Below are 115,343 nucleotides of genomic sequence, written 5' to 3' on the forward strand. Positions count from 1 at the left end.
TTTCATTTAATCTATTACCTGTGAAGACTAGGCGTGCTGGTCTTCATGCTTTCCTTCTTTGATCTCTTCAATAAGTTTTGAATTGAATGCTGGTAGATCATCAGGATTTCTACTGGTTACAAAACCTTCGTCTACCACAACTTCCTCATCAACCCAATTTGCACCGGCGTTAATTACGTCGTCTTTCATTGAATTGTAGGAGGTCATGGATCTTCCTTCTACCACTCCTGCACTAATTAGTGTCCAGGGTGCGTGGCATATTGCAGCTACAGGTTTCTTTTGCTTAAAGAAATCGCGAACAAATTGAAGAGCCTCCTCATTTGTTCTTAGATTATCTGGATTCATAACCCCTCCCGGAAGCATAAGTGCATTATAGTCGCTCGCACTCACCTCACTAACAGTTTTATCCACGTTGTATTCTTTAGACCAATCGGTTTCATTCCAGGCCTTGATTTTGCCTTTTTTAGGACTTACTATGTGAACTTCAAAACCTTCATCTTCCATAGCTTCTTTTGGAGAAGTTAATTCTACCTCTTCAAATCCATCAGTCGCTAAAATTGCTATCTTCTTATTCATTTCATTTAATTTTTATGTTCAACAATGATTTAAGGGAAGATAGGCACTAAGCCTCTCTTTCTCTATTAAGAAGCCTATAAAATCTAAAAGACTAAGGTTAAATTTTATTCATAGGAGGGTAAATACCCCGAGGCTTGCCTCGTTAGTAAATGTTGTAAAGTTTGAAAACGTGTTCCACTAAAATGCTCCGTGGGCTTGCCCCGGAGAAATTTACTAAGAGGAGCTATTATTTGCCTCCTCTTTTATTCTGCGTTGCTTTTGGCGCTCTTCCTCCTCATCAACGTGTGACTGCAGTGTATCGAGAATCCTTTTTTCGTCTACCAGTTGTCCGCGTTTTTCTTCAAGCCTTTCAAGTTCCTGATAAATGGCAGGTTCGGCATATTCATTTGGCTCCACTTTTTCTTTTTTATACAGGGCATACTGCACCGTAAATTCAGCTCCAAAGAATACAATTAAGCAGGTATAATACACCCACAGGAGAATAAGCACTACCGAAGAGGCACCACCATAAACAGACCCCGGATTACTTTGACCAAAGTAGAACCCTATGAGGTATTCGGCTACAAGGAAAAGACAGGTTGTGAGCATGGCTCCCAGATAAGTGGTCTTCCATCTTAGCTTAACATCGGGCAGCCATTTAAAGATCGCAGCAAAGAGAGACATAATTATGGTGAAGGAAAGGGCAAAATTAAGCACCTCCAGGAGAAAGGTGGTAATAACAGGAGCTATAGAAGCAACATAATCTTTTATAGCTGCCAGTACTGCCGAAATGACCAGAGAAACAAGCAGCAGTAACCCCAGGACGAATACCATCCCCAGGGAAATAATGCGGTTAATGATAATCCTCTTCACCGTATTCTTTTTAACTGCAATGTTCCAGATATTATTCATTGCAGCTTTTAACTGGAAAAATACCCCGGTGGCACCAAAGATCAGGAAAGCAAATCCAAAGATTACAGCCCATGTAGAGGTTTGATCAAGTGCGGCGTTCGCTACCATCCCTTCAATGGCCTGGGCCGCTTCCACTCCCACAAATTCGCCTATCTCCCTGGTGATCCTGCCCTGTACGGCTTCTTTTCCAAAGAAATATCCTGCAACCGTAACAACAATAATGAGTAAGGAAGGTAGGGAGAAGAGCGCATAATACGCTATAGTAGCACTCCTGGCCCAGGGATCGTTCCTGTTCCAGCTAAAATAAGATTGCTTTAAAAGCCTCCAGAAGGAGCGTAATTTCCGTTTGATAAAGCCCATAAGCAGAATGTAGTTAAAATGAAAGTAATAAAAAAACCCTCCAAACTAATAGCCTGAAGGGTTTTTAATAAGAATTTAGTACTCTATAAGTTCTCAAAAATAGAATGCATAAGCCTTTTCTTGTCGTTGATGCTCTCTTCAAGTGAAATCATTGTTTCTGTACGGTAAACACCTTCAATATCATCCAGCTTGAAAATAATTTCTTTTGCATGCTGAGTATCTCTTGCCCTAATTTTGCAGAATACATTGAATTTGCCAGTAGTAACGTGAGCTACAGTTACATATGGAATTTCATTAATACGCTCTAATACAAATTTGGTTTGGGAAGTGTTTTGTAGAAAAATTCCAACATAGGCTATAAAAGCATAACCCAGCTTCTCATAATTAAGTGTAAGTGACGAACCGAGAATAATCCCTGCTTCTTCCATTTTCTTTACCCTAACGTGCACTGTTCCCGCTGAAATATTAAGTTTCTTTGCGATATCAGTGAAAGGGGTTCGCGTATTGTCGATCAACATATTGAGTATTTGGTGATCGGTTTCATCTAATCTAAACTTTGCCATATCTAATCTTTTGAAGATTCTCCTTGTTTTTAAACGAAGTACAAAATTAATACAAAATAATTAGATTATAGTCAATATTCATTTAATATGCAGCGGATTTATTGATAACTTCTCTTTATTTAACAAAATTATCTCTACTATATCGTTTTCGATAAGCGGGGTTTCATCGGATTTTTCTACCTCCTGGCTCTTACAATCAATTTCTAAGTGGCCAAAAAAGTTCAAATCATCTTCAATAATATGTACCACGGGTTCAAAAAGTACATCTCCGGCTTTTATTTTTTCTGAATACTGTATCCCTACATCTACTTTTTCCCCTTCTATTAGTGCATTCCTTAGAATGATGTCGAGAAAACTTTTCTTGTTCTCTGGAATTTCAAAGTAGTCTTCTTCTTTTTGCAGAATAAAATCTCCGGTTGCAACTGCTTTGAGAGCTGTAAGTAATGATAGGGTAAAATACTTCCTGGTATTTTCTCTTAAATAATCCCCCTGAAAATGTCCGCATTCAAACAAGATCGTAGGCACGTGCTGCGCCTGGAAATAATCTCCTGTGCAATTAAGATTAAAGCTATCATCGAACCTTCCTACCTGCCCCGGAATTACTTTTTGTAGCTCGTTATTCATTGCAGCAATGATCTTCATAGCTTTTATTCGCACTTCAGTAACCGTTCTTGCTTCATCCATTGAAGGAGCAAGAAAAGATAGCGTAGCAGGTAAATTGAAGTCTCCCGCACCAAAGATTGTTCTTTGATCATGAAGATTAAAACAGAAATCTGGCTTAAAGTCCTCAAAAGTTTTTCTGAGCACCTTACTTTCAGGTTCGTTGACATCGTTCGCATCGCGGTTAAGATCTACTTTATTAACGTTTACACGGGTATATCTCGCTGCACCATCTGGATTGACCATGGGAAGTATTAAAATGGTACATTCCGCAAGTATATTCTTTACCACATCAAGTTCTGCATAAACTTTCAGGAAGTGAAGCAAGTCTACAACTCCTTTCGTGGTTGTACTTTCATTGCCGTGCATTTGCGACCATGCCAAAATCTTCTTTTTACCTGTACCCACAGTTATCCCCAGAATAGGAATATTAAGAAATGATCTTCCTACTTCAGATGTGGGATAATGTTCTTTCAGATCTTCCAGCCCTTCTTCCAGTTGGGTATACGTAATATATCTTCCGTATAATTTTTCGGATTTAAACTCGTCATAATTCTTAAGAAATTCTTCCGCTGTCATCATGTTTACAAAAGTAAATAATCCAAAATTTACAATCGTAAACAGTAAAAACGAGTACCCTTGTACACTTATGTAAACATCGAGTTCCCGTCTGTAAATCAGGTGATAGGAATATTTCCCTACTGTTATTTTACTGTATTTAAATTGCAGTATTTTAGTTAGTTATGTAGTGTTATATGAAGTTGTTATACATGTATTTATTGCAATATAAGTGTGGTATTGGAGAATCCATTTTAAATGATTACTTTTGTAAACAACAAGATTTTTGACTCCTGTTTACAATGGTGAACACTGAAGAATTTACAATTCGACTTAATAAGGTTATGGAGTACTATGACCTTTCGGCTGCTTCATTTGCCGATAAAATAGATGTGGGCCGCTCCTCTATTTCACATCTTCTATCTGGCAGAAATAAGCCGAGCCTGGATTTTGTCATGAAGATCATAAATGCTTTTCCGGAAGTTGAACTTTACTGGCTACTGAATGGAAAAGGAAATTTTCCGAAGGAAAGTTCTACTGCCAGGAATCGGGAGAAAGAAGAAATTCAGCAGAAGGAATCCGAAGTGCAGGATCTATTTTCTACTACTCCCCCCATACCCGAAAAAGAATTTACTGCTCCTTCCCTCTCAAAAAAGATAAAAAAAGTGGTCATTCTTTATGAAGACGGCACTTTTGATGCCTTTGAGAATTGAGAAGCATTAAAAAAGGTTTTAAATTTGCAGCATGAAAAAAATCTTGTTGGGCATTCTATTTCTTTGCTGCTTCAGCTCCTGTTATCAGGCAGAACGTGACTGTAAAGATTTTAAGACGGGAACCTTTGAATTTGAATCTTATCTTGAAGGGGAACTGGTAAAAACCCGTTTCGTGAGAACTGATAGTATCGAAATAGATTATTTTAGAGGCCAGGTAGATACTTCTTCTATACGATGGATCAACGACTGTGAATATATCCTTTCAAATTTAAACCCTAAGAACAGGGCCGAAGAAAAGCCTATTCACATGAAGATCCTTACCACTAAAGGCAACACCTACACCTTTGAATACGGATTGGTGGGGGAAACACAGAAACAGCGTGGAACCGTTGTAAAGGTAGAGTGAAGAAAGTCTGTAGACGGTAGACTTTAGTCTGTAGAATTTTAGGGTGAGATATTTTATAGGGCTTGATTAACTACCCAAATTACTCCTTAGGCATTACTCCTTAGGCATTACCTGGGGTTTTACTTCTTTTTGAGCAGGTCGTTTTGTTCCTGCATCAATTTATTGAGGTTTGTAAGCAGCTCAATATCTTTTGGCGTGGCCACAGTCTTATCTTTAGGGTCTTCGGCTTTTCTTCTAAATCTGTTCATCAATTTTACCACCAGGAAGACGGTGAAGCCAATGACCAGAAAATCGATAAATACCTCAATCATTAATCCATAACCCACCGCTATTTCCTCTACAGCATCTATTCCGTCGGTTCCGGGGATCGCTTCCCGAAGCACATATTTCCTGTCGGCATAAGTGATCCTACCGGTTATCAAAGAAAGCGGAGGCATGATGATTTGCTTTACCAGTACATCAACAACACGGTTAAAAGCAGTACCAATAATGATACCCACCGCCATATCTATCATGTTGCCTTTTACGGCAAACTCCTTAAATTCTTTGAGTAACCCCACAGCCATTATTCGTCAAAAAGTCTAATTTGAGTTTCATCTCCTCCCGGATTCTCTTTGTGAAGTTTTGTTTCAGAAAAATCAGGTGCTTTACCCTGTCCTTCCACACGCTCTTCCCCTTGCACTTCCATATCTTCGGGAGCGGTTTCTTCAGGCTCAATAAATGGCTTTGGATCCAGAAGGTTTACCTGTTTTACTTTTTCTGAAGTAAGCTGGTTTCCAAGGGCTTTAATCCCTTTTATCGAAATGAATTCTTCAAGTTCAACAAGATCGTTGGGTTTCTGATCTTTCCCCCTGATTTTTGTATAAACTACTTCTACCACCGGAAGATAATCGGTAGAAACGATCTCGAGATAAGACTTGGGATGATCTCCTATGAAGTTCTCTTCTTTTTCTTCATTTTCAATGATAAAGCGCTTCACATAGAACTTTTCCTTTTCACCTTCCCAATAAATAGCTGAAACTGGCTTTTTTGGAGACCACTTCTCAAGTACTATAATATCTTCATCAAAACGCGTAGTGAGCTCGGGTTTAATAGTTTTGGCTATACCATTTTGAGTAACGATTAATAGCCTGTCCTCTCCTTTAAACTCGCCTAGCAAATCTCCTCTCTCGTCTACATTGAGCCTTCTTACTGTGTCATCAAACCAAATTCTTCTTGGTTTAAGTGTAGAAACCCCTTCTTCCTTGAGATCAATTTTTTTGACCGGGTACTTGGTCACTATATTTCCTTTTACCGCCCTGCCCTTAATGGCCATGTCGGCAAAATCTACTTCGAATTTTAATTTTTTGATGCTTCCTACCTGCCTTAGGTAGACCATCACTACTTCGGCCTCGCCATTTGGATTGGCAGAAAAATAAAGCACTTCTGAACCTTTCTTGCCCTGGGTAAGATCATATTCCCTGTCGCGGGTTACCGAGGTTACCGCAAACCTTTTGATATAGGAAGCGCCACCTTTGCCATCTTTATAAATAATATTGTAGATCGTTCTGCGGTCTTTCTTCTTGAAGATTGCTACGTGAATAATGTCTTTACCTATAAAGGTTTTGGCATCTACCCTGGTGACGATCATTTTCCCTTCGGCCGTGAAGCAGATCACATCGTCAATATCTGAACAGTCGGTCACATATTCATCTTTTTTGAGGGCTGTACCCACAAAACCTTCTTTTCGGTTTACGAATAGCTTTGTATTTCGTATAACTACTTTAGTTGCTTCAATATCGTCAAAAAGGCGCAATTCTGTCTTTCTTTCTTTACCGGCACCATATTCTTTCTTTAAGCGGTTAAAATAGGCTATGGCATAATCTACCAGGTGGTCAAGGTGATGCTTTATCTGCGCAATTTCGCCTTCCAGAGCTTCAATTTTTTGTTGTGCTTTATCAAGGTCAAATTTAGAGATACGTTTGATCCTTATTTCGGTAAGTCGCACAATATCTTCTTCGGTCACTGCACGCTTCAGGTGTGTGATGTAGGGTTTTAATCCGCGGTCTATCGCCTCAATCACGCCTTGCCAGGTCTCTTCTTCCTCGATATCGCGGTAAATCCTTTTTTCAATAAAGATCCGCTCCAAAGAAGCAAAATGCCACTGCTCCTGGAATTCCTCCAGTTTCACCTCCAGGTCTTGCTTCAGTAAAGCAAGTGTATGATCTGTAGATCTTCTAAGGATTTCTGATACCCCTAAAAAGGCCGGTTTATTTTCAATGATGATGCAGCTCAAAGGTGAAATAGAAACTTCACAGTTTGTAAAAGCATACAGGGCATCTATTGTTTTATCGGGAGACATTCCCGGCGGTAAATGGATAAGGATCTCAACTTCGCTCGAAGTATTATCTTCAATTTTCTTAATCTTGATCTTTCCCTTATCATTTGCCTTAAGCACCGAATCTATTAAAGTAGACGTATTGGTGCTAAAAGGAATCTCCTTTATCACCAGGGTGTGCTTATCAAGTTGAGAAATCTTTGCCCGCACTCTCACACGGCCACCTCTCATGCCATCATTATAATTGGTGATATCGGCAATCCCTCCTGTAGCGAAATCGGGAAACAGTTTGAATTTCTTTCCCTGCAGGTGCTTTATACTTGCCTCAATAAGTTCAATGAAATTGTGAGGCAGAATCTTTGTACTTAAACCCACGGCAATACCTTCGGCACCCTGAGCAAGCAACAACGGGAACATCACCGGTAAATTTACCGGCTCTTTTTTTCTTCCGTCGTAAGAGAGCTGCCACTCGGTGATTTTCGGATTATAGACTACATCAAGGGCAAATTTTGAAAGCCTTGCCTCAATATATCTTGCTGCTGCAGCTCCATCTCCAGTAAGAATGTTACCCCAGTTCCCCTGGGTGTCTATCAAGAGGTCTTTTTGGCCTACCTGTACCATGGCATCACCTATACTGGCATCCCCGTGAGGGTGGTACTGCATGGTATGCCCCACAATGTTTGCAACTTTGTTATAACGGCCGTCATCAAGATCTTTCATAGAATGCATGATACGACGCTGCACAGGTTTAAACCCGTCTTCTAAAGCAGGAACCGCTCTTTCAAGAATTACATAAGAGGCATAATCCAGAAACCAGTCTTTGTACATTCCGGTAACCTTGGTAAGCACCTCGTTGTTCTCTGTATTATTCAGCTCTTCGTTTTGCTCGAACTGTTCGTCCTGATGATCGTTGTGATTCTCGTTCTCCATTTAAGCCCTCGCTTTGTTTTTCTCCAGAATTTTGGCAAGTGACATTTCTAAAGCTTTTACTTTCTTGCCTGATAAAAAGGTGATATTGTATTTATAGTGCCTGTACCCTCTACTATTCCTTGAATGAATGTAAATGTGCAGGCGTTTGTAGAAAAAATAATTCTCTATTTTAAAATTCTTCAGTTTTGACTTTGGCACTTCGGTTCGTTGTTCCCTGTAATGCATGAATTGTGACACGAGGGCACCATTGCTTTTGAAGTTGATGGTTTCTCCATCACTGTCAAATTCGAATTTTTTTCCGACAATGAAAATATAGACCGCTACTACAATAGCGATACCATTAGGAATTAAGCTACTGTAATTAAAAGGAACATCATCATATTTAAGTTCAACAGATGCAAATGCATTTGTGATAAAAACCGCCACTACAATGATATAAATTGAAGGGATAATTCCGGTTTCTTTCCTGTTGTTGAACTTCATTCTACTCGTTAATAAGATCCAGTTCCACTTTAAGGTTGTCTATAATAAACTCCTGCCTGTCGGGCGTATTTTTCCCCATGTAAAAACTCAGGAGTTCTTCAATACTCATATCCTTATCGAGCATCACCGGATCAAGCCGAATATTATCTCCAATAAAATGCTTGAACTCATCAGGTGAAATTTCCCCAAGTCCCTTAAATCGTGTTATTTCCGGTTTTCCTGAAAGTTTTGCAATAGCATCCTTTCTCTCCTGTTCACTATAACAATAAATAGTCTCTTTTTTATTCCTTACCCTGAAGAGTGGCGTTTGCAGAATATACAAATGGTTCTCTTTGATCACCTCCGGGAAGAATTGTAAAAAGAAAGTGATAAGCAGTAACCTGATGTGCATTCCGTCTACATCGGCATCGGTTGCAATCACGATATTATTATACCTAAGGTCTTCCATAGACTCTTCGATATTCAATGCCGCCTGCAGCAGGTTAAATTCCTCGTTCTCGTATACAATCTTTTTGCTAAGCCCGTAACTGTTCAGCGGCTTACCTTTTAAACTGAAAACAGCCTGAGTATTCACATCTCTTGACTTGGTGATCGATCCACTCGCCGAATCTCCCTCGGTAATGAAAAGTGTACTTTCAAGATATCTTTCTTTTTTGCTGTCTCCCAGGTGAATCCGGCAATCTCTTAATTTTTTATTGTGCAGGCTGGCTTTCTTTGCCCTGTCTTTTGCCAGTTTCCTAATACCCGAAAGTTCCTTTCGCTCACGTTCTGCCTGCAGGATTTTTCGTTGCAGCAAATCGGCTGTTTCAGGATTTTTGTGCAGGTAATTATCCAGCTGGGTCTTTAAAAAGTCATTGATGTATGTTCTAACGGTGGGAAGGTCTCCGCCCATGTCTGTAGAACCAAGTTTGGTTTTGGTCTGGCTTTCAAAAACCGGCTCCATAACCTTTATACTTATTGCTGAAACTATGGACTTCCTAACATCACTGGCCTCAAAATTCTTTCCGTAGAATTCCCGAAGCGTTTTTACCACAGCCTCTCTAAAAGCCGCAAGGTGCGTTCCTCCCTGGGAAGTATGCTGCCCGTTCACAAAAGAATGGTACTCTTCGCTGTACTGGGTTTTACTGTGGGTGATCGCCACTTCAATATCATTACCTCTAAGGTGAATGATGGGATAAAGCCGATCATCTTCATTAATGCTATCAGACAAAAGATCGGCCAGGCCATTTTCTGAATAGAATTTTTCCCCATTGAACACTATCGTCAACCCCGGATTGAGGTAAACGTAGTTCTTCAGCATTTTTTCTATATACTCAGAACGGAATTTGTAGTGCTTAAAAATAAGCTCATCGGGGGTAAAAGATACTTTGGTACCTCTCCTCCTTGAAGTTTCATCCAGCTCCTCTTCATTGATCAGGTTTCCCTGTTCAAATTCGGCCGATTTAGAGCGGCCATCCCGGGTAGACTCTACCCTAAAATTGCTGGAAAGGGCATTAACCGCCTTTGTTCCTACCCCGTTAAGTCCTACCGATTTTTTAAAGGCACGGGTGTCATACTTTCCTCCCGTGTTCATTTTGGAAACCACATCCACAACTTTTCCTAACGGAATTCCACGCCCGTAATCTCGTACAATCACCCTTTGGTTCTGTACAGAAATTTCTATGGTTTTCCCTGCGCCCATCACGAATTCATCGATACAGTTATCTATAACTTCCTTTAAAAGAATATAGATACCGTCATCGGCGCTGGAACCATCCCCGAGTTTCCCAATATACATCCCGGGTCGCATACGAATATGCTCTTTCCAGTCGAGCGAACGTATATTATCTTCGGTATATTTAGTTTCTTCGATCATAGCTGTTTCCTGCGGTTTCGTGGCTAATATAAGCTTTCCCCAAAAAAGTTGAAACCTTCGGGGAACAAAATAATTAACAATTGTTTCACAACTGTGGGTTCAAGGTTTTAAGTTTAAAGTTCCAGCTCGCAATCCAAAGAATTCCAGGGTGTGAACCCTTCTGAAATATCCTTTTACAAAGTGAATAATTCAGACTTATTAATTCCAGATTCAGGATTAACGGTCTTCCTAAAACACCTGTCAAAAATGACATTTTTGATAGGTGTTTTTCCTGTAAAATCTTCCATTACTAAAAAGACCTCACAGGTTTCCAAAACCTGTGAGGTCTAATATTTTCTATAGTCTACCGTCTACCGACAATAGACTATCGACTAACTAAACGTTGAACCTAAAATGCATTACGTCCCCGTCTTTTACAATGTATTCTTTCCCTTCTACCCGCATTTTCCCGGCTTCTTTCACTTTTGCTTCGCTGCCAAAACTTACATAGTCATCATAAGCGATAACTTCAGCCCGAATAAAGCCTTTTTCGAAGTCGGTGTGAATCACCCCGGCTGCCTGTGGCGCGGTAGATCCAACAGGTATAGTCCAGGCTCTCACCTCTTTAACACCCGCTGTAAAATAGGTTTGCAAATTCAGGAGTTTATACGCGCCTCGAATTAACTTGGCCGATCCTGGTTCATCAAGCCCAATGTCCTGCAAGAACATTTGGCGTTCTTCGTAATCTTCAAGTTCGGTAATATCTGCTTCTGTACCCACGGCAAGCACCAGTACTTCGGCACCTTCACCTTTCACAGCCTCTTTTACCTTATCTACATATTCATTTCCTGAAACCGCATCAGTTTCATTCACATTGCAAACGTACATCACGGGTTTATCGGTAATGAACTGCAAAGGCCTTATAAATTCTGCTCTTTCTTCTTCTGTAAGATCTACAGCCCTAACCGATTGCCCGGCTTCCAAAGCATGTTTCACTTTTAAAAGCGCAGCCTCTTCTTTCTGAGCTTCTTTATTTCCGGTTTTAGCCGCACGTTTTACCTTTTCCAGCTTTTTATCGGCTGTTTCAAGATCCTTGAGCTGCAGTTCCATATCAATGGTTTCCTTATCTCTCACAGGATTGATATTACCATCAACGTGAACAATATTTTCATTATCAAAACAACGTAATACGTGAAGAATAGCATCGGTCTCGCGGATATTGCCAAGAAATTGATTTCCTAAGCCTTCTCCTTTGCTCGCTCCTTTTACAAGACCAGCAATATCAACGATTTCAACCGTTGCCGGAAGCACCCGCTCCGGATTCACCAGAGATTCAAGTTTCTCCAGGCGCCTGTCTGGCACGTTCACCACCCCAATATTTGGCTCAATGGTACAAAAAGGAAAATTGGCACTCTGGGCTTTGGCATTTGAGAGGCAATTGAATAAAGTTGATTTTCCAACGTTGGGTAGTCCTACAATTCCGGCTTTCATATAATATTGTTTGATGCTCTTTTTGGCGGGTGCAAATATAGGTATATGAAATGGAATTTTAAGCCGCTCAAATCCATCTGATATCTTCGGAAGATTTCAACATCAAAATCCCTTTCAAAAATGGCATTTTTGACACCTTATTTTAAGTTGGTTTTAAAGATTTCTTCGGAAGTTTTTCAGGTATTTAGGCCCACCCGAAGCAGTATTGGAAAATTCACTTCCCCCACTTCCCCAAAACTCTTCTGAAGCTCTTCCTTCACCAGCTCTACCGGATTCTTCTTATGCTCCTTTTGATAAGCCTTAACGGCCGACCAGGTGTTGAGATAGCCAATTAACCTTTCAAAACTCCAGTTTTGCTTCATTTCAATCTTAGGCGCTTCAATTTCCTTAAACGGAAACGGTATTGTACGGTATTTTTCTTCCAGGAATCTACGTTCAGGTGCCCAGAAAGATCCTATTATATCAAAATAAAAATGCCGGATGATCTCATCTGTTTCGGCGTTACTCCTGAAGAGGGAGTATCCAAAAATGGCAATTACCGCATCCTTTTTTAGCACCCGTTTCACTTCGGCATTGAACTTTTTAAAATCGAACCAATGCACTGCCTGCCCCACCGTCACCAGATCGAAGTGCGCATCGGGAAAAATGGTGTTTTCTGCAGCCTGTTTGGTGTAATGAATATTCGGTTTTTGCACCGCCTGAGACAATTGATTGATACTAATATCGGTAGCATAAACCTGCTCAAAAAAAGTAGCCAGCTCTCCCGCCACCTGTCCGTTGCCCGTACCACAATCCCAGGCTCGAGTCCTTTCGTGGCAAAGCTTCCGAAGAAACTGAAAAAGTTCGGCAGGATATCCCGGCCGGTATCGGGAATAATCTTGAGAATGAGAGGAAAAAAGGTCTTTCATAAGCTCATGAAGAAATAATTATAGGAATATTAAGAAAATTTTAGTAAATATGTAAAGTCATTCAATTTCCTTCCCTACACGCCTGAGTGACAGTTATTTTTTTTGTATTTCAACTACGAAAATCTAAAAAAGAAAAAGCGACCCGTTAAGGCCGCTTTAAATGTTTTCACAACGGAATAATCCTTATTGTGAATTGCTTCAAAATTGTAAAACGAATATAGCACAATTATTTATATGAAAAAAATATTAGGGTTGGATTTGGGAACAACCTCTATCGGTTGGGCTTTAGTGAATGAAGCAGAAAATGAAGAAGAAACTTCATCTATAATTAAAACCGGGGTGAGGGTTGTTCCTCTCTCTACCGATGAACAGATCAGTTTTGAAAAAGGACAGAGTATTACTATTAATGCGGATAGGACACTGAAAAGAGGGATGCGCAGAAACCTGCACCGTTATAAAATGCGTAGAAATGCTGTTGTAGATGTCCTCAAGGAAATTAGCTTTATATCTAAAACTACAAATCTGGCCGAGGTGGATGAAAATTCAACTTTTTCTACCTATGCGGCCAGAGCTAAAGCACCAGATGAGAAAATTTCAAAAGAAGAATTTGCGAGGGTTCTTTTAATGATCAATAAAAAAAGAGGGTACAAAAGCAGTCGTAAAGCCAACAATGAGGAGGAAGGACAATTAATTGATGGAATGGCTATTGCAAAAAAGCTATATAATGAAAATCTCACGCCGGGACAATTATCTTTCCAACTTTTAAAAGATGGTAAAAAAAGCCTTCCAGCTTATTATCGATCTGATTTACAAGCGGAGTTTGACACGATATGGAAATTTCAAAAACAGTTTTATCCTGAGAGTTTAACTACAGAGCATCAGGAAAATCTCTATGGAAAAAATAAAGGAGATACGATTAAGTACTTCGAAAAGACAATGGGGCTGGAACGTGCTGAAAATAAAGGTTCAGACAAAAAGCTCCAACAGTACGAATGGCGGAAAAAAGCCATTATAGAAAAACTGGAACTTGCTGAAGTTACATTTGTTCTTACTGAGATAAATAACCAAATAAATCAATCCAGTGGTTACCTGGGTGCTATTAGTGACCGTAGCAAAGAATTATTTTTTAATAATCTTACAGTAGGACAGTATTTATACAACCAGCTGAAAGAAGATCCTCATGCTTCTTTAAGAAATCAGGTTTTTTACAGACAGGATTATATTGATGAATTTGATGCTATCTGGAAAGAACAGGCAAAACATTATCAAGAGCTAACAACGGAAGTTCGGGAACAATTAAGGGACATTACAATTTTCTACCAGCGGCGATTAAAGTCACAAAAAGGGCTTATTAATATCTGTGAATTTGAAGGAATTGAGCGAATAGTAACTATTGACGGTGAAAAAAAGAAAAAATTAATAGGACCAAGAGTTGCTCCAAAATCCTCTCCCGTCTTTCAGCAATTTAAAATCTGGCAGAATATTAATGCTATTCGAGTAAGCAAACGTAATGATGAAAAAGCTGTTTATGTACTAGAAGAGGAAACTAAACAAGAACTTTTCACAGAGTTGAATTGGGTCGAACAAATTACCGATAGGATATTTCTTGAATGGCTTTTCAAGGATTCGGAGGATAATCCTAAAGAATGGAAACTCAATTATAAGCATTTGGAGGGAAACAGAACGAATGCAGAGTTACTGGAAGCTTACAATAAGATTTTAGAGAGTGAAGGTTACGAGAAAGTAATTTTCGGTAAACTTCCTGCAGAGGATAACCTTTTAGCATTAAAAGAATGTTTTAAAACCATCGGCATAAATCCTAATATTCTCGATTTTAAAATTGACTTAAAAGGTGATGATTTTGCCCAACAACCATCATATGAATTATGGCATTTGCTTTATTCTTATGAAGATGATAATTCTCCTACTGGAACGGCCAGTTTACTTCTAAAATTACAGGATAAATTTGGTTTTAAAGAAGAACATGCGCGCTTGTTAGCTGGAATATCCTTTCCTAAAGACTACGGCAGTCTTAGTGCTAGAGCAATGCGAAAAATCATTCCCTATTTGCAAGAAGGACATCCATTTTCTGGAACAGGAGAAGATAACAATCAAATCGGAGCCTGTGAATTGGCAGGATATAATCATTCCAATTCCGTAACCAAGGCAGAAAATGAGGACAGGGAGCTGAAAGAAGAACTTGAAATTCTCAAGAAGAATAGTTTAAGAAATCCCGTGGTAGAGAAAATCCTTAACCAGATGATCAATGTGGTTAACGCCATTATTAAAGATCCCGAATTAGGAAGACCGGATGAAAAAAGGATTGAATTGGCCAGGGAACTAAAAAAAACTGCTCAACAGCGTAGTGAAATGACCAATCAAATAGCTAAGGTCACAAAAGATTATCAGGAAATTAGAGAGCTTCTTAAAAAAGAGTTTGGTTTAACCTATGTTAGTCGAAAGGATTTGATAAAATACAGGCTTTACAAAGAATTAAAAGCAACCGGCTATAAAACACTTTATTCTGGAACTTATATAAAACCTGAAGAACTTTTTACCAATAAATTTGATGTAGAGCATATTATACCGCAATCCCTTCTTTTTGATGATTCCTATTCAAACAAAACCCTTGAATTGCGCGATGTAAATCTTGAAAAAGGAAATGAAACGGCATTGGATTATTGTGAGCGTAAAGGATGGTTGGAAGATTTCAAAAGACGTGTGGAGGAAGTTTATTCCGCTGGAGATATTAAATATATGAACCGTAAAAAGCTTTTAATGACAAAAGCTGAAATTCCCGAAGGTTTCCTAAACCGGGATTTAGGTAATTCTGCATATATCGCCCGCCAATCTGCTCAAATTCTTTTAAATATTACAAGGAAAGTGAATTTAACTTCAGGAACTATAACTTCCAAATTAAGGGAAGACTGGGAACTGGTGGATGTTCTTAAGGAGTTGAATTTTGAAAAATACAAAGCTCAGGGACTTACTTATACCGTGGAAAACAGACATGGCAAAGAATTAAACCGAATAACAGATTGGACCAAAAGGAACGATCACCGACATCATGCTATGGATGCCATAACTGTGGCTTTTACAAAACCAGCCTATATTCAATATCTCAATAATATGAGCGGGAATAGCGATAAAGGGGGTGATTTTTATGGGGTTAAGGAAAAATATACATATCGAGATAAGGAAGGCGGCCGAAAATTCGTAAAACCATTTAATAATATTCGGCAGGAGGCAAAAAAGCATCTGGAATCAATATTAATTTCTCATAAAGCAAAGAATAAAGTCGTCACCAAGAACAAGAATAAGATAAAAGAAAAGGGTAAGGGTAATTTTAAAATCAAAACCGAACTTACACCAAGGGGGCAATTGCATAAAGAAACTATCTACGGAAGTTCCAAAGAATACACCACCAAACTTGAAAAGATTGGAGGAACATTTGACACGGAGAAAATAAATACCGTTGCCAAAAAGAAGCATCGGGAGGCCCTGTTAAAAAGGTTAGAAGAATTTGATAAGGATCCAAAAAAGGCATTTACAGGGAAGAATAGCCTGGCGAAGAATCCGGTAAAATTAAATGATAAAGGAGCTACTTTGCCCGAGAAGGTAAATACAGTGAGTTTGTCTAACCGATTTACAATTAGAAAAAATATTACTCCAGATTTAAAAATAAATAAAGTAGTAGATGTTGGAATTAGAAAAATCCTTCAGAAGCGTCTGGAAGACTTTGGAAGAAAACCCAAAGAAGCTTTTTCCAATTTAGATGATAATCCGATTTGGCTAAACGAAAAGAAAAAAATTCCTTTAAAGCGGGTAACAATTACTGGAGTTAGTAATGCCGAACCTTTACATAATGCAAAAGATCATTTAGGAAAGGAGATTAAAGACGAAAAAGGAGAAGTCATTCCAGTAGATTATGTGAGCACAGGAAACAATCATCACGTAGCAATTTATAAAGATGAAAAGGGTAATTTACAAGAGGAAGTAGTTTCTTTTTATGAAGCAGTTATTCGTAAAAATTTAGGACAACCTATAATAAACAGGAATCACGAGAAAGGATGGGAATTTCTTTTTACTATGAAACAGAATGAGATGTTTATTTTTCCCTCTGAAGAATTTAATCCATTGGAAGTTGATTTATTAGATCCTGCAAACTCAACTTCTATCAGCAAACGTTTATTTAGAGTGCAAAAAATTTCCACAAAAAATTATGTTTTTACCCATCATTTAGAAACCGAAGCTGTTGGAGCAGAAACTTTTAAAAATAAAAAGGAATTAGCCGGAATAACCTATCAATTCCATCAAAGTGAAAAACATTTACAAGGTATTGTAAAAGTTAGAATTAATCATCTTGGTGATATTGTACAGGTTGGAGAATATTAATTAAAAGCCATGATTAAACGCACTATATTTTTCTCAAATCCCGCATACCTCAGCACCAAAAATGAGCAACTGGTGGTTTCTTTTCCCGAGGATGATAAGAAAGAAAAACGGGTGCCAATCGAGGACATAGGAATGTTAGTCCTGGAAAACCCACAGATCACTTTGACCAACGGTTTAATAACAAAGCTGATCCAGAATAAAGCCGCAGTGGTGAACTGTGACAAGCAACATCTCCCCTGCTCTATTTTACAGCCCCTGGTGGGGCATACAGAACAAACGGAGCGGTTCAGAAACCAGTTAAACGCCAGTTTACCGCTAAAGAAAAACCTCTGGCAGCAAACAGTAAGTGCAAAAATTAGCAATCAGGCTATGCATCTTTTCAGGAGAGGAAAAGAGCATAAAAAACTGGCACGTTGGGCAACAGAAGTTAAAAGCGGCGATACCGAAAATCATGAAGCCATTGCCGCGGCTTTTTACTGGCAGAACATTTTTGATGTTAAAGGATTTAGCCGATACCAAAAAGGCATTCCTCCCAACAACCTGCTTAATTATGGCTACGCTATTCTGCGTGCCGTAACAGCCAGATCTTTAATTGGCAGTGGGATGCTCCCGGGCGTGGGGATTTTTCACCGAAATAAATACAATGCATTCTGCCTGGCCGATGATATTATGGAACCATATCGCATATATGTAGATGAACTGGTGTACGACATTGTGGAAAGCGGGGAGAAATTAGAGGAGCTGAATACTTGTTTGAAGGCTGAACTTTTAAAAATACCGGCTATAGATGTAGTAATTGATGATAAGGTGAGTCCGCTGATGGTAGCTATGAGCCGAACAACCAATTCGCTGCAGGAATGTTTTGCAGGCCTGAGCCGGAAAATATTATATCCTTCATATGAATAAGATCTCGGCTCCGCTCGATCTAAGAATTGTCGGGCTGGATTAGAAATGACCGAGTAATTTTTATTTATTCGGAATATGGAAGACCGCTATTCACGTTTAAACCAATATAGAAGTATGTGGGTACTTGTATTTTTTGACCTGCCAACGGAAACCCGGACCGAAAGAAAAGCCGCAACACGTTTCCGAAAAAACCTTCTGGATGACGGTTTTGGAATGTTTCAATTTTCTATATATACACGCTTTTGCCCAAGTCGTGAGAATGCGGAAGTGCATATCAAACGTACCAAGAGCAATTTACCAAAAAAAGGAAAGGTTGGAATTATGCAGGTAACCGACAAACAATTTGGGATGATTGAACTTTTCCATGGCCAAAAAGAGACTGAAACAGAACAACCTGTCCAGCAATTGGAACTATTCTAACATCTTTTACAAATAAAAATATCAGGTCGATCGGAGTCATACCCTCAATTTTATCCGTCATTTTTTAATCCTAATAAAAGACTTAAGATGCAGAATACCAGCTTTTTATAGCGGGTATCCTGTGAATCCTAAGCTAAAAATACAATTCTGAAAGCAATTCACAACGAAAGCTCTAATAGAGTTATTCAGCCTCAGCCTGTGAATCCTAAGCTAAAAATACAATTCTGAAAGCAATTCACAACTAATTTTTTATTCGTGAAAAAAGAATCCTTCCTGTGAATCCTAAGCTAAAAATACAATTCTGAAAGCAATTCACAACGACGCCGTTGTGGTTCCACCTGGCAAATGGCCTGTGAATCCTAAGCTAAAAATACAATTCTGAAAGCAATTCACAACACGGTTGGGGAATACATCCTTATGGTAATACCTGTGAATCCTAAGCTAAAAATACAATTCTGAAAGCAATTCACAACTACAGGTCATCCGTCTTTTTCTGCTCGTATCCTGTGAATCCTAAGCTAAAAATACAATTCTGAAAGCAATTCACAACGTTCCTATTTGTGAAGTGCTTAAATCCCATCCTGTGAATCCTAAGCTAAAAATACAATTCTGAAAGCAATTCACAACATCTCGAGGCGCTAGGTCTTAACGTTGCAGCCTGTGAATCCTAAGCTAAAAATACAATTCTGAAAGCAATTCACAACGCAACTAAATATAAATAGATATGAGAGCAACCTGTGAATCCTAAGCTAAAAATACAATTCTGAAAGCAATTCACAACAGGGGAGGGCATCATGATAAGCCAGAATTTCCCTGTGAATCCTAAGCTAAAAATACAATTCTGAAAGCAATTCACAACCAGGCAATTTTATATTTATGGAGGAGGAGTCCTGTGAATCCTAAGCTAAAAATACAATTCTGAAAGCAATTCACAACAAGCCCTCTATATTGAAAAAATTATCTGCCCCTGTGAATCCTAAGCTAAAAATACAATTCTGAAAGCAATTCACAACCGAGATACATTCATTAAGTTGTTCAAAGGCCTGTGAATCCTAAGCTAAAAATACAATTCTGAAAGCAATTCACAACTGAGCTGGAACTGGCAAATGTGAGGCAATACCTGTGAATCCTAAGCTAAAAATACAATTCTGAAAGCAATTCACAACTTTCAATAGATCATGATAAGATGCAGGAAACCTGTGAATCCTAAGCTAAAAATACAATTCTGAAAGCAATTCACAACAGGAAGGGGAGCCAGATCTTAATACTGCTACCTGTGAATCCTAAGCTAAAAATACAATTCTGAAAGCAATTCACAACATTTGCTGTCCTCTTCACGTTGGGCAATAACCTGTGAATCCTAAGCTAAAAATACAATTCTGAAAGCAATTCACAACTAAAATATCATCACGGGAATTATTCCGAAGCCTGTGAATCCTAAGCTAAAAATACAATTCTGAAAGCAATTCACAACTCGCAAAGAAAAGTTAATGAGGTCATAAAGCCTGTGAATCCTAAGCTAAAAATACAATTCTGAAAGCAATTCACAACTACAGGAGTATCATATCACAGGAGAATCCTCCTGTGAATCCTAAGCTAAAAATACAATTCTGAAAGCAATTCACAACACAGGTAACATACTTGAATGATAAAAAGGACCTGTGAATCCTAAGCTAAAAATACAATTCTGAAAGCAATTCACAACTGTTTTAAGATGCTTAAGAAAATAGGATAACCTGTGAATCCTAAGCTAAAAATACAATTCTGAAAGCAATTCACAACACCAGCGTATGCGTACGTTCCCAGCAGTGTCCTGTGAATTCTCAGTGAAAAATACAATTCTGAAGAAGAATAAATTTCAAAATCATAAAAAAATACTTCTGCTGAAAAGCTTACTCCTTAAAAATAGCATTTTCAGCAGACATTTTTCCGTAGCAGAAAAAGGGGATCAAATTATCGGCTTCAACTGATTTTCATCAGATTTTCACGACTTTTTAACCCAATGCGCCAAACAAACTTTTTTATATACCTTACTTTTGCACCAGAATTTGAAAACTATGAACAAAGGACTTTATATAGCGACTTTAGAGCCAAACAGTGGAAAATCTTTGATCTCCCTGGGCCTTATGCGGGCCCTGTTGGGGAAAACGGTCAAAGTGGCCTATTTTAGGCCAATAATCAATGAAGAGAAGCCGGGAAAACTCGATAACCACATCGATACCGTCCTTAAATATTTTGACCTTCCCATGTCTTACGAAGATTCTTATGCCTACACCAGGAATGAGGTCATTCAAAAGCGCAACGATGGGAAGTCGGGTGAGATCATTGATACCATTATAAGGAAGTACAAAAAACTTGAAGAAACCTTTGATTTTGTGCTGGTAGAAGGCAGTGATTTTTCGGGAGAAGGCAGTGTTTTTGAATTTGATGAGAACGTAAATATCGCCAAAAATCTTGGCCTTCCGGTGATTATAATCGCCAGTGGTCGTGGCAAGACCAAAGAAAGCCTTATGGGCAGCCTGCAAATGGCCTACCAAACGTTCATAAAAAAAGATGTGCAGGTGATCGCCATGGTAAGTAACAAGATTGAACTTGAGAACCTTACTATTGCCACCAACGGCATGAGGGAATTTTTACCAGATGATGTCGCTGTATTCGCCCTGCCTCTTATAGATATGCTTGCAAATCCAACCCTAAAGGAGATCGTGGAAACCCTTGATGGAAAGGTGCTTTTTGGGGAAGAGTTTCTCGACAACCAGTCGGGAAGTTTTAATGTGGGTGCCATGCAGTTGCGCAATTACCTGAAACATCTCAAAAACGAAAGCCTGGTGATCACCCCGGGTGACCGTGCCGATATTATTCTTGGAGCCCTGCAAGCACATATTTCAAGTAATTACCCGCGAATTTCGGGGATCATCCTCACAGGCGGATTAATTCCTGAAGATTCTATTATAAAATTAATTGAAGGCCTTTCTCAGGTAGTGCCTATTATTTCTGTAGAAGAAGGAACCTTTAGCGTGACCAACCGCGTAGGTGCCATAAATTCAAACATCTATGCCGATAGTACGCAGAAGATAGAGACTTCTATCAGCACTTTTGAAAAATACATCAATATAGATCCTCTTATTGAACGTTTTTCGGACATTCAGGCTAAGGGCCTTACGCCCCGCATGTTCCAGTACAGCCTTGTAAAACGGGCACAGCAGCAACGCAAGCACATCGTATTACCCGAAGGGACAGACGAGCGCATACTTACTGCTGCCGCCCGACTCATAGCTATGGATATTGTAGATCTCACCATCCTGGGAGATCAGGAAGAGATCAAAAAGATGATCATGAACCTGGCTATTCCTGTAGACCTGGATAAGCTAAATATCATTAACCCTACTACATCAGACTATTTTGACGATTACGTAAAGACTTTTTACGAGCTGCGTAAGCACAAAAACATCAATATGGATATTGCCCGCGACCTTATGAGCGATGTATCCTACTTTGGTACCATGATGATCTACAAGGGTCATGCCGACGGAATGGTTTCGGGAGCGGCTCATACCACCCAACACACTATTAGGCCTGCACTTCAATTCATCAAAACAAAACCGGGAGTATCGGTAGTGTCATCGGTATTCTTTATGTGTCTAGAAGACCGGGTTTCGGTGTTTGGAGATTGCGCAATAAACCCGAATCCTACTGCCGAAGAACTGGCTGAAATATGTATTTCTTCTGCGGAAAGCAGTAAAGCCTTCGGAATTGAGCCTAAGATCGCAATGCTCTCCTACTCCTCCGGAAGTTCAGGAAAAGGAGAAGATGTTGACAGGGTTCGAGAAGCCACTGAAATAGTGAAGGTAAAACGCCCCGATCTTAAAATAGAAGGCCCCATACAGTATGATGCTGCAGTTGACCTTAACGTGGGCCGAAGCAAATTACCGGGATCTGAAGTGGCAGGACAGGCAAGCGTGCTTATCTTCCCCGATCTCAACACCGGGAACAACACCTATAAAGCGGTGCAGAGAGAAACAGGTGCATTGGCCATTGGCCCCATGCTCCAGGGACTAAATCAGCCGGTGAATGACCTTAGTCGTGGTTGTACTGTAGATGATGTCTTTAACACAGTGATTTTAACAGCAATTCAGGCACAAGGGCTTTAAATGTTTAAGGTTTAAGGTTTAAGGTTTAAGGTTTAAAAGATAAAAATTTCAAATTCAGGATTGAGTATTCCACCACAACAGGTAACAGAAAACAGGCTCAATTCCCAACACTTAATACTCATTACTAGATAAATGAAAAATATACTGATAATAAACTCCGGAAGTTCTTCTTTAAAGTTTCAATTGATCGAAATGCCTTCAGAAAAGGTGCTGGCTTCTGGATTGGTTGAAAGAATTGGACAGGCTTCAGGAAAAATACACTACAAATCTGAAGCGTTTTCCACTTCCGAAGAGATGGAGATGAAAGATCATTCTGTAGCATTAAAGGAGGTTACAAAACACCTTATGCACAATGACTACGGTGTAATATATGATCCTGCCGATATTCCTGCTATTGGCCACCGTGTGGTTCATGGAGGTGCAAGTTTCTCGGATACTGTGATTATTGACGAAAAGGTAAAGCAGAAGATAGAACAACTTTTTTCACTGGCACCACTTCACAATCCTCCAAACCTGAAAGGTATACAGGTGGCAGAAGAGATCTTTCCCGATGCTACCCAGGTGGCGGTATTTGATACAGCATTTCACCAGACCATCCCAACCTGCGCCAGTAAATATGCCATTCCAAACGAGCTTTTTGAGAAGAAAAAGATCCAGATGTATGGATTTCATGGTACCAGCCATAAGTACGTTTCAGAAAAAGCCAATGAATACCTTAAAAAGGATCATTCAAAAATCATTACCGTGCACTTGGGGAATGGATGCAGCATGACAGCGGTAAAAGATGGAAAAAGTATAGATCATACCCTGGGCTTTGGTCCTGTGAACGGTCTTATCATGGGTACGCGCAGTGGGGATATTGACCAGTCAGTAATTTTCTACCTCATTGAACAATTGGGTTACACAGCGAAAGAAGTCAGTGATCTGCTTCATCACAAAAGCGGAATGCTGGGACTTACCGGCTACAGTGATCTCAGGGATATTGAAGACCAGGCCGAAAAAGGAAATAAGGAGTGCCAGTTAGCTCTTGACATGAATGCTTACCGCATCAAAAAATACATTGGTGCCTATGCAGCCGCCATGAATGGGCTGGATGCAGTGGTTTTCACTGCCGGTATTGGAGAAAATTCAGACGTTATAAGGAAACTTGTATGTACCGATATGGATTATCTGGGCCTCGCACTCGATGAGGAGAAGAATAGTGTTCGTTCAAAAGAGATCAGGAATATCGGGAAAGAAGATTCTAAAGTTAAGATCCTGGTGATTCCTACAAACGAAGAACTGGAAATTGCCAAGCAAACCATTTCTTTCGTATAAATACCTTTTAAAAATGACATTTTTGAGCGGTGAGGTTTACACAAATAAGTGGGCCTCACCGCTTTTTACTTTTGCAGCAAATACGCTGATATCTTCTTCTAATTCTTTCCTGAACTTCTGCTTTAGCGGCTGTACAGAAAAATGTACCGGGCAGGGTTGCTCTGAGCTGCACTTCTTAAGCCCCAGCACACAATCGTCAAGCCGGTTAGTACCGTCAATAATATTAACCACCTCGATCAAAGGAGTTTTCAAAGCTTTTGCGGTAAGATAAAATCCGCCGGTGGGCCCTTTTGAAGAAGAAATAATATTTTCCCGGGACAGGGACTGCAATAATTTAGAAAGAAAAGGCGAGGGCAGCTTTATTGCTTCTGCAATTTCCTTTGCTCTTATCTTTTTTTGTTCATTAGAATGAACAGCCAGGTAGAGCACGGCATTTACGGCATATTTACTGGAGCTGGATAGCATATTTTTATAAAATTTGATTCATTAGATCTGAATTTAAAATCAGAGAAAGCAGCCAAAATTAAATTAATCATCCTACATATCATATTTTCCGGGTCTTAATTAGGAGTTTTTTATCCTTTTACCTTTATATAGCTCTGCTCCTGCCCTTTTCGGCCTAACTTCAAAGGTACTTATTTCTTTATTACAATATTTAAAGGCCTTATTATCTTTTTATCTTATATTGTTATAAATTTATAAGACTTAACCCCATAACCACTATCATTATGAAACTAAAATCCTACTTTTTTTTAGCCTTTTTAGCTCTTTTACTCAATGCCTGTGGTGAAAAAGAACAAAAGGAAAAAATTAAAATAACCGACCAAAGTACTGCAGTACAAAAAGAAGTGGTACCGGAAGCAGCTTCTACAACTGCTGAAGTAGACAATATGCAGAACAAAGGCGTTGGCCCAATAGATAATTTGAATCTCAACGAAAACATAGATGAAGCTATGGCAGTTCGCGGAAAAGAATTGTTTAACAATATGTGTACAGCCTGCCATAAAATGGATCAAAAATCTATTGGCCCTGCCCTTGCAGGGGTGACTGAAAGACGTAACCCCGAATGGATCATGAACATGATCTTAAGGCCTGAGAAAATGATCAAAGAAGATCCCATTGCCAAAAAATTACTCATAGAATCAAATATGGCCGTTATGGCAAATCAAAATATGAGTGAAGAAGAAAGCCGGGCAATGCTGGAGTATTTTAGAAGTTACGACCAGGAAAATTAGCCTGATATGATATTCTTAGAAGATTTTTTGAGAGCTTTTATATCATCCTGATTGAATATTTCGACATATTCATATAATAGTATAGGTATCTATTCCAAATCTCTAAAGTGGTGAAAAACATGACTTTTAACCCTTTGTTGAACATTGTTTAACAGCAATTAGGAGCCTATAGCAGCTCATTTTTGGTAACTTGAAGTCAAGATTAAGTTTAACCAAAAACCAATACAATGAGAAATCAGGAATTTTTAAATAAGTTATCAAACTGTATCAACCACTGCAACTATTGTGCAGATGCCTGCCTTGATGAAGACAACCTCAAAAAAATGGTTGATTGTATCAGAAAAGATAAAGTGTGTGCCTCTGCCTGTGCTTCGCTTGCAGATATTTTAGCCATTAAAGATGCCAACGCCACAGGACTGGTAAAATATTGTGAACAGGTATGTAAAGAATGTGCCGAAGAATGTGAACAACACGAAACACAACACTGCCAGGATTGTGCAAAAGCATGTCGCGAATGTGAAGAAGCCTGCAAAAAATATTTAGCAGCGTAAAGATTCGATTATAATTAGTAGAGGCTGTCTCAAATTCAATCAAGTAAAATTGATCTTTTGAGACAGCCTTTGTTGTATAAACTATCTTTGTACTGAATTATTACCAGTTCAATTTTTCCATTCAACTTCAGTAAGATCTGAAATTATTTCAGAAAGAAAAACACCGCTATTTTTCCTTCCAAAAATGGCATTTTTGAAGCGTATTTTACTGCGGAATTCTTCCAAATAATTCATTTTGTTCGTAAAATTCTTCTGCCCTTTCATGCGGAATCCCTTCTGAAGTAATTCGCCATGACCAGTTTCCCTGTGTACTTCCGGGAGTGTTCATTATAGCTTCGCTGCCCAGCCCAAGAATATCCTGCAAAGGCAGAATAGCCACAGCTGCTACAGATTGTAATGCCATTCGGTAAAGCACTTCATGAACATTTTTTTCTGTGACTTTTTGGCCTGTGTATCGCTCCAAATGCTCCCTCACCTCTTTTCCGCTGTCTGTAAACCAGCCCACGGTAGTGTTGTTATCATGGGTGCCTGTATAAACAATGCTATTGAAGTCGTGATTATATGGTATGTATGGGTTCTTCCGGTTGGCATCTCCAAAAGAAAACTGCAGCACCTTCATGCCCGGAAAATCAAACTCCTCCAAAAGGTCATACACTGCCTGATCCAATAATCCCAAATCTTCTGCGATAAAGGGCATCCCGGGAAATTCAGTTTTTACCTGATTGAAGAAATCAACGCCGGGAGTTTCTGTCCATTTTCCGTTAATTGCTGTCTTCTCCCCTGCCGGTACTTCCCAATAATCGGCAAAGGCCCTAAAATGGTCAATTCGCACCACATCAAACAGGAGCAGGTTTTGGCGCAGCCGCTCTTTCCACCAGCTGTAGTGGTTTGCTTTAAGCACTTTCCAGTCGTATACCGGAGTTCCCCATAATTGCCCGGTTTTACTGAACAAATCTGGGGGTACACCCGAAATATGTGTCGGTTGTTTTTGATCATCCAGTTTAAATATTTCCGGATTTGCCCAACAATCTGCACTGTCGTGGTTTATATAAAATGGTACATCTCCAAAAATCTGAATTCCGTTATTGTGGGCTTCAAGTATTAAACGGGACCATTGCGAGAAGAACAGGAACTGCACGAACTTTTCCCGCTCAATTTGATCTTTTAATTCATTTTGAGCCTTTTGCAAGGCTTCAGGTTTCCTGTCCCGCAGTTCGGGCGGCCAGTCGGTCCAGTTTTGTTTGTCGTACTTGTAACGCAGGGCAAGGTAAAGACTGTAATTATCGAGCCAGTCGGCGTGAGTTTGACAAAATTCAGAAAAATCGGGATCTACTGTCCCGGCCGACTTAAATTTCCTGTAAGCTGCATCAAAGATTTGGTTTTTGTAGGTTACTACGGTGTCAAAAATGACTTTTTTAGCCTGCATTTCTTGAGGTACAGGGAAATCCTTCAGGTTGATATAACCTTCTTCTTCCAGTAACTGCGGACTAATCAACAAAGGATTCCCCGCAAAAGCCGAATGACTGCTGTAGGGGGAATGATGATAAATTCCGTCTGTAGGATTAAGCGGAAGGATTTGCCAGTAGGTATAACCCGAGCTTTTCAGGAAATCGAGGAACTTGAAGGCTTCGGGCCCCAGGTCTCCAATCCCAAACCTGCCAGGTAAAGAGGTGATATGTAAAAGAATTCCACTGCTTCTTTTTAGTTTCATATTAATTGTTCTTTTTTAAAAGTGCAACGGGAAAGCTTTTGAATAGCTTTTGAACATCAATTTCTTCGGAAAAAAATTCTTCTTCGGTAAACACATTTTTGAAGGATCCTTTTAAATTTTCAGGTAAAATTACCTTCAGCTCCTGTTTCTGGTCATTAATCTGAAGATCTTCAGTAAAAAGATGGGTGACCATTACCGGTACAATAACCAGAACCGTATTTTTTTCATCCTTCCTGGCAAAAGCCACTACGCTTTCGCGCAATTCCCCTTTAACTTCCAGCGGGATATATTCCCCTTTATCAAAAGTATTGGGAATTTCCCTACGCGCTTTAAGTGCCCGGTGCAGGCAGTACATCTTGATCTTTCCTGAAGTGTAATCCTGCTTCAGGTTCTCAAGGTGCTGCCCGGATTCTTCGGGAGTTACTGAATCAAATTCTGAAAGATATTTCTTCCGAAGTTCATAATCTACAGGCCGGCGGTTATCGGGATCTACATAGCTCAGGTCCCAAAGTTCGGTACCCTGGTAAATATCGGGAATTCCAGGGGCGGTAACTTTCAGCAGAGATTGAGAAAGCGATTTTATTGCTCCGTATGCCGAGATCTTCTCGTGAAATTGGGTAAATGATTTCTTGAAAGACGGGTTTTTCAGCAGTGCTTCAAGAAAACCATATACTTTATTTTCATAGCCTTCATTTGGTGCAGCCCATGACGAATTCTCCTTGGCCTCGCGAAGTACCTTTTGCAGGTAGGCTGTAGATCGCTTTAAAAATTCTTCTCCCTGCTCGCCAATATATGGCCAGGCTCCTATGAACATCTGGAAAATGAAATACTCTTCATTTGCATTGGGAACAGCAGGATCTTTTCTCACATTTTTGGCAATCTCCCTCCAATCGGCTACTTTTTGAAACCACTCTTCTCCCACTTCACTCAATACATCGAGCCGCATGCGGGCATCTTCCCCACGTTTGGTGTCGTGAGTCGCGGTAGCATTGATAGAAAGCGGAAAATCTTCGAGCCGTAACTTCATCCTCTCGTGAAAACCGTTCACAGAGAGCCCAAAATTTTCGGGTGAATCCCCAACTTCATTGTGGGAGATCAATTCATTATAAATATAAAAGGTAGTGTCTTCAACGCCCTTGGCCGCCAAAGGTCCCGTGAACTGTTGACACCGCTGCAGGAATTGCAGCATGTTTTCACGGTCTTTTTTTGCCTCTCCCAGAAAAATATCTTTAACCTTTTCCAGCTCATTATTAAGATCGGGCTTATGTGCGGCAGCAGTTTTAAAAGCTGCATCAATGATCTTTTTTTGCCTCTTTCTCAAGGGATATTCTTCAGGATAAATGCGATATACAGGAAAGGCAGCCAAAAATGCCCCTAAAGCCCGCTTGTATTTTTCCTCTTTTTCGAGCAGATCGAACTTTAAAGCCAGTTCCCACAGGTTTTTATATTCGCCCCCCATTCTCTCTTCCAGGATAAACAGCTTTTGTTCATACACCAGGTCATGATAATCTTCAAGCCTTGGGTAAAGTGCCTGATAGGCGTTAAAAAATTCATTCTCACTCTTAGGGTTGGTAAGTAATTGATTTACAGTCGCTAAAAACCCATATCCACTAGTGCCTTCTACCGGCCAGTGTACAGGTAATTTTTCATCCCATTCCAGGATCTTTTCTATAGTGATGTAAAAATCGGGCCCCAGCTTTTCCCGAAGCCTTTCAAGATAAGCCTTTGGATCCAGGAGTCCGTCGATATGATCAATGCGCAGGCCGTGAATTAGATCTTCCTCACACAACTGAAGTATGAACCGGTGATAACTCTCAAAAACCTCTTTGTCTTCCATTCGTAAGCAAATGAGATCATTTATGGTGAAGAATCTGCGGTAATTAATGTTGGTTTCGGTCTCTTTCCAATGAGCCGGTAAAAAATACTGTTCTTCGAGGATCTTCCTGATTTTTTCTTCGGAAGCGTTGATCTCTTCTACTCTATTGTCAATTTTACTTCGGAAGTCTGGTTCTTTGTCATACTCCCTCAGGAAATATTCTTTCAACTCTTCCCAATTCTCACTTTCACCCGAAAAATTCCTGAATTTATCCTGCCATTTTTCACCGACTTCATTTCCGAGGATTTCTGCGTAAGAACGGGCAGAAGCCATATATTCATGATCAAAATACCTGAACAAAAATCCCTTTTTTGACACCTTAAGCTGTAATTCTTTGTTCTTAATGACCCCGGGCAGGGGATTTCCAAGAAATGGGGCCATAACTTTTCCTGATTGTTCCCAATCTATATCAAAGAAATTATAGTGCAAAGATTCAGGGCCAAGTTCAAAGATATCCTGCAACCAGATGTTGTCTCCGTCAAAAGCCATGTGGTTGGGAACGATATCCTGCAGCCATGACATCTTCTTTTGTTTGAGCCTGTTACTTAGGTTCCTGAAGGTGTCAAGCCTTCCAATTGCTTTATTGAGTTTAAACGGATTGGTAATATCATAGCCGTGGCTGCTCCCCTTGCGCGCCTGAAAAAAAGGTGCCGAATAAATGGTAGAAATCCCAAGTTTTTCAAGGTAGTCGAGAATTTCATTGAGATCTTCAAGCGTGTATTCAGGGGAAAGCTGAATTCTATATGTAGAAACAGGATTTTTCATTCGACAGTGAGGTTAACAGATTCTTCAAGCTCCTGGAAGGCCGGCACCCATTTTAATGCGATTTCATCTCCTTCTTCACTCCGCTCAAGCATGTCCTGATAATGTTCTTCTTTTATGCCAAAAGTGATATTCTGTGCCTGCCATTTTTCGGGAGATAACGGCGTATCTTCCAGCATTTGAAGCAGGGAATTTACCTTTTTCAGCAATTTAAGATCTAACGGATTTTTCTCGAGTTCCAGCATTTTTTCCGTAAGGCGACGGTCAACAAGGAAGTTTAGGGTCACCATGTCAAGGTTGGCCTGTATAGATATTGCCGATTTTATTTGGAGCTCCAGCTTTTTAAAGTTGCAGTCTTTTTTCTTGAGTTCTTTTATAAGCCTGTTGTTAACGGCCATTTCTACAGGTAATTTGAGCCTGGAGGGAACCCGCATGTCAATCTCCTGGAAGGTTTTCAATAAAGGATAAGTGTTGTCATACAACTGCTGCATAGCACCCTCGGCCCCTTTCAGGTTGTTTTCCATGACCTGTTTCATAATAAGATGTTGCTCATCCCTGAACAAATGCCAGAAGGAATAATTGTGATTTCCGAAGTGCGTATCCATCAAATTGAAAATCTCGTAAATATTTCCTTTTTCGAAGTAAAAAGACATTTTATTGTGCAGTTCTTCAAGTGATTCGGCGTCTATATACTGCCTTACTCCCCCAAAAATATGATGATCTCCCATGTATAGCACGGCATACGAGATATCAAGCTTTTCCCAGGTAATATCGCTGCGAAACTCTGTACGGGCAATCATTAGTTTTTGTTTTCCGGCCTCATAATAGTGACTGGCTTTGGTAGTAGCACTAAAATTATAAAGCGTCACCTCTTCGGGAAATTCTTCAAAAATAGAAGAGATGGCATAGTGGGCTCCAATCCTTATCATATCGAGCTCCATAGGTTTCACAAAAAGCTCGTAAGCCTTATGCACAGTGCCATATTCCGGAATATTACTCGGTATCCTCTTGAGCGATGCTACAAAATCTGGCTCGTAACTGTCGCCACTTACTTCTTCAGCCAGCTGCACAGCCCGTTGTGCATAGAAAATATCCTGCATAGATTCAATGCCGCTCACCTCGTCAAAGAACCAGCCACAACTGGTGTACATCAACATAGTGTGGTACTGCATTTCCAGTAGCTTAAGCAGTTTCACTTCATCCTCTTCGGAAAGCTCCCCTCCAAAATTTTCTGAAAGAAAGTTCTTTACATTACTGTTTTCCCGGTTGAGGATCACCTGTATATATTTATTTCTCACTTCCCAGGGATTGGAAGTATAGGGTTGCATTTGCTTTTCATAAAGAACTATGAGTTTCTCCCGAACCCCGTCAAAAGCCTCCCGCAGGGGTTTACGCCACTTTTGGTTCCAGTCTTCATTGCCACCGGTGTTACAACCACAGTCGCTGCGCCAGCGTTCTACGCCATGATAACAGCTCCAGGAGGTATCTTCAATAATTTGTGCTTCATATTCGGGAGGAAACTTTCCCAGGAATTCTCCGTAAATGGTAAGATTTACCTCTTCATCCTCTTCCAGCGAGTGCAGGCAGTAAGAAAGAGCCATTTCCCCCAGCTTATGATGGTGACCATAGCTCTCGCCATCGGTTGCAATATGTACAAGTTCCATTTTGTCGTGATCGGCAACCTGGCCTTTAAGTCTATCGGCAAAGGCTTCCCCGTTATTGAGCAGCCCTTCAAACGCCACTGCCTGTGAAGCCGGGCCGTCGTAAAAGAAAAGGCTTATTTCATTGCCCGAAGGCAGCTTGCAGGTATAGGCACGGCGGGTGTTTACTTTGGCACCTGTGGCGTCTTCCCAGTCTTTTGTGCCAATTTTTCTCACCTGTTTAGCTTGATACGGCGACAAAATGGTAAATTTTATCCCGTGTTTTGCCAGCATTTCAAGCACATCGGTATTCACGGCAGTTTCTCCCAGCCACATGCCTTCGGGCATACGGCCGTAGCGGGATTTAAAATCCTCGATTCCCCAAATTACCTGTGTTTCCTGATCCCTCTTATTGGCCAGGGGCATGATCAGGTGATTATAAGCCTGGGCCAGGGCGGCGCCATGACCCGAAAAGGTTTCCTGGCTCAACTTATCGGCTTCCAGGATGGCTTCATAAGTTTCGGGAGTTTCATTTTGCATCCAGGCCAGTAAAGTTGGGCCAATGTTGAAACTCATCCAGGCATAATTATTCATGATCGCCTGTATTTTTCCCTCCTTATCAAGGATCCTGGAAGCAGAATTCCTCACATAACATTCCGCATTAATTCTGTGATTCCAGTCGTGGTAAGGGTATGCAGATTCCTGTATCTCTACCTTGTTCAACCAGGGATTTTCTCTTGGTGGCTGGTAAAAATGCCCGTGCACACATACATATTTCTTGCTCATAATATTTTTTAATTAGTTAGTGATCCCCCTTTGAAACATAGGTTCCAAAAAGGGCATTTTTAAAGGATCTTTTTTAAGATTTGTAAATCAAAACAGACTCTGGAGGCACAGTAATATTTTCTGGATCTACAAGCTCTTTCAACTCCTTGTTTCCGCCCCATTTCTTATCTGCGGAACAAATCAGGACCTGTGGATTTACTTTTTCTGAAGTTTTTTCTGAATAAACTGAATTTCCGAAGTTATAGATCCCGGTTAAAGCTGAATTTCCTTCCTGTGCAGATACCTTCAGAAGTTTTTTGTCTTCAGAAGCCTCAAAAATGGCATTTTGATGACCAAACATCTCAAAAGCACCGTTTTTCTTCAGTCTTATCAATTCTTTGTAAAAGTTAAAAAGCTGATTTTGTTGCGCATCTTTCTGAAAATCCCAGTTCAGTTTAGAATTTTTGAAAGTAACTTCGGCCTGCGGATCGGGAAATTCTCCTTCAGAATGAGAGTGAAAGAAGTACTCAAACTCATTTTTTCGCCCTTCCTGCACTGCTTTTACAAGATCAGGGTCACCGTGACTAATAAAGTACTGAAAGCGGTTTTTTTCCCCAAACTCCTCTCCCATAAAAAGCATAGGAATAAAAGGTGCTGAAAGTAAAGTTGCCGCAGCGAGTTTCTGTTTATCAAAACTGACTAATTCGGCCATTCTTTCTCCCAAAAGACGATTGCCCACCTGGTCGTGATTCTGGATACATACAACGAAATTTGATGGCTCCATTCCTTCAGGATTGTTACCTATACTGCGTTTGCGAAAAGGAGAGTAAATTCCATCGTAGATAAAAGCCTGTTTAAAGGATTTCGCCAGGTATTCCATTTTTCCGAAGTCGGCATAATAACCTGCGTCTTCACCTGTTAGCACCGTATGCAGGGCATGGTGAAAATCGTCAACCCACTGGCCTTCCAGTCCAAAGCCGCCGCTCTCGTAGTCTTTTATTAATTTGGTGTCATTGAGATCACTTTCGGCAATAAGCGCGTAACTTCTTCCTGTCTTTGCCTCCAGCTCATCTGTCTTCTCGCTCAATTCTTTAAGAAAATGCCTCGCTCCCCTGTCTATAATTTCATGAACCGCATCGAGCCGCAATCCGTCTAAATGGAAATCTTCAAGCCACATAAGCGCATTCTGTATAAAATGATGCCTCACCTGATCGGAATATTCGTCATCAAAATTAAGGGCACTACCCCACGGGGTGTGGTATTTATCTGTAAAATACGGCCCGTATTGGGAGATGTAATTTCCTTCGGGACCAAGGTGGTTGTACACCACGTCTAGGATGATGCTAAAACCCCGGGCATGACAGGCGTCTACAAGTTTTTTAAGGCCTGCAACGCACCCGTAGCTATCTTGTGCCGCGAAAGGATAAACCCCATCGTAGCCCCAGTTTCTCGCCCCGGGAAATTGAGCAATGGGCATAAGTTCGAGTGTATTTATACCCAATTCTTCAAGATGATCGAGCTTATTGATTACTGCCTCAAAAGTACCTGCCTGGGTAAAGGTGCCCACGTGCAGTTCATAGATGATCATTTCTGAAAGCTTCCTGCCCTTCCATAGCTCATCCTGCCATTGATGGGCCTTATGGTCTACTACTTGTGACCAGGAATGAACACCTTTGGGTTGTGAAAGAGAAGCAGGATCGGGAAATTCATCTTTGTGATCAATGCGGTATTTATATGTTGCGCCCGGTTTGATATTTTGAACTTCTTTAGACCAGTAGCCTATTTCGTCCTTTATAAGAGCTTCAGATTTTCCTGATTTTTCGAAGTGTACTTCAACAGATTCGGCAACAGGTGCCCATACGCAAAATTCAACTTTTTCATGTCCTATATATACTGCACCAACTTTCTTTCCCATAAATATCTTTCTTCCTGAATTTCAAATACACTCAAAGCTAAGAAGGATAAAATGGAAGATTTAATGTTTAATAGTTTTTTAACTAAGGGTGTGCATATACTTACCTAAATTTAAGTGTTTTAGAATGCAGATAGACCCGAAATCACGGGCATTTCGGGAAATAATCAACCATTTATCCAATAAAATCACCCTATGAAAATTAATGGTCATAAGCGAGTTAGTATTAGAAATGTAAAACCCCAAATTGACTGTGGAAAGTATCCTATAAAAAGAGTTGTAGACGAAGACATAAAACTTGAAGCCGACATCTTTGGAGATGGTCATGACAAGGTAGATGCTGTACTTCTTTTCCGCGAGAAAAAGAAAGGCCGGGGTCGTGAGAAGAAATGGCAGGAACAGCCAATGATCTTTGAGGGTAACGACCACTGGAGCTCAACCTTTGCTTTGGGAGAGACCGGAGATTATGAATATACCATAGAATCATGGGTAGATCATTTTTTAACCTGGCAGGATGGCCTTAAGAAAAAAGCCGCCGCCAATCAAAATCTCAAAACTGAGTTACTTATAGGAGCCGAACTTATGGAAGAAGCCCTTCCCCGCGCCTCTGCACCCAATAAAAAGAAGCTGAAAGAATGGATTGAGCTCTTGCGGGATGAAGAGCATGGGCAAAGAGCGGTTTCTGAAGCTTTGAGCGACTCAGCTTCAAAAGCAATGTATGAATCAAGAGATCGCGACAAAGCTTTTCCATACGACAAAACTTTGGAGGTAAGAGTAGAAAGAAAAAAAGCCCTCTTTAGCGCATGGTATGAATTCTTTCCAAGATCGGCATCTCCCGAAAAAGGTAAGCACGGAACTTTCAGGGATTGTGAGAACATACTTCCTGAGGTGTCAAAAATGGGATTTGACACTATCTATTTTCCGCCAATCCACCCAATAGGACGCAGCCACCGCAAAGGCCTTAATAATGCTACGGAAGCCGAGGAAGGAGATCCCGGCTCACCCTGGGCTATTGGAGCCAAAGAAGGTGGTCATAAAGCCATTCATCCCGAATTGGGAACTATGGAAGATTTTACCCGACTTGTAAAAAAGGCTAAAGATATGGGGATTGAAATAGCACTGGATTTTGCTATACAGTGTTCCCCAGATCATCCTTATGTTAAAGATCATCCACAATGGTTTAAATGGAGGCCTGATGGTACAGTACAATATGCCGAAAATCCGCCGAAGAAATACCAGGATGTACTACCGGTAAATTTCGAAACAGCAGACTGGGAGAACCTTTGGGATGAATTAAAAAGTATTGTAGAATTCTGGATTGATAAAGGGGTTACGGTATTTAGAGTTGATAATCCGCACACCAAGACCTTTCCTTTCTGGGAATGGTGCATAAGTGAAATCAACAAAGACCACGAGGGAATAATTTTTCTGGCCGAAGCTTTTACACGGCCCAGAGTTATGGAAGAACTGGCAAAAATAGGCTTTAACCAGTCTTATACTTATTTCACCTGGAGAAATACAAAAGAAGAATTTGAGGAATATCTCACCGAACTAACTAAAACGGAAGTACGGGAATATTACCGGCCCAATTTCTGGCCCAACACGCCTGATATTCTTCCTATTTCCCTGGAGCACAAAGAGGAGCCTTCTTTCCTTATAAGATTGATCCTGGCAGCAACAATGTCTTCTAATTACGGTCTCTACGGCCCCGTCTTTGAATTCGGTCTTAATGAGCCCTACCCCGGAAAAGAAGAATATGTTCATTCCGAAAAATACCAGATCTACCATTGGGACTGGCACCGGAACACCCGTATCAAGGAGATGATTAGTATCCTGAACAGAATAAGAAATGAGAACGAAGCACTGCAAACCACCTGGAATATAGAATTCTGTAAAACAGATAATGATCAATTGATCTCTTATTCAAAGGTTGATAAAGATGGTAACAACAAATTAATCATTGTAGTCAATCTCGACCCTCACCATACACAATCTGGCTGGGTAGAAGTTCCTCTCGAAAGGCTGGAAATAGGTGATCATGACTCCTATTCGGTGAAAGACCTATTAACAGGAGCCAGTTATATATGGCAGGATGCATGGAATTATGTAGAGCTGCACCCAAGAGCCATTCCCGCACATATTTTAAAAGTTGAAACTAAGAAACCAATACAGTAAAAAAGATATAACCAATGATCAAACCACTGCAAGCGAGCGATCAGGAAACCTGGTATAAAGATGCTATTATTTACGAACTGCACATTAAAGCTTTTTTTGATAGCAATGGTGATGGAATAGGAGATTTTGAAGGTCTCCTGCAAAAGCTGGACTACCTGGAAGACCTGGGGGTCACCGCAATATGGCTGTTACCCTTCTATCCTTCCCCCCTTAGGGACGATGGTTATGACATAGCCGATTATTACAGTATCAATCCTTCTTACGGAGATCTTGATACTTTCAAAAAATTGATAGATGAAGCCCATGAACGGGGATTAAAGATCATCACCGAGCTGGTAATTAATCACACCTCAGACCAGCATCCATGGTTTCAGAAAGCACGCCATGCTCCCGTAGGTTCTCCCGAAAGAGATTATTACGTTTGGACCGATGATCCCACAAAATATAAGGACACCCGAATCATTTTTACAGATACCGAACCTTCAAACTGGACCTGGGATCCTGTTGCACAGCAATATTTCTGGCACCGTTTCTTCAGCCATCAACCCGATTTAAATTTTGACAACCCAAAGGTACAGCAGGAAGTTTTTGATGTGCTCGATTTCTGGTTTGACCTGGGTGTAGATGGTTTCAGGCTTGATGCAGTACCTTATCTTTTTGAAAGAGAAGGCACCAATTGTGAAAACCTGCCCGAGACCCATGAATTTCTTCAGAAGCTAAGGGCACATGTAGATGACAAGTATGAAAATAAACTTCTGCTTGCAGAAGCAAACATGTGGCCTGAAGATTCGGCGGCATATTTTGGAGAAGGAAATGAATGCCATATGAACTATCACTTCCCCATTATGCCCAGGATGTTTATGTCGGTCAAAATGGAAGACAGGTATCCTATTATGGATATTATTGACCAGACACCAGAAATCCCTGAGAACTGCCAGTGGGCCATTTTTCTTCGGAATCACGATGAATTGACCCTGGAGATGGTTACCGATGAAGAAAGAGATTACATGTACAAGGTCTACACTAAAGACCCGCAGGCAAAGATCAACGTGGGGATACGCCACAGGCTGGCTCCCTTGCTTGAGAACAATCGCAACAAGATAGAGTTGATGAATGTACTGCTGTTCTCCCTTCCCGGTACCCCGGTGATCTATTATGGAGATGAAATAGGCATGGGTGATAACTATTACCTGGGAGACCGCGATGGGGTGAGAACACCAATGCAATGGTCGTCTGACCGTAATGCAGGGTTCTCCCACGCCAACCCTCATAAGCTTTACCTTCCGGTTATTATAGATCCTGCATACAAGTATGAGTCTATAAATGTTGAGACCGAACAGATGAACTCTTCTTCACTATTATGGTGGATGAAGCGGATCATTAGCATGAGAAAAAAATATAAGGCCTTTGGCCGTGGTGATATTAATTTCCTTTCGCCGAGTAATGCCAAGATCATAGCTTACACCAGAACCTTTGAAGATGAAGACATTCTGGTATTAGGGAACCTTTCCCGCTTCCCGCAGGCAGCCGAGCTAGACCTGGAAGCTTATGAAGGTTATATTCCCGTAGAGGTCTTTAGTCACAATAAGTTTCCAAGAATCACCGAGCATCCTTACCTTTTTACCATGGCGCCTCACGGTTACTACTGGTTCCAGTTACAAAAAGAGGAAGGCCATGTAGCACAATCGGAAACTCCGGCTTTGAGCATTGATAATTGGGAGCAACTTCTAAATAATAAGACCAAAACCAAATTAGAACAAAATATACTTCCCGGGTACCTCAACACCTGCCGCTGGTTTGGGGGCAAATCAAGAGTCATTCAGAGTATCTCTGTGGTGAATAAGGTAGACATACCCGTAAAAGATATTCCGTCAACTTTAATCACTATTGAAGTGAGTTATAATGATGGCCTGCCGGAAGTATATCAGCTGCCACTCAGTTTTATGAGTGAAACTTTAGAAGATGCATACAAGGATATTCCGGGGAAAGGAATTATTGCAAAACTTAAGATAGACGGGGAAGAAGGTTATCTCTTTGATTCGGTTTACAGTGAAAACTTCAGAAATGTGCTCTTCAGAAATATTAAAAAAGGAAGAAAACTAAATAGTGGGCGTGGTAACCTGGTATTCTATCACAGTGAAGATCAATTTGATGCTGAAGCAGAAAAGGTTCATTCGAAGATCCTTAATGCAGAGCAAAGTAACACCTCGCTTATTTTTGACAACAGGTATTTTTTAAAGTTGTACAGGAAACTTGATAACACCATTAATCCAGACCTGGAGATTACCCGATATCTTACTGAAAAAACAGAATATAAGAATTCCCCCCGATTTGTGGGAGCAATAGAATACAAACCCGACCCCAAGAACATTATCGTGTTGGGTATGATGCAAGATCTGGTACCAAACCAGGGAGATGCCTGGGATTATACAAAGGATGCCTTAAACCGCTTTTTTGACAGGGTACTCACCTTGCCAAAAGACCAGGAGTACGAGCCAATAGCGCATACGCTGAGTCCGCTCTCCTACCAGGATCTTTCAGAAAACATGAAAGAATTACTGGGGGCTGTTTTTCCCGAAAGAATGTTCCTGCTGGGACAAAGAACCGCCGAGATGCACAAGGCACTGGCTGCAAACCCAATGGAGGTAGATTTTGAGCCGGAACCTTTCTCTTTGCATTACCAGAGATCATTATTCTCTTCTTTACAATCCCTTACGCGGAATGCCTTCCAAAACCTTCAGAAGAGTATTAAAACCCTTCCGAAGCATATTCAGGAGGAAGCACAGGAAGTATTGGATATGAAAGCAGAAGTGCTTAGCACCTTCAAAAAAGTCTACGACCACAAAATTCCTATAATGAAAATTAGGACCCACGGGGATTATCACCTTGGCCAGGTTTTATGGACAGGTAAAGACTTTGTAATAATTGATTTTGAAGGAGAACCGGCAAGGTCTTTTAGTGAAAGAAGATTAAAGCGTTCGCCGCTGCGCGATGTAGCCGGTATGGTTCGCTCCTTTCATTACGCTGCCTATAGCAGTATAATGGAATCTGAAATTGACGATCATAACAAAGAAGGAGAATTAGACACATGGGCCGATAACTGGTATTATGTGGTCACCAAAATTTTCCTGGAAGGTTATTATAAGCATGTTGGGGAAAATGATTTCATACCACCAGACAAGGATGATACCGAGATCCTCATGCAGATCTTCCTGCTTGAAAAAGCAATCTATGAGATGAACTACGAACTAAACAACCGGCCAGACTGGGTCTTGATCCCGCTTAGGGGAATTAAATCATGCATAAAACAATAAATCATGGCTAAAAAAGAAAGTAATAAAAAAGATATAGATAAAAATATTTCAGGCACCGGAAAAGCTCCGAAAGGTCCTGTAGACAAGGGCAAAAAATCTGCTGAAGAATCGGGAGACGTAAAAGGTCCTAAAGGTGTAGGTAAAAAGCCTTCGGAAAAAACAGAACCTAAAAAAACCTCTTCAGGAAAGTCGGCTTCAAAAAAAGAAGCGGTTAGCAAAAAGGCTTCAGGTAAAGCTGAAGCTTCTGAAAAAAAGTCGACAAAATTGAATACAGGTTTGCCAAAAACCAAGATGCCTGATGCAGATGCTGCGGCCAATCCGAAGCCAAAAAAACAGGCTGCCAAAAAAACATCAGCAAAGAACAAATCTTCTTCTAAAGAAGGAACTAAATTAAATACAGGTTTGCCAAAAACCAAGATGCCCGATGCAGATGCCGCGGCCAATCCGAAGCCGAAAAGCCAGGCCAAGAAAACTTCCGCAGAAAAGAAAAAGTCGGGTACTACTTCTAAACCTGCCAAGTTCCAGAAACCTCTAACAGATGAGCAGGTACCCGATGTTGCAGCCCCTGCAACCAAAGTAACCACTACGCCTCAGGAAAATCCCGAGAAAAAGACCGGCACTAAAAAACCTGCTGATAAAAAAGCAAGTAAGAAAAATACGGATTTAAAAACCGGAGAAAAACAAGCAGAAAAGAAACCTGTTAAGAAGATGTCCCGGCAGAAAAAAATTGAGGGAATTAGTGCTGAAGAAAAAATGAAGCTGCCCAACACCTCCCCTTCTGAAGATCTTAAAGACGCAGCAAAAGAAACTGCCGATAATATAAAAAAGAAGGTCACTCCAAAAAAGGGCACCAAAAACGACCTCGAAAAAATGGCTAAAGATCTTCTTCCTGATGCCGAAGATATCGAAAACATGAAAGATGCAGCAGGCAGCTTTGCCGAAAAGCTCATTCCAAAAGCCGAAAAAGCAAAGAAAAAAGTAGAGGAAATCATACCCGATAAGGAGGAAGTAATGGCGGCTGCACAAAAAGCCAAAAAACAAGTAGAAGATCTTACCACCGATAAAAAACAGGAGCAGAAATCATCTTCAGACAAACCGGTGGAAGCCACCTTGCTTACTGAATTTGATATTCACCTGTTCCGCGAAGGCAAACACTACCACCTTTACAACAAGTTGGGATCGCATCTTATGGAATACATGGGTACCGAAGGAGTTTATTTCGCAGTTTGGTCTCCCAATGCCGAAAAAGTTGCGGTAGTGGGAGATTTCAACAATTGGGACAGGGAATCCCACCCCATGAAAGCCCGTTGGGATGGTTCGGGGATATGGGAAGTGTTCATCCCGGGTGCCAAAAAGGGCAGTTTGTACAAGTATTTTATCAGGTCAAACAACGGCTATGAAGCCGATAAAGGAGACCCTTTCGCTTTTCAATGGGAAACCCCGCCAAATACAGCTTCTGTGGTATGGGACCTTGAGAACACCTGGAAAGACAAGGTCTGGATGAAAGACAGGCAGAAAAAAGAAGGCAAGCCACAACCAATGTCGGTTTACGAATTGCACCTGGGATCCTGGAAACGTGTTCCCGAAGATGGGCTTCGTTCTTTGACATATTTAGAACTGGCCGAGCAACTTCCGAAGTATATCAAAGAGATGGGATTCACACACGTAGAATTCATGCCCGTAATGGAGCATCCATTCTTTGGTTCGTGGGGCTACCAAATCACCGGCTACTTCGCCCCTTCCAGCCGCTTTGGTACTCCGCAGGAATTTATGCAGCTTATTGACAGTCTTCACCAGGCAGGAATTGGAGTAATCCTCGACTGGGTTCCCTCCCACTTCCCTTCAGATTTACATGGCCTGCACTATTTTGATGGCACCTATCTATATGAACATGCCGATCCTAAAAAAGGTTTCCACCCAGACTGGCAGAGCTACATCTTCAATTACGGACGTAATGAAGTGCGTTCTTTCCTTATAAGTAACGCAGTCTTCTGGCTGGATAAGTTTCATGCCGACGGATTGCGTGTAGATGCCGTGGCCTCTATGTTATATCTGGACTATTCGAGGAAAGAAGGCGAATGGGAACCCAATGAACACGGCGGAAATGAAAATCTGGAAGCTATAAGTTTTCTGAAAGAATTTAATGAAGTAGTTTATAAGGAATTTCCTGATGCCGTGACTATTGCTGAAGAATCTACCGCCTGGCCCATGGTTTCAAAACCTACCTATATTGGAGGCCTTGGCTTTGGGATGAAATGGATGATGGGTTGGATGCACGATACACTGAAGTATTTTAGTGAAGATCCTATCAATAGGAAGTACCACCAGAATACCATCACTTTTAGCTCGAATTACGCTTTTACTGAAAACTTCATGCTACCCCTGTCACATGATGAAGTGGTGTATGGAAAACAGGCTATTCTCAATAAAATGCCGGGAGATGAGTGGAACAAATTTGCGAATCTTCGCACCTTGTATGCTTACATGTACGCCCACCCCGGAACCAAACTGCTTTTTATGGGTGCAGAATTTGGTCAAACCACCGAATGGGATCACGATTCCAGCCTCGCATGGCATTTGACCAATGAGAATTCTCACAGTCAAATCCAGGAGACCTTTAAAGCGCTTAATAAGCTGTACAAAGAGGAACCTGCACTGTACGAAAAAGCTTTTTCTCATGAAGGATTCGAATGGGTAGATATCAAGGATGAAGAGAATAGCATTATTAGCTTTTTAAGAAAAGGCAATGATCCAAAAGACAACATTCTTGTAGTTTGTAATTTCACTCCATTACCCCGGGAAAATTACCGGATTGGAGTTGAAAAAGCAGGAAAATGGAAAGAGATCTTCAATAGTGATGATGCCAGTCTTGGTGGTAGTAACGTGAAGAACAATGGAGAGATAGAAAGCACAGAACTATCAGCCCACGGGCAAGATAATTCCCTATCCCTCACCATTCCACCAATGGGTGTTATCTACTTAAAAAAGGCTTAAGGAAGTCTTCATATTCATAAACAAAACTGCCCCGGGAAATCCCGGGGCAGTTTTTATAAGTAGTGATTGATCCTTAATTAATAACTACTTTTTTAGTAAACTCTTCTTCTCCCCTGTAAAGTTTTACAAAATACTCTCCCGATGGAACTCTTGAGAAATCAAGAGACTTTTGGAAATCCTTACCAGAAGCTTTGACAGTGGCCAGGATTACTCCAGAACCATCTTCAACGGTCATATTCAAAGGCTGCTTGTCGGGGTTTGATATGTAAACATTAAGAACTTCTTCGTGAGTTCGAAAATGTGGCTTCCCTATAGTAGAAGAACTTCCAAGGATTTTTACCCCTTCAGAAGATTTCTGGATCTTCCATGTTTTTGTCGCTAACCTTTTATCCACCTTTAAAAAGTAGATCCCCTGCGGCACCATTTCAAGGTCCAGCCTCTTGTTATACTTTCCACCTCTTACCAGGTCATCCTTGTAAAGCGTTACGCCATATTGATCTTCAAATAAAATAACCGTTCCCTGATTCAAATTAGAAAGGTCTACTAACAAAGTTTGCTCTCCATTTAATCTTACCTCCTCCTCTTTTTCCATATCACCTGCATAAGAATAGGTGGAAAGGAAAAAAACAATTACTGCAATGTTTTTTAGCTTTTTCATAATTTTTATCGTTTTAGTTAATAGATTAGATATTACACAACAAACATAATCGCTTATCTCCTTTGCAAATAGATCAAAATTGGCACAAAAGTGTTCAAAATTGATATTAATAAGGCTCACTAAAACGTTATAGGTTAAATATGCACCTATAGCGGGTAATTTTGCAGAAGTAGAGTATTTTCATTCAGATTAAATTTCATTCAAACTTTACTCCTATTTATGAATATTAATGTAAAACCTGAACTGGAAAAAATTGAACCTGCTTTTGGAAGTTCTATTTTGTATAGAACCTATAATAAGAACCACCAAAACAGGAAACATACTTTTTGGCATTATCATCCCGAAATAGAACTGGTTTACGTGAATAGAGGATCAGGAAAAAGACAAATTGGAAGTCACATCTCCTACTACCGTGACGGGGATCTTATGTTAATAGGTTCAAATCTTCCTCACTGTGGCTTTACAGATGGGCTTACAGGTAACGAGAACGAAACCGTGATACAGATGAAACCCGATTTTTTGGGAAATAGTTTTTTCGAACTCCCCGAAATGAAGAATATAAAAGCACTTTTTGAGAAGGCAAGCATGGGAATTGTCTATTATGGGGAGTCAAAAAAGGATATTGGAGAGAAAATGGAATCTCTTGAAAATAAACCTCCTTTTCAACGCCTTCTTGGACTTCTTGAAATTTTACATCTAATGGAAACTTCCACGGAATATTCTGTATTAAATGCAAAGGGTTTTCTTTTGGAAACTGAACTACAGGACAATCATAGAATCAATAATATATTCAATTTTGTAAAGGAAGAATTTCAACGCCCTATTAGTCTTGAAGAGGTAGCCGGTAAGGTGAGCATGACTGTACCGGCTTTCTGCAGGTATTTTAAGAAAATTACAGGGAAAACATTTACTCAATTTGTAAACGAGTACCGGTTGGTGCACGCTGCCAAATTACTTCATGAGAAACAGGTAAGCATTACCGAAGTGTGTTTTGAAAGCGGATTCAATAATTTCAGCCATTTCAATAAGCAGTTCAAAAAGTTTACTGGAAAATCTCCTTCGCATTACAGAAATGAACTTAAGGTAGTTTTAACCTGATTGTAGCTAATTCTTTGTGAGAAAATTGTACCTTCAAAAGTCCTGAAATAGTTATAGAAAAGAACATCACTATCATGGGCCGTTTCAACAAAGTATATGAAAGAACATAGCAGTAAACATGTTCGCTACTCCTTTGTTACAAATATGAAATCACTTAAAAACCAAACCTAGTATGAAAAGAAAAGCAACAGCCGTATGGAACGGCACAATCAAAGAAGGAAAAGGAAATTTATCTACCCAAAGTCAGGTACTGCAAAAAACTCCCTATTCCTTTCACACCCGGTTTGAAGATGAAAAAGGAACAAATCCTGAAGAGCTTATTGGAGCTGCACATGCCGGCTGTTTTACAATGCAGCTTTCGGCCAATCTTAGTAAAGAAGAATTTAATCCGGTTGAACTTGAAACAAAATGCGAGATCACCTTTGAGGATGGAACAATTAAAAAGTCTCACCTAATTCTCACAGCCAAAGTACCAGGTATATCACAGGATAAATTTGATGAGCTGGTAAAGCACGCTAAAGAAAATTGTCCTATTTCAAAATTGCTCAATACAGAAATCACTCTGGACTCTACCCTCAACGGTTAAAGTAAATTATTACATCAACCTGGAAAGCGCCTCAAAAATGTCATTTTTGAAGTGCTTTTCCATTTTATTATTTTGAACAAACTTTTGATTAACCTCCAGCTCAATGCCCAAATATTGCTGCGGAAATTTTTGGCGCAGATAAGTAGTAAATCCGTCATCAATCCCCAAATAGGGATAATTGAATCTTACCCGCAAATTTTCATTCTGCTGAAGAAGACTTTCTTCAAATCTTTCACAGAATTTCACTTCACTCTTACGGGCGGGATCAAAGAGCAGGCCAATATCAGCATTTCTTACCTCCCCATTAAGCTCTGGCGTAAAACTATGAACCGAAATATGTACAATTTCTTTGCCTGCTGAAATAAGATCGCCAATCCTGCTTTCAATATAAGTCCGGTATGGGATATAAAAATCTTCCAGAATTTGCTCTTTTTGAGCCTCCTGAAGTTGGGCTGTAAATTCTGAAAAAAGCTGCGGATGGCCCAGCGAACGGTTAGGTTCCACCAAAAGCCTGCTTATCATATATTCCTGCCTAAAAACTGCCAAAGGCGAAAGCTCCTGGAATAGATCTAATGCTCCGGGATCATAACCCCGGTGCGTCTCCAGCACTTCCTGCGCTTCTGAAAACAGTTGTTCATATTCCTGCGGAATTTCATTTCCGGCGTGTTCACAGGTTAGTATAAGATTCAAAGCTTAATTTTAGTGGTTAATTTCAGAATAAATTACTGGTAGTTACACCTCGAAGAACCTGTTTTCCTGAAGACAATTCCCCAATTCCTCATAAACTTTTGTGATCTCTGCTTTAGATGGGTTCTCACCCAAAGTTTTAAGAATCCTGGTTGAAAGGCTTCCGTTCTTCAGCAAGAATTCGATGCTATTTTGGTGCTTTTCAGAAATATTTTCCTTCACAAGTGAATAAATTCTACTCCATAGATCTTTGACAGAACTTTCGGGCTGCAAATCAAAAATATCAGCAAATGCGGCATTTTGAATGATAGTTGCTTCAGCATCTACGATCACATCATTAAAGATTTCAAAAAGGGCATTTTCATGCCACTTTTTTTGATCTTCCAGAGACACCAGTTCTTCACTAACCAGCAACTTAAGGGCTTCAATGATGAGTACTGCTATGGCAACATCAGCTTTTGGGCATTCCTGCAGGTCTATCACTCTTATTTCGATAGCACCACGATCAAAGCGGGCAATAGCTCCCCTTGAATTCAGAAAATGATGATCGAGAATATTCTCAGTATCATGCGGTTTTATTGCCTTATTGATAGGTTCAAAAATTCCGCTGTAATAATCCTTTTTTGAAAAGATTTGTTCGGGAATGACTTTGCCGGTCATCTCCGGAATTTCTTTTTGATTGGTTTTATATACATGCATACGGGCATCTTTAAAGCCGGTAAGTTTTCCCTCAAAAATTGGCGAACTGGCACTTAATCCAGGAATTACTGGTAGCAGGATCCTTACCGCAGCATGTAACTTCTCAAATTCTGCATCTCCCAAAAATGGCAGATTTATATGCATACTTTGAACATTGCTCCAGCCATGCCCCCTACAGTCAAAAATGCGATTGTAGAGTGCGTATATTTTGCTGTAGTTGTGCTGCCACAACTGCATTTCTGTTTCGGGATCCATGAGAGGATGAGCCGCTGTGGGTAACAGTTTAGCATTAAATTCCTTGAGCAAATCGTTGATTTCGCCAACATTTTCAGCAAAAAGATCATTCAGGGTATCAAGATTGGCGGTAGGCCCATTGGTTTTTAATTCCACTACATGTGCTACAAGCTCATTGCTCCATTCTATCTTACCATTTTCTACATCCGAAGATAAAGTACCATTCTTTTTGGTCAATAATTTATCTACAACCGGCTTCACTTTCATTGTGGCAACGTCTACCAACATGTACTCCAGTTCTATCCCGTAAACTTCAAAAAGCTGATAACTCATTCCGATTTCTTTTCAAGGCGGTTCTTAAGAGCAGTAATAATTTCAGTATAAATTTTATCACCGTAGAAACGATCTTCTACCCCAAAATCTATATTTGGATTGTCATTGATTTCTATGACCAGAGGTTTTCCATTTACTTCCTTTACATCAATACCGTAGAGGCCTTTTCCCATAAGCCTGGCCGAACGAAGAGCTACATCCATGATCTTTTTTGGAACTTCATCAATAGACATTACGTCTGCATTACCTTCCTGGTCATCTTTTTTGCTGGCATTCCAGTTGTAGATTTGCCAGTGGCCTTTGGCCATATAGTAACGGCAGGCAAAGAGCGGTTTATCATCAAGAATACCTATTCTCCAGTCATAATCTGAAGGTGTATATTCCTGTGCTATTACAAGTTCAGATTTTTTAAGCATCTCCCCCACCAGTTTTTCGTATTCTTCGGCAGTAGCAGCTTTTTTCACCCCAAAAGAAAAGGTAGAATCAGGGGATTTCAAAACCAGCGGAAGTCCGGTCTTCTCAATAACGTTATTGCGGTTGTCTTTGTGAACAATGATAGTTTTAGGAGTGGGAATACCTGAATTCTCAAGGGCTTCGGCCATAAAAACTTTATTACAGCACTTAAGGATAGCATCGGGATAATCAACGATGGCTATATCTTCCTGTTGGGCTTTGCGGGCAAAAGCATAGGCTTCATTGTTCACCTCTGTACTTTGCCTGATAAAAAGGGCGTCAAAAGACGACAGCCTTGAAAGATCTTTTGGAGAGACAAACTCTACATAAAAGTTCATTTTTTCGGCAATCTCTACAAATTTCTTTAGAGCTTTAGGATTACTTGGCGGCGCAGGATCGTGATCTTGCACAAGGATTGCCAGGTCGTACTCAAAAGTTTCATTTTTAGGGGTATCATAACGCTTCTTTGCAAAATACTGTATGGCAAACTGCCTCATAGCATCCCGGTGTTCATTTGGGATCTCTACTTCAGATAAAGCTTTAATAGATTTGATATTCCACCTGTTGGTGTAAGAGAACTTTACTCTCAAAAATGGTATTTGAAAGTGCCGGTGAAACATAGCACTCAGTTCCCTGTATTTTTGAGCAACATTCTGCCCAAAATAAATACTAAGCGTAAACTCGGCTGACTTAATTCCCTTTAAACTTTTTTGAATAAGATCATCAAATTCATCTGAGACGATCTTAACAAGCTTTGGTTCCCGTAAATCTACCAGGTTCATCACAGTAGGAATTGCGAGATGCCCACGAGCCTCAGCTAAAAGTGAAACATAATACCCTTTACTTTGGTAAGAATAATCCTTACATAAATTAAAAATACGTGCTTTTTTAAGACGGGCATATTCAGGATTTGTAAGATAGTCCCTGGCCGAAATCACCTCCATATTCTCAAGTGCAAGGTTCCAGTTTTCGGGATTATTTACAACTAAAAATTTCTTCATTAAATGGTTTAAATATATTCAAAGGTATATCAAAATTCTTCTGAAAATTCGGTGCCGGAATTTTTTTTCAAAAAGCTTAACTAAAAGTAAAACTTCCTTTTTGAAGACCTTTAAAATAATGGTTTATAATTTGTTAACCTAATATTTTTATCCGACAAACATTTTGCGGCAGATTGCATTGAGGGTTTGAAAAAACTGAAGGTTTGAAAGAGTTCAATGCCTAAAAAGAGCTATATGAACCAGTAAATTTCTCCGGGGCAAGCCCACGGAGCATTTTAGTGGAACACGTTTTCAAACTTTACAACATTTACTAACGAGGCAAGCCTCGGGGTATTTACCCCCCTATGAATAAAAAACCTCCCGGCAAGGCCGGAAGGTTCTTATTCAATGGAAGCAAACAGATCTTGCTCTATATTAGCCCCGAAATATTTCCTTCCAAATCTATATTTATATTCTCTGATGCAGGGTGTGCCGGTAATCCGGGCATACGCATCATATCTCCTGTAATAGGGATCAAAAATCCTGCACCGGCGGCGATCTCAATCTCCCGAACTGTTAGCGTAAAACCTGTTGGTCTTCCTATAAGCAAAGGATTGTCTGACAATGATTTTTGGGTTTTAGCAATGCAAACGGGTAAATGATCTAATTCAAGATTGGAAATAGTTTTTAGATCCCGTCTTGCTTTTGCAGCGTATTCAACCCTATCGGCCCCATATATTTTTTTTGCAATGGTCTCTATTTTATTCATAACCGTATCTTCCCAATCATAAAGTGGTGTAAAGTTAGAGCGGCCTTCTTCAATCGCTTCTACCACCTTTTTTGCCAGATCAAGAGCGCCTTCCCCTCCTTTCGCCCAGCCATCAGAAACTGCAACTTTTATATTCAGTTTTTTAGCCAAGTCTATGATCACCTGTATCTCTTCATCACTGTCACTGTAGAATTTATTTATGGCTATTACAGGAGTGATATTAAAGAGACGGGCATTTTCCAGATGTTTCTCTAAATTGGGTAATCCTTTTTCTAAAGCCTCTACATTTGGAATAGTGAGAGAAGAAAGAGGTACCCCACCATGATATTTTAAAGCTCGTATTGTCGCGGTCATTACCACAACTTTGGGAGTAAGATCGGCGCTTTGACATTTAATATCCAGAAATTTTTCTGCACCAAGATCAAATCCAAATCCGGCTTCGGTGACTGTATAGTCAGAAAGACTCATCCCCATGCGGGTGGCGATCACAGAATTAGTTCCCTGAGCTATGTTGGCGAATGGGCCAAGGTGAATTATGGCAGGGTTCCCTTCTATAGTTTGTACCAGGTTGGGTTTTAGTGCATCTTTTAAAAGTGTAGCCATGGCACCTTCAGCATTGAGATCGCGGGCGTAGATGGCCTTTTTATCAAAGGTATAGCCAATAAATATGTTTCCCAAACGGCCTTTTAGGTCCTCCAGGTTTTCAGCAAGGCACATAATGGCCATAATCTCTGAAGCCGCAGTAATATCAAACCCGCTTTCTCTCGGAATTCCTGAACCTGTTCCGCCAAGTCCTATAACAATATTCCGCAGGGCACGGTCATTAACATCCATCACCCGTTTTAGGGAAACCGTCCGCGGATCAATTCCTAAATTATTTGTTTTTGATTGAATATTGTTATCTACAAGAGCTGCCAAAAGATTGTGAGCTTTTTCAATAGCCGAAAAATCTCCGGTAAAGTGAAGGTTGATGTCCTCCATGGGCAAGACCTGTGAATATCCTCCTCCGGTAGCGCCTCCTTTTAATCCAAACACCGGGCCTAATGAAGGTTCTCTCAGTACTACAGTGGTTTTCTTACCAATCCTATTCATAGCTTCTGAAAGACCTATAGAGACGGTAGTTTTTCCTTCCCCTGCCGGAGTTGGTGAAATAGCCGAAACAAGAATTAGATTGCCTTCTTTTATTTTGTCATAATCAATATTGTGAAGCGGTATCTTAGCCTTGTATTTCCCGTACATCTCAATATCATCTGGATCAAGACCAAGTTTCTGAGCTATTTCTGTAATGGGAGATAATTGAATTTTATGAGCGATATCCAAATCGGTGAGTGGAGAAGTTGTCATCATATTCCTTCAGGCTTTAGATTTACAGGTCAAAAATATGATGAAACTATTGCTCTAATAATGATCACTATCAGGTTTTCGTACTTTTTTCAAACGTTTTCGTCAACTTCAGGTGACTGCTTTATAAAAAGAGTCAATATGCTCCTGATCCCCACTCACAAATACAAGGTCTTCTCTTAGTAATTTGACGTTGGGAAATACTGTTTTTATCATTTGCCCTTTTCGGGAAACCGCGAGGATATTGACCCCATAGTTCTTTCTAACATCAACTTCTTCAATAGTCTTTCCTACTACAGCACCACTATCAGCCATCACTCTCACGCAGCTTATCTTGAAATCGGGAATAGTTGAAGATTTAAATGTCTGCAGTCGTTTATGGGACTGGAAGACCTGGTAATTATCTGCTCTAACCGAATCTATTAAATTTTCCAATTCATCGAGGGGTACAAGAAAATTGGTTAAAACCCGTGAAAAGATTTCAATTGAAGTTTCAAACTCTTCGGGAATTACTTCATCGGCACCCAGCCCAAGTAGGGTCTCTATCTCTTTCACATACCTGGTTCTTACTACTATATGCACAGAAGGAGAAATATGCCTGATATTGGAAACAATGGCTTTTGTAGCGCGAGGATCAGAAATAGCAATAACCACAATACGCGCTTTATTTACATGAACAGCTTCAAGCATGTGCTCCTGCACTGCATCTCCATAAATTATGGGTTCTCCCCTGGCCTTTTGCTGTCTAACGATCTGCGGATTAAGTTCCAGAATCATATAAGGGATATCGGCATATTTAGCTGCTTTTGCAAGGTTAGCGCCATTGATCCCATACCCTATAATAAGCAGGTGATCTTCGGGCTCTTGAGCATCCTGTCGGGAAAGTGAAACTGTCCGATGAGAACCCGGTGCTATTTTTCTCAAAATAAAATTCGTGGCCCTTCCCGAAAAAAGGAAAACAAAAGGCGTGAGGAGCATGGTGAACACCGAAACCGAAAGAAAATACTGGTTCATTTCCTCCAAAAGTAGCCCACTTTCTATACCAATACGGGAAAGGATAAAGGCAAATTCCCCCACCTGGAACAATGCCATTCCTGTCAACAATACAGTTCTTATAGGATATTTAAGGGCTGCTGCGGTAAGGGAAACCACTCCTCCTTTTAATATAAATACCACCACGACCATAAGCATGATCACCGCTGCATTTTTCATAAAGAAGTCCAGGTCTAGCAGCATCCCGATTGAGATAAAGAAAAAACTGATGAACAGCTCCCTAAAGGGAAGAATGGTACTTGTAGCCTGGTGACTATAGTCTGACTCCGAGATAATAAGACCTGCCAGGAAAGCTCCAAATGCAAGAGAGAGTCCTGCAGATGCAGTGATAAAAGCCACTGTAAAACAAAGCGCGATGGTAGCCAGTAAAAACAATTCCTTACTTTTTGTCTGGGCAATAAGGTACATGGCCCGCGGCACCAAATATTTTGCTCCAACATAGGTCAAAGCTAATACCAGGGCACTTTTAAGAACAAGAAGAAGCACTTCATTGTAAAGATCACCTGTAGTTCCGGCCATCATGGGAGTGATCAACATCATTGGCACCACAATCAAATCCTGAAATATTAAGATTCCAAGAGCCATACGTCCATGAGGCGCAGTGATCTCATTGCGATCATACAAGATCTTTAGCACAATTGCTGTGCTGGAAAGTGAAAACAGGAAGCCCATGAATACGGCCTCGTTCCAGGAAAAGCCGAGTACAGAAAATATAAATGCAGTTACGATAATACTCAATCCCACCTGCAGCAAACCACCTAAAAAGACAGTTCTTTTCATGGACGCAAGCTGCTTGATTGAAAGTTCCATTCCAATAACAAACATCAACAGGATCACCCCAATTTCGGAAAGGATCTCTATTTGCTCAGGGTTTTCAATAAGTCCGAAGCCAAAGGGGCCAATAATAATCCCTGTAACTAAAAATCCTAACACCGATGGTAACCTTAATCGCTGTAGTAAAAGCACAACAACTACAGAGAAACCAAGTAGTACCACAATGTCCTGGAGTAATGGAAAATGCATGTTCAATCAAATTTTGTAATGCCTAATTTATTGAATTCTGCCCTAACAAAGGGGATTTATCGGGGATGAATAAGAGATAAATAAAGTTTTAAAAAACCATGATGGCAAGTATAATCCTGTGCTTCAGGAATTTTGTATAGGATTTAAGAATCTACGGTTTCAAATTTTATAAATTATGATCTCCAAAAAATCTTTAGATGTTTGGCATAAGCGACATTCCAAAATTTCTGCTGGCATTTTTCCTGGTACTGCCCCTTATCTCAATCTTACATGAAGCAGGGCACGTGTTCTTTGCCTGGCTTATGGGTGCAAAGAATATCCGTATCGTAGTGGGAAGTGGAAAACCTGTCTTTAATCACGGAATATTGGAAATTAGACAGTATTACTTCTGGTATGGGTTCTGTACCTTCGAGAATATTGAACGCAAAGAGAAGCTGGCGAATATTTTAATTTTTTCGGGGGGTGCTCTTTTTAATCTTCTTAGTACCATCGCAGTGATCCTGTTAGTTGAGAACGATGTTTTAAAAGCAGGAATGCTTACCTATCAATTCACGTATTTCTCCATGTACTATGTTTTCTTTGCTCTCCTGCCCATGCTTTATCCGGGAGGAAATTTTAGTGATGGAAAGGTGATCCTTGAACTTTTAAAGAATAAAAAAGAAGTTGTAAAGGAGCGCACGTATCGGCTAAAGTGTAAAGCTAAAGATAAAGAATGGGAGGTCCTGGATCACCGTAATGAATTGATACAGACCTTTAACAAAGAAGAAGATGCACTTGGTAAAGCTAAAAAATTGGCTCAGGAGCACCGCCCCAGCCGTATTATCAGGATTAAAGGAGATGACGAAAAGGAGATTCAGAATTACCCCCGAATCCCTTTATAGCGTTATTTTACCACCCACAGTGGCACATCCAGGTTTGCATTGAACAATTCTTCGGTCATGGTACCCACAGCGAAGGGAGAAAAAGTGTTCCCTCCTTTGTCTGATACCATAAGTAGATCTACCGGAGAATTCCGAAGGTTTGCCAGTATCTTCTGTGCTGCTCCCGATTCTCTTCCCATGAAGATCAAAGGCTCGATGTTTTCTGAATAATTCAGTTTCTTCAGGAATTTATCAAATTTTTCTTTCACATGCTTTTCCACTTTTGGTCCCATTGATTCGGGTGAAACGTATGGAGAAAACTGTACGGGTACACTGTAAACATGAACCACCTTCAGCAGTACGTTCCCTCCCTCCTGCAGTTCTTTGGTTCTACTGAAAACCTTTCGGGAATCCTGTGAAAAATCGGTTCCTGCCCAAATAACCTCTATTTTTTCATGGGCAGATACAGGAACTGCCAAAAGATCACAACGAAGCAACCTCAGCAGTTTACTACTCACTACTCCCGTTCCTTTCTCATGCTTCTTGTTACCAACCACGGCAAGATTGATACTGTACTTGTCAACGATGTACTTAAGAAGGGATTCGCTGTAAGGGTCTTCAGAAATAAGCACCTCCCAGTTCGCAGGGGCCGAAAAATGTGTTTTTACTTTCTCATTTAATTCATCCCCAATCACCTCATCCAGGTTCACATCCTTCAGGTGTTCTTCAAAAAGCTCAGAGATCTCGTATTTCTTGATATTGTGTACAAAGTAAACGTTCTCTGCCTGCAGCTTTTCAGCAATAAAAGACGAATAGGTAATTAGTTTTTCATCTATAGCTGAAAGATCCAGGGCGACGAGAATATTTTTGATCTTTTTCATGACTGATTTTCTTTATGGGTTCCTCCTCTTTTTTTGATAATATCTGAAATTACTTCTTCATAACTTTCTAATTCCTTCTGCGCCTTTTTCTCTTCAGATTTTAAATATTCATCCCGCACGCCAATATAGAGGGAATAACACATGAAGAGCAGGATAAAAGCAAAAGGCAGCCCTGTTACTATTGAGGCTGTTTGCAGCGCCTGCAAGCCTCCTCCAATTAATAGCACGGCTGCAATAGCACCTTCGGCTACTGCCCAGAAAATACGTTGCCCTACAGGGGCATCTATTTTTCCTCCCGAGGTTAAACTGTCTACTACCAAAGAACCAGAATCTGACGAGGTGACGAAAAAACCGGCGATTAAAATGACTCCGATAATATTCAATACTACAGAAAAAGGAAAGTCTTCAAGATATACAAAGAGCGCTGTGGCCACATTATCATCAACAGCATTAATTATAGTTTGGTCTCCTAAAAGTGCCTGCTGAATAGAGGTACTCCCAAAGGCTGTGATCCAGAAAAAAGTAAGAAGCGAAGGCACAACCAGCACTCCCAGAATAAACTCTTTTATGCTACGCCCCTTTGAAATTCGGGCGATAAACATCCCTACAAAAGGAGACCAGGCAATCCACCAGCCCCAGTAAAAAACGGTCCATGCGTTTTGCCAGTTATTGCCGGTGTAGCTTTCTGTCCAGGACGATATTTCCAAAAAGCTATAGAAATAGCTTCCGGTGTTTTGAACGAAGGACTGAAAAATAAAGATTGTTGGCCCCAGTACTACCACCAGAAGTAACAACAAAACAGCTATTCTCATATTCCATTCACTCAGGAATTTGACGCCTTTATCTACACCCAGCACAACAGAAATTGTGGCGATAGCCGTAATGATCGCAATAAGGCTTACCTGGGTAATGATACCGCTGTCTAATCCAAAAACATGGGCTAGCCCTGCAGCTATTTGCTGTACACCCAGCCCCAGGGAAGTTGCCAGTCCAAAAAGAGTGGCCAAAACAGCAAATATATCAATGAGATCCCCTCTTTTTCCGTAGATTTTATCGCCTAAAACCGGGTAAAAAACTGAGCGTATGGTGAGTGGCAACCCGTGGGAATAAGTGAAATAAGCAAGTGAAAGCCCCACAAGAGCATAGATTCCCCAAGCATGGAAACCCCAGTGTAAAAAAGTGAAATTCATGGCTTCCTGCGCAGCAGCGGGTGTACCTCCTTCTGTTAGCGGCGGATTCATAAAATGTGTTACAGGTTCGGCAATACTCCAGAATAGTAGCCCAATACCCATCCCTGCACTAAAAAGCATGGCAAACCACGAGAGGGTTTTGAATTCAGGTTTAGTGTCCTTCCCTCCTATTCTAATATTTCCGAATTTACTAAAGGCCAGGTACAGCACAAATATTAAGTAGATGTTGACGCATAAAACAAAGAACCAACCTCCGTTATTGGAAACGAAAGCCTGAATAGCATCAAAATATCCTTCGGCCTGCTCCTCGAAAATGAGGGTGAGCGCTATACTTATAATAATGATAATTGATGAAGTGAAAAATACGGGACCATTGACGTTGAGGCCCATTATAGATTTCCTTTCATCACTTCTTACGATCTTTTTTGCCATGGTCTCTAAATTTTAATTCGTTTCCGGATTTAAAAATAATATCCGAAATTAATATTGAACCTTGCCTCCCACTTTGCATCGGGGTTCCCTGCGGCAAAGTCATTCACAAAATTACCGCCCAGCCAGGAATGGTTATATCCGGCGGCATAATCTACGTACGTATACAGGTTACCTGCTGAGATCAATACTCCTGTAACATTCATAAATGAATCTTCAAAAGAAGCCGGCTTTTTCTGCATATACCCAAAATCATTATAGAACTGTAAATTGGATACCGGCCCCCAACTCACCGGTACATCGCGGGCAATTGCAAGGGTGTAAAGATTGAAATCGGAAGCTACATCGTAAGGAGCCCCATAAGCCGCCATGGTAATGATCTCTCGTGATACACCTTCTGCATTATTGGGGTTATGAGAAACAAGCATGGCTTCGGTCTTAAGATTCCACAGCTTATAATCGGCTTCATAATGCGCAGCCAGGGCATAATGATCTCCCTTTCTTTTGGTATTGAATATTATAGAGTCCGCCGTATTGGGCTGAAACTCCAAGTCGCGACTTTAAACTGTCTCCCCATTTATAGAGTAGCTTGATATTTCCCTGATGCACTTCCTTATTATTCCCCGCCACGTCATAAGAATACCTGCTGGGAGAAACTGCTGATGCATCTCCAAAATTTAACTCCTCGGCATTCTTAAAATAGGCTATCTGGTATTCCCATTTCTTCCCCAGGTTCATATACTTTATTCCCATATCGTGATCGTCCTCCAGCCCCATATAATACCCAAGGTTAAAGAACCAGTTGTGGGAATTATATTGCTGTATCCCTAATGGAACCTGGGTGAGGCCTACCTGCAGCTCCTCAGCTTCATTAAAACGGTAACCAAACCATCCCTGCTTTAACATTCCGCCGCCAAAAGCTTCAGAATAATGACGGAATTCGGCATTAACATAGATCCCCCGATATGCAGCTATAGCATTGATCCTGAACATGTCGTAACCAAAGTCTCCGCCCCTGCTTTTCTGTTCGGGTTTCCAGGAAGAAAGGTTGTAATTGAAACGTAATGCACCCCCTATTTTGACTTCAGGGGATTCCTGCGCCTGCACCGGATTCGAAAAGAAGCAGCCCCACAGGAAAAATAAAAAGGATAAAATTCTTAGAGGTTTTTTCACGGAATAGTTTTGAATGAACCTCTAAATTAAGTTGAATAGTATGGAAAGTACCTTTAAAGGCCTATAAAATATTGTTAAGACGCCTGTTCTATGACTTTAAATGTCTGAAAAATGATACAGAATCAATTCTTTTCTGAAAATGGAAAGACTTCCAAAATGTCCCAGGTTTTTCCATTGTGTTTGAAAACTGTTAACGCATCAGCCTGAAATTCAGCTGAAAAAGTGCTATTTTTGAACTCCTGCCACACTTTTGGAAACTTCTTAAAAGTGAGATCGCGCGTGGCTAGAGTAACATGAGGATGCAGCTTCTCCGGATGGTTGGGAGGTAGTAATGCTGATAATTTCTGAAGTAAATTTTCATGCAGACTGTTTACAGGCTCATGGTTTACCACATTGATAAAGATGGTGCGCTGTTTAAAATGCCCAAAATCGCTGAGGGCTATAGAAAATGATCTTTGATCTTGTGAAACTGATCTAAGGCAGGTAATAAATGGTGTTTCCTGGTCTTCTGGAAGCCACACAGGTGGAATAAGAGTAATATGGGCCGGTAATTTGAGTGCATGCACAACCTGAAACTTTTCTTTGATCTCCAGTTTCATATTCTTCACCTGCTCTTTCACTGCTGTGGGAGGAACGATGGCTACAAAATAAAGAGCTCTTGAAAATGCCATTTTAAGAAGGTTATACCATGCGGGTCAATAAGGTCTTACCCTTCATTTTTTCCCGCCTGTCACAAGCCGACCCTATCATTACACCCATTAACAATCCTCCAAGCGGGCTGTAATATTTAAAACTGGATTCTGTATAGAAGAAAAGCAACAAAAGCAGGATGACCCCTGCCGCCAGCCCTACACGCATGCCTAACATGGCGCAATAGCCTTCGGGAACCAAACCAAAATCTGTCCGTAGAAATTTAACCAGATTTTTAAGGTGAGCCTGTAGTTGCTCATCACCATTATTTCCTTCCAGGTTAATGTCTTTGAACATAATATCCAGCTTGTGTTCAAGTGGCGCCAATTTTTCTGGCGGAAAATTCTTGTATTTCACCTCCTGAAGGATGGTACTAAAACGCTGCCTGATCTTTACCGACTCTGTTGTGCCCGGTGCTGCCGTATATCGATCTAACCGTTGAATGGCCTCCTCTATTCTCATTTTTTGAAAGTATGCGCTTGTTACTTATTTGACGCATATTTGAGAAGAAAGTTACTCTAAAAACACCACTTTTATAAAAAACAGCAATTATTTTTAAAAACCCTGTGTGGCGTTGGCCTTAGAAGTAGTACAATTAAAAACTATTTATATCCTGCCGCCTGCAGGTTAAACAATTCCGAATACAGCTTATTGTTTTGCATGAGTTCTTCATGAGTTCCCAGCTCAAGTACAGCCCCATCTTTTAAGACCATGATCCTGTCGGCAATTCGCACTGTACTAAAGCGGTGAGAGATAATCACGGCAGTTTTGCCCCGGGTAAGCTTAATAAACCTGTCAAAAGCTTCGGTTTCGGCACGGGCATCAAGAGCCGAGGTAGGTTCATCGAGAATCAGAACTTCGGCATCTTTCATATAAGCCCTGGCAATGGCAATCTTTTGCCACTGGCCGCCAGAAAGGTCTTTTCCCTGCTTGAACCTCCTGCCCAGTTGTTGATCATATCCAAAGGGCAATTCATTCACAACCTGGTTTGCAAGGCTTTTTTCGGCCGCCCCTTCTATACGGCCCTGATCATTCATTTCGGTGATCTCGCCCATGGCAATGTTTTCCCTGAGGGTGAGTTCAAATTTTACAAAATCCTGAAAAATAACACCAAAGTACCTTTGATAAGCCGCTCTGTCAAATTGTTTTACAGGAATACCATCAAGTAATATCTCACCTTCAGTGGGTTCGTAGAACTGAAGCAGTAATTTTATAAGTGTCGTTTTTCCGGCCCCGTTCTCTCCAACAAACGCAAGTTTCTCCCCGGCTTTCAGCTTAAAATTAATGTTTCTCACCACCCACCTCTCAGACTTCGGATATTTAAATCCTACATTTCTAAATTCAAAGCCCTCTTTAAGTTCCTTCGGAAGCGGAGTTTTACCTCCTGAAGCCGATTCATGATAGGAAAGGTCCAGAAATTCGAAATAATCCTGAAGGTAAAGTGCGGTCTCGGTGATTGCGGTAAAGCGGGTGAAAAATCCCTGCAGCTTTTGCCTTAGGCGGTTAAACGATCCGGAAAGAAAAGTTAGATCCCCCAGGGAAAAAACCCCTGCCACGGTTCTAAAAATAATTAGCACATAAGCCCCATAATAAGCTGTGGTACCAATAACGTTGAAAAAAGATCCCCAGCCGGCACGCTGTTTAGCAAGTTGTTTGCTCTGGGTGTAATAAAGGTCAGACAATCCCTTGAACCTGTTGGCAAGATAGTCTGAAAGGCCAAAAAGCTTCACCTCTTTGGCGGTCACATCACTGGCCCCCGCATATCTCAAATAATCAAGCTCCCGCCGTTCCTGCGTCCAGCTTCTGGCCAGAGAATAACTGGTACCGCTAAATTTAACCTCGTTGATCATGGTGGGAACGATAGAAACCACAAGCAGAATAATAAGCCAGGGTTCAAAAACTACCACTCCCGCCAACAAAGTAGCGATCACTATAATATCTTCGGCCTGGGTGAGAATGTTAGACATCAAGCCAACCCGACCCGTTGTTTGCTGGCGTGCCCTTTCAAGCTTATCATAAAATTCTGAATCTTCCAGTTCATCAAGGTTTACTTCGGAAGTTTTCCTGATGATCTTTACTGAAGTATTAATTGAGTATTGGTCTCCTAATAATGCGTCACTCAGGTTAATACCACGGCTAAAAAGGTCAGACAACACAGCCAGGGCAAATTCGGCCGCCACCAACGCCCAGAGGTGATCAAGTTCTTTGACATCTGCCGCTATTTGTACTACCACCTCGTCAATGATCAATTTTCCCACCCAAAGCATAAGCACGGGCAGCACGGCATTAGTAAGACGAAGAAAAATATTCAGGTAAAAAAGCCGCGGATTGACTTTCCTGATTTCCCCGAAAAATCGCGGTACAAATTTTAGGGAAGCAAAACTCTCCCGGAATTTAAATTTATTGGGTTCAAGCGATTTTTGGGGTCGTGGCAAATTATTAAAGTATTAGGTTAAGTAACGGCTTAAGCCTGCTCAAAAATAGCATTTTTGAGGCAGATTATACTCCGGCAATCCAGTAAGGGAATTGGCGAGAAAGAAAAATTGAAAAGGAAGAACTAAAAGATGCTTCGAAAGGACCCTGGCAGCTAGAAAGCTTCAGTTTATTAATATTTCGATCCAATTTTGCTTCAAAATACCGAATTTTCACTTCCGGAAGGATTTTCCTTCAGTAGTTTTTATTTCAGTCTTGAAGGAAAATATTTTCAGAAATCAGTGAACACAGAGATTTCAGAAAAGAGCATTTAAAAATGCCATTTTTGAGACCACAGAAGATCACTTCACGGAAAAATTCCGAAGAAATTTCAGAAAGAAATCATTAGACAAAGTACCAGCCGTGACTGCCTGCCACGGCTCCAAAAATGGTGATAAGGCTTAACACCAGTAAAACCCAGTGGGCGCGGTGAATAATCCTAAAAGCCTTTTCGGGGTCTTCTGCAGCGTATTTCCTGAATAAGCTGTGTAAAAAGAAAGGTTCAAGAATAAAGAGGATCACCGTGAAAATGATCCATACCAGGATCATTGCGTGAATCCACCAGAACTGCAGGTCAAGCAGTCTTTCCCAGCCGTAAAGGTGCAGCATATAGAAACCTGTAATTGCTGTGAGCAGAGTGGTGATTTTTGCCTGTAGCGAAAATCTTCCTTCAATCTTTTCAAAGGTTTCCATCTGTTCTTCCCTGGAACTCATTCTCTTTACCGCCGGAATGATTACGGTAGTGACCATAAAAACTCCACCTATCCACACAACAACTGCCAGGACGTGAAGTACACGGGCCAGGGTTAAATATTCCATAGTGGGAGTGCTCTTTTTAAAGGTTTAATGCTGATAAAATTAGAGGAAACAGCCATGCCTCCTCCCAGGCATAGCATATCTCTCAAAAATGTTATTCATCCTTGTTTTTATCACCATTTACAGGTCCGGCTTCGGCAAGGTAAAAGTGATCAAGGCTGAAAATAAAGGTAGCCCAAATGATAACGAGCACCACCGAAACTGTGATGCTTACCGTGCGGCCCAGGTAATATCCCATGAAAAAATCGGTAAGGATTGGCAGGGCTGCGGCGGGCAAAATTCCCACAACGGCAAGTAAAATTCTCCTGCGGGCATCTACAATTAGTTCTGCTCCACAATTTCTACATTCCCAGGGGGAAAACACATTCTGAAAAAAGTGCTTTTTAAGGTGCAGCCAAAAAGAATACTTGTAACCACAGTTAGGACAGGTTCTTGCTTTCATAATGTGTAATTTATTGCGGGAGGCAAAAGTATTGAAGTTTCTTATAATAAGTTAAAACTTTTAAAAATAATCGATTTGACTGAGCGCTAAAACTTTCCCGAAAAAGCATTAGCACTCAGTTATTTACTTTTTATTTCAGTGTTTCTTCAAGCCATTTGAAAAATTCCGTCTGCCATACAATCGCGTTTTGCGGATTTAAGATCCAGTGGTTTTCCATAGGAAAATACAACAGTTTACTTTTGATGCCACGTAACTGAGCTGCCTGGAAAGCTTCCAGCCCCTGCCCTATGGGTACGCGAAAATCTTTTCCGCCCTGTACGATCATTATAGGCGTATCCCATTTTTGTACAAAATTCACCGGGTTAAAATCGGTATAGGCTTTGGGAGCCGGGTCTTGCCAGTAAGCGCCACCCATATCTTTATTCACAAAGAAAAGTTCTTCTGTAGTACCATACATGCTGCGGGTATTGAAAATTCCGTCGTGGGCAATAAAGCTTTTAAATCGGCCTTCATGCATTCCGGCAAGAAAAAATACGGAATAACCACCGTAGCTTGCACCTACTGCACCCAGGCGGTCTTTATCTACATATTCCTCTTTACTTACGGCATCAATAGCCGATAAATAATCCTGAATATTTTGTCCGCCCCAGTCGCCGCTTATTTGCTCATTCCATGCTACGCCATGGCCGGGCATTCCCCTGCGGTTTGGTGCTACCACGATATATCCGTTTGCAGCCATTAACTGGAAGTTCCACCTAAAGGAATAGAACTGCGACAAAGCCGATTGTGGGCCGCCCTGCAGGTAAAGAAGGGTCGGGTACTTTTTATTGGGATCAAAATCGGGAGGATAGATCACCCAGGTAAGCATCTCCTTCCCATCGGTAGTGGGAACCATCCGCTTTTCAACCCTACTCATTTTTATTCCCTCATAGAACTCGTCGTTCACATGGGTAAGCTGGGTAAGGTCTCCTGTTTTGAGATTAACCGTATAAATTTCGGCTGCGTGGTTCATGTCGGTCCTGGTGACTACCAGGGTATTTCCCGATTGCCCTATCATTCCCGTAAGATCAAATTGCCCTTCCGTGATCTGCTTAACTTCAGAAGCTTTTTTGGAGAATGGATCAATTTCAAAAAGCTGCTGGGTGCCTTTTACAGGTGCCAGAAAATAGATCTTTTTGCCATCATTACTCCACAAAAAGCTATTCACTGTTCCGTCCCATTGCTTGGTAAGATTTATTTTGCGGCCGTCTCTCAACACGATAATGTCATTCTTATCGGCTTCATATCCGGGTTCGTCCATTTGCAGCCAGGCCAGAACACCATTTTTGGAAAACGCTGGCTGAGTGTCGTAACCTTTATTTTCTGAAGTAAGATTTTCGGTAGTTCCTGTAGCTATATCATAGACATAGATGTCGGTATTTGTGCTAACGGCATAATCTTTTCCTTTAAGCTTCTTAGACACATAGTACACTTTGGTGCCATCATTGTTCCAGATATAATCTTCGGGCCCTCCAAAAGGTTGCAAAGGAGTATCGTGAGGTTCGCCTTCCATAATATCGATCTCTGCCTGGGTTGAAGTATTGTGAAGGAATAAATGGCTGTAATGCCCATCTTCCCAGGTATCCCAATGCCGATAATTGAGGTCGTCATAAATATATACGTCAGATTTTTTGAGATCGGGGTAGAAATCTTCTCCTGTAACAGGCTCCACTTCCACTTGCTTCGGAATGATCTTCCATTCCCCTGTAGGTGAAGTTTTTCCGTCGCTGTAAATGCTGTCGATACTTTTCACCGAAACCGGCTCTCCTCCTTTTAGCGGGATTACAAAAGTTTCTGAAGTGCCTTGGTTTTTAACCAGATCATAAGATCGGGTCCTAAAAATGACACTTTTGCCATCCTTTGTCAATCCAACCCCCGATACGCGATCAATAGACCACAGCTTCTCTGGGGTCATTACCTGGGCTTTCGCGCTAAAGCCGAAGGCTATTAAGAACAGAAGGATAAAAGAGTTTTTCATGTTTGAATTTATTTTAGAACCGGGAAATTTCCCTGGGAACATTATAGGGTAAAAGCCGTTAAATTGATGTGTTAAAAATAAGAAAAAAGCCTGATGTAGAGAGGTGAAAATTTCTTGTAACCAATTAGGGCAGGCGAAACAGAAGTACCTTCTCCTCTTCTCCTGGAAAGCTAATTTCTTCAGAACAATGCATTCCCAGTTTTTCCAGCAGCTTTTGAGAAGCGAGATTTTCTTTAGAAGTTATGCCGGTGATCTTTGATTGAGGTAGTTCTGCCTTTGCAAACCTTAAGAGGCACGATGCAGCTTCAAACCCATAGCCCTGTTGCTCATATTGGGGTAAAAAGGCAAAACCTATATCGAGATCACTAAAGCCGCTCCTGGCATTGAGGCCGCAAGTTCCCAACTTTGCCCCATCGGCTTTGCGAATCACAACGTTATTGGTAAAACCCAATTTTTTGAGCTGCGGGAGCATTTTTTCGACAATATATTCTTCAGCTTTTGGGATACTGGTAATATTGCGATCTCCAATGTGTTCCAGCCATTTTGGGGTATTGAGAAGCTCGTAAATAAATGCAGCATCTTCTCTCCCGGCAGGCCTTAGATAAAGCCTTTCCGTTTCATAAAAGGAAACAGGTCTCATGAAAAAACAGAAGGGATTTTTGTCATTTTTGGATAGTTTACTCAGGCCTTTCAGCCGGTAGTTTGCTGAAATACTTCAGTAGGATCGAATTTCGCTTTTAGCAATATTATATTCCAAAAAAAAAACTTCAGAAATAACTGCTGCAACTTCAGAAGAAATCTTCAGAAGGAAAAAAAATTTCCGAAGTGATAAAACAACGAATATTACCTAAGATGCGGAGAAACCTTCGGGTTCAAATCTTTCAGAAAAAGATTGAGCTTTTGCAAGGATTCGGTTTCTATAAAATGCTTCTCGATGCGCATTGATTCGTTATGAGTTTCAATTTTATAGCTATCCATATACCGTCTCACCCTTTTAATATCTGATAAAGCAATGCTCTTAGGGATAATAGTGTGTCTTATAAGCCGGTCTTCCCGTATGGTGAGGTATTGATATTTTTGGCGGTAATAAGATGTACCCGCCTGAAGGATCCCCAAAAAGATCCATAAATAACTAAATACTGAACTGCTGTTGATGTAAACAGCAAAAAAACCTAACCCAATCATGGTAAGGCCGTACCCATAGTTGTTCCTGATGACGCTTTTGCAATATCTAATTTTCATGATCTGCACTTTTAAAGTGTTACTTCGGACTCAGTAATTCCTATTAAACTTTTAACAAGGTATAAATAACAAAATAAATATCCGAATCAATAAGGAAAAACCTGCATCAAGATCTTCAAAACGATGGAACACTGCGTCATGGAAAATCTAATTTCAGTACTGTTTCATCTCCTAAACCTTCCCGAAACATAAGAGAAAATAAATTAGTAATTTGAGCCATTCAAACTAAATCCAAATTTTTATGTTCTCAAAAAAATACCTGCTTGTATTTTTCGCTGCCTTTGCTGCAAGTGCACAATCTACTGATGATGACCTTTTAAAAAAGGCTCAGGAGATCCACCATGAAGTAATTACGATAGACACCCACAACGATATCAATGTAAATAATTTTACTGCCGAAACAAATTACACTCAGGATATTGACACCCAGGTTAACCTGCCAAAAATGGTAAAAGGAGGTGTTGATGTCACCTGGCTGATTGTCTATACCGGGCAGGAAGAACTAAATGCTGCGGGTTACGAGACGGCGCATAAGCAAGCACTCTCAAAATTTGAGGCCATTCACCGGCTTGTAGAAGATATAGCTCCAAACCAGATTGGCCTGGCCACTACCAGTGCCGAAGTGCGAAAATTGGTTGCTCAGGGAAAGAAAGTGGCGATGATTGGCGTTGAAAATGGCTACCCTATTGGGACAGACCTGCAAAACGTTGAGAAATTCTATGATCTGGGCGCGCGCTATATGTCTTTATCTCATAACGGGCACAGCCAGCTTTGTGATTCGAACACAGGGGAAGCCAATAATGAGTGGCTCCACGGCGGGCTAAGTGATTTGGGGAAAGAAGTTGTAAAGGAGATGAACCGCCTGGGCATGATGATAGACGTGTCGCACCCTTCTAAAGAATCTATGCGCCAAATGATCGAACTGTCTAAAGCTCCAATAATTGCTTCACATTCTTCGGCAAGAGGTTTGTGCAACCACAGCCGAAACCTTGATGATGAGCAGCTGCAGTGGTTAAAAGAGAACGGCGGGGTGATACAGACAGTAGCCTTTGACGCTTATCTCAATACCGAAAAGAACAATGCCTATGATGATACGGTGAATAAGGTTTATGCTGAAGTAGGCAAAAAAATAGGTTTTGAGCTCCTGCCCCGTACTGAAGTATGGCAAATGGAAGAGGAAAAGCGCAGTGCCTACTATGAAGATTTCAGAAAAGTGAGAAAACTGGCCGAGCCAAAAATCAAGAAATTAAAAGAAAAAGTTCCACCGGTAGGCATAGTAGATTTTGTAGACCACGTAGATTACCTGGTTGAGAAAATTGGAATAGACCACGTGGGGATTAGTTCAGATTTTGATGGCGGCGGCGGAATTGAAGGCTGGAGTGATGCCTCTCAATCTTTAAATGTGACTCTCGAGTTAGTCAAAAGAGGCTATACCAAAGAAGAGATAGCTAAACTTTGGGGCGAGAACTTACTACGGGTACTCGATGAAGTACAGGCCGTAGCTCAAAGTCTGCAAACGAAGTAAAAAAGTACTACGGAACAAAAACTGCCTGAGATTTACCCTTTTTAGTACCCAAAAAGGCTATTTCAGGCAGTTTTTTTATTTAAAAAAGGAATCTCGAAAAGGGAAATCTTTCAATATTTCTGAAAACAGGTTGTTTTAAAGCGGACTTCAGCAGAAGAAGGGCTACAGGAAATAGCTCTATAACTTCAGAAAAGATCATCTTCAAAAATGCCATTTTTGAGAGGTAAAAAGATCTTAAGCCTTTGACTTTCTCACCTTTTTATCCCAATAAACAAAGGCTATAAACAAAACAAGACTTATTATAGACGTCCAGATAAGACCCGTTTTGAGACGCTCATAATCTCCTCCCAAATAAGCAATAAAGACTATGAGGGGTGATATACCCAGCATGGTGGCGCCAATGAATTTCCAGTACCCCATTCTTAAGACTCCGCCTACAAAACTAATGGCATCGTTAGAGAGGAAAGGACTAAGCCGGACAACAATTACCGTCCAGAAGCCGTAATCGTCAATAAAGTCTGATATCTTTTTCTCAGTTTTATGCCCCACCAGTTTCTCTACGATCACAGGCCCAAAGTAGCTTCCAATAAAATAACCGATGCTGGAAGCCAGGAAAACAGCTACAAACAAGATTGCAGCTCCTGCCCATGGCCCGTAAGCCAGTACGGTCACTACCATGAGCAAAGGTGTGGGAATCACCAACAGGAACATTTGCAGGACCATGGTAATGATGATTACCACCGGCCCAAACCACCCGAATTGAGAGACCCACTGCCGCGTACGCTGCTTATCGCCACTGGTAAGCACATCCCAACCGTTATTTAGAAAATCCTGCACCTGCGGTATAAAGAAATAACTTAGTACAAGTGCCACAACAATCGCAAGGGAAATATATAAAGGGGCTTTACTCTGCTTTACCGAAGGAGTTTCAATAGGATCGGGCATAAATTATTTAGATGTTATGGTTACACGGTGAATGGTTCCCGGTTCACCTTCACTGGAGATATACAAATTCCCTGAACTGTCAAAAGCAAGGCCTTCGGGCTGCGGAAATGCTTTTTGATCGAGCAGGTGGAATTCTTTGGGAGTTCCCGATGCATCTAAAATTAATAACCTCGGCTCCCGGGCTTCAAGAATAAAAATTTCTCCGGTTTTGGGATGTATTGCAACTTCGGAAGGAAAAAATGATTCCCCTCTTTTCTCTTCTCTAATGTCGTTGAAGATCTCCTCCTCAAAAGTCAGGGTGAACACCGGCGTTTCATTCACTTCCATAGAAGGTAACCGGGCGGCATAAATACCTTTTTGATCTTCAGAATTGGGGTCAAGAACTTTTACGGCAAGCAAAAGCCTGTCTTCAGCTTCATCATAGAATAATCCTTCCATATCATTTTCTTCAGTAAAAAAAGTATCGAAAGTTTTTACCTGTGCTGTATTCATAAAATCTTCTACCTGGTAAATTTTTCCGTTAGCTTCAAGAACATATGCCGTATTCTCTTTTATCGCTATGCCTTCAAAATCCCCATTTGCTGTAAATTGAATTTCCTTTTCAATCGTTGAGTCATCGAGGTTATAAATAAAGATGCTTCCTTTTTCATCCTGCACACAGGCAATTTTATTTGAACCTAAATATGCAATACCCGAAACTTCAGCCAGTTGAGGTGGCAAATCCCAGGTTTGGTCTATGGTAATATCTTTAGAAATATTGGCCTGGTATTCTTCGACCTCTTTCTCATAAGTGAATATAAAAGCTGCCGATAATAGCAAAAGACCTGTGGTAATAAGGAATACCGTTTTATTGTGTCCCATTCTTTTCATTGTTTAAAAGTAGAAAAATTAATACTCGGGCAGAAAGATTTTAATCTTTCCTTGAAAAACATTAGCAGGGTTTTAGGAAATCTCATTTCCTAAAGTTTTTTAAACTTGAGGACTTTTTTTTGTAAGTCTTCGTTTATTTGACAGACATTTAACCTATGATTTTGAAAAACCTGCAATTGACGCCTGTAAAAAAATGGGTGTTAGGGATCTCACTAACATTTATCGCCCTTTTTGGCTTCTTTTTCCTGAGTATTTACTGGGGTTGGTGGGGAAAGTTGCCCGATACTGAAGAACTGCGGAACCTCAACCAGAATGAAGCTACAGAAGTTTTTTCTTCGGAAGGAAAACTACTGGGGAAATATTACATTTTTGACAGGCAGCCGGTGCTCTATGAAGATCTACCTAAACATCTAATAGATGCTCTTATTGCGACCGAAGATGTAAGGTTCTATGAGCATTCGGGAATTGACAATCGCAGCCTTCTCCGTGTATTTTTCAAGACCATTCTCATGGGCGACGAATCGTCGGGAGGCGGTAGTACCATCACTTTACAACTTGCAAAGAACCTCTTTGGGCGAAAAGATTACGGCCACCTTAGCATTGTAGTTAATAAAGTGAGGGAAGCCATCATTGCCCAACGGCTGGAAGATATTTATTCTAAAGAGGAGATCATCAAACTTTACTTTAATACGGTTCCTTTTAGTGACAACACCTACGGAATAGAAAGTGCGGCCATGAAATTCTTTAATTCCGGCACAAAAGACCTTACCCTCGACGAAGCTGCAACCCTGGTGGGCACGCTAAAAGCATCACATTATTACAATCCGCGGCTTTTTCCCGAAAGAAGCCTGGAAAGGAGAAATGTGGTGCTGTCTCAAATGAACAAGTATGGTTACCTTCCTTCCGAAGAATATGTGAAAAACCGGGTTAAACCCCTGGAATTAGATTACCAGTACTTCAGTAACAATGATGGGGTGGCTCCTTACTTCAGGTCACAGTTAAAAAAAGAACTCAGTAAGATCCTGGATACTCTTGAAAATGAAAAAGGAGAACCATACAACCTTTACAGGGATGGCCTGCAGATTCACACCACGATAGATTACCAGATGCAGCAGCTGGCAGAAGAAGCCATGAAAGAACATATGACTTCGCTGCAGCAGCAGTTCGAAAAAGCCTACGGCAAAAATGCACCCTGGAAAAGAGAGGATATTTTAAACGAAGCACTTCAAAACAGCAAACAATATAAAAACCTTGCTGCTGCCGGCTGGAGCCGGGAGAAAATCATGGATTCCCTGCACCGCAAAACCGAGATGGAACTGTTTGACTGGGGACAGAAGAAATTACTTTCAGCCAGTATAGCCGATAGTTTACAGCATTATATGAAATTCCTGAACATAGGAATGATCAACCTGGATCCTTCAACCGGGGCAGTAAAAAGCTGGGTGGGAGGAATAAATCACAAGTATTTCAAATATGATCACGTCTCCCAAAGCAGGCGGCAAATTGGCTCTATTTTTAAGCCAGTGGTTTACACAGCAGCAGTTGAAGCCGGTATAGACCCCTGCTCCTACTATTCGGTTAGGGAAGTGACCTATGAAGGTGGCTGGACTCCTTCCAATTCGGGTAGTGAGGAGGAAGATCCTTATACCAAATATCCCATGGCTACAGCTTTAGCGCAATCTGTCAATACCATTGCTGTAAAAGTGCTTTTTGACGTGGGACTTGGAAATGTGCTCACCCAGGCCAAAAAGATGATGTTCCCAGATGATCTTCCCGCCTATCCTTCTATTGCTCTTGGTACGGCCGAAATGAGTGCCGCCGAGCTCGCCGGCTCTTTTTCTAGTTATGTGAACCGTGGGAAAGCGGCCAAACCTTATTACCTCACCAAAATTCTGGATAAGTACGGCAATGAAATCGCCACATTTGAACCACAGGTTGCGGCACAACCTGCTTTCTCCAATACCACACGACAGGTGATGATAGAAATGATGAAAGGCACAGTGAATTCGGGAACGGCTTCAAGATTGAGATACAAGTATAATTTACCCAACGATATTGCCGGAAAAACAGGTACTACACAAAATAACCGTGATGGCTGGTTTGTAGGGATCACACCAAAACTGATCTCTGTAACCTGGGCAGGTACCGATGATGCAAGGATTGGCTTCCCGTCTACCTATTTAGGGCAGGGAGCAAATTCGGCTTTACCGGCTTTTGCCCTACTCCTGCAAAAAATGAATGCCAGGCCTGAATTCAGTGACATTACCCAGGCAAAATTTGCAGCACCTTCTTCTACGGTGCAAATGATGCTCAATTGTGAACCCGAAAAAAGAGATAACTTCCTGGAAAGACTTTTCACCAAAGGAGACAAACCTAAAAAGGCGAAGAAAGAGAAAAAGGAAGGCCTGTTTGGTAAGATCAAAGGCCTGTTTAAAAAGAATAATTAAGAAATACGAGGTTTGAATTGATTTCCATTTTCAAAAACTATTTTTTTTGCTAATAGTAGGCAATCCCTTCCGAAGCATAGAGAACAATTGAAATACCTACGAAAAAAGGGTGTCAAAAATAGTATTTTTGACAACCTTCTAAAATGTTATTTTCAGGAGAAATTTTCCTGGAAATATTAAAATGTCGCCTGATTAATTTTTTGTCGCAGCTTCCTCATATAATCTTCCCTAAGCCAGTCGCGGTAATTTTTGGTGCTGTTGCTTATACAGTAAGAGTACTTGCGAATACGGTAAGCGATATCTTCTTCAAGCTCTTTAGCTAAAAGACGGGCATCAAAGACATCTTCACTGTTTTCTACGCACATGGTAGTATGCTGGTCTAAAGAGCGCTCGAGAACTGTTTTAGATTTAAGTCCTTTTTTAATGATATCGTCGTATTCTTCATCTACATCAAAAGAAACATCTTTAGTGTTTGCAAATTTCTTCCGAAGTTCCTTTGGCATTTCATATCTAAAATTCTGCTCAATTTCTTCGTCACTTACCAGGTTCTCAAGGAAGTAGTCTGGAGACCTAAAAATTTGCTTCCAATCAATAGGTGCACTCCAAAGGCCAAAGCGTGCAGCATTGTTTCCAAGATCTATAACCGAGAATTCGCTTTTTCCGGGTAGTACACGGGAACCACGACCAATCATCTGGTAGTAAAGAGTAAGAGATTTTGTAGCCCGGTTTAAAATAATCGATTCCACCGAAGGTTCATCAAAACCGGTTGTAAGTATACTTACCGAGGTTAAAATAGCATCGGGTTTTTTCCTGAACCAGCGTAAAATGTCTTTTCTATCCTGTTTGCTGGTGGTATTGTCAAGATGCCTTACATCATAACCTGCATTGCGAAAAGTCTCGTATACTTCTTTTGAAGTGTTTATCCCGTTATTAAAAATAAGGGTCTTCTTGCCTTGAGATTTTTCCATATAAGCATCGAGAAGCTTCTCCTGCATGCTAAAATTAGAATACAGCTCTTCGGAAGATTTCACGGTATAATCACCATTTATACCAACCTTAAGCGTAGACAGACCTACATCATAGCTATAGGTATTGGCCTTTGCCAGAAATCCTTTAGAAATTAAGCTGCTTATAGAATCGCCCACAATAAGTTCCCGGTAATTATCTTTCATGGGAAGCTTGATATTAGAGCTAAGAGGCGTGGCTGTAACCCCAAGGATAAAACACTTATTAAAGAATTTAAAGAGCTTTCTAAAAGAATTGTAATGAGCCTCGTCAATAATCACCATTCCCAGGTTGTCTAACTCCACTTTGTCGTCGTTAAGGCGATTGTTAAGAGTTTCTACCATGGCGACAAAACACATGAATTCATCCTGGTCTGGCAGCTCTTTGATGCTGGAATTAATGATCTTGTTGTGCACCCCAAAACCGGTGAGCATTCGGGAAGTTTGCTTACAAAGCTCTATTCTATGGGTAAGGATAAGCACCTTTTTATTGGTGCGCTGAATATATTCCCTTACTATTTGTGAAAATATTACTGTTTTGCCCCCACCAGTAGGAAGCTGGTAAAGAAGGTTGTAGCGTTCGGGATGAGCTTCGAGCACCTTAAATATCTTATCGATATCCTCCTGTTGGTACTCATAAAGTTCCTTGTCCATTTTTTTCTCAACGATCCCGAAAGTGTCCTGCGTCATCTATTTTTTTCTTTCAATTGCAATTTTGCAAAAATAGCTGAAATAAAGGTTCATCCAAAAATTTAGACCAAAAAATCCTGATAAAGAATTTTTTACGTTTAACAATCTTCTCATTTTAAATGAGTTATCTTTACAAATGGATTCTTTTCCTGCCCCAGGTTTTCGTTTTTGTTAAGTCGGGATCATGTATGTGGAGTAAACGAAAACAAATAAAGCTTATAGCGTCTTTACGTGGTAATAAATTACTTAAAGACCTTCCGCAGGAAGACCTTTTGAAGCTTCTTTCTGAAATGGAGGAAGTGGTGTGGCCAAAACATACCTGTAACATCAATAAAGACAGGACCTTCTATTATTTTCACTTTCTGGTATCGGGCAGGTTAAAAGTCTACCAGATTGAGCAGAATACTGGAAGGGAGTTCACCTTTTTTCTTCTGGGAAATACTGATGCCTTTGATATTCTCTGCCTTCTTGACGGATATGAACACAACGTTTATTACGAAGCCATAGACCGGGTTGTGCTTTTATCTCTTCCTATGGAAAGAATGAAAATATGGGTATCGAACCATCCCGGGGTCAACAAAAACCTTCTACCTTATATGAGTAATCAAATGAGAATTCTGGAAGAGTACGCTTCAAACGTCACATTAGTTGATATTTCTACCAGGTTAGCCAGGCTTATATTGAGTAACATAAACAAAGAATCGCGTGAACTGGAGTTGATCAATGATCTTTCTAACGAAGAGCTGGCCAATTTAATTGGTTCTACCCGGGCAGTCGTAAACCGACATTTGCAGGAGTTCAAAAATGACGGGATCATAAGCCTTGGCCGGCAAAAAGTTGAGATAAAAGATATAGATTTGCTTCTCCTGAAGGCTAATAAAAACGGGGCTTCAGCTCCTTAATACTTTAACACGATATGCTACCTGGGTAGTATTTGATCCCATTTGCTCATAGTACTTTTATAAGATATTAATCCAAAATATATGAGCTATGAAAAATTTAATTTTTGGAATGTTCCTGTTTGGTTTTATTGCCACAGGTAATTCACAGATCCTTTTAGAGGAAACAAAGATCGAATACCAACCGGTATCATTGGCACTAGATCGAGAGTCCCACCAGCTTTCGATTGAACTATCCGAAAAATTGTCGGGAGAATTTCAGCAAAACCCATTAACTTTTATGAAAACCAGGTTTAGTGTACAAAAGTTCCTGAAAGATAACGAGGAAGCAGATTATGATGCTTTTGAAGTTTTTTTCAAAAGCAAAAAAGGGTATTTAAAAGCTTCCTTTAACAAGGCTGGAGACCTTATTTCTTCAAATCAGAAATTTAAAAACATACCCCTGCCCCAGGATGTGCGTTTAGAGGTTTTTAGGCTTCACCGAAATGCTATGATAGAAGGCACAAAATATACCGCATTTTCAAAAGGATGGGATATTACTAAAGAGATCTATAGAATAAAAATTAAAGATGGTGACAAGACTCGCAGAGTCCGCATCAATAGGAACAATGACCAATTGTCTCTCGCCGGATTCTAAGAATAAAGAACTAAAAAAGAGACGCCGAAAAGCCATTTTTGACACTTCAGGTTTACTTCTTTTAAAACTTAAACCCGAACGTACTGAATAGTTTTCCGGCAGTCTCTTATTTTTTTTCAAAAAGATCTGAAGACAGGTAGCGATCTCCTCGGTCACAAACAATACTTACCACTACCCCACTTTCAAGTTCGCTACACAGTTTGACGGCAGCCGCAGCAGCACCTCCGCTGCTCATTCCGGCAAAGATCCCTTCTTCTTCAGCAAGCCTTGCAGTCATAGCCCTGGCTTCCAGTTCATTTACTTCCATAACGCGATTTACCTTGCTTTCGTCAAAAATAGAAGGTAAATATTCTTTAGGCCATTTTCTTATACCGGGAATACGGGCGTCATCACCGGGTTGTACGCCTACTATTTGTACATTTTTGTCCTGTTCTTTTAAAAAGGTAGATGTTCCCATTATGGTACCTGTAGTCCCCATAGAAGAGACAAAATGTGTAATCTTATGATTTGTATCCCGCCAAATTTCAGGTCCTGTGGTGGCGTAATGGGCCTGCCAGTTGTCATCGTTTCCAAACTGGTTGAGCATAAAATAATTTCCTTCTTTCATCCTGGCTTCAGCAAAATCCCTCGAACCTTCAATACCTCCTTCGGCACTTGTAAGAATTACCTTTGCCCCGTAGGCTCTCATCGTCTGCACTCTTTCAGCAGTAGAATTTTCGGGCATTACCAGCTCAATGTTCAGCTGCAGTAAACGGGCCACCATTGCCAGGGCTATCCCGGTATTTCCGCTGGTAGCTTCAATCAATTTGGTTTCTCGGGTAATATCTCCCCTTTCCAGAGCTTTTTTGATCATATTATAGGCGGGGCGGTCTTTCACACTACCTCCGGGGTTTTGCCCTTCGAGTTTAAAATACAGCTCTACCGCAGGATTCTCAACCAGTTTTTGTGCCCTCACAAGAGGCGTATTTCCTATAAGATCTAATACTGTTCGATTCATTTCTGAAGATTTTTAATTTTTATTACCGGGTCATGGGTGACAAATGAATTGGCCGGAACTGTACGTGTAAGCCAGGCATTTCCTCCTATGATACTATTCGCACCAATAACCGTCTCCCCACCAAGTATGGTAGCATTAGCATAAATTGTCACGTTATCTTCAATGGTAGGATGCCGTTTCTTATTGCGCAATTCTCTTTCTACATACAAAGCTCCCAAAGTAACCCCCTGGTAAATTTTTACATTGTTTTTTATAATAGTTGTTTCCCCGATTACAACACCTGTGGCGTGATCAATAAAAAAGGAATCGCCAATCTGCGCCCCGGGATTAATATCGGTCCCTGTTAATTTATGTGCACATTCTGTCATTAATCGCGGCACCAGCGGAAGATTCATTTTATAAAGCTCATGACTAAGCCGGTATACTGCGATAGCAAAAAAACCGGGATAAGAAAGGTAAACCTCTTCTACAGAATTCGCTGCCGGATCGTTGTTTGCTATTGCAATAGCATCAAGATTAATCTTTTGAAGCAGGTGGGGCAACCTACTGCAGTACTCTTCCCATATTTCTGAACAGGATTTACCCGGCTCCCAACACACCAAATCTCCCAGCTCCTTAAAATCGGCAGCCAGCCTATCCAGGTTATCTTCTACGGGAGTATCCCTGTCAAACAAGGTATAAAATAGATTTTGGGTAAAAGCTTCAGCTTTAGTCTTGATCCTGAACCTTAGGTTTGTATTCTTCTTTTGAGCGGTAATTTGCTTAATTATGTCCTCGTGGTTCATACAATTCAGTTGATTTGTAAAATTACTAAATAGCTGCTCAATGCAGGTAGAGCTTTACTACTGATTTTTTGATAAAAAAATTAACTATAAAAGAAAGGTTAAAAAAATCACATCTTAACACTTTGTATCTCAATGTGTTGTACTTTTAGTAGAGACATTAATCAAAAACTTATAACCATGGCACAAGATCAAAAAAAACAGAACGAGAAGCAGGACAAAAAGAGTGAAAAGTCTACTCAAAAAACTGAAAGACAGCAAACCAAAAAATAAGCCAGTCTTTTATATTACATGTTTGTATTTTTTTTAGGCCACCTCAAAAGGGTGGCTTTATGTTTTCACACACCTGGCTTTTTGAAGCCCTTCACTCATCTCCAATAACCATTTGAGCCTGTCTGTAAGAATATGAACTTCCTGTAATTTCTCACGTACGCCTTCTTTCTCAACGCTTTCATCTTTCTCAAGATCAAGTAGCTCCTGGTATAGATTTTCATAGAATGTAGCTGCCCTGTCAATCTCTTCTGAAAGATCTTCTTTTTGAGCCTCATCATTTTTTACTGAAGCCTGTAAATTAGCTTTGATAGCCGATAAATAGTTGGCAAAATGAGCTGAAGCCTTTGTAGTGGGATGAGATCGTATAAACGTACCCAGAGAAACTGTAGCTGAAAGAAATTCCTGGTTGAGTGATACGATCCTGAAGATTTCCTCAAGATGTTTTTTTTCTGTCTTTGGCTCCTGCGCCATGCGTTGAAAAGCGGCATTTAAATCTCCCATCGCCAAAAAAGCTTTTTTTCTTGCGAGGCGGTAAGATGCAGGCAAGGCAGATTTATGATTATAAAAAGCTTCTACTTCTTTAAGAAAGGAAAGGTTTGCCTTTATACTTTCTCTTATAAAATTCTGAATAAGTGTATACTCCCATGTAGGCCAAAGAAACTTGGCTCCCAAAAATGCCAGCCCAGCTCCCACTACTGTATCCAGTACCCTAAACTCAATTACTTCAAGAACATTCGGTTTTAAAAGGCTGTAGACAAAAATAACATTAAGTGTAATAAAAGCCGCTGCAGTCTTGTAATTGCGCTGTATCATAGAATGTGCAAGCACCAGACTTATTACCGCAAGGATAGCATAGACGGTTTGATTTCTTATAAAGAAGACCAGAGATATAGCCACAGCACCACCAATGAGGGTACCATAAAGCCGGTGTTTAAACCTTTCCTGAGTGAGTGCATAGCCAGGGCGCATAATAACCAGGGTGGTCAATAAGATCCAGTAGGCGTTTTGTACTGCAAAGAATTCCCCAATTACATAACCCAAAGCCATAACAACCGTCAACCGCAGGGAATGTCGAAATATTGGAGACTTGAAGTCTAGATTATCCTGAAGCGTTTTGAAGTTATAATCTGGAGTGGTGAGAAATTTGGCAGCATCTTTCCTTCCAAGCTTTAGCTTTTCATCACCTTTCCACTCTTTCATAAGCCTCATTAAGGAAAGTAATTTTTGATGCTGTTTTTCCTTAAAATTCAGGAAGTTTCGGTAAACGAGTAAAGCTTCAGCATCGGTTGATTTATTGGCCGAAGCCTCAAATTCTTTATAGGCTTTCCAGGCTTGTCTTCTTTTAATTAATAACTCACCTTCTTCAAGGTTTAGAAATTTGTTTTGAGGTGTCTGCCCAAGAATCCTTAAATGAGCAGCCATTACCAGGCTCCATTCCTGAATGTGCTGGATCTTATCTTCATGAGAAACAAATAAGGCTCTCATTCTGGAAAAATTTACAGGATGTGCCATTCCCAGTTCCAAAATATCAACCAGCTCCATAAAGATGAGCAGCCTTTTTCTCACCATTTCCGATCGCCCAAAATTCTTTCTTCGTGTTATAACAAGTTCCCGAATAATCTCGTGCTTTTCATTAATGGAGGTTTGCAATGCAAAAAGCTCTTTTTCAGCCTGCTCCCGCTTTTCATCTGTCACGCTCATAAGATGGGAACGCTTCTCCAGGTATTGAGCTGTAAGTTCAAAGACATCTCTTAGAAGCTGGTCCGTTTCCCGTCTCTGCAATAAATAATGGAAGAAAAGCGAAAATAGAAGATACCATACACCACCCATCCCAATCCAAAATGCGTGGAGGAGAATACTTCCTTCCGCAGTGACCTGGGTCATACTTAACACCACTGCAAATAATCCCGAGAACGCAATGAGCGAAGCCCTGAACCCAAAGACCGAGATCATGGAGTAATGAAAGATCTGCAATACCAGTACAACAATAAAAAAGACAGGGTATGCCAGAGAGAGGCCTGTGAGAATGGTGGCAGCTACGGCAATAGCAATAGATAGAGAAACACCTATCACCCGGCGCCTCAAACTTCCCGGCACGTCACTGGGAGAAGTGAGTAGCACCCCAACTGCCATGGCGATCCCTATTTTTATTTCCCCCATTTGGGAGGTGACCAGTAAGGGTACGATAGCTGCAACAGCAAACCGGATTCCTTTAGAGAATTCGCCCGTCTTCAAAAGTGTAAAAAAGGACTGCAGTTGCCTGTAAAGATTCAAAAGAAGTGAAGTTTCTGCAAAATTACATGCTTTACCAAAGCAGACGCAGCAAAATTGAATAAAATGATGACCCCATGAAGAATTTAACCTTTAATTAGTATCTCAGCTTTGGCTTTAGCCCCCGTGCGTTGTAATTTTAAGATCCATCAAAAAGGCCGAATTGACAGGCCATTCCAAACTTAAATTAAAAAAAGAACTATGAAGATTTTAATGGTTTTGACTTCTCATGATAAATTGGGAGACACAGGTAAAAAAACAGGATTTTGGGTAGAAGAATTTGCTGCACCTTATTATGTACTTGCAGATGCCGGTGCCGAGATCACCCTTGCTTCGCCAAAAGGGGGCCAGCCTCCTATTGATCCATCAAGTACTACCGAAGACGCGCAAACCGAAGCCACAAAACGTTTTGATAAAGACGATGACCTTCAAAAAAAGTTTTCACTTACAAAAAAACTGGAAGACGTTGACGCTAAAGAATTTGACGCAGTATTTTATCCAGGTGGTCACGGTCCGCTTTGGGACCTTGCGAATGATCTAAAGTCGATTGCCCTTATTGAAGCTTTTAACGAGCAAATGAAACCTATGGCTTTTGTTTGTCATGCCCCCGGCGTACTTGCAAATGTTGAAGATCACAAAAACCCTTTAGTAAGAGGTAAAAAAGTTACCGGCTTTGCAAATTCTGAAGAAGATGCAGTGGGCCTTACTAATGTAGTTCCTTTTCTTGTTGAAGATAAAATGAATCAGTTGGGAGCAGACTACAGCAAAGGTGGCGACTGGAGTTCTTACGTGCTGGTAGACGGCAAACTTATAACCGGACAAAACCCGGCTTCTTCTGAAAAAGCAGCCCGAGAACTCCTGAACATGCTTCAAAAATAAAAGTAGCCTATGGCTCAAAAAGAAAAATCTGTTGACGAAGTAATCAAAGAGCATGAAGCTTCCGGAAAGTATTTTGATGTAGACGGAATAAAAACCTTTGCATTAAAATACGGCCGGGGCGAACCTGTTCTTTGCCTTCACGGAGTTCCTACTTCATCTTTTTTATATAGAAAGGTACTAAGGTCTCTGGAGAAGAAAGGTTACAAAGGAGTAAGCATAGACATGCCGGGACTGGGATTAACAGACAGACCTGATAATTTTGATTACTCTTTTTCTAACCTGGCCGATTTTCTTTATAAAGCTGCCAAAGTCCTTAAGCTTAAAAAGTTTCATCTCGTGGTTCACGATGTGGGAGGGCCAATAGGTTTTGCACTTGCTGCTAGACATGCCAATCGCATCATGTCCCTCACTGTTCTCAATACCTGGGTAGATGTGGTGAACTTCAAGAAACCGGTAGTAATGAGGCCTTTTGAAAAAAGGGTGCTGGGAGAAGCAGAGCTTAAAATGATAAGCCATGTCACCTGGCCTGTAATGTTTAAACAAATGGGCGTGGTGAATTCTTCACGCATAAGTACTTCTGAAATAAACGCCTATGTAGATCTTCTAAAAAGGGAGGACAATGGAAAAGCCTTTTTAAAGATCATGAGGAACTTTGATCATTCCAAGGAGTTTCGTGACCTGTGCTATAAAGCTGTTCAAACTAAAGAATATCCTGTACAGGCAATCTGGGGTGCAAAAGATCCGGCGTTGCAGCTGGAAACCTATGGCGAGGAAATCAAAAAAGTGGCGGGGCTAAAAGAGGTCCATACCTTAAGATCCCGGCACTTTCTACAGGAAGAAGCCTGGCTGGGAATTGCCGATAAAGTGATAGACCTGGCACAATCAGTACAACTTAAGACAGCAAAAAAGGAGGTTTAAACCTCCTTTTTTGATACTTATATTTTTCTTCCTGTTATTTTTTAGGTGGCGTTGTTGGCCTAATCTCTATTTTACTAGGTAAAGCCCTTTGGTTCATTTTCAACAGGTCTACAACTAATTCTCCAATATCTTCTTTCTGAATTTTCCAGGCATCTTCATCTCCCGGGTTGTGATCATTAAAATGTGTAGCTACAGAACCAGGCATAATGGTAGTTACCTTGATTTCGTAATTCCGAAGATCGAGCATAGCAGCCTGAGTGAATCCTGTTACCCCAAATTTACTTGCATTGTAGGCAGAACCCCCGGCAAAGAAATTTGTTCCCGCCAGGCTGGAGATCGTAAAAACGTATCCCTTGCTTTTCTTGAGTTCGGGAATAGAAGCTTTTAAGCTGTAGAAGACCCCGGTTAAATTTGTATCAATAGTTTGTTGCCACTGCTCGGGAGTGAGATCTTCTATAGAGCCAAAATGTCCTACTCCGGCATTAGCTACCACAACGTCCAGTTGCCCCCATTTGTCGGTTACCTGTTTTATGGCCACTTGCTGACTCTCAAAGCTTCGTACATCGGCTTCAATTCCAATCACTTCGGCTTTTCCGTTTTTGGTAATTTCTTTTGCGGCCGATTCTGCTTCTTCTTTATGTCTGCTGGTAATCCCTACTTTTACGCCCATAGCAGAAAGAGCAGCTGCAATCCCGTATCCAATTCCTTTGCTTCCGCCAGTAACGAAAGCTACTTTATTTTCTAAATTATTCATTGTATTTAATTTTATTCAGCCTAAAGCTACCAAATATGTGAAGTAAATGAGAACACAAAGCTTTTAAGACTTTGTTAATTCTTCCGAAGAAGGGCAGAAAAACAAATTTTAACTTCTAAGAGAAAAATCTTTAAAATTACTAACACAAATTACACGCAGAATCAATTATCTTTGCCACCTTTCCGAAGAGACCTAAAATAGCGGCTTTTTGGAAAATTTAGTTTAATTATTCATAAAATACTGTAATCGTTGGAAAATCCTAAGGCACAAAAACTTCTGAATAAAATACAGCGCGACCTTATGCGCAATGGTATTATTACTAATACTATAGTTGAAGATTTAAAGGAGTTGCGGCCATATGCTGTTGAGGAAAAAAGCCCGCTACTGGCTAAGGTGATAAGGCTTACTTATGAGCACATTGAAGCGCACAACACCTTTGACATTCCAATTCCTGATGACGAACCTGTTGAAGGTTTTGAAGAAGAAACTCCCAGCAACGAAAGTTTCGATCCTGCCGAGAGCCTGGATTACCTGTTGTCTCTAATGGCAGAAGCCAAGAATAAAATTAACGCTATTGAATTGCGGGAATACAGTAATAGTTTGATTGCCTACGCTGAAGAGAATTAACCTTTCGTTTTGTTGGATTGGCTCAATAATTGAAAAGATTATCAATAAAGAGCTATTTAATGAAGAAGTTGAATATGAAAAAGAAAAATGAGGTTGTCTTGAATAAAAAACCACGCTGGAAATTACTTCACCAATATTATAGTTACACAGGATTCTACAAGTTTGTAGGCAATAGTCTCAAAAAGGCCATTTTACCGGTCCTACTTTTTCTTGCTGCTCTTTTTGCAATAAACGAGTATGTAATCAACATCAACAGCATTTTGGTTACGGTTACCGAAACCTATTCTCCTGTTGGGATACTGGCGGTTTTTTTGGCTTCTGAATCTATTTTTCTTGGACTGGTTCCCCCTGAACTTTTTATAGCATGGTCAGGAAAATCGGCTATGCCAATTACTTATCTCAGTTTGTTGGCCCTGGCTTCTTATTTAGGCGGAATCATTTCTTACTGGATGGGTAAGGCAATCACCAAGATCCCGGCAGTACATGAGGCCATGGAGACTAAAATGTCTAAACACATCAAGAATACTGAAAAATGGGGCGGATTTCTTATTGTTGTAGGAGCTCTTTTACCCATTCCATTTTCTATCACCAGTGTGGCCGCAGGGATTATCAATTACAAATTCAGGTACTACTTATTATTTGGCCTCTTGAGATTCATAAGATTCTACGGTTATGCGCTTGTGATCTTTAAGATTGTATAAAATATAAGGAGCAACGCTCCAAAATCCTTTTAAAATCCCGTATTTTTGAGAGACAAAACGGGATTTTTTATGGGTCACGATCACCACCACGGATCAAGTAAGAATATAAAATTCGCTTTTTTTCTCAATGCCGCCTTTACTGTTTTTGAACTCATTGGAGGATTTTACGTAAACAGTGTGGCCATTATCTCAGATGCTGTCCACGATCTTGGAGACACTATTTCCCTTGGCAGCTCCTGGTATCTGCAAAACAAATCGAGACAGGGCCGAAATAACAGGTTCAGTTTTGGCTATAAACGCTTTTCTCTCTTAGGTGCATTAATTAACAGCCTTGTACTTATTGGTGGTTCAATATATGTAATATCTGAAGCTATTGACCGCCTTATAAATCCTGAATATTCTGATGCTACCGGGATGCTGGTCTTTGCCCTGGTTGGAGTTGCTGTTAATGGCCTTGCAGCCTGGAAACTTTCAAAAGGTTCTTCTATGAATGAGAAAGTGGTTTCCTGGCACCTCATAGAAGATGTACTGGGGTGGGTAGCAGTTCTTATTGTATCTATAGTACTGCATTTTTACGAGACCCCTTATCTTGATCCTGCCCTATCGCTGCTAATAACCGTTTTCATTCTATACAACGTTTTTAAGCGACTTAAGGAGACCCTGTTTATTTTTTTACAGGGCGTTCCAAAAGAAATCAATCTTGAGGAAATCGAAAATAAAATTCAGGCTATTCCACATATTGCTTCCCTACATCACATGCATGTATGGTCGCTTGAAGGCACAGATCATGTATTTACCACCCACATAAAACTGGAAGATATCAGTAAATTCCAGCAGTTACTGGATGTGAAGCGGGCGGTGAAAAATGTGCTCCAGGAGTATCATTTTGACCATTACACCATAGAGACCGAACTTGATAAAGAAAGCTGCGACCTTCTCTAATTAGCGAATCTGAGTAAATTTTATATTTAATTCCCTTTCCATCTGGCGGAGCTTTTTAAGCTCATATTGATTAACAAGGGCGAGTGATAACCCTGTATTTCCAGCTCTTGCAGTACGGCCACTACGGTGAGTGTAGTAATCGGTTTGATCTGGCAGTTGATAGTGCACCACAAAAGCAAGATTTGCAACATCAATACCCCTGGCAGCAACATCGGTAGAAACCAATAGCCTCAGGTTTTTTCCCTTAAAAGCTCTCATTACTTTGTCCCGGTCTTTCTGAAGCATATCGCCTTCAAGTAATCCGACTTCGTAATTTTTAGCGGTCAACTGTTTTGAAAGCGTTCTGGCAGCGGTTTTTGTTTTTGTGAAAATAATTCCCCGTTTTTTCCCCTGACTTTTAAGAAAGTAAGCAAGCGTGTCAAGTTTACTGTTATCATCACCGGCCACAAATTGGTGTTCAATTCCAGTGTTTACAGCATCCTCTTTATCAATGCTCACCTTACGGGCATTCTTTTTGACGTATTTATTAATGATCTCATTAAGTTCATGCGGCATGGTAGCCGAGAAAAGCCATACATTTCTTTCCTGTGAATAGGTACCTTCTAATATTTCGGTAAGATCTTTTTTAAAGCCCATGCTCAGCATTTCATCTGCCTCATCAAGCACCAGGGTCTTTACCTTTCTAATATCAATAGCTTTACGCTTCATAAGGTCAATCAACCTACCGGGTGTAGCCACTACAATTTGAGTGGGGCGGTTAAGCCTGGAAATTTGAATATCTATTTTCTCCCCACCGTAAACAGCTTCAGTAAAAACTTTATCGGAGTACTTGGTGAATTTGAAAAGCTGTCTGGCAATTTGCTGTCCCAATTCTCTGGTTGGTGCAAGTATTAAGGCCTGTATTTCATCTTTGGCAGGATCAACCTGTGCGAGAATAGGCAAACCAAAGGCTGCAGTTTTACCTGTGCCTGTCTGCGCCTGTCCCACGAAGTCTACCTCTCCTTCGGTTAATATCGGGATTGCAGCTTCCTGGATCTTTGTTGGGTTTATAATTCCCATCTCTTTCAAGCCTTTAATAATGTCTTCTGATACTCCCAGGTCCTTAAATGTCATTGCTTTATTTTTTTGCGAAGATAGCCTTTTCCCGATGAACTTTTTATTTGGGTCTGCGGAATGAAGTTAGCAGCCCTCTGCTATTTAAGATCCATTTTATAGAGGTCTTAAGACATTAATTATCTGCATGTTAAATTGAAGCTAAACCAAAAGTATGCGAATAAATTTTAATAAATTATCATTAATTTGGTTGTATAACCAATAAAAAAAGAATCATGCTGACAATCATTTTGAATATCCTTTTACCTCCTTTAGCCGTTTATTTGAACCATGGAGTAGGAACAGCTCTTTTGATAAGCATTATCCTGACATTAATAGGTTGGTTACCCGGAGTTATTCATGCGTTTATTGTAAACTAACTGAAGCATATAAAACTGTCTAAAATGTAAATCCCTTATGAGCTCAATGTGAGAGATTGGGTTCTAGAACTTTCCTTCAGGAAAGTACACACAAAGTTTGAATTAGCCTTTAAGCTTATATTTTAGACAGTTTACTTTTTCTAATTCTTCTCCTCTAGCTTCTGCTGCCATTTCCAGGCACTTTCCATAGCATCTTCAATATTAAATTCTGCTGTCCAGTTTAGCACTCTGTTAGCTTTGGTAGTATCGGCATAAGCAGCAACGATATCCCCTTCCCTCCTATCAACAAAGGTATAAGGCAATTTTTTTCCTGAAACTTTTTCGAAAGCCTGTACAGCTTCTAAAACAGAATTTCCTTTTCCGGTGCCAAGATTAAAGACCTCGTAATTATTTTCCTGCTCGTTATCTAAAAGCCGTTCCAGGGCGATTACGTGAGCTCTGGCAAGATCCATTACATGAATATAATCCCTGATGCAGGTACCATCTGGTGTAGGATAATCATTACCAAAAATGGAAAGTTGCTCTCTTTTTCCGGCTGCAGTTTGAGTGATATACGGCACCAGGTTTTGAGGTGTTCCTATAGGCAGCTCTCCAATATTGGCAGAATGATGGGCTCCTATGGGATTGAAATATCGCAAAGAAATTGCTTTTAAATGCGGTACCGCACTACAGGTGTCAAAAATGATCTCTTCTCCTATCTGCTTGGTATTTCCGTAAGGCGATTCTGCTTTTTTAACAGGGGCGTTTTCAGTAATAGGTAATTCATCTGCCTGGCCATAAACAGTACAGGAAGAACTAAAGATGAATTTTGGCGCCTCCTTTTCCTTCAACTGCTGCAAGAGATAAATTAAAGAATTGAGATTATTTTCGTAATAAAGCAAGGGATTCTGAACACTTTCTCCCACAGCCTTAGAAGCAGCGAAATGTATGACGCCGTCTATGTCCTGATATTTTTCAAAAAAATTATTAACTGATTGTTTGTCCCGCAGATCCAGATTTTCAAATTCCGGAGAAATTCGGGTGATCTTCGTTATGCCACCCAGGACCTCGATTGAGGAGTTTGAAAGATTATCTATAATTACTACATCAAAACCTCTTTCCTGAAGTGCAACCACCGTATGGGATCCTATAAAACCCAATCCACCGGTGACCAGTATTTTTTTATTCATTTTTACTATTTCTGAGTATCCCGCAAATTAAGAAATTAACCACTAAAATTGAGAGGCCACGACCTAAAATGTTATGTCTTTTACATACTGCTAATATGTGATTAACAATCAAAGGACAGGAGCTTCAGCAGGAGCCTATAGGCAAAGAAATTAAGAATTTTCAGCCTTATTTTAAGACCTTTTAAGGTATATTTGCAACTTGAAAAAAGCACAGCTATGTCATTAGAATCACAAGTAAAAATATTTAAGTGGATAAGCATTTTTGAAGGGGTTTCCTTTCTGGTCCTTTTACTCATCGCCATGCCTTTAAAGTACATTTGGGAAGCGCCAGAAATGGTGCGTATTGTGGGAATGGCCCACGGTTTATTATTTGTAGCCTATATCTTTGGAGCTTTACTACTATTCAAACCTTTACAGTGGAAGACAAAAACTTTGCTCATTGTTTGCCTTAGTTCTGTGTTGCCCCTGGGCCCTTTTTATGTAGAGAAGAAATATCTCTAGAGGATGAAGGAACAAACAAGGGAACTGGGTAACTTTTTAGCGAACTACTTTATTGAACAGGGAATGGACGTAGATGTCGCTCATTTCCTGAACATGCTTATCAACATTGCCATAGTAGGTGTTCTTTGGTATGTTATGCATTACATCACCAAGAAGCTGGTGCTTACCTCATTTCAAAGATTTACGAATAAGACCGTAACCACCTTTGATGATTATCTTGTAAAAAGCAATTTTCCGAGGTATATAAGCAACATCTTCCCGCTTTTGCTGCTCATCCTTACGGTGCCTGTAGTATTTGAAGATTACCCCAAGCTGCTCTCTGTATTCGAAAAGCTGGTAGACATCTATATTATTTTTCTTACTGTATTTATTGGAAGAAGTCTGGTTCGTACCACTACGAATTATATGAAAAGGCATGAGCGTTACCACGACAAGCCTATAGAGAGTTACGCACAGATTCTTATCATATTTTTCTGGTCTATAGGGATCATATTCATGTTCTCGGAACTTACTGGAAAATCTGTTGTCGGTTTTCTTATTTCGTTAGGAGCGGCTTCAGCCATTATCCTGTTTATTTTCAAAGACACCATTCTTGGATTTATCGCCTCCATACAGGTTTCGGTTAACGATATTGTGCGCATTGGTGACTGGATAACCTTCAGTAAATATGGAGCCGATGGTTTTGTGACCGAAATCAATCTCGCCACCGTTAGAGTCCAAAACTGGGACAATACCTACACCACCATTCCTACCTATAACCTGATTTCTGATTCTTTCCACAACTGGCGCGGAATGCAGGAATCTCCCGGGCGGCGCATCAAACGTTCCCTTAATATTAAACAAAACTCCATACGGTTTATTAATGATGAAGATCTGGCTAGGTTCCAGGAGTTTGATTTGATTGCCCCATACATACACGAAAGGCAGGAAGAGATCAACGCTTATAATAGCAAGTTGGGAGTAGATAAAAAGCACCTTATCAATGGAAGACATCAAACCAACCTGGGTGTTTTCAGGCAATACGCCCTCTCCTACTTAAAAGCACATCCAAAGATACACAAGGAAATGACCATGATGGTAAGGCATCTTCCACCTACAACTCAGGGAATTCCTATTGAAATTTACTGCTTTAGCGAAGACAAGAGATGGGAGTTTTATGAAGCTATTACAGCCGATATCTTTGATCACCTTATAGCTGCCATTCCTTATTTTGATTTGCAATTATTCGAATCTCCTTCAGGTGACGATATCCTGAAAGCTCTTAAACCCCTGCAGTCCAAATAAGGTTTTTACCACACTTCTTCGGAAGGATTTTTTTAAAAGTGAGAGTTTAAAACGCTAAAATAAAAGCAAAAAAAAACAGCACTAGCCACAGTATTGAAAACTGCTGAATCTTGGCTGTTTTTAGTTTTATGTCGGAAACCGACTAATCTTTCAGTCGGTCTTTCACGTATTCGATCTTTGTCTTTCCGTGAGGTTTTGCCTTTCCGTTTTCATCAAGGGAAACCATAACAATTCTGTCTATCGTAATGATCACTTCGCGGGTCATTTTATTACGGACCTCACAGCGAAGGGTTATGGAAGCAGTACCAAATTTTACCACATCCATTCCTATTTCAATAATATCCCCTTCCCGGGCAGAGCTTTTGAAATCAATTTCACTTATAAACTTGGTAACGGTGCGGGAATTCTCCAGCTGTATGATAGAGTAAAGCGCAGCTTCCTCGTCTATCCATTCTAATAAGCGGCCACCAAACAGGGTACCATTGGGGTTAAGGTCTTGTGGTTTAATCCATTTTCGGGTGTGAAATCTCATAGGGAACTCATTTTTTTAAGGGCAATAAAGTTAATCATTTTGCCCCAAATAAGCCTCCCGTGCAAGCTCCAGAATTTCGGAATGATCAAAAGCCAATTCGGGTAGATCATTCAGAGAAAACCAGCGTGCATCGGCGGCATCATCACTTCCCTCTACTTTTTCTTCGGAAGTTACCTCGCCCCAAAACGGAATACTAATCGTCCTGCCCCTGGGATCTCTTCCGGGGGTTCCAAAAGCCTTGAGCTGTTTCAGATTTCTCACTTTTAGGCCTGTCTCTTCTGCAAGCTCTCTTTTGGCACCAATCTCCAGTGGTTCCTCATCTTCAAGAAAGCCTCCCGGAAGCGCCCACTGGTCCTTAAAAGGATCTTTTTTCCGCTTAACCAGCAGTACTTTCGGCTGATTATTATTTCTAAAAAAAATCACACTATCTGTTGTAACTGATATATTCTGCCTTGCCATATTTCTTACTTAAAATACACTGTCTGGATATTCATAAACTCTCTGATGCCAAATTTTGACAATTCCCGGCCATAACCCGATTTTTTGGTACCTCCAAAAGGTAAACGCGGATCACTTTTCACCAGCTCATTGACAAACACTGCCCCATCTTCTATTTTCGGAATAAGATTTTCAGCTTTTTCCCGGCTTTTGGTAAAGAGGGACACGCCCAGGCCAAATTGAGTCGAATTTATAAGTTTTACGGCTTCTTCATCAGATCTAAAAGTGGTAATCCCTATGGCTGGCCCAAAAGTTTCCTCTTTAAAAACCGGCATTTCAGGGGTCACATCTTTCAAAACAGTAGGTGCGTAAAATGCCTTTTTTCGCACCCCACCCGTGAGGATCTTCGCGCCCATTTCAACGGAATCATTTACCTGCTTTTCCAGGTCCTTCGCCAGGTCTTCCCTAGCCTGTACGCCAATAAAAGTATCTTCATCTATAGGATCTCCCGCTTTTAATTCCTTAACCTCTTTGAGGAACATTTCAGTGAACTTTTCAGCAATATTTTTATGCAGCAAAAGGCGTTTTCCGGCTATACAGCTCTGTCCGGTATTTTGAAACCTTGCCTGTACGCAGGTTTTAACGGTTTCTTCCAAATCGGCATCATCAAAAACTACCAGGGCATTGCTCCCACCCAGTTCGAGTACCGATTTTTTAATCTCTTTTCCTGCTATAGCTGCAACACTGCCTCCGGCACCTTCACTGCCTGTAAGGGTAACTGCTTTTACTCTTTTATCTTTCACCACTTCCTCCACTTTTTTACTTCCAATGGTGAGATTCTGGAAACAACCTTCAGGAAAACCTGCTCTTATAAATACTTTTTCGATATTCTTCCCGCACATCATTACATTACTGGCGTGTTTAAGCACCCCCACATTCCCCGCCATTAAAGCCGGAGCCGCAAACCTGAATACCTGCCAAAAAGGGTAATTCCAGGGCATGATTGCCATAATCACTCCTAAAGGCGCGTAATTGATGTAGCTTTTTTCGGCATCAGTTTCTATAGTTTCAGGAGCAAGTTGTGCTTCGGCGTTTTCAGAATAATATTCGCACACCCAGGCGCACTTTTCTACTTCAGCAATAGCCTGTTTAATGGGTTTTCCCATTTCTTTGGTGATTGTTTCGGCATATTCCTGCTTATTTTTTTTAAGTTCTTCGGAAGCCTTCAGCATAAGCTTTGACCGAAATGAAAAAGAAGTTGTTCTCCACTCCTCAAATACTGTAGTGGCCTTTTCAAGGGCCTTGTCGATATCTTCAGAAGTTGATTCTTTATGTTCTTGCAGGGTTTCCCCCGTATATGGATTTTTTGAAAGGATCATATAAATGGCTTTTTTTTAAAGGTAAGAAGAACGTATCGCCAGAAGAAATTATTAAAAAGACTTTAACTGATGATCAAATTGTTTACAACAGGTTTATAATTCATAAAGGGCGGCCCGGGAAGCAGCCCTGACTTTCGCTATCTTTAAACAAAACCATAGCTATGAAAGAACGTGATGAACTCCTTCTCCAACTAAGGCCACATATAGAATCGGCAGTCGTAAATGCTTCAACCCTGCCCGATGAGCAGTTCCAAAACCTCACTTTGCGCCCGGTGATCATGCTGCAAAATGACCTGCTGCTGGAAGCCTTCAGGAATTACGTGCAAAAACACAAGAATGTGTTTTACGACATGAGCATAGAAAAAAGAATGGCTTATATAGAAAATGCTATTCAGAAGGATATGAAATTCCGCAACAGCTTAAAAGGAATGGTCATAGGACAATTCACTATTAAAGAGTACAGCTACTACATTACTAATTCATCGGCACTCAACAAAAGGATGATGGATCTGGTGAAAAACAGGTTGCAAAGCAATATACAGCTGCTCGATAAACTGCCGGCGGTATAAGCGGATTCCGTATTAATTGTAACTATTAAACTTTTGCTAATTGTTCTTTTTTGAATATCACGTTGGCTAATTTTAAGCAAAACGAGAAAAAAATGAGCATTAACAAAGAAGAATTATTTAATAAATGTCTGGACCAGGTCAATGATAAAATTGACCAGTATAATGAGAAAATGAATACCATTAGCGGCCAGAACGAGCAGCATAAGTTTCATCCCGATTTTGACGAATACGGAAACAAAGGAGAAATGCTGACCGAATATGAGAAAAACGCAGCCTATCTTGACCGGGTGCGCAGCATGAAAGAAACGCTTGCGAACCTGGATAGGGACCATCGCAGCGAAGTGGTTAGACCCGGTAGTGTGGTGGAAACCGAAAACAACTACTACTTTGTATCTGTCCCTCTTGGAGAGCTGGATATGGAGAGTGGTAGTAAAGTCTACGCAATCTCTACAGATTCCCCTATTTATAAGGAAATGGAAGGTAAAAAAGCAGGAGATTCCTTCAGCTTTAGAGACGGCGAAGTGAATATTGTAAAGGTGTGGTAAAACCTACTCCGGGTACTCTATCCTTAGATGGTAGATATTTTTCAGCTTGCGCTTTAGCACCTTTTTTACCTGCTGAATTTCCATAAAGGTAATATTTGAATTGAGGAACTGGCCATCTTCCATTTGTTTGTTGATGATCCTTTCTACAAACTCATCGATCATATTGGCCGTAGGTTCCTTGATACTTCTGCTGGCAGCTTCAACACTGTCGCACATCATAAGGATAGCAGTCTCTTTACTAAATGGCATTGGACCGGGATACCTGTAATCATCTTCATTCACGTGCTGGTCATTTTCCATGGCTTTCTTTAAAAAATAATAGACCGTGGTTGTGCCGTGATGGGTTCGAATAAAGTCAATAACCCTGTCGGGAAGGTTCCTTTTTTTGGCAACCTCTATCCCGTTAATTACGTGTTCAATGATAATTTCTGCACTTTCTTTAGGGGAAAGTTCATCATGAGAATTTACCGATGTAGTTTGGTTCTCTGTAAAATACGTTGGATTTCGCATTTTACCAATGTCGTGATATAACGCTCCTACCCTCACCAGCATGGCATTCGCATTTATCTCATTTGCCGCTGCCTCTGCGAGATTAGCGACATTGAGCGAGTGATGAAAAGTACCTGGAGCCTTATCGGAAAGTTCTTTCAGCAATTTAGAATTGGTATCTGACAATTCGAGCAACGACATATCAGAAATTAATCCGAATATTTTTTCATAAGCATAGATTAGCGGCTGCACAAAAAGGGTTGCCAAACCTCCAAGCAGGAACATGAGAAAAGTTTCGGGTTCTACTTCATAGATCGAACCTTCCTGAATTATGGTAAAGGCAAAATAAGAGACAATATACACGAGGGTAATTTGCCCTACTGTAATAAATAAATTAGCTCTTTTATAAAGTTCTGAAACCGTAAGAATCGTGACTATACCTGCAATTATTTGAAGGAACATGTATTCATAACTATCCGGCACAATGAACCCGAGTAGCAATACAGTAATAACATGGGTAAACAAGCCAAGTCTTGAATCAAAGAAGCCTTTAATGGTAAGCGGCAGTACACACAAAGGTACCACGTAGACATAAGCTACATTAAACCTTATCACCAATACGGTAAGCAGCACCATGAGCGTGACATTAAAGAAAATGAAGGTCACTTTTATATTGTTCTGAAAGATGTCATACCGATATTTTCGAATGAACAGCATTAACATGAGTAAAGCGAGAAAGACAAGCAAAGTATATCCCACAATCACCCAATTGTAGTTGGCCTCGCTCCACACCTGCGATTCATATTCGGCTTTAAGAGAATTGAGTACCTGCAGTTTGTCTCCCTCTACCACTTCTCCTTTCGCAACAATGATTGTCCCCCGTTCAACATTTCCGCGGGTATATGAAATCTGGTTGTACCTGCTTTCAAGGTCACTTTGAGTTAGCGCTTCATTGTAAGTGACGTTGGGTTTCACGCTGTCAAAAAACAACCCAATCAACTCCTCCCGATAATTTTGCAGCTGCACCTTATCTATTTTCTTGTTGAGAAAGTCCCTCAACTGGTTCTGTTTTATAATGCTTTTATAGGTAACCTCGGTGACTTCATTCCCTTCCCGAAGGTAAACCAATTGATCTGGGCTTAGCGGAACGATCTCCTGCAGCACCCCGGCATCATAGATCTCTTCAAAAGTATTCTGAATAAAATTCTGAAGTCGCATATTTTCTCTCCGGGTGAGGGTGTCGGGAAATATTCGAACAAACTGCTCATCCAGGCTTGCCTCAACCTGCGAGACAACTTCAGCATTGTAATCGTAGTAAGGAATGTGAGTCTTGTTGATCTCCTCCTTTTCTGCAGCAAGTTCGTCGGGGGCCTTTAAAATTGCAAAATCGAAAGGGGCATACAGGTTCTCATACTGCCATGGTTTCCCTTTAGGGATCTCGTATTTAAATTTTCCACCTTTTGGAAACATGTACACAATGATGAAGGTGGTAAGTAGAAATAAGAAAACTTTGTAAAAAAGATCCTGATTTTTATAAAGACTGTTTATAAATGATTTCATTCCGGGCTATCTCTTATCAAAAGTACTAAAAAAAGCTGGCTGTAGAGAACCCGTTGGTTTCTTCCTTATAAAATGATTAAATTCGCAAAAAGTAAAATCTTAATCCGCTAAACCATGAATAAGGAAGTAGTCATAGTAAGCGCTGCACGAACTCCAATAGGTAGTTTTTTGGGTAGCTTATCAACAGTTCTCGCAACTAAACTGGGATCAACAGCCATTAAAGGAGCCCTGGAAAAGATCAACCTGAAACCTGAAATGGTAGACGAAGTCCTCATGGGAAATGTAGTACAGGCAGGCCTGGGTCAGGCTCCTGCAAGACAGGCTGCATTGGGCGCCGGTATTCCTCATTCTGTACCATGTACTACGGTAAATAAAGTTTGTGCCAGCGGTATGAAAGCAGTAATGCAGGGTGTACAATCTATCGCCCTTGGAGACGCTGACATCATAGTTGCCGGGGGAATGGAAAATATGAGCATGATCCCTCACTACCTTCACCTGAGAAATGGTCAGAAATTTGGACCAGCCACTATGATTGACGGCTTGCAAAAAGACGGACTTATGGATGCTTACAACCAGCTTGCTATGGGAGTTTGTGCAGATAACTGTGCCATAGAACATGAATTTTCGAGAGAAGACCAGGATAAATTTGCTGCACAATCTTATCAAAGATCTGCAAAAGCGTGGGAAGAAGGCAAGTTTGACAATGAAGTGGTGCCCGTAGAAGTTCCCCAACGAAAAGGAGATCCGATAATTGTGAAGGAGGATGAAGAATACAAGAATGTAAAAATGGATAAACTTGCATCCTTACGCCCTGCTTTTTCTAAAGAAGGTACGGTTACAGCTGCAAACGCTTCTACTATAAACGATGGTGCCGGTGCTGTGGTTCTAATGAGCCGTGAGAAAGCCGAAGAACTGGGCCTAAAGATCCTTGCCAGCATTAAAGGATTCGCAGATGCCGCACAGGACCCGGAGAAATTTACCACTGCTCCCGCTATAGCTTTACCAAGAGCTCTTAAAAAAGCCAACATTTCTCAGGAAGAAGTTGACTTTTTCGAGTTCAATGAAGCATTCTCTGTAGTAGGGTTGGCCAACATGAAAATATTGGGCTTAACCGATACGAATACGAATGTAAATGGTGGTGCCGTTTCCTTAGGTCATCCCCTTGGTTGCTCTGGTGTGAGAATCATAATCACGCTGCTAAGTGTTCTGGAGCAAAACAATGCCAGAATAGGTGCTGCGGCCATTTGTAACGGTGGTGGTGGTGCTTCGGCAATAGTCATTGAACGTCCACAATAATTTAGGTTAGAAAGCACCTTTTTGATGCAATATGCCATTTGTATTTTAGGTACGGTTCCGCTAAGAGCAGAACCTGCACACACCGCCGAAATGGTTAGTCAGCTGCTATACGGGGAAACCTTTAAGTTACTGGAAGAAAGAGGAAAATGGTCAAGAATACGCACTTCTTTTGAAGACCTTGAGGCCTGGATCGATAATAAACAACTGCTAAAGATCTCTCAACCTGACTTTGAGAAACTGGAAGGAGAAGAACTTCAACTTTCAGCAGATCTTATGGAGTTTGTGACAGGCGAAGGACAACTTGTTCCAATACCTATTGGCTCTGTTCTCAATGCAGTTACCCTAATGAAACACGAGCATTCGGGTGCGGTTGCTACAAAAGCCCAGCCGAAAGAAAAACTGATAGAAACTGCCTTTTTGTACCTCAATGCACCCTTCCTGTGGGGCGGAAAAAGTCCTATGGGCATTGATTCCAGTGGTTTCACCCAAATGGTATACAAGCTTAACGGCTATAAACTTTCACGAAATGCTGCCCAACAGGCACAGCAGGGAGAGTCTCTTAGTTTTATAGAAGAGAGTGAACCAGGTGACCTGGCATTTTTCGACAGCCCCGACGGTTCTATTAATCACGTGGGCATTATGATGAGAGACAATTACATTATACATGTAGACGGCAAGGTACGACTTGATCGTATAGACCACTCGGGGATCTACAACGCTGAACTACGCCGGCACACCCATAAGCTTAGAGTGATAAAAAAGATCATATAAAAAAAGCCCGTTCAAAAAATGAACGGGCTTTTTTTATAAAATTAATATGTGTTTACTGCTTTGGAGCTGCTGCGCTTGAAGCTTCAAGTTCTGCGATCTTAGCTTTCATTTCTTCTGCTTTTTCAGTTTCATTTAACTGATAGTGGATATTCATTATCGTTCTGGCAGCTTCAATGTTATCGGCATCTCTGTCCATTACCTTTTGAAGGTGTGGAAGTGCGTCTCTATAGATTTGCTGACGCTCTTTAGCAAGCTCATCATACTTCTTTTGATCTGCCTTACTCATACCAAGACTATTCATCTCTTCTACTAAAGGAGCTTCTTTAGAAAGAATTACAAAAGCAATGTTGATTCTGGCATTGTTCATTTCAGGATCAATTTCAAGAGCTTTTTTGTAGTATTCTACAGCACGTTCTTTTTCTCCAAGTTCTGCTGAACTTACTCCCATGTTGTAATATAGAGTGGCATCATTTGGATTTTGACTTACAACTTCTTCAAGAATTTCACGGTATTTTGCCATGTCCCCCATTCTGTAGTACATGTCTGCTTCTGCCTGCATAAGGCTTGCATCATTAGGATTTGCCTGTTTGGCTCTTTCCATTGCCGCAACCGCCTTTTCATTGTCACCTTTTTCAATGTAGATTAAGGCAATGTTCTTAGCGATCTCTCCTTCTTTAGATTCCTCTTTCTTATCCTGAGGATTGATGTAATTACCAGATTTTACAAAAAGGTCTCTCTGCTCTTTAGAAGCCATTCTCTCTTCCTCCCCGGTTTCTTTGTTTACAGCTGTATAGATAGTTTCTTCTCCTGTAAAACCTAGATCCTGAAGCTCCTTATAATATCTTAAAGCTTCATCGTAATCTTGTGCATTTACAGCATTAGAAGCTGCATAATAAAGATATACGGTGTCACGATTACTCATTCTAAAGCTCGTCTCCAGTTTTTTGGATGCATCTGAAAAATTTTGAGCATTTTGGTCTGAAATAGCTGCATTTACCAGGGCATTACTTACTGCAGCCATTCCCTGCTCTGCCTCATCATGACCAAGTTCCTTAGCTTTTTTCATTGCTTCAGAAGCTGCCATTAAGTCGGCAGTAGCCACATTTTCTCCGTTTCCTACCAATGCATATCCTCTGTAAAGGTAGAAATCAGCTTTTTCATCTTCGTCAGCGCTAGCTAACTGTGCTTCTGCCTGCTGAAGGTAATTCTTAGCTTCCTGATATTCTCCTTTCTCAACCGCTTTACCGGCTCGCTTGATTTCCTTCTTTTGGGCAAATGATACGACAGTAAACATAGCGAATGCTGCCGTTAAAATTCTGGTTTTCATCTTTTTTGGTTTTGATTTAAAATTATTCCTCACTGTCATTCGCAATAGTTGTGCCATCCTGATTTTGATCAGTCGCTTCGGGGGTTGCGTCACCAGCTACATCCTCAACATCTTCTTCTTCATTGATCACTTTAGCCACTGCAGCAATAGAGTCATTATTTTTAAGGTTAATTAACCTAACACCCTGGGTTGCACGCCCCATTACCCGTAGATTTGAAACAGATGTTCTAATAGCAAGTCCAGATTTGTTGATGATCATAAGGTCATCAAGATCTGTAACACTTTTAATAGCCACAAGACTACCTGTCTTAGAGGTTATAGAAATGGTTTTAACACCTTTACCTCCACGGTTTGTAATTCTATAAGTTGGTTCTCCATCTTCAGGATCATCTATATAAGTACGTTTTCCGTAACCGTTTTCAGAAACAACCAGTACAGTTTCTTCCATCGGGTTCTCAATAGTAATCATACCTACTACCTCATCGTTATCATCGGCAAGGGTTATACCTCTTACTCCGGAAGCATTCCTACCCATAGGTCGGGTTTTACTCTCGTCGAACCTAATGGCTTTTCCGCTCCTTAAAGCCAGCATCACCTGACTTTCTCCTGTAGTTAGTCTTGCCTCAAGAAGTTCATCGCCTTCACGAATAGTAATTGCATTAATACCATTTGTTCGGGGTCTTGAATACTGTTCAAGAGAAGTTTTCTTCACCTGCCCTTTCTTGGTAGCCATCATCACATAATGGCTATTGATGTACTGTTCGTCTTTTAAGTCTTTAGTACATATAAATGCTTTAAGCTTATCATCGGGTTCAAGATTGATCAAATTCTGAATCGCCCTACCCTTTGAAGTTTTACTTCCTTCAGGAATCTCAAACACCCTCATCCAGAAACACTTACCTTTTTCAGTAAAGAATAACATATACTGGTGGTTAGTACCAATAAACAGGTTCTCAAGGAAGTCTTCAGTTCTTGTTGTAGAACCTTTCTGGCCTACACCACCTCTGTTTTGGGTTTTATATTCTGTAAGAGAAGTTCTTTTAATATAGCCTGCGTGAGAAATAGTAATCACTACCTGCTCATCTGGAATCATATCTTCCATGCTAAGATCTCCACCGGCATACTCAATAACAGAACGTCTTTCATCTCCGTATTTTTCCTTGACCTCAAGCATTTCATCTTTTATCACCTGCATCCTTCGCTCCTTACGGGCAAGAATATCTTTAAGATCTTCAATGGTCTTCATGATCTCTTCATACTCAGCACGAAGTTTATCTTGCTCAAGACCTGTAAGCTGTCTTAAACGCATCTCAACAATAGCCTTAGCCTGTATCTCGGTTAGTTCGAAGCGCTCAATTAACTTAGTACGAGCTTCATCAGCATTACTCGAAGCTCTTATCAAGGCAATAACCTCGTCAATATTGTCTGAAGCAATAATCAAACCTTCAAGAATATGTGCCCGCTCTTCAGCTTTTCTTAGCTCATACTCTGTTCTGCGTACCACAACTTCATGACGATGCTCCACAAAATGATAGATCATATCCTTCAAATTCAACATTTGAGGACGCCCGTTTACCAGTGCAATGTTATTCACACTAAAGGAACTTTGAAGTGCGGTGTGCTTATAAAGTAAGTTTAGAACAATATTGGGGATAGCATCTCTTTTTAATATATAGACGATGCGCATCCCATTTCGGTCTGACTCATCTCTAATTAAAGAAATACCTTCTATTTTCTTTTCATTAACCAGTTCGGCGGTTTTTTTGATCATTTCAGCCTTATTGACCTGGTAAGGAATCTCAGTCACAATAATAGCCTCTTTGCCTGCAACTTCTTCAGTATAAGCTTTGGCTCTAATAACAACCCTGCCACGCCCTGTTTTAAAGGCTTCACGAACACCGTCATAGCCATAAATGGTCCCGCCTGTAGGAAAATCGGGAGCCTTTACGTGCTCAATCAGTTCGTCTATTTCAATGTCATTATTCTCAATATAGGCTGTTACACCGTCAACAACTTCTGAAAGGTTGTGAGGCGGCATATTTGTCGCCATACCAACAGCAATACCACTGGCACCGTTCACAAGGAGATTGGGAATACGTGTAGGTAAAACTGTAGGCTCGTGGATAGTATCATCAAAGTTAAGCTGCATATCAACAGTTTCCTTGTCAATATCGGCCAACATATCTTCACTTATTTTACGCATCCTGGCTTCGGTATAACGCATGGCAGCCGGGCTATCGCCATCAACTGAACCAAAGTTACCCTGGCCGTCAACTAACATATAACGCAAACTCCACTCCTGGGCCATACGCACCATAGTGTCGTAAACAGAAGAATCCCCGTGCGGGTGAAACTTACCAAGTACTTCCCCTACAATTCTTGCAGATTTTTTGTGAGCCCTGTTGGATAGTACCCCCAGTTCATACATTCCATATAATACCCGGCGATGCACCGGTTTCAAACCGTCACGCACGTCTGGCAGTGCACGTGACACAATGACCGACATTGAATAATCAATGTAGGCCGACTTCATTTCATCTTCAATATTGATAGGAATTAACTTTTCTCCTTCAGCCATAAATATCTGTTATTTTGGTTCAAAAATCTAACGTGCCAATTTACGCATTTTGCCCCACCCGGGCGCACTATTCATTGAGGTTTTCTTGTATTTTATTAACAAATTTTTAGTTGTGCTTGGTTAATAAGTTCATTACATTCTGCTTTGTTTTATTGAAGCAAATTCGTCAATTAGCTTTACTTCATAAAAAACGAACAAAAAGAATCGGGTACGGTTTTTGAAACCTGAATAAATATAATCAAGAGAGAAAGGAATTAACATGGATGATAATTTTTCACCAAGAGTAAAAGATGTGATTGCCTACAGCAAGGAAGAAGCCCTAAGGCTTGGTCATGACTTTATAGGTACAGAGCATTTAATGCTGGGTCTTCTAAGGGACGGTGATGGTAAAGCCATTAATATACTTAACGCCCTGGATGTTGACCTCACTCATTTAAGAAGAAAAGTAGAGATTCTTAGCCCGGCTAACCCCGATGTAGCTGTAGAGTCTAACGAGAAGAGAAACCTTCATTTAACCCGCCAGGCAGAAAGAGCTCTTAAAACCACATTTTTAGAAGCCAAGCTTTTTCAAAGCACTTCTATTAATACAGCTCACCTGCTGTTGTGCATTTTGAGAAACGAAAACGATCCTACTACCAAGCTCCTCAACAAGCTGAAAGTAGATTATGACGGAGTTAAAGATCAGTTCAAATATATGATCACCAATGATGATGATTATATGGATGCTCCTACTGCCGAATCATTTTCAGATGAAGACGCAACTTCAGACGACGCCGGAAAGAGCAACCCTTTTGCCGGTACCCCTGGTAAATCAACAAAGAAATCCAAAACTCCCGTTCTGGATAACTTCGGAAGGGATCTCACTGCACTTGCAGAGCTTGATAAACTTGATCCTGTTGTAGGCCGCGAGAAAGAAATTGAACGCGTTTCACAGATATTAAGCCGAAGAAAAAAGAACAATCCGCTCCTTATTGGAGAACCCGGAGTTGGTAAATCGGCCATTGCTGAAGGTCTTGCCCTTCGAATCGTTAAAAGGAAAGTTTCAAGGATTCTTTTTGATAAACGCGTGGTAACGCTTGACCTTGCCAGTTTAGTGGCAGGAACCAAGTACCGCGGCCAGTTTGAAGAAAGAATGAAGGCTGTGATGAACGAGCTGGAAAAGAACGATGATATTATTCTTTTCATTGATGAGATCCACACCATTGTAGGTGCCGGTGGCGCTACAGGAAGTCTCGATGCCAGCAACATGTTCAAACCTGCATTAGCAAGAGGTGAAATTCAATGTATTGGTGCTACTACTCTCGATGAGTACAGGCAGTATATTGAAAAAGATGGTGCTTTAGAACGTCGTTTCCAAAAAGTGATCGTAGAACCTACTTCTATTGAAGAAACTATCGAGATCCTCAACAACATAAAGGATAAATACGAAGAACACCATAATGTTACCTATACCGATGAAGCTATTGAAGCTTGTGTGAAGCTAACAAGCAGGTACATGACCGATAGGTTTCTGCCAGACAAGGCTATTGATGCGCTAGATGAAGCAGGCTCTCGTGTGCATATCACCAATATTGATGTGCCAAAGCAGATCCTTGAACTTGAGCGCAAGCTTGAAGAAGTAAGGGAACTTAAAAATACAGTCGTAAAAAAGCAGAAATATGAAGAAGCTGCAAAATTACGCGATGATGAGAAAAACATAGAGAAAGATCTTGCTCAAGCCCAGGCGCGTTGGGAAGAAGAATCTAAACTGCATAGAGAAACCGTATCAGAAGATAATGTTGCCGATGTAGTATCTATGATGACAGGCGTACCCGTAAACAGGATCGCCCAAACCGAGATCAATAAGCTGTACAAGCTACCCGAATTAATTAAAGGGAAAGTTATTGGCCAGGATGATGCAGTTGGAAAAGTAGTGAAAGCCATACAGCGTAACCGTGCAGGACTTAAAGATCCCAACAAACCAATCGGTTCATTTATATTCCTTGGTCAAACAGGGGTAGGTAAAACTCAGTTAGCGAAGATACTTTCACGCGAGCTTTTCGACAATGAAGATGCTTTGATACGTATCGACATGAGTGAGTACATGGAGAAATTTGCAGTGAGCAGGTTAATTGGTGCACCTCCGGGATATGTAGGATACGAAGAAGGCGGACAGCTTACTGAAAAAGTGAGACGCAAACCTTATGCAGTGATCCTGCTCGACGAGGTAGAGAAAGCTCACCCCGATGTTTTCAACATGTTGCTACAGGTTCTTGATGACGGATATTTAACTGACAGTTTGGGTCGTAAGATCGACTTTAGGAATACCATTATCATCATGACCTCTAACATTGGAGCAAGAAAACTGAAGGATTTTGGTCAGGGAGTCGGATTTGGCACCTCGGCAAAGAAATCTCAGGTAGACGAGAACGCCCGTAGTGTGATTGAAAGTGCACTTAAAAAAGCCTTTGCGCCCGAGTTTCTTAACCGTGTTGATGACGTAGTGATCTTCAATCCTCTTGAGCAGGAAGATATCCACAAGATCATCGATATTGAGCTCGAAAAACTCTTCGGAAGAATTGGAGCTTTAGGTTACAACCTTGAGTTAAGTCCAAAAGCCAAAGACTATATTGCTGAAAAAGGTTTTGATAAGCAATATGGGGCAAGGCCGTTGAACCGTGCCATTCAGAAGTACATTGAAGACGCATTAGCCGAGGAAATAATCACCTCGCACATCTCTGAAGGAGATAAGGTCTTTATGGATCTGGATGAAGAGAAAAATGAATTGACGATCAAGGTCGAAAAGACCAAAAAAGAGAAGAATTCCGAAGATTCTAAATAAAATCGAATGAATTATTTTGAATAGCCTGTGATCCACATCACAGGCTATTTTTATTTACTGTGTCTTGACTTTAGAACTTCAATGACATCATTGAGCTTGTAGCCTTTGGCCTGCAACAGGATCAAATAATGAAACAAGAGATCGGCGCTTTCATTGAGAAACAGGTCATCATTATTATCTTTAGATTCAATCACAACTTCCACAGCCTCCTCTCCAACTTTCTGGGCGATTTTGTTTATGCCGCTTCTAAAAAGTGAAGCCACATAGCTCTTTTCATTTGCAGGATTTGATCGTCGGTCTGAGATGACTTCTTCCAGGGTATCCAAAAATGTCATTTCTGAAGTATTTTTTTCACCCCAACAGGTATCGGTTCCTTTATGACAGGTGGGACCTTCAGGATGAACAGAAACCAATAGCGTATCGTTGTCGCAATCCACTTTCATATCTATCAAATGAAGAAAGTTACCACTTTCCTCCCCTTTAGTCCAGAGCCTTTGTTTACTTCTGCTGAAAAATGTCACTTTCCCGCTCTCTTTGGTTTTCTCCAAAGCTTCCTCATTCATATACCCAAGCATGAGCACATTTTTCGTTTGTGCATCCTGAATAATCGCAGGAACTAAACCGTCTTTATCTTTTGAAAAATCTATTTTCATTTATTTTAATTTTTATAGTTGTGGTGGGTTATCAGGTTCTTCTGCAGACCTCACAGGTTTAAAAAACCTGTGAGGTCTAATTACTAAACATTACATTCTAACTTCAATCCCTTTTTCCTTCATTTTCTGTTTTAAATCCCTGATTTCAATCTCCTTGAAATGAAATACACTGGCAGCTAATGCAGCATCGGCTTTCCCTTTAGTAAAAGCCTCACAAAAATGCTCTTTATTTCCTGCACCACCTGAAGCAATTACCGGAATACTTACCAAATCAGAGATCTTTGCAAGGGCTTCATTAGCAAATCCTGCCTTGGTACCGTCGTGGTCCATTGAAGTGAAGAGGATCTCGCCAGCACCGCGTGCTTCAACTTCTTTAACCCAGTCAAAAAGGTCAATTTCTGTCGGGACTTTTCCACCTACCAGATGTACCAGCCATTTGCCCTGTACCTGCCTGGCATCTATGGCCACAACAATGCACTGCCTGCCAAATTTTGCTGCCAGTTCATTGATAAGTTCAGGATTTTTTACTGCGGCAGAATTTATAGATACTTTATCGGCTCCATTTTGCAGCAGCACATCAACATCTTCTACTGAAGATATTCCGCCGCCAACAGTAAATGGTATATTTACGGTAGCTGCTACTTTCCTGACAAGTTCTGCCAGGGTCTTTCTTTTCTCTTCGGTGGCTGAAATATCCAGAAAAACCAGCTCATCTGCGCCCGACTTTGAATAAATTTCAGCAAGCTCCACCGGATCCCCGGCATCGCGTAAACTCACAAAATTTACTCCTTTCACGGTCCTTCCATCTTTGATATCCAGGCAGGGAATTATTCTTTTTGTCAACATTTTTATAGTATTGAGTAATTAGAATTGAGTACTGGGTTGAACTCGTGACTCTATTTTTATAATTTTATTCTTTCGGCACATTATCCTCTTCACATTTCAAATTTGAAGCCTGGAATTTGGTGCTTGGAATTTGGAATTTTATCCAATGAATTCCTCCAGTTGCTTTAAACTGATCTTATTTTCATAGATCGCCTTTCCTAAAATAGCACCTTCACACCCAATTTCCCTGAGCTTTGGAAGATCATCAAATTCCGCTATTCCTCCCGACGCGATCAGTTTCACGTCTTTTATTTCACTCAAAATTTTTCGATACAATTCAAAAGAAGGCCCCTGTAACATTCCATCTTTGGCAATGTCGGTACAGATCACATATTTCACTCCATTTTCAGAATACTTCTGAATAAACGGAAGCAAATCTTCTTTCGAATCTTCCAGCCATCCACTCACGGCCACTTTTTCGTCCTTTGCATCTGCCCCTAAAATGATCTTTTCACTGCCGTACTTTTCCAACCAGGACAAAAATGTCTCACGGTCTTTTACAGCTATACTGCCACCAGTGATCTGGGAAGCCCCGCTGTTGAAGGCGATTTCAAGATCTTTATCAGATTTTAATCCGCCGCCAAAGTCGATCTGAAGATCAGTTCCTGAAGCGATTTGTTCAAGCACCTTATAATTTACAATATGTTTCGATTTGGCTCCATCTAAATCCACGAGGTGCAGATACTGAATCCCGTGATCCTGAAACATCTTCGCCACCTCCAACGGATTCTCGTTATAAATCTTTTTTGAATTGTAATCACCTTGTGAAAGCCTTACGCATTTCCCGTCAATGATGTCTATGGCTGGTATAATTCTCATTTGAAGTTAGATTTTAGAAGTACGAAATTAGAAGTCATAATTTTAAAGATATTATTTTTGATTGCGACGTGCAGTATTTATGGAAGCCACAACTATGGACAATATTTCATTTGCTTCAGAATGCAAAGTTTTGACCTCCTCCAAGTCATGATCAAGTATTTCCAGAAAAAGCTCAAGAAAATACATACTTTCATCTGCTTCTTCTTCAACAATTTTCAATTTATTAATGAAATCAGCAGTTGATTTAGCTCTTTGAGCTGCACGATAATTTGCTCCTACAGAACTTGAACTTCTGATAAGTTGATTCACATAAGCATTATACTCCCGGGAATTTGGAATCTTGTGGCAAAACTTCCAGCAATCAACAGCAAATTCCTTTGTTCTTAATTTTAAATCTTTCATTGACTTAATTTTATACTACAACTTCGTACTTCCGATTTCGTAATTCTAACTTCACTTCGTACTTCTAACTTCGTAAATCTAACTTCAAAAAGTTTTCCAGAATTTTCTCCCCTGCTTCGCTACTTTTTTCCGGGTGAAATTGTACTCCGGAAAAGTTATCTTTTTGTAGTGCAGAAGAATAATTCACTCCATAGTCGCATTTGGCAATAGTTTCAGAGCATACGGGAGCGTAGAAGCTATGCACCAGGTAAACGAACTCCTGTTCTGCTATCCCCTCAAAAATGTCACTTTTGAGCTCCTTTATCCTGTTCCAGCCTATATGCGGTACCTTCAGGGTTTTCTCGAAATGGATCACATCCACATCAAAGATCCCCAGACCCTCCGTATCACCTTCTTCAGACCAGTTGCACATCAACTGCATGCCCAGGCAAATACCCAAAACCGGCTGCTTCAGCTGCGGAATCAACGTATCCAATCCAGTACTTTTAAGCTTTTTCATGGCCGAACTCGCCTCTCCCACTCCCGGAAAAATGACCTTATCTGCCGACTTTATTTCTTCAGCATCGCTACTCAATACTCCGGTGTAGCCAAGTCTTTCCAAAGCAAACTTTATACTCTGAATATTACCCGCCCCGTAATCTATAATTACAATTTTCATTTATCTCAATTCTCAATACTAACTACTCAATACTCTCTTAAAGCATTCCCTTCGTTGACGGCAATATCATCTTTTCAGCGTCTCTTTTTACCGCTACTTTAATTGCTTTTGCAAAAGCCTTAAAAATAGCTTCTATTTTATGATGTTCATTAGTGCCTTCAGCTTTGATGTTCAGGTTAGCCTTTGCTCCGTCGGTGAAGGATTTGAAAAAGTGGTAGAACATCTCTGTAGGCATGGCCCCTATCATTTCTCTTTTAAATTCAGTTTCCCAAACCAGCCAGTTCCTTCCGCCAAAGTCAATCGCTACCTGCGCCAGGCAATCATCCATAGGCAACGCAAAACCATATCGTTCTATGCCCAGCTTGTTGCCTAAAGCCTTAGAAAAGACCTCACCCAAAGCAATCGCCGTGTCTTCTATAGTATGGTGCTCATCTACCTCAAGATCACCTTTTACAGTAATTTCCAGATCCATTTGCCCATGTCGCGAAATCTGGTCGAGCATGTGGTCAAAGAATTTGATCCCGGTGTCTATGTTGCTTTGTCCGGTGCCGTCGAGGTTTAGCTTGATATAAATATCGGTTTCATTGGTTTTCCTGCTGATGGACGCAGTGCGTGCTTCCAGTTTTAAAAATTCATAAATGTCTTTCCAGGAATTCGTTTCCAACCGGATATCTTTTTGGAGTTCTTCCTTTTTAACCGAAATTTCCCCGCTCCCCAATTCTTCATGACCTGTTATAAAAATCCCTTTTGCACCAAGATTTTTTGCCAGTTCCATATCTGTCAGGCGATCTCCAAGAACAAATGAGTTTTTAAGATCGTATTTTTCAGTATCAAAATAAGCTTTTAAAAGTCCGGTGCCGGGTTTTCTGGTGGGTGCATTATCTTCAGGAAAAGTCCTATCTATCACTACTTCAGAAAATTTCACTCCTTCATTCTCGAACGTCTTCAGAATAAAATTTTGCACCGGCCAAAAAGTATCTTCAGGAAAGGAATCTGTACCCAAACCATCCTGATTGGTCACCATAACCAGCTCATAATCCAGCTCTTTTGCTATTTTTGACAGGTATTGAAAAGCTTCGGGATAAAACTCGAGCTTATCAAAATGATCCAGCTGAAAATCATTGGGTTCTAAAACTATGGTGCCGTCACGATCTATAAATAATACTTTTTTCATGCTTCAAGTTGCGTTAATTTCTTAATTAATTCCCTGTTTTCTTCAGGCGTACCCACAGTGAACCTCAGGGTATTCTCACATAGTTCCTGGTTGCTGCGGTTGCGTACCACCACCCCGGCTTTTAGCAATTGCTCATATTTCCCCGCAGCATCATCTACTCTGGCCAGTAAAAAATTAGCATCTGACGGAAAAATGTCCTTCACAAATGCCATTTTTGAGAGGTTAGTACGCAGCGACTCTCTCTCCTGAAGAATCACTTCAACCTCCTGGCTCACCTCTTCGGGACTGGACAATCGATCATGTGCTCGTTTTTGAGTAAGCTCGTTCACGTTGTAAGGAGGCTTAATTTTATTTAGTATTCCAATAATTTCTTCGGAAGCATAGCAGATCCCCAGCCTTATTCCGGCAAGGCCATAAGCTTTGGACAGGGTTTGCGTGATCACCAGGTTCGGAAATTCCTCTAACCGCTGAAGCCAACTTTTTTCAGCTGAAAAATCTATGTAGGCCTCATCAATAACTACAAGTCCGTTAAAATTCTTCAGGATCTTTTCTACGGAAGCTTCCGAAAATGAATTGCCGGTGGGGTTGTTTGGAGAGCAAAGGAAAATGATTTTAGTTTGCGCATCAATTCTATTTAAAATAGCATCCACATCGGGCTGAAAGTCGGTTTTAAGAACTACCTCCCTGTCTTCAACTTCATTCAGGCCCGCCAGGACCTTATACATGCCATAAGTTGGTGGCAGGGTGATCACATTATCTACCTGGGGCCGGCAAAAGGCTCTGAAGATAAGATCCAGCACCTCGTCACTACCATTCCCCAGCAAAATTTTGTCCGCAGAAACACCTTTTTGAGAGGCAAGCAGCTGCTTCAGCTTTCCCTGCTGCGGATCGGGATAACGGTTCACACCATTCTCAAACGGATTTTCATTGGCATCCAAAAATGTCATTTTTCGGCCGTCAGTTTTGTACTCGTCCCTTGCTGAAGAATATGGTTTCATCTTCAGGACATTCGCCCGCACCAAACTGTTGAGATCAAAACTATTACTCATTACCCGAAGCTTTTAATTTATTCAACCTTAGAGTCACAGCATTTTTGTGCGCCTGTAAACCTTCAGCCTCTGCCATTAATTCGATGGAAGGCCCAATCTTCTGGATTCCTTCCGAAGAGATCTTCTGAAAAGTAATGGCTTTGGTGAAACTGTCGAGGTTTACGCCGCTGTACTGTTTCGCATATCCATTAGTTGGGAGCGTATGATTTGTCCCCGAAGCGTAATCTCCTGCACTTTCGGGCGTGTAATTTCCAATAAATACAGAACCTGCATTATTTATTCCATCCACAAAAAAATCGGGATTTGAGGTGCAGATAATAAAATGTTCGGGGGCATATTCGTCAATAAGTTCGAGTGCTTTTTCTTCAGAATTCATATAGATAAACCTCGAGTGCGCTATTGCTGCCTGTGCAGTCTCCTTCCGCGGAAGTTCTTCGAGCTGCTTTTCAATTTCAGAAGCTACCTCCTCCAGAAGTGCTTTTGAAAGAGAAACAAGCACCACCTGACTATCGGCACCGTGTTCGGCCTGCGAAAGCAAATCGGAAGCTACAAAGGCTGCATCGGCAGAGTCATCGGCTACCACAAGTAATTCCGAAGGGCCGGCAGGCATATCTATCGCCACATTATACTTGGTAGCCATTTGTTTAGCGACGGTAACATACTGGTTTCCGGGGCCAAAGATCTTGTAGACCTTATCAATACTCTGTGTTCCAAAGGTCATGGCTGCAACAGCCTGAATCCCTCCCACTTTATAAATCTTCTTTATCCCACAAAGTTGGGCGGTGTAAAGGATCGCCGGGTTCACTGAACCATCTTTTGCAGGCGGCGTACAAAGAACCACCTCTTTACAACCTGCAATTTGCGCAGGTACGGCAAGCATCAATATCGTTGAAAACAAAGGCGCTGTACCACCGGGAATGTACAAGCCCACTTTCTGGATAGGCCGCTTCTCCTGCCAGCACGCTACCCCCGAAACCGTTTCAACTGAAACAGGTGCTGTTCTTTGGGCAGCGTGAAACTTCCGGATATTTTCTTTGGCCAGATCTATAGCGGCTTTAAGTTCTTCGGAAACTGCAGCTGATGCCTTCTTTATTTCTTCAGATGTAACTTCAAAAGCATCAGATTTATATCCGTCAAAAAGTTCAGAATAATTTCTAACGGCTGCGTCACCTCCGGCTTTTACTTCCCTGAAAATCTGTTCGACAATTTGTTCAATATCTGCGACAGTTTTGGTTGGTCGCTCGAGTATTGCTTCCCATTCCTGTCTTTGCGGATTAAAAAATTTCTTCATTTTTTTCAGCTTTTAAAGTACCATTTTTTCAATAGGTGCAACAAGAATTCCCTCGGCACCATTTTGCTTTAGCTCGTCAATAACTTCCCAGAACCTTTCTTCTGAAATTACTGTGTGCAGTGAACTCCAGCCCTCTTCGGCTAAAGGCAGTACCGTAGGACTTCTCATTCCCGGAAGTAAATTAACTACAGCGTCAAGTTTATTATTTGGTACGTTCATGAGAATATATTTGGAGCTACGGGCGCGCAAAACGGCTTTTATTCTGAACTGCAACTTTTCGAGAACCTCTTTTCTTTCTGAAGAAATTTCGGGCGAAACTGCCAAAACTGCTTCACTTTTCAGCATTACTTCCACTTCTTTAAGGTTGTTCTTGAAGAGTGTACTCCCACTGGAAACAATATCACAGATAGCATCGGCCAGGCCAATATTTGGTGCAATCTCCACCGAGCCATTAATAATGTGAAGATCGGCTGTAACTCCCTTTTTTGAGAGGTAATCTCTTACCGTGTTAGGATATGAAGTTGCGATCCTGGCGCCCTGAAGATCTTCTACACCCGAATATTTAGCCGACTTTGGTACGGCAAGGGAGACACGGCACTTTGAAAAACCAAGTCTTTCGGCCACCATAATATCCTCCCCTTTTTCAACAAGTACATTCTCTCCAATAATGGCGGCGTCAACCACTCCATCCCTTAGATATTGCGGAATGTCTCCATTGCGCAAATAAAACACTTCGAGAGGGAAGTTGCCTGAAGTTGCCTTGAGTTGTTCTCTCCCGTTGTCTATAGAAATCCCGGCGTCTTTTAAGAGCTTAAGGGAATCATCGTGTAATCTCCCCGATTTTTGTACTGCAATTCTAATTCTGTTCATTTTAGTTGATTTTATGTTCAGGCAGACCAAGGGGAATAAAAAAACCCGTTTGAGCTGCTCAAACGGGTTTTTGAAATATGGATTATACACATATCAATCTCACCTCGCAAGAGCGAATGAATGAGAATGATGATGATGTAGTTGTTGTGCTTTCATTGTGTGAGACAAAAATATATTTTTATTTCAATTTCAGGAAGAAATTCTTTAAAAAATTTAATTATCTCCTAAAATCAATGGCATTCCGTCGTCTCCCGAACCAATCACCACAACTTTTGCATTAGGCGATTTAGCCAGTTCTACAGTAGCCTGAATCCCTTTTTCACGCAATACTAACGGAGTTAAAGATGCATTAAGAATCTCGTTGGCACGAGCCTTACCTTCGGCATCAATACGCTGTCTTTCAGCTTCCTGCTCGGCTTTAGTCAAACGGAACTCATACTCAAGAGATTCCTGTTCCTGGCGTAGCTTTCGCTCAATAGCCTCTTTAATAGTGGCAGGAAGAGAAACATCACGCACTAATACTTCGTTTACCTGCACATATTGGTCCTTAAGTAGTTTTTGAGTTTCTTCAAAAATTTCCTGTTGTATGGCTTCTCTCTTACTGGCGTAAAGCTGCTCCGGATTATATCTACCCACTACAGCCCGTGCTGCAGATCGCACCGCAGGTTGCAATACCCTTTGAACGTAAGCTTCACCCCGTTCTTTATGCAACAATCCAAGATCTTCATAATCTGGCTCAAACCAAATTGAGGCATCCAGTTTTATTTCGAGACCATTTGAAGAAAGTACCTGCATTTTCTCATCAAGAGATTGTTGACGCACTTCATAAACAAAAACCTTGTTCCAGGGTGCTACGAAGTGGAAACCTTCACCAAGCGGGGGTTCATCTGTTACCACACCACCACCAAAAGTCTGGTAAAGCACTCCTGCTTCTCCCGAATTTATAGTGATTGTAGATTTAGCAATTAGAATAACTAAGATAATTCCTGCAAAGAGAATTGGCAGGCCAATTTTGGGCAATCTGTCCATAACTAATAAATAATAAGAATTTAAATAAGGCCGTAATATTTTCTTAAGAACCACTCAGCACCAAGGGCTAAAACAATGATTCCCAGTAAATATTTCCAGTCAATCAAAGATACGTTCTTTTCACGGCTTTTCTGGACTGTAGCGTAAGAATCGTTGGATAATAAATCGTTCTTGAGCTGCTGAAATTCCTGCAGAAAATAAACCTGCCCCCCACTTTGATCTGCAATTTGCTGAAGCCCCTCTACATTTGCTCTTCCAAATTGCTTTTCTACATCAAAATCGAGTATTCTAAAACTACCCGACCGTGATAAACCTTCACCTGCCGCACTTACCCTGAAGTTATAATCTCCTGCTGGCAGGCTGCTTAGATCTACTTTGTAAGAACTGCCATTGAGCAATAAGGGAATTTGCCGCTGTACTCCTGTTTCCGCATTTTCTACCCGAATTTCAAGCCTTGCCCGCCGGTCAAAAATGTAACTTTGATCAAAATAATCTGCTGCAATAATGACTTCTTCAGTGCCATTATAAAGCGGTTCATATTGAAGCAGTAACCTGTCCTGCCTGCCTTTTGAAGCAAGGAACTGCACCAATTTACCTATGAGGTCATCAAATTTTTCAAACGATCCGGTTTCTCTAAAAACCACACTTCGCCAGCGCCAAATATCTGCTCCAAACAAAAATGCAACTTTTAAATCTCCTGCTGTGGTCACCCCCATCAAAGGTGTACCGGTATTCACCCCCTGTACTTCCCTGGCAAGTAAGACGTCCAGATTTTCGGGAGCTTTAAAATCTCCGAAGCTTCCTTCAAGTGGCGGAAAATCTGAAAACCCGATATCTTCTGTCTGGAAGGCTTTAAAATTTTCATTCCAAACCGGGAAAAATTCTTCGGACTGGTTTGTAAGCTCCTGCTTAAAAATATCCTGCTGCCGATTAAGAAAATTCCAGTCGGTTTTTGGTCCTGTTATGAGAAAATAATTCTGATTTTGTTCCTGAAGTCCGTCCATCATAGGCTTAAACCTGGAATCGGGTTGATACAGTATTACAAGCTGATAACCTTTGGTATCTGTAACCTGATTGATGGGTTGAAGCTCTACTTCCCTTTGCTGATTAGCTTCTATGGCATTTTGAAGCGCACCCAGATCGGGATGTAAAACGGAATAGGCAATAAGCACTTTTGTAAGCTCATCAATGACTTCTACCGCAAATTCGCGCGTATTGTTAAGCAGGTTCTTTTCGGTATCAAGTTTCTCTAGGCGTACCAGGTAATTATGAACTCCCACTGCCCCTGCGGGAAGTTCAACCCTTATTACTTCGGAATTATCTTGGGAAGAAAATGAAAGCTCCTCTGAATGCACCACTGAATTCCCTTCTAAAATCTCCAACTTTGTTTCTACGGAAGAATTCCCGGAATAATTCAGCATGATCTCCACCGGAAAACGATTGTTCAAAAAGGCATATTTATTAACGTTGATCCTGGAAATATTTAAATCCTGATATTTCACAGTATCCCCCACCACTACCGGAAGTACTGGTTGCCGGTAACGTTCAGCAGCAAAAATAAACTCTTCCCCTATGGTCTGATTCCCGTCTGTAATAAGCACTGTAGGTGCCACCTGATCTTCGTAGAGGGAAGCAAGACGGTTAAAAACGGCAGGAAGGTTAGTTTGAGGGGCTTGAAAGTTCAGGGAATCATGCTGTTCAATATCTCTTCCGAAGGAAAACATCTTTATATCAAAATTTTCCTTCAATTGCTGGTCCTGACGGATAGCTTCAGCAAAATTTTTCACCTCTTCTCCTGCTCCAAACTCCCTGATAGACGAAGAATTGTCTACAGCCAGTATTAAAGCTGGTTTTTCGGTATAATACCGGGTACTGTTAATTTTTGGATTGATAAGTAATACCAGAAGGGCGAATACTGCCGCAAAACGTAAGGTGGCAAAAATGGCATTTTTGGAACCCTTTTTTTTTGCCTTGTATAAATACTGAAACAGCGCCACAATCAATGCCAGCACAAAAGAGAGTAGAATAAGTAAAAATGTTGAAACAGGCATTTAATAAATTAGAGAAAGAAAAGTACGCAAATAATGCCAAGAGAAAAAGGCTGCTTAAAAGTTCATTTACAAAAATGCACTTTTTAAGCAGCCTCTATATAAAATATAAAAAATTCAATATTAAATCTACGTCAACATACCTCCATCTACGTTGATCACCTGCCCTGTGATGTAAGCACTTAGGTCACTGGCAAGGAAAACGCAGGTATTGGCAATATCTTCGGGCGTACCGCCTCTCTTCAACGGAATAGCCTCTCTCCAACCTTCAACAGTTTTCTCGTCGAGCTTTCCGGTCATTTCGGTTTCAATAAAACCAGGAGCTATAACATTGGTCCTGATGTTACGAGATCCCAGTTCCAGGGCCATAGATTTGGAGAAGCCTATCATTCCGGCTTTTGAAGCGGCGTAGTTTGCCTGGCCGGCATTTCCTTTAACGCCAACCACACTACTCATATTGATAATGCTTCCCTGGCGCTGCTTTAGCATGGTTCTTTGTACCGCTTTGGTCATGTTGAATACCGACTTCAGGTTCACCTCAACTACCTTATCAAAATCTTCCTCGCTCATTCGCATAAGGAGATTATCTTTGGTAATGCCGGCATTATTGACTAGAATATCTATACTTCCGAAGTCCTGAAGCACATCTTTTACAAGTTCTTCAGCTTCTTTAAAGTCGGCTGCATTCGATTTATATCCTTTTGCTTTAATTCCGAGTTCCTGAAGTTCCTTTTCAAGCTGGTTGGCAGCTTCAGCAGATGAGCTGTAGGTAAAGGCAACATTGGCCCCGTGTTTCGCAAAAACCTCGGCTATTCCTTTACCAATACCTCTACTGGCACCGGTAATGATAGCATTTTTTCCTTCTAGTAATTTCATGATAAAATATCTGTTTTCCTGGTGTGGATTAATTTCTTTCAAATATAATAAAAGAACCGGTCAAGACTGAAAAACCTCCGGAAACTGCCATTTTTGACAAGTCACGGAGGTTCTTATTATTTTTGACCCGGAATATTGACTATCCCAGAACTTCTTTTACTTTTTTACCAATTTCGGCAGGAGAATCAACAACGTGAATTCCGTTCTCCTTTAAAATGGCTTTTTTCGCCTGGGCTGTATCTTCGCTTCCACCAACAATGGCTCCTGCATGCCCCATGGTTCTACCTTTTGGTGCAGTTTCACCGGCGATAAATCCAATTACCGGTTTCTTGTTACCATTTTCCTTCACCCACTTCGCTGCATCGGCTTCAAGCTGACCTCCAATTTCACCAATCATTACGATACATTCGGTTTCATCGTCATTCATCAACAATTCAACAGCTTCTTTGGTAGTGGTACCAATAATTGGATCTCCTCCAATCCCAATGGCAGTAGTAATACCAAGTCCCTGCTTCACAACCTGATCGGCTGCTTCATAGGTAAGGGTTCCGGATTTTGAAACGATCCCAACTTTTCCTTTTTTGAAGACAAAACCTGGCATGATACCCACCTTTGCTTCTCCGGGAGTAATCACTCCAGGACAGTTAGGGCCAACAAGACGACAATCTTTATTTTTAATATAATCGGCAGCTTTAATCATATCGGCAACAGGGATACCTTCAGTAATTGCAATAATCACCTTGATACCTGCGTCTGCTGCTTCCATAATAGCATCGGCTGCAAAAGCCGGTGGTACAAAAATAATTGAAACGTCGGCTCCTGTTTCTTTAACAGCATCAGAAACGGTGTTAAAAACAGGCTTTTCAAGATGTTTTTGTCCTCCTTTACCCGGAGTTACACCACCTACCACATTCGTTCCGTACTCGATCATTTGACCGGCGTGAAAAGTACCTTCACTTCCGGTAAATCCTTGTACAATTATTTTTGAATCTTTATTGACTAAAACGCTCATAGTTGATTTTTTGATTTTTCAGTTGCAAAATTAGGTTTTTATAAAAGAAGCCTAAAGGGTTTTATTAATTAATTGGAAGGAAAGAATCCAGATTTTCAGGGCTGTCATCGGCCTGCTGACTTATTTGATGGCCTTTGTACATCTTCCCGTCCTTACATTCCCAAATAGATATAAAATGTGCCATGGGCAGCTCTTCATCGGGGTTCTCTACAGTTCTTACGTAATAAGTAAACCGAATAGTGACCATGTCACCGTCGCTTAACAAATGACTAATATCGGCCCGCAGATGTTCAAAAGATTGAGAAAGTTCTTTAGACATGCCGGCAATCTCTGAATAGCCAAGCTTGTGAAATCCGCCGCTACTGTTCCAAAACAGCTGTGCGTCGGGGTGTAAATAGTCTTTTACAGAATCAGGATTTCGATAAAAATCTGAAGAGTAGAATTTGGCAACGCAATCTTTAGGTGTTAAGCTCATAATCAACCGTTTATTTTGTCCATCAATTTAGGCAATCGGCGCAAAAGTGCCAACTCTTTAAGCCACTCGCGCGACTCCATTGCCGGATTTCCCGAATATACGGTATTTTCTTTAGTTGATTTTGTAATCCCTGCCTGCCCCATCATTACACCACCTTTCTTCACTACAATCCCGCTTCGGAAACCTACCTGCCCCCATATAGTCACATCATCTTCAATAACCACCGCACCTGCAATACCTACCTGCGAAGCAATAAGGCAATTTTCTCCA

95 protein-coding genes and 1 CRISPR repeat array (1 of these 96 running past the window's edge) are annotated in these 115,343 nt (G+C 40.8%); of the genes, 32 read left to right on the forward strand and 63 right to left on the reverse strand.

The annotated features are described in order from the left end of the window. Positions 1-27 precede the first annotated feature (27 nt). From ACQ93I_RS11185 to ACQ93I_RS11200, 4 genes are all read right to left on the reverse strand, one after another. Positions 28-576: a type 1 glutamine amidotransferase domain-containing protein gene (locus ACQ93I_RS11185; RefSeq protein WP_431698608.1), complete on the reverse strand. Its 549-nt coding sequence runs from the start codon at positions 574-576 to the stop codon at positions 28-30. Positions 577-789: 213 nt separating this feature from the next. Then, the gene (locus ACQ93I_RS11190) at positions 790-1,827 is read right to left on the reverse strand and encodes a YihY/virulence factor BrkB family protein (RefSeq protein ID WP_431698609.1); all 1,038 of its coding nucleotides are present in this window, start codon (positions 1,825-1,827) and stop codon (positions 790-792) included. A gap of 83 nt (positions 1,828-1,910) precedes the next feature. Continuing rightward, on the reverse strand, positions 1,911-2,390 hold the full coding sequence (locus ACQ93I_RS11195) for an Lrp/AsnC family transcriptional regulator (protein WP_228914785.1): 480 nt from the start codon (positions 2,388-2,390) through the stop codon (positions 1,911-1,913). 78 nt (positions 2,391-2,468) lie between these two features. After that, positions 2,469-3,632 (reverse strand): M14 family zinc carboxypeptidase, encoded by a 1,164-nt coding sequence (locus ACQ93I_RS11200; protein ID WP_431698610.1) that lies wholly within the window; start codon positions 3,630-3,632, stop codon positions 2,469-2,471. A gap of 278 nt (positions 3,633-3,910) precedes the next feature. Between ACQ93I_RS11200 and ACQ93I_RS11205 the strand changes: the two genes are divergently transcribed. After that, on the forward strand, positions 3,911-4,321 hold the full coding sequence (locus ACQ93I_RS11205; RefSeq protein ID WP_431698611.1) for a helix-turn-helix domain-containing protein: 411 nt from the start codon (positions 3,911-3,913) through the stop codon (positions 4,319-4,321). 31 nt (positions 4,322-4,352) lie between these two features. Beyond that, positions 4,353-4,727: a DNA topoisomerase IV gene (locus ACQ93I_RS11210; RefSeq protein ID WP_431698612.1), complete on the forward strand. Its 375-nt coding sequence runs from the start codon at positions 4,353-4,355 to the stop codon at positions 4,725-4,727. Between the two features lie 119 nt (positions 4,728-4,846). On the opposite strand, the gene mscL is transcribed toward ACQ93I_RS11210, so the two are convergent. The 6 genes from mscL to ACQ93I_RS11240 form a co-directional block, all read right to left on the reverse strand. Then, entirely contained in the window at positions 4,847-5,293 is a 447-nt protein-coding gene (gene mscL / locus ACQ93I_RS11215) for a large conductance mechanosensitive channel protein MscL (protein ID WP_431698613.1), read from the reverse strand. Beyond that, entirely contained in the window at positions 5,293-7,974 is a 2,682-nt protein-coding gene (locus ACQ93I_RS11220; protein WP_431698614.1) for a DNA gyrase/topoisomerase IV subunit A, read from the reverse strand. Before ACQ93I_RS11220 ends, mscL begins: the two co-directional genes overlap by 1 nt. After that, on the reverse strand, positions 7,975-8,457 hold the full coding sequence (locus tag ACQ93I_RS11225) for a hypothetical protein (RefSeq protein WP_431698615.1): 483 nt from the start codon (positions 8,455-8,457) through the stop codon (positions 7,975-7,977). It abuts the gene before it with no gap. A gap of 1 nt (position 8,458) precedes the next feature. Beyond that, positions 8,459-10,312 carry a DNA topoisomerase IV subunit B gene (locus ACQ93I_RS11230; RefSeq protein ID WP_266068634.1) on the reverse strand — a complete coding sequence of 618 codons (1,854 nt, stop codon included), beginning with the start codon at positions 10,310-10,312 and terminating at the stop codon, positions 8,459-8,461. Between the two features lie 375 nt (positions 10,313-10,687). Next, positions 10,688-11,782: a redox-regulated ATPase YchF gene (ychF, locus tag ACQ93I_RS11235; protein ID WP_266068633.1), complete on the reverse strand. Its 1,095-nt coding sequence runs from the start codon at positions 11,780-11,782 to the stop codon at positions 10,688-10,690. Between the two features lie 176 nt (positions 11,783-11,958). Further along, positions 11,959-12,690, reverse strand: coding sequence for a class I SAM-dependent methyltransferase (locus ACQ93I_RS11240; protein ID WP_431698616.1), 732 nt, complete (start codon positions 12,688-12,690; stop codon positions 11,959-11,961). 234 nt (positions 12,691-12,924) lie between these two features. Here ACQ93I_RS11240 and cas9 point away from each other — a divergent pair, with 234 nt between their 5' ends. The 5 genes from cas9 to ACQ93I_RS11265 all read left to right on the forward strand — a co-directional run bounded on the left by cas9 (position 12,925) and on the right by ACQ93I_RS11265 (position 23,879). Further along, the gene (cas9, locus tag ACQ93I_RS11245; protein WP_431698617.1) at positions 12,925-17,085 is read left to right on the forward strand and encodes a type II CRISPR RNA-guided endonuclease Cas9; all 4,161 of its coding nucleotides are present in this window, start codon (positions 12,925-12,927) and stop codon (positions 17,083-17,085) included. A gap of 9 nt (positions 17,086-17,094) precedes the next feature. Continuing rightward, on the forward strand, positions 17,095-17,991 hold the full coding sequence (cas1, locus tag ACQ93I_RS11250; RefSeq protein WP_431698618.1) for a type II CRISPR-associated endonuclease Cas1: 897 nt from the start codon (positions 17,095-17,097) through the stop codon (positions 17,989-17,991). Positions 17,992-18,066: 75 nt separating this feature from the next. Continuing rightward, positions 18,067-18,411, forward strand: coding sequence for a CRISPR-associated endonuclease Cas2 (gene cas2 / locus ACQ93I_RS11255; protein ID WP_431698619.1), 345 nt, complete (start codon positions 18,067-18,069; stop codon positions 18,409-18,411). 118 nt (positions 18,412-18,529) lie between these two features. Further along, positions 18,530-20,193: a CRISPR direct-repeat array (repeat unit 47 nt; unit sequence CCTGTGAATCCTAAGCTAAAAATACAATTCTGAAAGCAATTCACAAC). Positions 20,194-20,468: 275 nt separating this feature from the next. After that, the gene (pta, locus tag ACQ93I_RS11260; RefSeq protein ID WP_431698620.1) at positions 20,469-22,562 is read left to right on the forward strand and encodes a phosphate acetyltransferase; all 2,094 of its coding nucleotides are present in this window, start codon (positions 20,469-20,471) and stop codon (positions 22,560-22,562) included. A gap of 132 nt (positions 22,563-22,694) precedes the next feature. Beyond that, positions 22,695-23,879, forward strand: coding sequence for an acetate/propionate family kinase (locus tag ACQ93I_RS11265; RefSeq protein ID WP_431698621.1), 1,185 nt, complete (start codon positions 22,695-22,697; stop codon positions 23,877-23,879). Positions 23,880-23,915: 36 nt separating this feature from the next. Here the strand turns inward: ACQ93I_RS11265 and ACQ93I_RS11270 are convergent, their stop codons facing one another. Next, positions 23,916-24,344, reverse strand: coding sequence for an RrF2 family transcriptional regulator (locus tag ACQ93I_RS11270; RefSeq protein WP_431698622.1), 429 nt, complete (start codon positions 24,342-24,344; stop codon positions 23,916-23,918). Positions 24,345-24,607: 263 nt separating this feature from the next. Between ACQ93I_RS11270 and ACQ93I_RS11275 the strand changes: the two genes are divergently transcribed. Continuing rightward, on the forward strand, positions 24,608-25,114 hold the full coding sequence (locus tag ACQ93I_RS11275) for a c-type cytochrome (protein ID WP_431698623.1): 507 nt from the start codon (positions 24,608-24,610) through the stop codon (positions 25,112-25,114). Positions 25,115-25,341: 227 nt separating this feature from the next. Further along, positions 25,342-25,665, forward strand: a complete 324-nt coding sequence (locus tag ACQ93I_RS11280) for a four-helix bundle copper-binding protein (protein WP_266068624.1) — start codon at positions 25,342-25,344, stop codon at positions 25,663-25,665. 205 nt (positions 25,666-25,870) lie between these two features. Here ACQ93I_RS11280 and malQ read toward each other — a convergent pair whose 3' ends face one another. From malQ to treZ, 4 genes are all read right to left on the reverse strand, one after another. Next, a complete protein-coding gene (malQ, locus tag ACQ93I_RS11285; RefSeq protein WP_431698624.1) occupies positions 25,871-27,376 on the reverse strand; it encodes a 4-alpha-glucanotransferase in 1,506 nt (501 codons plus the stop codon). A 1-nt stretch (position 27,377) separates the two neighbouring features. Beyond that, positions 27,378-30,017, reverse strand: a complete 2,640-nt coding sequence (gene treY, locus ACQ93I_RS11290; protein ID WP_431698625.1) for a malto-oligosyltrehalose synthase — start codon at positions 30,015-30,017, stop codon at positions 27,378-27,380. Beyond that, complete coding sequence (locus ACQ93I_RS11295; protein ID WP_431698626.1) at positions 30,014-32,440, reverse strand: DUF3536 domain-containing protein; 2,427 nt, start codon at positions 32,438-32,440, stop codon at positions 30,014-30,016. Before ACQ93I_RS11295 ends, treY begins: the two co-directional genes overlap by 4 nt. 73 nt (positions 32,441-32,513) lie before the next feature. Next, on the reverse strand, positions 32,514-34,334 hold the full coding sequence (gene treZ, locus ACQ93I_RS11300; RefSeq protein ID WP_431698627.1) for a malto-oligosyltrehalose trehalohydrolase: 1,821 nt from the start codon (positions 34,332-34,334) through the stop codon (positions 32,514-32,516). Positions 34,335-34,526: 192 nt separating this feature from the next. On the opposite strand from treZ, the gene ACQ93I_RS11305 reads away from it, so the two are divergent. The 3 genes from ACQ93I_RS11305 (at position 34,527) to glgB (ending at position 42,814) form a co-directional block, all read left to right on the forward strand. Beyond that, the gene (locus tag ACQ93I_RS11305; RefSeq protein ID WP_431698628.1) at positions 34,527-36,506 is read left to right on the forward strand and encodes an alpha-1,4-glucan--maltose-1-phosphate maltosyltransferase; all 1,980 of its coding nucleotides are present in this window, start codon (positions 34,527-34,529) and stop codon (positions 36,504-36,506) included. A 14-nt stretch (positions 36,507-36,520) separates the two neighbouring features. After that, entirely contained in the window at positions 36,521-39,820 is a 3,300-nt protein-coding gene (gene treS / locus ACQ93I_RS11310) for a maltose alpha-D-glucosyltransferase (protein ID WP_431698629.1), read from the forward strand. A gap of 1,011 nt (positions 39,821-40,831) precedes the next feature. Beyond that, positions 40,832-42,814 carry a 1,4-alpha-glucan branching protein GlgB gene (gene glgB, locus ACQ93I_RS11315; protein ID WP_431698725.1) on the forward strand — a complete coding sequence of 661 codons (1,983 nt, stop codon included), beginning with the start codon at positions 40,832-40,834 and terminating at the stop codon, positions 42,812-42,814. 73 nt (positions 42,815-42,887) lie between these two features. Here glgB and ACQ93I_RS11320 read toward each other — a convergent pair whose 3' ends face one another. Further along, a complete protein-coding gene (locus ACQ93I_RS11320) occupies positions 42,888-43,472 on the reverse strand; it encodes a T9SS type A sorting domain-containing protein (RefSeq protein WP_431698630.1) in 585 nt (194 codons plus the stop codon). Between the two features lie 219 nt (positions 43,473-43,691). On the opposite strand from ACQ93I_RS11320, the gene ACQ93I_RS11325 reads away from it, so the two are divergent. Together ACQ93I_RS11325 and ACQ93I_RS11330 are read left to right on the forward strand one after the other, a co-directional pair. Beyond that, entirely contained in the window at positions 43,692-44,570 is an 879-nt protein-coding gene (locus ACQ93I_RS11325; RefSeq protein ID WP_431698631.1) for an AraC family transcriptional regulator, read from the forward strand. A 172-nt stretch (positions 44,571-44,742) separates the two neighbouring features. Then, positions 44,743-45,156, forward strand: coding sequence for an OsmC family protein (locus ACQ93I_RS11330; RefSeq protein WP_431698632.1), 414 nt, complete (start codon positions 44,743-44,745; stop codon positions 45,154-45,156). A gap of 9 nt (positions 45,157-45,165) precedes the next feature. Here ACQ93I_RS11330 and ACQ93I_RS11335 read toward each other — a convergent pair whose 3' ends face one another. The 5 genes from ACQ93I_RS11335 to ACQ93I_RS11355 form a co-directional block, all read right to left on the reverse strand. Then, on the reverse strand, positions 45,166-45,846 hold the full coding sequence (locus ACQ93I_RS11335) for an N-formylglutamate amidohydrolase (protein WP_431698633.1): 681 nt from the start codon (positions 45,844-45,846) through the stop codon (positions 45,166-45,168). Positions 45,847-45,888: 42 nt separating this feature from the next. After that, entirely contained in the window at positions 45,889-47,109 is a 1,221-nt protein-coding gene (locus ACQ93I_RS11340) for a carboxylate-amine ligase (RefSeq protein ID WP_431698634.1), read from the reverse strand. Beyond that, complete coding sequence (locus tag ACQ93I_RS11345; RefSeq protein WP_266068608.1) at positions 47,106-48,563, reverse strand: RimK family protein; 1,458 nt, start codon at positions 48,561-48,563, stop codon at positions 47,106-47,108. Before ACQ93I_RS11345 ends, ACQ93I_RS11340 begins: the two co-directional genes overlap by 4 nt. A 409-nt stretch (positions 48,564-48,972) precedes the next feature. Further along, positions 48,973-50,658 (reverse strand): formate--tetrahydrofolate ligase, encoded by a 1,686-nt coding sequence (locus ACQ93I_RS11350; protein ID WP_431698635.1) that lies wholly within the window; start codon positions 50,656-50,658, stop codon positions 48,973-48,975. 105 nt (positions 50,659-50,763) lie between these two features. Beyond that, positions 50,764-52,728, reverse strand: coding sequence for a monovalent cation:proton antiporter-2 (CPA2) family protein (locus ACQ93I_RS11355; RefSeq protein ID WP_431698636.1), 1,965 nt, complete (start codon positions 52,726-52,728; stop codon positions 50,764-50,766). Between the two features lie 197 nt (positions 52,729-52,925). On the opposite strand from ACQ93I_RS11355, the gene ACQ93I_RS11360 reads away from it, so the two are divergent. Then, positions 52,926-53,609 carry a site-2 protease family protein gene (locus ACQ93I_RS11360; protein WP_431698637.1) on the forward strand — a complete coding sequence of 228 codons (684 nt, stop codon included), beginning with the start codon at positions 52,926-52,928 and terminating at the stop codon, positions 53,607-53,609. Positions 53,610-53,611: 2 nt separating this feature from the next. Here ACQ93I_RS11360 and ACQ93I_RS11365 read toward each other — a convergent pair whose 3' ends face one another. The 12 genes from ACQ93I_RS11365 to ACQ93I_RS11420 form a co-directional block, all read right to left on the reverse strand. Then, positions 53,612-54,469: a universal stress protein gene (locus tag ACQ93I_RS11365; protein ID WP_431698638.1), complete on the reverse strand. Its 858-nt coding sequence runs from the start codon at positions 54,467-54,469 to the stop codon at positions 53,612-53,614. Then, on the reverse strand, positions 54,466-56,091 hold the full coding sequence (locus ACQ93I_RS11370) for a BCCT family transporter (protein WP_431698639.1): 1,626 nt from the start codon (positions 56,089-56,091) through the stop codon (positions 54,466-54,468). The genes ACQ93I_RS11365 and ACQ93I_RS11370 overlap by 4 nt, the downstream gene beginning before the upstream one ends. A gap of 29 nt (positions 56,092-56,120) precedes the next feature. Further along, the gene (locus tag ACQ93I_RS11375; RefSeq protein WP_431698640.1) at positions 56,121-56,639 is read right to left on the reverse strand and encodes a hypothetical protein; all 519 of its coding nucleotides are present in this window, start codon (positions 56,637-56,639) and stop codon (positions 56,121-56,123) included. After that, entirely contained in the window at positions 56,554-57,261 is a 708-nt protein-coding gene (locus ACQ93I_RS11380; protein ID WP_431698641.1) for a hypothetical protein, read from the reverse strand. The genes ACQ93I_RS11375 and ACQ93I_RS11380 overlap by 86 nt, the downstream gene beginning before the upstream one ends. A gap of 122 nt (positions 57,262-57,383) precedes the next feature. Then, the gene (locus ACQ93I_RS11385; protein WP_431698642.1) at positions 57,384-57,932 is read right to left on the reverse strand and encodes a 2'-5' RNA ligase family protein; all 549 of its coding nucleotides are present in this window, start codon (positions 57,930-57,932) and stop codon (positions 57,384-57,386) included. Between the two features lie 10 nt (positions 57,933-57,942). Continuing rightward, a complete protein-coding gene (locus ACQ93I_RS11390) occupies positions 57,943-58,413 on the reverse strand; it encodes a hypothetical protein (RefSeq protein WP_431698643.1) in 471 nt (156 codons plus the stop codon). Positions 58,414-58,553: 140 nt separating this feature from the next. Then, positions 58,554-60,386, reverse strand: coding sequence for an ABC transporter ATP-binding protein (locus ACQ93I_RS11395; protein WP_431698644.1), 1,833 nt, complete (start codon positions 60,384-60,386; stop codon positions 58,554-58,556). A 382-nt stretch (positions 60,387-60,768) separates the two neighbouring features. Further along, positions 60,769-61,242, reverse strand: coding sequence for a hypothetical protein (locus ACQ93I_RS11400; protein ID WP_431698645.1), 474 nt, complete (start codon positions 61,240-61,242; stop codon positions 60,769-60,771). 91 nt (positions 61,243-61,333) lie between these two features. Further along, positions 61,334-61,681: a hypothetical protein gene (locus ACQ93I_RS11405; RefSeq protein ID WP_431698646.1), complete on the reverse strand. Its 348-nt coding sequence runs from the start codon at positions 61,679-61,681 to the stop codon at positions 61,334-61,336. A 130-nt stretch (positions 61,682-61,811) separates the two neighbouring features. Beyond that, positions 61,812-63,698, reverse strand: coding sequence for a S9 family peptidase (locus tag ACQ93I_RS11410; RefSeq protein WP_431698647.1), 1,887 nt, complete (start codon positions 63,696-63,698; stop codon positions 61,812-61,814). 124 nt (positions 63,699-63,822) lie between these two features. Beyond that, the gene (locus tag ACQ93I_RS11415) at positions 63,823-64,338 is read right to left on the reverse strand and encodes a GNAT family N-acetyltransferase (protein WP_431698648.1); all 516 of its coding nucleotides are present in this window, start codon (positions 64,336-64,338) and stop codon (positions 63,823-63,825) included. Positions 64,339-64,541: 203 nt separating this feature from the next. Then, positions 64,542-64,940: a hypothetical protein gene (locus ACQ93I_RS11420; protein WP_266068593.1), complete on the reverse strand. Its 399-nt coding sequence runs from the start codon at positions 64,938-64,940 to the stop codon at positions 64,542-64,544. Positions 64,941-65,181: 241 nt separating this feature from the next. On the opposite strand from ACQ93I_RS11420, the gene ACQ93I_RS11425 reads away from it, so the two are divergent. After that, a complete protein-coding gene (locus ACQ93I_RS11425) occupies positions 65,182-66,465 on the forward strand; it encodes a dipeptidase (protein ID WP_431698649.1) in 1,284 nt (427 codons plus the stop codon). A 234-nt stretch (positions 66,466-66,699) separates the two neighbouring features. Here ACQ93I_RS11425 and ACQ93I_RS11430 read toward each other — a convergent pair whose 3' ends face one another. Both ACQ93I_RS11430 and ACQ93I_RS11435 read right to left on the reverse strand, forming a co-directional pair. Then, complete coding sequence (locus ACQ93I_RS11430; protein ID WP_431698650.1) at positions 66,700-67,410, reverse strand: TVP38/TMEM64 family protein; 711 nt, start codon at positions 67,408-67,410, stop codon at positions 66,700-66,702. Between the two features lie 3 nt (positions 67,411-67,413). Beyond that, positions 67,414-68,280 (reverse strand): SdiA-regulated domain-containing protein, encoded by an 867-nt coding sequence (locus ACQ93I_RS11435; protein WP_431698651.1) that lies wholly within the window; start codon positions 68,278-68,280, stop codon positions 67,414-67,416. 155 nt (positions 68,281-68,435) lie between these two features. On the opposite strand from ACQ93I_RS11435, the gene ACQ93I_RS11440 reads away from it, so the two are divergent. Further along, the gene (locus ACQ93I_RS11440) at positions 68,436-70,727 is read left to right on the forward strand and encodes a transglycosylase domain-containing protein (RefSeq protein ID WP_431698652.1); all 2,292 of its coding nucleotides are present in this window, start codon (positions 68,436-68,438) and stop codon (positions 70,725-70,727) included. A gap of 176 nt (positions 70,728-70,903) precedes the next feature. On the opposite strand, the gene ACQ93I_RS11445 is transcribed toward ACQ93I_RS11440, so the two are convergent. Continuing rightward, complete coding sequence (locus ACQ93I_RS11445) at positions 70,904-72,421, reverse strand: DEAD/DEAH box helicase (protein WP_423818901.1); 1,518 nt, start codon at positions 72,419-72,421, stop codon at positions 70,904-70,906. A gap of 119 nt (positions 72,422-72,540) precedes the next feature. Here ACQ93I_RS11445 and ACQ93I_RS11450 point away from each other — a divergent pair, with 119 nt between their 5' ends. Further along, positions 72,541-73,323, forward strand: a complete 783-nt coding sequence (locus tag ACQ93I_RS11450; RefSeq protein ID WP_266068587.1) for a Crp/Fnr family transcriptional regulator — start codon at positions 72,541-72,543, stop codon at positions 73,321-73,323. 88 nt (positions 73,324-73,411) lie between these two features. After that, a complete protein-coding gene (locus tag ACQ93I_RS11455) occupies positions 73,412-73,957 on the forward strand; it encodes a hypothetical protein (protein ID WP_431698653.1) in 546 nt (181 codons plus the stop codon). A gap of 106 nt (positions 73,958-74,063) precedes the next feature. Here the strand turns inward: ACQ93I_RS11455 and cysM are convergent, their stop codons facing one another. The 3 genes from cysM to ACQ93I_RS11470 all read right to left on the reverse strand — a co-directional run bounded on the left by cysM (position 74,064) and on the right by ACQ93I_RS11470 (position 78,283). After that, a complete protein-coding gene (gene cysM, locus ACQ93I_RS11460; RefSeq protein ID WP_431698654.1) occupies positions 74,064-74,954 on the reverse strand; it encodes a cysteine synthase CysM in 891 nt (296 codons plus the stop codon). Further along, a complete protein-coding gene (gene epsC / locus ACQ93I_RS11465) occupies positions 74,951-75,739 on the reverse strand; it encodes a serine O-acetyltransferase EpsC (protein ID WP_431698655.1) in 789 nt (262 codons plus the stop codon). Before epsC ends, cysM begins: the two co-directional genes overlap by 4 nt. Positions 75,740-76,066: 327 nt before the next feature. After that, positions 76,067-78,283, reverse strand: coding sequence for an FUSC family membrane protein (locus ACQ93I_RS11470; protein ID WP_431698656.1), 2,217 nt, complete (start codon positions 78,281-78,283; stop codon positions 76,067-76,069). Positions 78,284-78,481: 198 nt separating this feature from the next. Here ACQ93I_RS11470 and ACQ93I_RS11475 point away from each other — a divergent pair, with 198 nt between their 5' ends. Further along, complete coding sequence (locus ACQ93I_RS11475; RefSeq protein WP_431698657.1) at positions 78,482-79,159, forward strand: type 1 glutamine amidotransferase domain-containing protein; 678 nt, start codon at positions 78,482-78,484, stop codon at positions 79,157-79,159. Between the two features lie 9 nt (positions 79,160-79,168). Beyond that, entirely contained in the window at positions 79,169-80,077 is a 909-nt protein-coding gene (locus ACQ93I_RS11480; protein ID WP_431698658.1) for an alpha/beta fold hydrolase, read from the forward strand. 34 nt (positions 80,078-80,111) lie between these two features. Here the strand turns inward: ACQ93I_RS11480 and ACQ93I_RS11485 are convergent, their stop codons facing one another. Beyond that, on the reverse strand, positions 80,112-80,831 hold the full coding sequence (locus ACQ93I_RS11485; RefSeq protein WP_431698659.1) for an SDR family oxidoreductase: 720 nt from the start codon (positions 80,829-80,831) through the stop codon (positions 80,112-80,114). A 249-nt stretch (positions 80,832-81,080) separates the two neighbouring features. On the opposite strand from ACQ93I_RS11485, the gene ACQ93I_RS11490 reads away from it, so the two are divergent. Genes ACQ93I_RS11490 through ACQ93I_RS11500 form a run of 3 tightly spaced genes read left to right on the forward strand, consistent with a single transcriptional unit; the run spans position 81,081 to position 83,101 of the window. Next, positions 81,081-81,458: a hypothetical protein gene (locus tag ACQ93I_RS11490; protein ID WP_431698660.1), complete on the forward strand. Its 378-nt coding sequence runs from the start codon at positions 81,081-81,083 to the stop codon at positions 81,456-81,458. Positions 81,459-81,517: 59 nt separating this feature from the next. After that, positions 81,518-82,159 (forward strand): YqaA family protein, encoded by a 642-nt coding sequence (locus ACQ93I_RS11495; protein ID WP_431698661.1) that lies wholly within the window; start codon positions 81,518-81,520, stop codon positions 82,157-82,159. Positions 82,160-82,204: 45 nt separating this feature from the next. Beyond that, a complete protein-coding gene (locus tag ACQ93I_RS11500) occupies positions 82,205-83,101 on the forward strand; it encodes a cation diffusion facilitator family transporter (protein ID WP_431698662.1) in 897 nt (298 codons plus the stop codon). Here ACQ93I_RS11500 and ACQ93I_RS11505 read toward each other — a convergent pair whose 3' ends face one another. Then, positions 83,102-84,214, reverse strand: coding sequence for a DEAD/DEAH box helicase (locus ACQ93I_RS11505; protein ID WP_431698663.1), 1,113 nt, complete (start codon positions 84,212-84,214; stop codon positions 83,102-83,104). It lies immediately after the preceding gene. Between the two features lie 215 nt (positions 84,215-84,429). Here ACQ93I_RS11505 and ACQ93I_RS11510 point away from each other — a divergent pair, with 215 nt between their 5' ends. Further along, entirely contained in the window at positions 84,430-84,573 is a 144-nt protein-coding gene (locus ACQ93I_RS11510) for a YqaE/Pmp3 family membrane protein (protein WP_431698664.1), read from the forward strand. A gap of 140 nt (positions 84,574-84,713) precedes the next feature. Here ACQ93I_RS11510 and galE read toward each other — a convergent pair whose 3' ends face one another. Then, positions 84,714-85,742, reverse strand: coding sequence for a UDP-glucose 4-epimerase GalE (gene galE, locus ACQ93I_RS11515; protein WP_431698665.1), 1,029 nt, complete (start codon positions 85,740-85,742; stop codon positions 84,714-84,716). A gap of 216 nt (positions 85,743-85,958) precedes the next feature. Between galE and ACQ93I_RS11520 the strand changes: the two genes are divergently transcribed. After that, entirely contained in the window at positions 85,959-86,243 is a 285-nt protein-coding gene (locus ACQ93I_RS11520; RefSeq protein ID WP_266068575.1) for a DUF3817 domain-containing protein, read from the forward strand. A 3-nt stretch (positions 86,244-86,246) separates the two neighbouring features. Next, a complete protein-coding gene (locus ACQ93I_RS11525) occupies positions 86,247-87,527 on the forward strand; it encodes a mechanosensitive ion channel family protein (RefSeq protein ID WP_431698666.1) in 1,281 nt (426 codons plus the stop codon). 142 nt (positions 87,528-87,669) lie between these two features. On the opposite strand, the gene ACQ93I_RS11530 is transcribed toward ACQ93I_RS11525, so the two are convergent. From ACQ93I_RS11530 to ACQ93I_RS11540, 3 genes are read right to left on the reverse strand one after another with little or no spacing between them, the layout of a single operon-like run. Continuing rightward, the gene (locus ACQ93I_RS11530; RefSeq protein WP_431698667.1) at positions 87,670-88,059 is read right to left on the reverse strand and encodes an acyl-CoA thioesterase; all 390 of its coding nucleotides are present in this window, start codon (positions 88,057-88,059) and stop codon (positions 87,670-87,672) included. Between the two features lie 30 nt (positions 88,060-88,089). Continuing rightward, positions 88,090-88,518, reverse strand: a complete 429-nt coding sequence (locus ACQ93I_RS11535) for an NUDIX domain-containing protein (protein WP_431698668.1) — start codon at positions 88,516-88,518, stop codon at positions 88,090-88,092. A gap of 5 nt (positions 88,519-88,523) precedes the next feature. Beyond that, the gene (locus ACQ93I_RS11540) at positions 88,524-89,876 is read right to left on the reverse strand and encodes an NAD-dependent succinate-semialdehyde dehydrogenase (protein WP_431698669.1); all 1,353 of its coding nucleotides are present in this window, start codon (positions 89,874-89,876) and stop codon (positions 88,524-88,526) included. 161 nt (positions 89,877-90,037) lie between these two features. Between ACQ93I_RS11540 and ACQ93I_RS11545 the strand changes: the two genes are divergently transcribed. Then, positions 90,038-90,445 carry a glyoxalase gene (locus tag ACQ93I_RS11545; RefSeq protein WP_431698670.1) on the forward strand — a complete coding sequence of 136 codons (408 nt, stop codon included), beginning with the start codon at positions 90,038-90,040 and terminating at the stop codon, positions 90,443-90,445. A 92-nt stretch (positions 90,446-90,537) separates the two neighbouring features. After that, the gene (locus ACQ93I_RS11550; protein WP_431698671.1) at positions 90,538-90,990 is read left to right on the forward strand and encodes a transcription elongation factor; all 453 of its coding nucleotides are present in this window, start codon (positions 90,538-90,540) and stop codon (positions 90,988-90,990) included. 3 nt (positions 90,991-90,993) lie between these two features. Here ACQ93I_RS11550 and ACQ93I_RS11555 read toward each other — a convergent pair whose 3' ends face one another. After that, a complete protein-coding gene (locus ACQ93I_RS11555) occupies positions 90,994-93,039 on the reverse strand; it encodes an HD family phosphohydrolase (protein WP_431698672.1) in 2,046 nt (681 codons plus the stop codon). A 114-nt stretch (positions 93,040-93,153) separates the two neighbouring features. On the opposite strand from ACQ93I_RS11555, the gene ACQ93I_RS11560 reads away from it, so the two are divergent. Both ACQ93I_RS11560 and ACQ93I_RS11565 read left to right on the forward strand, forming a co-directional pair. After that, positions 93,154-94,335, forward strand: a complete 1,182-nt coding sequence (locus tag ACQ93I_RS11560) for an acetyl-CoA C-acyltransferase (RefSeq protein WP_431698673.1) — start codon at positions 93,154-93,156, stop codon at positions 94,333-94,335. A gap of 24 nt (positions 94,336-94,359) precedes the next feature. Beyond that, entirely contained in the window at positions 94,360-95,106 is a 747-nt protein-coding gene (locus ACQ93I_RS11565; RefSeq protein WP_431698674.1) for an NlpC/P60 family protein, read from the forward strand. A 52-nt stretch (positions 95,107-95,158) separates the two neighbouring features. Here ACQ93I_RS11565 and ACQ93I_RS11570 read toward each other — a convergent pair whose 3' ends face one another. Further along, positions 95,159-96,433, reverse strand: coding sequence for a tetratricopeptide repeat protein (locus ACQ93I_RS11570; protein WP_431698675.1), 1,275 nt, complete (start codon positions 96,431-96,433; stop codon positions 95,159-95,161). A 22-nt stretch (positions 96,434-96,455) separates the two neighbouring features. After that, positions 96,456-99,011 carry a DNA gyrase subunit A gene (gyrA, locus tag ACQ93I_RS11575; RefSeq protein ID WP_345598501.1) on the reverse strand — a complete coding sequence of 852 codons (2,556 nt, stop codon included), beginning with the start codon at positions 99,009-99,011 and terminating at the stop codon, positions 96,456-96,458. Between the two features lie 259 nt (positions 99,012-99,270). On the opposite strand from gyrA, the gene ACQ93I_RS11580 reads away from it, so the two are divergent. Continuing rightward, entirely contained in the window at positions 99,271-101,832 is a 2,562-nt protein-coding gene (locus tag ACQ93I_RS11580) for an ATP-dependent Clp protease ATP-binding subunit (RefSeq protein WP_431698676.1), read from the forward strand. 50 nt (positions 101,833-101,882) lie between these two features. On the opposite strand, the gene hisIE is transcribed toward ACQ93I_RS11580, so the two are convergent. The 15 genes from hisIE to ACQ93I_RS11655 form a co-directional block, all read right to left on the reverse strand. Beyond that, entirely contained in the window at positions 101,883-102,485 is a 603-nt protein-coding gene (gene hisIE / locus ACQ93I_RS11585) for a bifunctional phosphoribosyl-AMP cyclohydrolase/phosphoribosyl-ATP diphosphatase HisIE (protein ID WP_431698677.1), read from the reverse strand. A 90-nt stretch (positions 102,486-102,575) separates the two neighbouring features. Next, positions 102,576-103,331 (reverse strand): imidazole glycerol phosphate synthase subunit HisF, encoded by a 756-nt coding sequence (gene hisF / locus ACQ93I_RS11590; protein ID WP_431698678.1) that lies wholly within the window; start codon positions 103,329-103,331, stop codon positions 102,576-102,578. A gap of 138 nt (positions 103,332-103,469) precedes the next feature. Then, positions 103,470-104,189 carry a 1-(5-phosphoribosyl)-5-[(5-phosphoribosylamino)methylideneamino]imidazole-4-carboxamide isomerase gene (gene hisA, locus ACQ93I_RS11595; RefSeq protein ID WP_431698679.1) on the reverse strand — a complete coding sequence of 240 codons (720 nt, stop codon included), beginning with the start codon at positions 104,187-104,189 and terminating at the stop codon, positions 103,470-103,472. Between the two features lie 51 nt (positions 104,190-104,240). Beyond that, positions 104,241-104,591: a four helix bundle protein gene (locus ACQ93I_RS11600; protein ID WP_431698680.1), complete on the reverse strand. Its 351-nt coding sequence runs from the start codon at positions 104,589-104,591 to the stop codon at positions 104,241-104,243. A 64-nt stretch (positions 104,592-104,655) separates the two neighbouring features. Continuing rightward, positions 104,656-105,249, reverse strand: a complete 594-nt coding sequence (gene hisH, locus ACQ93I_RS11605) for an imidazole glycerol phosphate synthase subunit HisH (protein WP_431698681.1) — start codon at positions 105,247-105,249, stop codon at positions 104,656-104,658. Between the two features lie 37 nt (positions 105,250-105,286). After that, positions 105,287-106,423 (reverse strand): bifunctional histidinol-phosphatase/imidazoleglycerol-phosphate dehydratase HisB, encoded by a 1,137-nt coding sequence (hisB, locus tag ACQ93I_RS11610; protein ID WP_431698682.1) that lies wholly within the window; start codon positions 106,421-106,423, stop codon positions 105,287-105,289. Continuing rightward, positions 106,420-107,472, reverse strand: coding sequence for a histidinol-phosphate transaminase (hisC, locus tag ACQ93I_RS11615; protein WP_431698683.1), 1,053 nt, complete (start codon positions 107,470-107,472; stop codon positions 106,420-106,422). Before hisC ends, hisB begins: the two co-directional genes overlap by 4 nt. Then, positions 107,465-108,763: a histidinol dehydrogenase gene (gene hisD / locus ACQ93I_RS11620; RefSeq protein ID WP_431698684.1), complete on the reverse strand. Its 1,299-nt coding sequence runs from the start codon at positions 108,761-108,763 to the stop codon at positions 107,465-107,467. The genes hisC and hisD overlap by 8 nt, the downstream gene beginning before the upstream one ends. A 12-nt stretch (positions 108,764-108,775) precedes the next feature. Next, positions 108,776-109,633: an ATP phosphoribosyltransferase gene (hisG, locus tag ACQ93I_RS11625; protein WP_431698685.1), complete on the reverse strand. Its 858-nt coding sequence runs from the start codon at positions 109,631-109,633 to the stop codon at positions 108,776-108,778. Positions 109,634-109,846: 213 nt separating this feature from the next. Further along, positions 109,847-110,662 carry a prohibitin family protein gene (locus tag ACQ93I_RS11630; RefSeq protein WP_266068555.1) on the reverse strand — a complete coding sequence of 272 codons (816 nt, stop codon included), beginning with the start codon at positions 110,660-110,662 and terminating at the stop codon, positions 109,847-109,849. A 20-nt stretch (positions 110,663-110,682) separates the two neighbouring features. After that, complete coding sequence (locus ACQ93I_RS11635; protein WP_431698686.1) at positions 110,683-112,713, reverse strand: VWA domain-containing protein; 2,031 nt, start codon at positions 112,711-112,713, stop codon at positions 110,683-110,685. 126 nt (positions 112,714-112,839) lie between these two features. Continuing rightward, positions 112,840-113,586, reverse strand: coding sequence for a 3-oxoacyl-[acyl-carrier-protein] reductase (gene fabG, locus ACQ93I_RS11640; protein WP_423818872.1), 747 nt, complete (start codon positions 113,584-113,586; stop codon positions 112,840-112,842). A 139-nt stretch (positions 113,587-113,725) separates the two neighbouring features. After that, positions 113,726-114,598: a succinate--CoA ligase subunit alpha gene (sucD, locus tag ACQ93I_RS11645; RefSeq protein ID WP_431698687.1), complete on the reverse strand. Its 873-nt coding sequence runs from the start codon at positions 114,596-114,598 to the stop codon at positions 113,726-113,728. Positions 114,599-114,662: 64 nt separating this feature from the next. Beyond that, on the reverse strand, positions 114,663-115,073 hold the full coding sequence (locus ACQ93I_RS11650) for a nuclear transport factor 2 family protein (RefSeq protein ID WP_431698688.1): 411 nt from the start codon (positions 115,071-115,073) through the stop codon (positions 114,663-114,665). A 2-nt stretch (positions 115,074-115,075) separates the two neighbouring features. Next, positions 115,076-115,343: the 3' end of a UDP-3-O-(3-hydroxymyristoyl)glucosamine N-acyltransferase gene (locus tag ACQ93I_RS11655; RefSeq protein ID WP_431698689.1), read on the reverse strand. It continues 665 nt past the right edge of the window; only the last 268 of its 933 coding nucleotides appear in the window; its start codon lies beyond the right edge, outside the window; it ends in the stop codon at positions 115,076-115,078.

Source organism: Salinimicrobium sp. WS361 (assembly GCF_050750585.1).
Classification (GTDB): domain Bacteria; phylum Bacteroidota; class Bacteroidia; order Flavobacteriales; family Flavobacteriaceae; genus Salinimicrobium.

Coding starts and splice junctions, on each gene's coding strand:
- ACQ93I_RS11185 (WP_431698608.1), bottom strand. CDS start 576: ATGAATAAGAAGATAGCAATTTTAGCGACTGATGGATTTGAAGAGGTA.
- ACQ93I_RS11190 (WP_431698609.1), bottom strand. CDS start 1,827: ATGGGCTTTATCAAACGGAAATTACGCTCCTTCTGGAGGCTTTTAAAG.
- ACQ93I_RS11195 (WP_228914785.1), bottom strand. CDS start 2,390: ATGGCAAAGTTTAGATTAGATGAAACCGATCACCAAATACTCAATATG.
- ACQ93I_RS11200 (WP_431698610.1), bottom strand. CDS start 3,632: ATGATGACAGCGGAAGAATTTCTTAAGAATTATGACGAGTTTAAATCC.
- ACQ93I_RS11205 (WP_431698611.1), top strand. CDS start 3,911: ATGGTGAACACTGAAGAATTTACAATTCGACTTAATAAGGTTATGGAG.
- ACQ93I_RS11210 (WP_431698612.1), top strand. CDS start 4,353: ATGAAAAAAATCTTGTTGGGCATTCTATTTCTTTGCTGCTTCAGCTCC.
- mscL (WP_431698613.1), bottom strand. CDS start 5,293: ATGGCTGTGGGGTTACTCAAAGAATTTAAGGAGTTTGCCGTAAAAGGC.
- ACQ93I_RS11220 (WP_431698614.1), bottom strand. CDS start 7,974: ATGGAGAACGAGAATCACAACGATCATCAGGACGAACAGTTCGAGCAA.
- ACQ93I_RS11225 (WP_431698615.1), bottom strand. CDS start 8,457: ATGAAGTTCAACAACAGGAAAGAAACCGGAATTATCCCTTCAATTTAT.
- ACQ93I_RS11230 (WP_266068634.1), bottom strand. CDS start 10,312: ATGATCGAAGAAACTAAATATACCGAAGATAATATACGTTCGCTCGAC.
- ychF (WP_266068633.1), bottom strand. CDS start 11,782: ATGAAAGCCGGAATTGTAGGACTACCCAACGTTGGAAAATCAACTTTA.
- ACQ93I_RS11240 (WP_431698616.1), bottom strand. CDS start 12,690: ATGAAAGACCTTTTTTCCTCTCATTCTCAAGATTATTCCCGATACCGG.
- cas9 (WP_431698617.1), top strand. CDS start 12,925: ATGAAAAAAATATTAGGGTTGGATTTGGGAACAACCTCTATCGGTTGG.
- cas1 (WP_431698618.1), top strand. CDS start 17,095: ATGATTAAACGCACTATATTTTTCTCAAATCCCGCATACCTCAGCACC.
- cas2 (WP_431698619.1), top strand. CDS start 18,067: ATGGAAGACCGCTATTCACGTTTAAACCAATATAGAAGTATGTGGGTA.
- pta (WP_431698620.1), top strand. CDS start 20,469: ATGAACAAAGGACTTTATATAGCGACTTTAGAGCCAAACAGTGGAAAA.
- ACQ93I_RS11265 (WP_431698621.1), top strand. CDS start 22,695: ATGAAAAATATACTGATAATAAACTCCGGAAGTTCTTCTTTAAAGTTT.
- ACQ93I_RS11270 (WP_431698622.1), bottom strand. CDS start 24,344: ATGCTATCCAGCTCCAGTAAATATGCCGTAAATGCCGTGCTCTACCTG.
- ACQ93I_RS11275 (WP_431698623.1), top strand. CDS start 24,608: ATGAAACTAAAATCCTACTTTTTTTTAGCCTTTTTAGCTCTTTTACTC.
- ACQ93I_RS11280 (WP_266068624.1), top strand. CDS start 25,342: ATGAGAAATCAGGAATTTTTAAATAAGTTATCAAACTGTATCAACCAC.
- malQ (WP_431698624.1), bottom strand. CDS start 27,376: ATGAAACTAAAAAGAAGCAGTGGAATTCTTTTACATATCACCTCTTTA.
- treY (WP_431698625.1), bottom strand. CDS start 30,017: ATGAAAAATCCTGTTTCTACATATAGAATTCAGCTTTCCCCTGAATAC.
- ACQ93I_RS11295 (WP_431698626.1), bottom strand. CDS start 32,440: ATGAGCAAGAAATATGTATGTGTGCACGGGCATTTTTACCAGCCACCA.
- treZ (WP_431698627.1), bottom strand. CDS start 34,334: ATGGGAAAGAAAGTTGGTGCAGTATATATAGGACATGAAAAAGTTGAA.
- ACQ93I_RS11305 (WP_431698628.1), top strand. CDS start 34,527: ATGAAAATTAATGGTCATAAGCGAGTTAGTATTAGAAATGTAAAACCC.
- treS (WP_431698629.1), top strand. CDS start 36,521: ATGATCAAACCACTGCAAGCGAGCGATCAGGAAACCTGGTATAAAGAT.
- glgB (WP_431698725.1), top strand. CDS start 40,832: ATGGCGGCTGCACAAAAAGCCAAAAAACAAGTAGAAGATCTTACCACC.
- ACQ93I_RS11320 (WP_431698630.1), bottom strand. CDS start 43,472: ATGAAAAAGCTAAAAAACATTGCAGTAATTGTTTTTTTCCTTTCCACC.
- ACQ93I_RS11325 (WP_431698631.1), top strand. CDS start 43,692: ATGAATATTAATGTAAAACCTGAACTGGAAAAAATTGAACCTGCTTTT.
- ACQ93I_RS11330 (WP_431698632.1), top strand. CDS start 44,743: ATGAAAAGAAAAGCAACAGCCGTATGGAACGGCACAATCAAAGAAGGA.
- ACQ93I_RS11340 (WP_431698634.1), bottom strand. CDS start 47,109: ATGAGTTATCAGCTTTTTGAAGTTTACGGGATAGAACTGGAGTACATG.
- ACQ93I_RS11345 (WP_266068608.1), bottom strand. CDS start 48,563: ATGAAGAAATTTTTAGTTGTAAATAATCCCGAAAACTGGAACCTTGCA.
- ACQ93I_RS11350 (WP_431698635.1), bottom strand. CDS start 50,658: ATGATGACAACTTCTCCACTCACCGATTTGGATATCGCTCATAAAATT.
- ACQ93I_RS11355 (WP_431698636.1), bottom strand. CDS start 52,728: ATGCATTTTCCATTACTCCAGGACATTGTGGTACTACTTGGTTTCTCT.
- ACQ93I_RS11360 (WP_431698637.1), top strand. CDS start 52,926: ATGTTTGGCATAAGCGACATTCCAAAATTTCTGCTGGCATTTTTCCTG.
- ACQ93I_RS11365 (WP_431698638.1), bottom strand. CDS start 54,469: ATGAAAAAGATCAAAAATATTCTCGTCGCCCTGGATCTTTCAGCTATA.
- ACQ93I_RS11370 (WP_431698639.1), bottom strand. CDS start 56,091: ATGGCAAAAAAGATCGTAAGAAGTGATGAAAGGAAATCTATAATGGGC.
- ACQ93I_RS11385 (WP_431698642.1), bottom strand. CDS start 57,932: ATGGCATTTTCAAGAGCTCTTTATTTTGTAGCCATCGTTCCTCCCACA.
- ACQ93I_RS11390 (WP_431698643.1), bottom strand. CDS start 58,413: ATGAGAATAGAGGAGGCCATTCAACGGTTAGATCGATATACGGCAGCA.
- ACQ93I_RS11400 (WP_431698645.1), bottom strand. CDS start 61,242: ATGGAATATTTAACCCTGGCCCGTGTACTTCACGTCCTGGCAGTTGTT.
- ACQ93I_RS11405 (WP_431698646.1), bottom strand. CDS start 61,681: ATGAAAGCAAGAACCTGTCCTAACTGTGGTTACAAGTATTCTTTTTGG.
- ACQ93I_RS11410 (WP_431698647.1), bottom strand. CDS start 63,698: ATGAAAAACTCTTTTATCCTTCTGTTCTTAATAGCCTTCGGCTTTAGC.
- ACQ93I_RS11415 (WP_431698648.1), bottom strand. CDS start 64,338: ATGAGACCTGTTTCCTTTTATGAAACGGAAAGGCTTTATCTAAGGCCT.
- ACQ93I_RS11420 (WP_266068593.1), bottom strand. CDS start 64,940: ATGAAAATTAGATATTGCAAAAGCGTCATCAGGAACAACTATGGGTAC.
- ACQ93I_RS11425 (WP_431698649.1), top strand. CDS start 65,182: ATGTTCTCAAAAAAATACCTGCTTGTATTTTTCGCTGCCTTTGCTGCA.
- ACQ93I_RS11430 (WP_431698650.1), bottom strand. CDS start 67,410: ATGCCCGATCCTATTGAAACTCCTTCGGTAAAGCAGAGTAAAGCCCCT.
- ACQ93I_RS11435 (WP_431698651.1), bottom strand. CDS start 68,280: ATGAAAAGAATGGGACACAATAAAACGGTATTCCTTATTACCACAGGT.
- ACQ93I_RS11440 (WP_431698652.1), top strand. CDS start 68,436: ATGATTTTGAAAAACCTGCAATTGACGCCTGTAAAAAAATGGGTGTTA.
- ACQ93I_RS11445 (WP_423818901.1), bottom strand. CDS start 72,421: ATGACGCAGGACACTTTCGGGATCGTTGAGAAAAAAATGGACAAGGAA.
- ACQ93I_RS11450 (WP_266068587.1), top strand. CDS start 72,541: ATGAGTTATCTTTACAAATGGATTCTTTTCCTGCCCCAGGTTTTCGTT.
- ACQ93I_RS11455 (WP_431698653.1), top strand. CDS start 73,412: ATGAAAAATTTAATTTTTGGAATGTTCCTGTTTGGTTTTATTGCCACA.
- cysM (WP_431698654.1), bottom strand. CDS start 74,954: ATGAATCGAACAGTATTAGATCTTATAGGAAATACGCCTCTTGTGAGG.
- epsC (WP_431698655.1), bottom strand. CDS start 75,739: ATGAACCACGAGGACATAATTAAGCAAATTACCGCTCAAAAGAAGAAT.
- ACQ93I_RS11475 (WP_431698657.1), top strand. CDS start 78,482: ATGAAGATTTTAATGGTTTTGACTTCTCATGATAAATTGGGAGACACA.
- ACQ93I_RS11480 (WP_431698658.1), top strand. CDS start 79,169: ATGGCTCAAAAAGAAAAATCTGTTGACGAAGTAATCAAAGAGCATGAA.
- ACQ93I_RS11485 (WP_431698659.1), bottom strand. CDS start 80,831: ATGAATAATTTAGAAAATAAAGTAGCTTTCGTTACTGGCGGAAGCAAA.
- ACQ93I_RS11495 (WP_431698661.1), top strand. CDS start 81,518: ATGAAGAAGTTGAATATGAAAAAGAAAAATGAGGTTGTCTTGAATAAA.
- ACQ93I_RS11505 (WP_431698663.1), bottom strand. CDS start 84,214: ATGACATTTAAGGACCTGGGAGTATCAGAAGACATTATTAAAGGCTTG.
- ACQ93I_RS11510 (WP_431698664.1), top strand. CDS start 84,430: ATGCTGACAATCATTTTGAATATCCTTTTACCTCCTTTAGCCGTTTAT.
- galE (WP_431698665.1), bottom strand. CDS start 85,742: ATGAATAAAAAAATACTGGTCACCGGTGGATTGGGTTTTATAGGATCC.
- ACQ93I_RS11520 (WP_266068575.1), top strand. CDS start 85,959: ATGTCATTAGAATCACAAGTAAAAATATTTAAGTGGATAAGCATTTTT.
- ACQ93I_RS11525 (WP_431698666.1), top strand. CDS start 86,247: ATGAAGGAACAAACAAGGGAACTGGGTAACTTTTTAGCGAACTACTTT.
- ACQ93I_RS11530 (WP_431698667.1), bottom strand. CDS start 88,059: ATGAGATTTCACACCCGAAAATGGATTAAACCACAAGACCTTAACCCC.
- ACQ93I_RS11535 (WP_431698668.1), bottom strand. CDS start 88,518: ATGGCAAGGCAGAATATATCAGTTACAACAGATAGTGTGATTTTTTTT.
- ACQ93I_RS11540 (WP_431698669.1), bottom strand. CDS start 89,876: ATGATCCTTTCAAAAAATCCATATACGGGGGAAACCCTGCAAGAACAT.
- ACQ93I_RS11545 (WP_431698670.1), top strand. CDS start 90,038: ATGAAAGAACGTGATGAACTCCTTCTCCAACTAAGGCCACATATAGAA.
- ACQ93I_RS11550 (WP_431698671.1), top strand. CDS start 90,538: ATGAGCATTAACAAAGAAGAATTATTTAATAAATGTCTGGACCAGGTC.
- ACQ93I_RS11555 (WP_431698672.1), bottom strand. CDS start 93,039: ATGAAATCATTTATAAACAGTCTTTATAAAAATCAGGATCTTTTTTAC.
- ACQ93I_RS11560 (WP_431698673.1), top strand. CDS start 93,154: ATGAATAAGGAAGTAGTCATAGTAAGCGCTGCACGAACTCCAATAGGT.
- ACQ93I_RS11565 (WP_431698674.1), top strand. CDS start 94,360: ATGCAATATGCCATTTGTATTTTAGGTACGGTTCCGCTAAGAGCAGAA.
- ACQ93I_RS11570 (WP_431698675.1), bottom strand. CDS start 96,433: ATGAAAACCAGAATTTTAACGGCAGCATTCGCTATGTTTACTGTCGTA.
- gyrA (WP_345598501.1), bottom strand. CDS start 99,011: ATGGCTGAAGGAGAAAAGTTAATTCCTATCAATATTGAAGATGAAATG.
- ACQ93I_RS11580 (WP_431698676.1), top strand. CDS start 99,271: ATGGATGATAATTTTTCACCAAGAGTAAAAGATGTGATTGCCTACAGC.
- hisIE (WP_431698677.1), bottom strand. CDS start 102,485: ATGAAAATAGATTTTTCAAAAGATAAAGACGGTTTAGTTCCTGCGATT.
- hisF (WP_431698678.1), bottom strand. CDS start 103,331: ATGTTGACAAAAAGAATAATTCCCTGCCTGGATATCAAAGATGGAAGG.
- hisA (WP_431698679.1), bottom strand. CDS start 104,189: ATGAGAATTATACCAGCCATAGACATCATTGACGGGAAATGCGTAAGG.
- ACQ93I_RS11600 (WP_431698680.1), bottom strand. CDS start 104,591: ATGAAAGATTTAAAATTAAGAACAAAGGAATTTGCTGTTGATTGCTGG.
- hisH (WP_431698681.1), bottom strand. CDS start 105,249: ATGAAAATTGTAATTATAGATTACGGGGCGGGTAATATTCAGAGTATA.
- hisB (WP_431698682.1), bottom strand. CDS start 106,423: ATGAAAAAAGTATTATTTATAGATCGTGACGGCACCATAGTTTTAGAA.
- hisC (WP_431698683.1), bottom strand. CDS start 107,472: ATGAGTAATAGTTTTGATCTCAACAGTTTGGTGCGGGCGAATGTCCTG.
- hisD (WP_431698684.1), bottom strand. CDS start 108,763: ATGAAGAAATTTTTTAATCCGCAAAGACAGGAATGGGAAGCAATACTC.
- hisG (WP_431698685.1), bottom strand. CDS start 109,633: ATGAACAGAATTAGAATTGCAGTACAAAAATCGGGGAGATTACACGAT.
- ACQ93I_RS11630 (WP_266068555.1), bottom strand. CDS start 110,662: ATGGACAGATTGCCCAAAATTGGCCTGCCAATTCTCTTTGCAGGAATT.
- ACQ93I_RS11635 (WP_431698686.1), bottom strand. CDS start 112,713: ATGCCTGTTTCAACATTTTTACTTATTCTACTCTCTTTTGTGCTGGCA.
- fabG (WP_423818872.1), bottom strand. CDS start 113,586: ATGAAATTACTAGAAGGAAAAAATGCTATCATTACCGGTGCCAGTAGA.
- sucD (WP_431698687.1), bottom strand. CDS start 114,598: ATGAGCGTTTTAGTCAATAAAGATTCAAAAATAATTGTACAAGGATTT.
- ACQ93I_RS11650 (WP_431698688.1), bottom strand. CDS start 115,073: ATGAGCTTAACACCTAAAGATTGCGTTGCCAAATTCTACTCTTCAGAT.